The sequence below is a fragment of the Pseudomonas sp. ML96 genome (assembly GCF_000761545.1).
Taxonomy (GTDB): Bacteria; Pseudomonadota; Gammaproteobacteria; order Pseudomonadales; family Pseudomonadaceae; genus Aquipseudomonas.
Genome location: NZ_JPMY01000036.1, coordinates 1 through 115020 on the forward strand (window position 1 = coordinate 1; position 115020 = coordinate 115020).

Annotated in this window: 98 protein-coding genes and 1 tRNA gene (1 of these 99 only partly in view); 30 read left to right on the top strand and 69 right to left on the bottom strand. The window is 63.2% G+C overall.

From position 1 onward, the window contains the following. Positions 1-160: 160 nt before the first annotated feature. The 18 genes from IP89_RS16600 to IP89_RS16685 all read right to left on the bottom strand — a co-directional run bounded on the left by IP89_RS16600 (position 161) and on the right by IP89_RS16685 (position 21847). Positions 161-251 (bottom strand) — tRNA-Ser (locus IP89_RS16600). Positions 252-313: 62 nt separating this feature from the next. Beyond that, complete coding sequence (gene csrA / locus IP89_RS16605; protein ID WP_003244478.1) at positions 314-499, bottom strand: carbon storage regulator CsrA; 186 nt, start codon at positions 497-499, stop codon at positions 314-316. A 181-nt stretch (positions 500-680) separates the two neighbouring features. After that, on the bottom strand, positions 681-1919 hold the full coding sequence (locus IP89_RS16610; protein ID WP_043310730.1) for an aspartate kinase: 1239 nt from the start codon (positions 1917-1919) through the stop codon (positions 681-683). A 102-nt stretch (positions 1920-2021) separates the two neighbouring features. Continuing rightward, positions 2022-4646 (bottom strand): alanine--tRNA ligase, encoded by a 2625-nt coding sequence (gene alaS / locus IP89_RS16615; protein ID WP_043310731.1) that lies wholly within the window; start codon positions 4644-4646, stop codon positions 2022-2024. A gap of 176 nt (positions 4647-4822) precedes the next feature. Then, positions 4823-5815, bottom strand: coding sequence for a succinylglutamate desuccinylase (gene astE, locus IP89_RS16620; RefSeq protein WP_043310732.1), 993 nt, complete (start codon positions 5813-5815; stop codon positions 4823-4825). Between the two features lie 14 nt (positions 5816-5829). Beyond that, a complete protein-coding gene (locus IP89_RS16625; protein WP_043310733.1) occupies positions 5830-6117 on the bottom strand; it encodes a hypothetical protein in 288 nt (95 codons plus the stop codon). Between the two features lie 14 nt (positions 6118-6131). Then, positions 6132-7478 (bottom strand): N-succinylarginine dihydrolase, encoded by a 1347-nt coding sequence (astB, locus tag IP89_RS16630; RefSeq protein WP_043310866.1) that lies wholly within the window; start codon positions 7476-7478, stop codon positions 6132-6134. A 14-nt stretch (positions 7479-7492) separates the two neighbouring features. Continuing rightward, positions 7493-8956, bottom strand: coding sequence for a succinylglutamate-semialdehyde dehydrogenase (astD, locus tag IP89_RS16635; RefSeq protein WP_043310734.1), 1464 nt, complete (start codon positions 8954-8956; stop codon positions 7493-7495). Next, entirely contained in the window at positions 8953-9978 is a 1026-nt protein-coding gene (gene astA, locus IP89_RS16640) for an arginine N-succinyltransferase (protein WP_043310735.1), read from the bottom strand. Before astA ends, astD begins: the two co-directional genes overlap by 4 nt. A gap of 66 nt (positions 9979-10044) precedes the next feature. Continuing rightward, on the bottom strand, positions 10045-11061 hold the full coding sequence (gene aruF / locus IP89_RS16645; RefSeq protein WP_043310736.1) for an arginine/ornithine succinyltransferase subunit alpha: 1017 nt from the start codon (positions 11059-11061) through the stop codon (positions 10045-10047). 187 nt (positions 11062-11248) lie between these two features. Further along, a complete protein-coding gene (locus IP89_RS16650) occupies positions 11249-12469 on the bottom strand; it encodes an aspartate aminotransferase family protein (RefSeq protein WP_043310737.1) in 1221 nt (406 codons plus the stop codon). 943 nt (positions 12470-13412) lie between these two features. Next, positions 13413-14399, bottom strand: a complete 987-nt coding sequence (locus tag IP89_RS16655; protein ID WP_043310738.1) for a GlxA family transcriptional regulator — start codon at positions 14397-14399, stop codon at positions 13413-13415. Positions 14400-14416: 17 nt separating this feature from the next. After that, positions 14417-15181 (bottom strand): ABC transporter ATP-binding protein, encoded by a 765-nt coding sequence (locus tag IP89_RS16660; RefSeq protein ID WP_043310739.1) that lies wholly within the window; start codon positions 15179-15181, stop codon positions 14417-14419. 39 nt (positions 15182-15220) lie between these two features. Continuing rightward, positions 15221-15919 carry an ABC transporter permease gene (locus tag IP89_RS16665; RefSeq protein ID WP_043310740.1) on the bottom strand — a complete coding sequence of 233 codons (699 nt, stop codon included), beginning with the start codon at positions 15917-15919 and terminating at the stop codon, positions 15221-15223. A 10-nt stretch (positions 15920-15929) separates the two neighbouring features. Beyond that, positions 15930-16619 (bottom strand): ABC transporter permease, encoded by a 690-nt coding sequence (locus tag IP89_RS16670; protein WP_043310741.1) that lies wholly within the window; start codon positions 16617-16619, stop codon positions 15930-15932. A 132-nt stretch (positions 16620-16751) separates the two neighbouring features. Continuing rightward, a complete protein-coding gene (locus IP89_RS16675; protein WP_043310742.1) occupies positions 16752-17525 on the bottom strand; it encodes an ABC transporter substrate-binding protein in 774 nt (257 codons plus the stop codon). 495 nt (positions 17526-18020) lie between these two features. Beyond that, a complete protein-coding gene (gene acs / locus IP89_RS16680; RefSeq protein WP_043310743.1) occupies positions 18021-19976 on the bottom strand; it encodes an acetate--CoA ligase in 1956 nt (651 codons plus the stop codon). Positions 19977-20290: 314 nt separating this feature from the next. Further along, positions 20291-21847 carry a sigma-54-dependent phenylalanine hydroxylase transcriptional regulator PhhR gene (locus IP89_RS16685; protein WP_043310744.1) on the bottom strand — a complete coding sequence of 519 codons (1557 nt, stop codon included), beginning with the start codon at positions 21845-21847 and terminating at the stop codon, positions 20291-20293. Between the two features lie 259 nt (positions 21848-22106). Here IP89_RS16685 and phhA point away from each other — a divergent pair, with 259 nt between their 5' ends. Together phhA and IP89_RS16695 are read left to right on the top strand one after the other, a co-directional pair. Continuing rightward, positions 22107-22892, top strand: a complete 786-nt coding sequence (phhA, locus tag IP89_RS16690; RefSeq protein WP_043310745.1) for a phenylalanine 4-monooxygenase — start codon at positions 22107-22109, stop codon at positions 22890-22892. A gap of 86 nt (positions 22893-22978) precedes the next feature. Beyond that, positions 22979-23332 carry a 4a-hydroxytetrahydrobiopterin dehydratase gene (locus IP89_RS16695; RefSeq protein ID WP_043310746.1) on the top strand — a complete coding sequence of 118 codons (354 nt, stop codon included), beginning with the start codon at positions 22979-22981 and terminating at the stop codon, positions 23330-23332. Between the two features lie 54 nt (positions 23333-23386). On the opposite strand, the gene IP89_RS16700 is transcribed toward IP89_RS16695, so the two are convergent. The 3 genes from IP89_RS16700 to selD are packed head-to-tail and all read right to left on the bottom strand — an operon-like array spanning position 23387 to position 25880. Then, positions 23387-23743, bottom strand: coding sequence for a hypothetical protein (locus IP89_RS16700; RefSeq protein ID WP_043310747.1), 357 nt, complete (start codon positions 23741-23743; stop codon positions 23387-23389). Beyond that, entirely contained in the window at positions 23740-24846 is a 1107-nt protein-coding gene (gene mnmH, locus IP89_RS16705; protein WP_043310748.1) for a tRNA 2-selenouridine(34) synthase MnmH, read from the bottom strand. The genes IP89_RS16700 and mnmH overlap by 4 nt, the downstream gene beginning before the upstream one ends. Further along, positions 24846-25880 (bottom strand): selenide, water dikinase SelD, encoded by a 1035-nt coding sequence (gene selD, locus IP89_RS16710; protein ID WP_043310750.1) that lies wholly within the window; start codon positions 25878-25880, stop codon positions 24846-24848. The genes mnmH and selD overlap by 1 nt, the downstream gene beginning before the upstream one ends. A gap of 251 nt (positions 25881-26131) precedes the next feature. Here selD and IP89_RS16715 point away from each other — a divergent pair, with 251 nt between their 5' ends. The 4 genes from IP89_RS16715 to phnE are packed head-to-tail and all read left to right on the top strand — an operon-like array spanning position 26132 to position 29362. Further along, positions 26132-26983, top strand: a complete 852-nt coding sequence (locus tag IP89_RS16715; protein WP_043310751.1) for a putative selenate ABC transporter substrate-binding protein — start codon at positions 26132-26134, stop codon at positions 26981-26983. Beyond that, on the top strand, positions 26980-27777 hold the full coding sequence (locus tag IP89_RS16720) for a phosphonate ABC transporter ATP-binding protein (protein ID WP_043310752.1): 798 nt from the start codon (positions 26980-26982) through the stop codon (positions 27775-27777). Before IP89_RS16715 ends, IP89_RS16720 begins: the two co-directional genes overlap by 4 nt. Then, positions 27771-28598 carry an ABC transporter permease gene (locus IP89_RS16725; protein ID WP_043310753.1) on the top strand — a complete coding sequence of 276 codons (828 nt, stop codon included), beginning with the start codon at positions 27771-27773 and terminating at the stop codon, positions 28596-28598. Before IP89_RS16720 ends, IP89_RS16725 begins: the two co-directional genes overlap by 7 nt. Next, positions 28595-29362: a phosphonate ABC transporter, permease protein PhnE gene (phnE, locus tag IP89_RS16730; RefSeq protein WP_043310754.1), complete on the top strand. Its 768-nt coding sequence runs from the start codon at positions 28595-28597 to the stop codon at positions 29360-29362. Before IP89_RS16725 ends, phnE begins: the two co-directional genes overlap by 4 nt. Here phnE and IP89_RS16735 read toward each other — a convergent pair. The 3 genes from IP89_RS16735 to IP89_RS16745 all read right to left on the bottom strand — a co-directional run bounded on the left by IP89_RS16735 (position 29359) and on the right by IP89_RS16745 (position 31378). Next, positions 29359-30330: a diguanylate cyclase gene (locus IP89_RS16735; protein ID WP_052081120.1), complete on the bottom strand. Its 972-nt coding sequence runs from the start codon at positions 30328-30330 to the stop codon at positions 29359-29361. The genes phnE and IP89_RS16735 overlap by 4 nt on opposite strands. 135 nt (positions 30331-30465) lie before the next feature. Then, positions 30466-30879, bottom strand: a complete 414-nt coding sequence (arfB, locus tag IP89_RS16740; RefSeq protein ID WP_043310755.1) for an alternative ribosome rescue aminoacyl-tRNA hydrolase ArfB — start codon at positions 30877-30879, stop codon at positions 30466-30468. A gap of 70 nt (positions 30880-30949) precedes the next feature. Next, positions 30950-31378, bottom strand: coding sequence for a thioesterase family protein (locus IP89_RS16745; protein WP_052081121.1), 429 nt, complete (start codon positions 31376-31378; stop codon positions 30950-30952). 100 nt (positions 31379-31478) lie between these two features. On the opposite strand from IP89_RS16745, the gene IP89_RS16750 reads away from it, so the two are divergent. After that, positions 31479-32447 carry a GlxA family transcriptional regulator gene (locus IP89_RS16750; RefSeq protein ID WP_043310757.1) on the top strand — a complete coding sequence of 323 codons (969 nt, stop codon included), beginning with the start codon at positions 31479-31481 and terminating at the stop codon, positions 32445-32447. A 27-nt stretch (positions 32448-32474) separates the two neighbouring features. Here the strand turns inward: IP89_RS16750 and IP89_RS16755 are convergent, their stop codons facing one another. The 4 genes from IP89_RS16755 to edd form a co-directional block, all read right to left on the bottom strand. Next, positions 32475-32894: a VOC family protein gene (locus IP89_RS16755; RefSeq protein ID WP_043310758.1), complete on the bottom strand. Its 420-nt coding sequence runs from the start codon at positions 32892-32894 to the stop codon at positions 32475-32477. A gap of 10 nt (positions 32895-32904) precedes the next feature. Further along, on the bottom strand, positions 32905-33330 hold the full coding sequence (locus IP89_RS16760; RefSeq protein WP_043310759.1) for a YciI family protein: 426 nt from the start codon (positions 33328-33330) through the stop codon (positions 32905-32907). A 127-nt stretch (positions 33331-33457) separates the two neighbouring features. Next, positions 33458-34171, bottom strand: coding sequence for a 6-phosphogluconolactonase (pgl, locus tag IP89_RS16765; RefSeq protein ID WP_043310760.1), 714 nt, complete (start codon positions 34169-34171; stop codon positions 33458-33460). Then, complete coding sequence (edd, locus tag IP89_RS16770) at positions 34168-35991, bottom strand: phosphogluconate dehydratase (RefSeq protein ID WP_043310761.1); 1824 nt, start codon at positions 35989-35991, stop codon at positions 34168-34170. The genes pgl and edd overlap by 4 nt, the downstream gene beginning before the upstream one ends. Before the next feature lie 139 nt (positions 35992-36130). On the opposite strand from edd, the gene IP89_RS16775 reads away from it, so the two are divergent. Next, positions 36131-37174 carry a metal-dependent hydrolase gene (locus tag IP89_RS16775; RefSeq protein ID WP_043310762.1) on the top strand — a complete coding sequence of 348 codons (1044 nt, stop codon included), beginning with the start codon at positions 36131-36133 and terminating at the stop codon, positions 37172-37174. Between the two features lie 61 nt (positions 37175-37235). Continuing rightward, positions 37236-38843 (top strand): methyl-accepting chemotaxis protein, encoded by a 1608-nt coding sequence (locus IP89_RS16780; RefSeq protein WP_043310763.1) that lies wholly within the window; start codon positions 37236-37238, stop codon positions 38841-38843. A 55-nt stretch (positions 38844-38898) separates the two neighbouring features. On the opposite strand, the gene IP89_RS16785 is transcribed toward IP89_RS16780, so the two are convergent. Both IP89_RS16785 and IP89_RS16790 read right to left on the bottom strand, forming a co-directional pair. Next, complete coding sequence (locus tag IP89_RS16785) at positions 38899-40281, bottom strand: amino acid permease (RefSeq protein WP_043310764.1); 1383 nt, start codon at positions 40279-40281, stop codon at positions 38899-38901. A 246-nt stretch (positions 40282-40527) separates the two neighbouring features. Next, complete coding sequence (locus IP89_RS16790; RefSeq protein WP_043310765.1) at positions 40528-43995, bottom strand: indolepyruvate ferredoxin oxidoreductase family protein; 3468 nt, start codon at positions 43993-43995, stop codon at positions 40528-40530. Positions 43996-44194: 199 nt separating this feature from the next. On the opposite strand from IP89_RS16790, the gene IP89_RS16795 reads away from it, so the two are divergent. After that, a complete protein-coding gene (locus IP89_RS16795; RefSeq protein WP_043310766.1) occupies positions 44195-44662 on the top strand; it encodes an Lrp/AsnC family transcriptional regulator in 468 nt (155 codons plus the stop codon). Positions 44663-44811: 149 nt separating this feature from the next. Next, entirely contained in the window at positions 44812-46479 is a 1668-nt protein-coding gene (locus tag IP89_RS23105; protein ID WP_081963285.1) for an AAA family ATPase, read from the top strand. 789 nt (positions 46480-47268) lie between these two features. Here IP89_RS23105 and maiA read toward each other — a convergent pair. The 4 genes from maiA to hppD all read right to left on the bottom strand — a co-directional run bounded on the left by maiA (position 47269) and on the right by hppD (position 51357). Further along, a complete protein-coding gene (maiA, locus tag IP89_RS16800; RefSeq protein WP_043310767.1) occupies positions 47269-47931 on the bottom strand; it encodes a maleylacetoacetate isomerase in 663 nt (220 codons plus the stop codon). Beyond that, positions 47921-48904 carry a fumarylacetoacetate hydrolase family protein gene (locus IP89_RS16805; RefSeq protein ID WP_043310768.1) on the bottom strand — a complete coding sequence of 328 codons (984 nt, stop codon included), beginning with the start codon at positions 48902-48904 and terminating at the stop codon, positions 47921-47923. The genes maiA and IP89_RS16805 overlap by 11 nt, the downstream gene beginning before the upstream one ends. A gap of 79 nt (positions 48905-48983) precedes the next feature. After that, a complete protein-coding gene (locus tag IP89_RS16810) occupies positions 48984-50120 on the bottom strand; it encodes a homogentisate 1,2-dioxygenase (protein WP_043310769.1) in 1137 nt (378 codons plus the stop codon). Between the two features lie 154 nt (positions 50121-50274). Then, positions 50275-51357: a 4-hydroxyphenylpyruvate dioxygenase gene (hppD, locus tag IP89_RS16815; RefSeq protein ID WP_043310770.1), complete on the bottom strand. Its 1083-nt coding sequence runs from the start codon at positions 51355-51357 to the stop codon at positions 50275-50277. Positions 51358-51666: 309 nt separating this feature from the next. Between hppD and IP89_RS16820 the strand changes: the two genes are divergently transcribed. Together IP89_RS16820 and IP89_RS16825 are read left to right on the top strand one after the other, a co-directional pair. Beyond that, the gene (locus tag IP89_RS16820; RefSeq protein WP_043310771.1) at positions 51667-52443 is read left to right on the top strand and encodes a helix-turn-helix domain-containing protein; all 777 of its coding nucleotides are present in this window, start codon (positions 51667-51669) and stop codon (positions 52441-52443) included. A 126-nt stretch (positions 52444-52569) separates the two neighbouring features. Continuing rightward, positions 52570-53532 (top strand): zinc-binding alcohol dehydrogenase family protein, encoded by a 963-nt coding sequence (locus tag IP89_RS16825; protein WP_043310772.1) that lies wholly within the window; start codon positions 52570-52572, stop codon positions 53530-53532. 4 nt (positions 53533-53536) lie between these two features. Here the strand turns inward: IP89_RS16825 and IP89_RS16830 are convergent, their stop codons facing one another. Beyond that, the gene (locus IP89_RS16830; RefSeq protein WP_043310773.1) at positions 53537-55972 is read right to left on the bottom strand and encodes an EAL domain-containing protein; all 2436 of its coding nucleotides are present in this window, start codon (positions 55970-55972) and stop codon (positions 53537-53539) included. 139 nt (positions 55973-56111) lie between these two features. Next, complete coding sequence (locus tag IP89_RS22820) at positions 56112-57617, bottom strand: calcium-binding protein (protein ID WP_052081122.1); 1506 nt, start codon at positions 57615-57617, stop codon at positions 56112-56114. A gap of 267 nt (positions 57618-57884) precedes the next feature. On the opposite strand from IP89_RS22820, the gene ccoG reads away from it, so the two are divergent. From ccoG to IP89_RS16855, 4 genes are all read left to right on the top strand, one after another. Next, a complete protein-coding gene (gene ccoG / locus IP89_RS16840) occupies positions 57885-59300 on the top strand; it encodes a cytochrome c oxidase accessory protein CcoG (protein ID WP_043310774.1) in 1416 nt (471 codons plus the stop codon). Between the two features lie 62 nt (positions 59301-59362). Then, complete coding sequence (gene mapR, locus IP89_RS16845; protein WP_043310775.1) at positions 59363-60772, top strand: GntR family transcriptional regulator MpaR; 1410 nt, start codon at positions 59363-59365, stop codon at positions 60770-60772. An 86-nt stretch (positions 60773-60858) separates the two neighbouring features. Then, entirely contained in the window at positions 60859-61491 is a 633-nt protein-coding gene (locus IP89_RS16850; RefSeq protein WP_043310776.1) for a hypothetical protein, read from the top strand. A 277-nt stretch (positions 61492-61768) separates the two neighbouring features. Continuing rightward, complete coding sequence (locus tag IP89_RS16855; RefSeq protein WP_043310777.1) at positions 61769-62491, top strand: TorF family putative porin; 723 nt, start codon at positions 61769-61771, stop codon at positions 62489-62491. Between the two features lie 67 nt (positions 62492-62558). Here the strand turns inward: IP89_RS16855 and IP89_RS16860 are convergent, their stop codons facing one another. From IP89_RS16860 to IP89_RS16880, 5 genes are all read right to left on the bottom strand, one after another. Beyond that, positions 62559-64346 carry an ABC transporter ATP-binding protein gene (locus IP89_RS16860; protein ID WP_371261961.1) on the bottom strand — a complete coding sequence of 596 codons (1788 nt, stop codon included), beginning with the start codon at positions 64344-64346 and terminating at the stop codon, positions 62559-62561. After that, entirely contained in the window at positions 64330-64929 is a 600-nt protein-coding gene (locus tag IP89_RS16865) for a DsbA family protein (protein WP_371261962.1), read from the bottom strand. The genes IP89_RS16860 and IP89_RS16865 overlap by 17 nt, the downstream gene beginning before the upstream one ends. A 113-nt stretch (positions 64930-65042) precedes the next feature. Next, positions 65043-65981, bottom strand: coding sequence for a rhodanese-related sulfurtransferase (locus tag IP89_RS16870; RefSeq protein ID WP_043310780.1), 939 nt, complete (start codon positions 65979-65981; stop codon positions 65043-65045). Between the two features lie 260 nt (positions 65982-66241). Further along, positions 66242-66556: a BolA family transcriptional regulator gene (locus tag IP89_RS16875; RefSeq protein ID WP_043310781.1), complete on the bottom strand. Its 315-nt coding sequence runs from the start codon at positions 66554-66556 to the stop codon at positions 66242-66244. A gap of 13 nt (positions 66557-66569) precedes the next feature. Next, a complete protein-coding gene (locus IP89_RS16880; RefSeq protein WP_043310782.1) occupies positions 66570-67067 on the bottom strand; it encodes a DUF2059 domain-containing protein in 498 nt (165 codons plus the stop codon). Between the two features lie 186 nt (positions 67068-67253). On the opposite strand from IP89_RS16880, the gene IP89_RS16890 reads away from it, so the two are divergent. From IP89_RS16890 to IP89_RS16900, 3 genes are all read left to right on the top strand, one after another. After that, positions 67254-68264 (top strand): DUF2804 domain-containing protein, encoded by a 1011-nt coding sequence (locus tag IP89_RS16890; protein ID WP_043310784.1) that lies wholly within the window; start codon positions 67254-67256, stop codon positions 68262-68264. A gap of 76 nt (positions 68265-68340) precedes the next feature. Continuing rightward, entirely contained in the window at positions 68341-69735 is a 1395-nt protein-coding gene (locus IP89_RS16895; RefSeq protein WP_043310785.1) for a class II fumarate hydratase, read from the top strand. Beyond that, complete coding sequence (locus tag IP89_RS16900) at positions 69728-70348, top strand: NAD(P)H-dependent oxidoreductase (RefSeq protein ID WP_043310786.1); 621 nt, start codon at positions 69728-69730, stop codon at positions 70346-70348. The genes IP89_RS16895 and IP89_RS16900 overlap by 8 nt, the downstream gene beginning before the upstream one ends. Here IP89_RS16900 and IP89_RS16905 read toward each other — a convergent pair. From IP89_RS16905 to IP89_RS16915, 3 genes are all read right to left on the bottom strand, one after another. Beyond that, on the bottom strand, positions 70345-71805 hold the full coding sequence (locus IP89_RS16905) for a PepSY domain-containing protein (RefSeq protein ID WP_043310787.1): 1461 nt from the start codon (positions 71803-71805) through the stop codon (positions 70345-70347). The genes IP89_RS16900 and IP89_RS16905 overlap by 4 nt on opposite strands. A 3-nt stretch (positions 71806-71808) precedes the next feature. Next, entirely contained in the window at positions 71809-73962 is a 2154-nt protein-coding gene (locus IP89_RS16910) for a TonB-dependent siderophore receptor (protein WP_043310788.1), read from the bottom strand. 70 nt (positions 73963-74032) lie between these two features. Beyond that, positions 74033-74428, bottom strand: coding sequence for a DUF2946 domain-containing protein (locus IP89_RS16915; protein ID WP_043310789.1), 396 nt, complete (start codon positions 74426-74428; stop codon positions 74033-74035). Between the two features lie 199 nt (positions 74429-74627). Here IP89_RS16915 and IP89_RS16920 point away from each other — a divergent pair, with 199 nt between their 5' ends. Further along, positions 74628-74837 (top strand): DUF6316 family protein, encoded by a 210-nt coding sequence (locus tag IP89_RS16920; protein WP_043310790.1) that lies wholly within the window; start codon positions 74628-74630, stop codon positions 74835-74837. 10 nt (positions 74838-74847) lie between these two features. Here the strand turns inward: IP89_RS16920 and pap are convergent, their stop codons facing one another. Beyond that, positions 74848-76335, bottom strand: coding sequence for a polyphosphate:AMP phosphotransferase (gene pap / locus IP89_RS16925; RefSeq protein WP_043310791.1), 1488 nt, complete (start codon positions 76333-76335; stop codon positions 74848-74850). Between the two features lie 93 nt (positions 76336-76428). Here pap and mnmC point away from each other — a divergent pair, with 93 nt between their 5' ends. From mnmC to IP89_RS16965, 8 genes are all read left to right on the top strand, one after another. After that, positions 76429-78375 carry a bifunctional tRNA (5-methylaminomethyl-2-thiouridine)(34)-methyltransferase MnmD/FAD-dependent 5-carboxymethylaminomethyl-2-thiouridine(34) oxidoreductase MnmC gene (mnmC, locus tag IP89_RS16930; RefSeq protein WP_043310792.1) on the top strand — a complete coding sequence of 649 codons (1947 nt, stop codon included), beginning with the start codon at positions 76429-76431 and terminating at the stop codon, positions 78373-78375. 112 nt (positions 78376-78487) lie between these two features. Then, positions 78488-79243: a sulfite exporter TauE/SafE family protein gene (locus IP89_RS16935; protein ID WP_043310793.1), complete on the top strand. Its 756-nt coding sequence runs from the start codon at positions 78488-78490 to the stop codon at positions 79241-79243. A gap of 2 nt (positions 79244-79245) precedes the next feature. Beyond that, on the top strand, positions 79246-79938 hold the full coding sequence (locus tag IP89_RS16940; protein ID WP_043310794.1) for an MBL fold metallo-hydrolase: 693 nt from the start codon (positions 79246-79248) through the stop codon (positions 79936-79938). A 125-nt stretch (positions 79939-80063) separates the two neighbouring features. Beyond that, the gene (locus IP89_RS16945; protein WP_043310795.1) at positions 80064-81833 is read left to right on the top strand and encodes an N-acetylglutaminylglutamine amidotransferase; all 1770 of its coding nucleotides are present in this window, start codon (positions 80064-80066) and stop codon (positions 81831-81833) included. 21 nt (positions 81834-81854) lie between these two features. Then, the gene (ngg, locus tag IP89_RS16950) at positions 81855-83591 is read left to right on the top strand and encodes an N-acetylglutaminylglutamine synthetase (RefSeq protein WP_043310796.1); all 1737 of its coding nucleotides are present in this window, start codon (positions 81855-81857) and stop codon (positions 83589-83591) included. A gap of 9 nt (positions 83592-83600) precedes the next feature. Beyond that, positions 83601-84797 (top strand): osmoprotectant NAGGN system M42 family peptidase, encoded by a 1197-nt coding sequence (locus IP89_RS16955; RefSeq protein ID WP_043310797.1) that lies wholly within the window; start codon positions 83601-83603, stop codon positions 84795-84797. A 102-nt stretch (positions 84798-84899) separates the two neighbouring features. Next, positions 84900-87650: a hybrid sensor histidine kinase/response regulator gene (locus tag IP89_RS16960; RefSeq protein WP_043310798.1), complete on the top strand. Its 2751-nt coding sequence runs from the start codon at positions 84900-84902 to the stop codon at positions 87648-87650. Positions 87651-87677: 27 nt separating this feature from the next. Next, a complete protein-coding gene (locus tag IP89_RS16965; protein ID WP_043310799.1) occupies positions 87678-87911 on the top strand; it encodes a YheU family protein in 234 nt (77 codons plus the stop codon). On the opposite strand, the gene IP89_RS16970 is transcribed toward IP89_RS16965, so the two are convergent. The 3 genes from IP89_RS16970 to IP89_RS16980 form a co-directional block, all read right to left on the bottom strand. Continuing rightward, positions 87905-88237, bottom strand: a complete 333-nt coding sequence (locus tag IP89_RS16970) for a YnfA family protein (RefSeq protein WP_043310800.1) — start codon at positions 88235-88237, stop codon at positions 87905-87907. The genes IP89_RS16965 and IP89_RS16970 overlap by 7 nt on opposite strands. 54 nt (positions 88238-88291) lie before the next feature. Beyond that, the gene (locus IP89_RS16975; protein WP_043310801.1) at positions 88292-88720 is read right to left on the bottom strand and encodes a hypothetical protein; all 429 of its coding nucleotides are present in this window, start codon (positions 88718-88720) and stop codon (positions 88292-88294) included. 102 nt (positions 88721-88822) lie between these two features. Continuing rightward, a complete protein-coding gene (locus IP89_RS16980; RefSeq protein WP_043310803.1) occupies positions 88823-89983 on the bottom strand; it encodes a CynX/NimT family MFS transporter in 1161 nt (386 codons plus the stop codon). A gap of 526 nt (positions 89984-90509) precedes the next feature. Between IP89_RS16980 and IP89_RS16985 the strand changes: the two genes are divergently transcribed. Continuing rightward, positions 90510-92558, top strand: coding sequence for a hypothetical protein (locus IP89_RS16985; protein WP_371261963.1), 2049 nt, complete (start codon positions 90510-90512; stop codon positions 92556-92558). Positions 92559-92617: 59 nt separating this feature from the next. On the opposite strand, the gene rfbD is transcribed toward IP89_RS16985, so the two are convergent. From rfbD to IP89_RS17080, 21 genes are all read right to left on the bottom strand, one after another. After that, positions 92618-93502: a dTDP-4-dehydrorhamnose reductase gene (gene rfbD / locus IP89_RS16990; protein WP_043310869.1), complete on the bottom strand. Its 885-nt coding sequence runs from the start codon at positions 93500-93502 to the stop codon at positions 92618-92620. A gap of 1 nt (position 93503) precedes the next feature. Next, complete coding sequence (gene rfbC, locus IP89_RS16995) at positions 93504-94043, bottom strand: dTDP-4-dehydrorhamnose 3,5-epimerase (protein ID WP_043310805.1); 540 nt, start codon at positions 94041-94043, stop codon at positions 93504-93506. Continuing rightward, the gene (rfbA, locus tag IP89_RS17000) at positions 94040-94933 is read right to left on the bottom strand and encodes a glucose-1-phosphate thymidylyltransferase RfbA (RefSeq protein WP_043310870.1); all 894 of its coding nucleotides are present in this window, start codon (positions 94931-94933) and stop codon (positions 94040-94042) included. The genes rfbC and rfbA overlap by 4 nt, the downstream gene beginning before the upstream one ends. An 11-nt stretch (positions 94934-94944) precedes the next feature. Beyond that, complete coding sequence (gene rfbB, locus IP89_RS17005; protein ID WP_043310806.1) at positions 94945-96009, bottom strand: dTDP-glucose 4,6-dehydratase; 1065 nt, start codon at positions 96007-96009, stop codon at positions 94945-94947. Between the two features lie 74 nt (positions 96010-96083). After that, the gene (locus tag IP89_RS17010; RefSeq protein ID WP_043310808.1) at positions 96084-96857 is read right to left on the bottom strand and encodes a hydroxypyruvate isomerase family protein; all 774 of its coding nucleotides are present in this window, start codon (positions 96855-96857) and stop codon (positions 96084-96086) included. Continuing rightward, positions 96854-97744, bottom strand: a complete 891-nt coding sequence (locus tag IP89_RS17015; RefSeq protein ID WP_043310810.1) for an NAD(P)-dependent oxidoreductase — start codon at positions 97742-97744, stop codon at positions 96854-96856. The genes IP89_RS17010 and IP89_RS17015 overlap by 4 nt, the downstream gene beginning before the upstream one ends. Before the next feature lie 89 nt (positions 97745-97833). Continuing rightward, positions 97834-98145 (bottom strand): ComEA family DNA-binding protein, encoded by a 312-nt coding sequence (locus IP89_RS17020; RefSeq protein WP_043310811.1) that lies wholly within the window; start codon positions 98143-98145, stop codon positions 97834-97836. A gap of 87 nt (positions 98146-98232) precedes the next feature. Then, the gene (locus IP89_RS17025) at positions 98233-100221 is read right to left on the bottom strand and encodes a nucleoside-diphosphate sugar epimerase/dehydratase (RefSeq protein ID WP_043310812.1); all 1989 of its coding nucleotides are present in this window, start codon (positions 100219-100221) and stop codon (positions 98233-98235) included. After that, positions 100214-101251 carry a glycosyltransferase family 4 protein gene (locus IP89_RS17030; protein WP_043310813.1) on the bottom strand — a complete coding sequence of 346 codons (1038 nt, stop codon included), beginning with the start codon at positions 101249-101251 and terminating at the stop codon, positions 100214-100216. The genes IP89_RS17025 and IP89_RS17030 overlap by 8 nt, the downstream gene beginning before the upstream one ends. Then, positions 101248-102210, bottom strand: coding sequence for an SDR family oxidoreductase (locus IP89_RS17035; protein WP_043310814.1), 963 nt, complete (start codon positions 102208-102210; stop codon positions 101248-101250). The genes IP89_RS17030 and IP89_RS17035 overlap by 4 nt, the downstream gene beginning before the upstream one ends. A gap of 2 nt (positions 102211-102212) precedes the next feature. After that, a complete protein-coding gene (wecB, locus tag IP89_RS17040; RefSeq protein ID WP_043310815.1) occupies positions 102213-103340 on the bottom strand; it encodes a non-hydrolyzing UDP-N-acetylglucosamine 2-epimerase in 1128 nt (375 codons plus the stop codon). Then, positions 103333-104343 (bottom strand): polysaccharide biosynthesis protein, encoded by a 1011-nt coding sequence (locus tag IP89_RS17045; protein ID WP_043310816.1) that lies wholly within the window; start codon positions 104341-104343, stop codon positions 103333-103335. Before IP89_RS17045 ends, wecB begins: the two co-directional genes overlap by 8 nt. 97 nt (positions 104344-104440) lie before the next feature. Continuing rightward, positions 104441-105298 (bottom strand): SDR family oxidoreductase, encoded by an 858-nt coding sequence (locus tag IP89_RS17050; RefSeq protein WP_043310817.1) that lies wholly within the window; start codon positions 105296-105298, stop codon positions 104441-104443. A gap of 22 nt (positions 105299-105320) precedes the next feature. Then, positions 105321-106730: a hypothetical protein gene (locus tag IP89_RS17055; protein WP_156115077.1), complete on the bottom strand. Its 1410-nt coding sequence runs from the start codon at positions 106728-106730 to the stop codon at positions 105321-105323. Positions 106731-106737: 7 nt separating this feature from the next. After that, positions 106738-109125 (bottom strand): hypothetical protein, encoded by a 2388-nt coding sequence (locus tag IP89_RS17060; protein ID WP_043310819.1) that lies wholly within the window; start codon positions 109123-109125, stop codon positions 106738-106740. Between the two features lie 19 nt (positions 109126-109144). Continuing rightward, positions 109145-110365, bottom strand: coding sequence for a glycosyltransferase family 4 protein (locus IP89_RS17065; RefSeq protein WP_043310821.1), 1221 nt, complete (start codon positions 110363-110365; stop codon positions 109145-109147). Positions 110366-110372: 7 nt separating this feature from the next. Next, complete coding sequence (locus IP89_RS17070; protein ID WP_043310822.1) at positions 110373-111545, bottom strand: glycosyltransferase; 1173 nt, start codon at positions 111543-111545, stop codon at positions 110373-110375. Next, positions 111542-112465 carry an NAD(P)-dependent oxidoreductase gene (locus IP89_RS23110; protein ID WP_081963286.1) on the bottom strand — a complete coding sequence of 308 codons (924 nt, stop codon included), beginning with the start codon at positions 112463-112465 and terminating at the stop codon, positions 111542-111544. The genes IP89_RS17070 and IP89_RS23110 overlap by 4 nt, the downstream gene beginning before the upstream one ends. 32 nt (positions 112466-112497) lie before the next feature. After that, on the bottom strand, positions 112498-113364 hold the full coding sequence (locus tag IP89_RS23115) for a glycosyltransferase family 2 protein (RefSeq protein WP_177326894.1): 867 nt from the start codon (positions 113362-113364) through the stop codon (positions 112498-112500). A 14-nt stretch (positions 113365-113378) separates the two neighbouring features. Beyond that, the gene (locus IP89_RS17075) at positions 113379-114860 is read right to left on the bottom strand and encodes an oligosaccharide flippase family protein (protein WP_043310823.1); all 1482 of its coding nucleotides are present in this window, start codon (positions 114858-114860) and stop codon (positions 113379-113381) included. Positions 114861-114910: 50 nt separating this feature from the next. Continuing rightward, a protein-coding gene (locus tag IP89_RS17080; protein ID WP_043310825.1) for a cephalosporin hydroxylase family protein crosses the window boundary here: on the bottom strand, positions 114911-115020 show its final stretch. The gene runs 673 nt beyond the window's last position; 110 of the gene's 783 nt are visible here — the last part of the coding sequence; the start codon falls outside the window, past its right edge; the stop codon is at positions 114911-114913.

Below are 115020 nucleotides of genomic sequence, written 5' to 3' on the forward strand. Positions count from 1 at the left end.
TCCGACCGCCCGGTTCGTAGCCGGGTACTCTATCCAGCTGAGCTATGAGTGCGTGTAGGGCGCGCATTATAGAGACTCTTAATTATTCGTCAATTGATTTTTTCGATAACTTTCAACAACTTATCGAGCTAACCACTGACATCTCTATAACACTAAATAATGGCGGAGAAGGGGGGATTCGAACCCCCGACACCCTTTTGAGGTGTACTCCCTTAGCAGGGGAGCGCCTTCGGCCACTCGGCCACCTCTCCGCAACACGGGGCGCATGATAACCATGTTTTCCCCGTTTGCAAAGACAAAATTTCGATAAAAATTAGTGGCTTGGTTCGTCGCCCTTCTCTTTCTGGATGCGCTGGTAAATCTCCTCACGGTGCACGGCAACCTCCTTGGGAGCATTCACGCCAATACGCACCTGATTACCTTTAACGCCCAGCACTGTGACGGTGACATCGTCACCCACCATCAGGGTCTCTCCGACCCGGCGAGTCAGAATCAGCATTCCTTTCTCCTTACGGATTCAAATTTCGGGACAACAGTCTGCAAGAAATAAAATGGTGGCAGCCCCGCAGTTATCAAGTGCAGCGCCTTCACCCAGTATTGACCAGCACGGACAAAAGAAAAGTCCTTTACCACGCGGCCAGAAAAACGAAAGGCGCGGAATACCGCGCCTTTTTAAAGCATCACTCGCCCTGTCGGGCCGGAGCGTCGAGCTCGAAGGCAGTGTGCAGGGCGCGCACGGCCAGCTCCAGGTACTTCTCTTCGATGACCACGGAAACCTTGATTTCCGAAGTGGAGATCATCTGGATATTGATGGACTCCTTGGCCAGCGCTTCGAACATGCGGCTAGCGACACCGGCGTGGGAACGCATGCCGACGCCAACGATGGAGACCTTGGCAATATTGGTGTCACCGCTGACTTCACGGGCACCGATCTCGCGCGCAGTGTTTTCCAGCACGCCCAGGGCGTTCTGGTAGTCGTTGCGGTGCACGGTAAAGGTGAAATCGGTGGTGTTATCGTGCGCCACGTTCTGCACGATCATGTCGACTTCAATATTGGCGGCGCTGATCGGGCCGAGGATCTTGAAGGCCACGCCGGGGGTATCCGGTACGCCACGGATGGTCAGCTTGGCCTCGTCGCGATTGAAGGCGATGCCGGAGATGATCGGCTGTTCCATGGATTCCTCTTCATCAAGGGTAATGAGGGTGCCCGGACCCTCCTGGAAGCTGTGCAGCACGCGCAGCGGGACGTTGTACTTGCCGGCGAATTCCACCGAGCGAATCTGCAGCACCTTGGAACCGAGGCTGGCCATTTCCAGCATCTCTTCGAAGGTGATCTTGTCCAGGCGCTGGGCCTTGGCCACCACGCGCGGATCGGTGGTGTAGACACCGTCGACGTCGGTGTAGATCTGGCACTCATCGGCCTTCAGCGCCGCAGCCAGGGCCACGCCGGTGGTGTCGGAACCACCGCGACCGAGAGTGGTGATGTTGCCCTCCTCGTCCACGCCCTGGAAACCGGCGACCACTACCACGCGACCTGCCTTGAGGTCGGCACGGATCTTCTGATCGTCGATTTGCAGGATGCGCGCCTTGGTGTGGGCGCTGTCGGTGAGGATGCGTACCTGGTTGCCGGTGTAGGAAACCGCCGGCACACCACACTGAATCAGGGCCATGGCCAGCAGGGCGATGGTCACCTGCTCACCGGTGGAAACCATCACGTCGAGCTCACGCGGCACCGGCTGCCCGTCGGTAATCTGTTTGGCCAGATCGATCAGGCGGTTGGTCTCGCCACTCATGGCAGAGACCACGACGACGATGTCGTCGCCGTTTTCGCGGAACTTCTTCACCTTCTCGGCCACCTGCTGAATACGCTCAACAGTGCCGACGGAGGTGCCCCCAAACTTCTGTACGATCAAAGCCATGTCAAAAAACCGCCTGATTCCTCGAAGGGCGCCCATTAAACCCACAACGGGTCACACTGCCAAGGCCCGCCGGACGCACTGCAGGCCTCGCTTTCAACGCAATTAGAGGCCCTGTTCGGCGAAGCTCGCAGCCAGCGTCAGTGCCTCGTCCAGCTTGCCGGCATCGACGCCGCCGCCCTGGGCCATGTCCGGGCGACCACCGCCCTTGCCACCGACAGTCGCAGCGGCCTGACGCATCAGGTCACCGGCCTTGAGCTTGGCGGTCAGGTCCTGAGTGACGCCAGCAACCAGCACCACCTTGTCTTCGAACACGCCACCGAGCAGGATCACCGCGCTGCCCAGCTTGTTCTTCAGCTGGTCGACCATGGCCAGTAGGGCCTTGCCATCCAGACCGTCGAGACGCGAAGCCAGCACCTTGACGCCCTTGACGTCCACGGCCGAGCCGGCCAGGTCGTTGCCGGCAGCGCTGGCAGCCTTGGCCTTGAGCTGCTCCAGCTCCTTTTCCAGCTGACGGTTGCGCTCGATCAGGCCGGACAGCTTGTCCAACACGTTGTCGCGGCTGCCCTTGACCAGCGCGGCGGCTTCTTTCAGCTGCTCTTCCGCACCATTCAGCCAGGCCAGCGCCGCAGCACCGGTGACGCCCTCGATACGGCGCACGCCGGCGGCCACACCACCTTCGCTGGTGATCTTGAACAGACCGATGTCGCCGGTGCGCGACACGTGGGTACCGCCACACAGCTCGACGGAGAAGCCGTCGCCCATGGTCAGCACGCGCACGTCATCGCCGTACTTCTCGCCGAACAGCGCCATGGCGCCCTTGGCCTTGGCGGTCTCGATGTCGGTCTCTTCGGTCTCAACCTCGGAGTTCTTGCGAATCTCGGCGTTGACCAGCTCTTCCAGCTGCTTCAGTTGCTCGGGCTTGATCGCCTCGAAGTGGCTGAAGTCGAAGCGCAGGCGCTGGCTGTCGACCAGCGAGCCCTTCTGCTGTACGTGCTCGCCCAGCACCTGGCGCAGCGCAGCGTGCAGCAGGTGGGTGGCCGAGTGGTTCAGCGCAGTGGCCTGGCGCACCGAGGCATCGACCTCGGCCTTCAGCGAAGTACCGACGCTCAAGCCACCCTTGGCGACCACGCCGTGGTGCAGGAAGGCGCCGCCAGCCTTGGTGGTGTCGCGCACATCGAAGCGCACGCCGGCGCTCTCGAGATAACCGCTGTCGCCGATCTGACCGCCGGACTCGGCGTAGAACGGGGTTTGATCCAGCACCACCACGCCCTCCTCGCCCTCCGCGAGGCTGTCGACGGCGGCGCCGGCCTTGAACAGGCCGACGATCTTGCCGCTACCCGTGGTGCCCTCGTAACCGAGGAACTGGGTATCGACGTCGACCTTGACCAGGCTGTTGTAGTCCATGCCAAAGGAGCTGGCGGAGCGGGCGCGCTCGCGCTGGGCCTCCATCTCGCGCTCGAAGCCTTCTTCGTCGATGGTCAGCTCGCGCTCGCGAGCGATGTCGCCAGTCAGGTCGACCGGGAAGCCGTAGGTGTCGTACAGCTTGAACACCACATCGCCAGGAATGACGCTGCCCTTGAGGTCAGCCAGGTCCTGCTCGAGGATCTTCAGGCCCTGCTCCAGGGTCTTGGCGAACTGCTCTTCCTCGGTTTTCAGCACGCGCTCGATGTGCGCTTGCTGCTGTTTCAGCTCGGGGAAGGCTTCGCCCATCTCGGCCACCAGCGCGGCGACGATCTGGTAGAAGAAGCTGCCCTTGGCGCCCAGCTTGTTACCGTGACGGCAGGCGCGACGAACGATGCGGCGCAGCACGTAGCCGCGGCCTTCGTTGGACGGGGTCACGCCGTCGGCGATCAGGAAACCGCAGGAGCGGATGTGGTCGGCGACGACTTTCAGCGAGGCCTGGCCTTCGTTGGCGCAGCCGATGGCCTTGGCCGCGGCATTGAGCAGGCTCTGGAACAGGTCGATCTCGTAGTTCGAGTTGACGTGCTGCAGCACGGCGCTGATGCGCTCCAGGCCCATGCCGGTGTCCACGCTCGGTGCCGGCAGCGCGTGCAGTACGCCGTCCGCGGTGCGGTTGAACTGCATGAACACGTTGTTCCAGATCTCGATGTAGCGGTCACCGTCTTCTTCCGGCGAGCCGGGCGGGCCGCCCCAGATGTGGTCGCCGTGGTCGAAGAAGATCTCGGTGCACGGGCCGCACGGACCGGTATCGCCCATCGCCCAGAAGTTGTCGGAGGCGTACGGCGCGCCCTTGTTGTCGCCGATGCGGATCATGCGCTCGGCCGGGATGCCGACTTCCTTGTGCCAGATGTCGTAGGCCTCGTCGTCGGTCGCGTAGACGGTGACCCAGAGCTTCTCTTTCGGCAGGTTCAACCACTTGTCGCTGGTCAGGAATTCCCAGGCGTAGGCGATGGCGTCGCGCTTGAAGTAGTCGCCGAAGCTGAAGTTGCCCAGCATTTCGAAGAAGGTGTGGTGGCGCGCGGTGTAGCCGACGTTTTCCAGATCGTTGTGCTTGCCACCGGCACGCACGCACTTCTGGCTGGTGGTGGCGCGGGTATAAGCGCGCTTTTCCAGGCCGAGGAAGCAGTCCTTGAACTGGTTCATGCCGGCGTTGGTGAACAGCAGGGTCGGATCGTTCGCCGGAATCAGCGAACTGGAGGCGACGCGGGTGTGCCCCTTCTCTTCGAAGAAGCGGAGGAAGGCTTCACGGATTTCTGCGCTTTTCATCTATTTCATCCAGGCAAACGGCGGCCACGGCAAAAGCCGGCAAAGGGCCGCATTATATCGGCCTCTCGCAGTAGGGACAGCCCGTTTGCGGGGATTTTGGATAGAAAACGACTATCGAGCGCCTCGCCGTTCACGGCAGACGCTCAAGGTCTGCCCTCTCGGAGGTCGCGAAGAGCTCAGAGCTCAGTCGGGACGATCAGGATGCCAGCGCGCAGGCCGTTCTTGACCTTGGGATTGGGGAAGATGATGCGGGCGCCCTGCTCTTCCACCAGCCAGCGGGTACCGGCGATGTCCTCGGCCAGCAGGAAGCCAGGTTCCAGCTCGGTGAAATTCTCGATGTCGGCCGGCAGGTGCAGCTTGAAGGCGTCGCTGTGCTTGATCACCTCGCGGGCCACAGCGAATAGCTGCATGCCGTCCAGCGAATCGGTTTCCGGCTCGCAGTTCTCCACCAGCTCGCGCAGGCGCTTCTCCAGCAAGTCGAGATTGACCTGCTGGTTCTGCCCGAACGGTCGCGCCTTGCCCAGTTCCAGGGTGAAAGCCTCGGCACCCAGACGCGCGTAGGTGTAGGAGCTGAAGGTGATGCCGGTCTTGCGCTGCAGCAGCACGGCGTCGATGCCAGCAGCGCGCAGGCGGGCCAGTTCGGCACGCGAGTGCTCGCGGCCCTCGACATAGGGATAGAGAGCGAACTGTTCGATCTTCGAGCCGCGGATCGCGGTATGCAGGTCGTAGTGCAGCCGCGAACGGCCTTCCTTGCTGAAGAAGGCAGCGGCATGGCGCTCCAGCTCGTTGGCACGCAGTGCCTCGAAGCCGCTGCTCTGCTCGTGACGGCCGTCGAACAGGCGATTAATGTCCTGCTCGACATAGCGCTCGCCGCGGCGCATGGCCTCGGGATTGCCGAACAGGAAGAGAATGCGCGCCTTGGGCAGCAGCTGGCCGGAGGCCACCCCCTGCACCAGGCGATCGAGCAACTCGATCGGCGCCGTCTCGTTGCCGTGGATACCGGCCGACAGCAGCAGATCGAGGCCGCTGTCGGCATGGGCGGTCGGCGTCACTTCCAGCACGCCTTCGGCCAGCCAGTGCAGGCGCGCGCCCTCGCGGGTCAGCTGAATCTTCTCGGTCGGCTCACGGCCGGCCAGGGTGAGTTCGAGCAGTTTGCCGAGGGCGAGCATGGCAGGGTACTTCCTTAGTGATTGCAGTCCGGACCGTGCACGTGGTCTTCGTCGTCATCGCCATCCTCGGCCGCTTCCATCTCCAACTGCAGGCTGACCAGGTTGGTGGCCAGCGGACGCAGCAGCAGGTTGGCGTATTCGGCATCGCCTTCGGCGACATCCACGCCGATCAGCAGCTGGCCATTGCCGGCGGTCTGAATCCACACTTCCTTGCCCTGCCAGACCACGGCGAAGCGGGTGCAGGAAGTTTCCAGCTGGGTGCCGTCGGTATCTTCGAGGATGAGTTGCAGGGCGTCGGACATGAAATAAGTACTCTTTAAGCCAATTGAAATGGGTAAACCGAGCCCAGTTTAAGGATCTGGGTCAGTTCATCCAATGCCGTGCGGCATTCGACCAGCAGTTGCGGGTCGGCCAGGTCGCTTTCCGCCAGGCGGTCGCGATAGTGCTTGTCGACCCAGACGTTGAGGGTTTCGAACAGCGCCTGAGTCATCACCACGCCCGGGTTCACCGCAGCCAGTTCCTGCTCCTTAAGCGCCACGCGCAGACGCAGGCAAGCCGGACCACCGCCGTTCTGCATGCTCTGCTTGAGGTCGAACACCTTGACCTCGCGAATCGGGCCGTTACCGCTGGTCAGCTCGTTCAGGTAGTTCCACACGTTGGCGTTGTTGCGACACTCCTCCGGCACGATCAGCAGCATGCCGCCGTCGGCGCGGCTCAGCAGTTGGCTGTTGAACAGGTAGGAACGCACCGCGTCCTCCACACTCACCGCACTGCTCGGCACACGTACGGCCTGGAAGTTACCGCCGCGGCGGGCCAGTTTGTCGCCCAGCTCGGCCAGCACCTTGTCGGTGTCGAGGAAGGCATCCTGGTGATAGAACAGTACTTCGCCATTGCCCACCGAGATCACGTCGTTGTGGAACACACCCTGATCGATCACCGCAGGGTTCTGTTGAGCGTAGACCACGCCCGCCTCACCCAGACCATGCAGACGGGCTACCGCCTGGCAGGCTTCCAGAGTCTGCCGCGCCGGGTAGCGCTGCGGCGCCGGGAAGCGGCTGTCGAAGGCGCTGCGGCCGAAGACGAAGAATTCCACGCCGGCATCGCCATAACCCTTGCAGAAGCGGGTGTGGTTGGCCGCGCCCTCGTCACCGAACTGACCCACGGCCGGCAGCGCGGCGTGGTGGGCGAAGTGCTGCTCGTTGGCGAACATGGCGCGCAGCACGCGGCTGGTGGTCGGGTGCTCGATAGAGCGGTGGAACTTGCAGTTGAGGTTGGCGGCGGTGAAATGCACGCGGCCATCCGCGGTGTCGGCACTGGGGCTGACGGTGCACGAGTTGGCGGTCCACATGCTGGAGGCCGAGCTGACGGCGGCCAGCAGCGGCATGGATTCCTTGGCGGCCTTGGCGATCACCTCGGCATCGCTGCCGGTGAAACCCAGGCTGCGCAGGGCGGCAACGTCCTGGCGCTCCTGCGGGGCGAACACGCCCTGCTTGAAGCCCAGGTCCATCAGCGCCTTCATCTTGCCCAGGCCCTGCTTGGCCGCTTCCTTGGGGTTGGAAGCCGCCTGGCTATTGCTCTGCGACGCCACGTTGCCGTAGGACAGGCCACCGTAGTTGTGGGTCGGCCCGACCAGACCGTCGACATTCATTTCAACAGCGGGCATCTCATAGGCGGACATCACAGACTCACTCCCGGGGTTAGGGTGGCGGGCAGGCTCAGGGTGGCGCTCTCCAGCGAGGCGACCGGGTAGGAGCAGTAGTCGGCCGCGTAGTAGGCGCTGGCGCGATGGTTACCCGAGGCCCCCACGCCGCCGAACGGCGCACTGCTGGCGGCGCCGGTCAGCTGCTTGTTCCAGTTGACGATGCCGGCGCGGCTCTCGATCAGGAACTGCTGGTAGTGCTCGGCGGAATCCGACAACAGGCCGGCGGCCAAGCCGTACTGGGTGTTGTTGGCCTCGGCGATGGCGGCGTCGAAGCCGTCATAGCGAATCACCTGCAGCAGCGGACCGAAGAACTCCTCGTCGATGCGCTCGACGACCGCCGTGACATCGAGGATGCCAGGGGTCAGCAGCGCGGCCGTGGAAACCGGCTGGATCATTTCCAGCAGCGCTACCGCGCCCTTGTCGAGCAGATGGCGCTGGGCCTTGAGCAGGTGCTCAGCGGCGGCGAGCGAGATCACCGAGCCCATGAAGGGTGCCGGTTGCTCGTCGAAGGCGCCGACCTTGATGGTCGCGGCTACCGCCACCAGGCGCGCCAGCAAGGCATCTCCCCAGGCGCCGACCGGCACCAGCAGGCGGCGCGCACAGGTACAGCGCTGGCCTGCGGAGATGAAGGCGGACTGGATGATGGTGTAGACGGCAGCATCGAGGTCCTGGACCTCTTCGACCACCAGCGGGTTGTTGCCACCCATCTCCAGCGCCAGGATCTTGTCCGGGCGGCCGGCGAACTGGCTGTGCAGCAGGTTGCCGGTGCGGCTGGAGCCGGTGAAGAACAGGCCATCGATGCCAGCACTACCAGCCAGGGCCACGCCGGTCTCGCGGGCACCCTGCACCAGGTTGAGCACGCCAGCCGGCAGGCCGGCCTCGATCCAGCATTTGACGGTCAGCTCGGCGACCTTGGGCGTCAGTTCGCTGGGCTTGAACACCACCGCATTGCCAGCCAGCAGCGCCGGCACGATATGGCCGTTGGGCAGGTGGCCGGGGAAGTTGTACGGGCCGAACACGGCGACCACGCCATGCGGCTTGTGGCGCAGCACGGCGGTGGCATCAGCCAGCGGGCCGCTCTTCTCGCCGGTACGTTCGCGGTAGCTCTGGATCGAGATGGCGACCTTGTTGACCATGCTGGTCACTTCGGTGGCGGACTCCCACAGCGGCTTGCCGGTCTCTTCGCCGATGGTGCGGGCCAGCTCGTCGGCGTGGCTCTTCAGGGTGGCGGCGAACTGCTCGAGCACGGCGATGCGTTCATCCAGGGAGCGTCGGGCCCAAGCCGGGAACGCGGCGCGGGCGCCAGCAACGGCCTGCTCGACCTGCGCGGCAGTGGCGCCCTGGCCACTCCATACGGCTTCCTGAGTCACCGGATTGAGCGAAGCGAAGGCCTCGCCCTGCCCTGCCTGCCAGCTGCCGGCGATGTAATGAGTGGTCATTGCTTGCTCTCCTTGGCCGACAGCGGCACGGCGCGAACCTGGGCGCCGGCGCTGAGCTGCAGGCGCTTGGCGGTCTGCTGATCGACCACCAGGGTGCCGGAGGCCACGCGCGCCGGGGCGGCGGCGATGCGGCAGTCTTCGCGCTTGCGGTTATGGATCAGGTAGGGAATGGCGTCATCGCCCGGGGTACCCACGGCCAGCACCAGGCTCTGGCTGTCGCGCACGGCGCGGATCTTGTCGGTCTCCACCTCGATGGCCGGGCCGGCATCGAAGATGTCGACGTAGCCCTGGTAGCTGAAACCCTCGCCCTTGAGCATGGCCAGCGCCGGCTCGGTGTCCGGGTGCACGCGGCCGATGACGGCGCGTGCCTCCTCGGAGAGGAAGCAGCTGTACAGCGGAAACTTGGGCATCAGCTCGGCGATGAAGGCCTTGTTGCCGACGCCGGTGAGGTAGTCGGCCTGGCTGAATTCCATCTTGAAGAAGTGGCGGCCCAGGCTCTCCCAAAACGGCGAACGGCCGGCGGCGTCGGACATGCCGCGCATCTCGGCGATCACCTTGTCGCCGAACAGCTCGCGGAACTCGGCGATGAACAGGAAGCGGGCCTTGGACAGCAGGCGACCGTTAAGGCCGCTGCGATGGTCGGCATGCAGGAACAGCGAGCACAGCTCGGAGTTGCCGGTCAGGTCGTTGGCCAGGAACAGGGTCGGGATTTCGCGGTGGATCTTCAGCTCCTGCGAGGCGCTGACGGTGAGGCCGACCCGGTAGTTGTACCAGGGCTCACGCAGGCCCACGGCGCCGGCCACGGCGGAGATGCCGACGACCTTGCCATCGTCGTCCTCGAGCACGAACAGGTAGTCGGCGTCGGCGCGCTCGGCCTCGCCCCGGAAAGTCTTCTCCGCCCAGCCGACCCGGTGCGCCAGGCGCTCCTCGTTGGCCGGCAGGGTGGTCAGGCCGGTGCCGGTACTGCGGGCCAGGTCGATCAGCGCCGACAGGTCGCCGCTACGGACGGGACGAACGATCATAAATCCTCCGAGATACGCCCCGTCGCACGCGGGGCCGCCCTTCTCCAGCGGAGAAGGAGTGAATGCTTAAACCGCCACCAAACGTACGCTGGCACCCTCGCCCACACCCAGGGCCTCGGCCGCCTCGGCACTCAGGGTCACCGGCTTGCCGGGCACCCAGTCGAGGTCGGCGATGATGGCGCGGAAATCCTGCAGCTGGCCGTTGCTCACCAGGTACTGGCGCCCGCCCTTGCCCGGCTCGCCGATGCGCACCGGCACCACGCGGCTCTGGGCGATGGAACGGATGCCCGAGGTGCGCGCATGCAGGGTCGGGCCGCCATCGAAGATGTCGATGTAGTGGTCGGTCTCGAAGCCTTCGCGCATGAGGATGTCGAAGGTCACCTGGGCACGGCTGTAGACCTGGCCCATGGCTTCCTGGGCGCTGTCGGGCAGCAGTGGCACGTAGATCGGGTAATGCGGCATCAGCTCGGCGAGGAAGGTGCGGCTCTTCAGCCCGCACAGGCGCTCGGCGTCGGTGTAGCTCATGTCGAAGAAGTTGCGGCCGACCGCATCCCAGAACGGCGAGTCACCGCTCTCGTCGCTGTAGCCGACGATCTCGACCACCACCGCATCGGCGAAGCGCTCGGGATGCGCGGCCATGAACAGCAGGCGGCCACGCGAGTTGAGCTCGGCGGACGGCGTCTCGACCAGATCGCGCTGCACGTAGAAGCTGGTCAGCAGGCTGTTGCCGGTGAGGTCGTGGCACAGCGAGAGAACGTGGATCTTGTTGTGGATCTTCAGCTCGCGCGAGGCGTGCACGAAGGTCTCGTTACGGAAGCTGTAGAACGGCTCGGAGTAGCCGGCCGAGGCGACGATGGCCGAGCAGCCGACCAGCTTGCCGCTGGCAGCATCCTCGAGGACGAAGAAGTAACTCTCCTCGCCGTTGAAGCTGACTTCGGCGGCGAAGGACGCCTCGGACGCGGCGATCTTGTCGCTCAGGCGGCCGGCATCATCAGGCAGCGAAGTAACGCCCACCGGGCTGTCGGCAGCCAAACGCTGCACCTCAGCAAGGTCGGACATCTGCGCGGGGCGCATCACCAGCATGGCGCTACTCCTTTCCAAAAAACTGTGTTCCGCCAGTGCGGAACGACTTGCGAATAAAAGCTCCAAAAGGCCTCAGGTAGCCCTCTGGAGAAAAGATCGGAGCGTTGCTCCGATCGCGCATGGAACGGTTCATCCTGAAAAGAACCGGCGGCGCAGCCCTGCACCGCCGTTGCCGATCAGCGGCGGATCAGCCCTGGACCAGCTTGGCCACGGCGCGCTCGAAGCGATCCAGGCCTTCGTTGATGTCGGCGTCGTCCACCACCAGGCTCGGCGCAAAGCGCACGGTGTCCGGACCGGCTTGCAGCACCATCACGCCTTCGGCGGTGGCGGCGTCCAGCACGGTCTTGGCCTTGCCCTTCCAGGTGTCGGTCAGGGCGCAGCCGAGCAACAGGCCGAGGCCGCGGATTTCGCTGAACAAACCGTACTTCTCGCCGATCGCCTGCAGGCGCTGCTTGAACTGGGCGTGCTTGGCCTTCACACCATTCAGCACTTCCGGGGTGTTGACGATATCCAGCACCGCCTCGGCCACCGCACAGGCCAGCGGGTTGCCGCCGTAGGTGGTGCCGTGGGTGCCGACAGCCAGGTGCTTGGCCAGCTCGGTGGTGGTCAGCATGGCACCGATGGGGAAACCGCCGCCCAGGCTCTTGGCGCTGGAAAGGATGTCCGGGGTGACGCCGTAGTGCATGTAGGCGAACAGCTCACCGGTACGGCCCATGCCGCTCTGCACTTCGTCGAACACCAGCAGCGCGTTGTGCTGGTCGCACAGGGCGCGGGCGCCTTCCAGGTAGGCCTGGTCGGCCGGCAGCACGCCGCCCTCGCCCTGGATCGGTTCGATCACCACGGCGCAGGTCTTGTCGGAGATGGCTGCCTTCAGGGCGTCCAGGTCGTTGTACGGGATGTGGGTGATGCCTTCGATCTTCGGACCGAAGCCATCGGAATACTTGGGCTGGCCACCGACACTGACGGTGAACAGGGTACGACCGTGGAAACTGTTGAGCGCGGCGATGATCTCGCACTTCTCCGGACCGAAACGATCATGAGCGACGCGACGAGCCAGCTTGAACGCGGCCTCGTTGGCCTCGGCACCGGAGTTGCAGAAGAACACGCGCTCGGCGAAGGTCGCATTCACCAGCTTGTGGGCCAGACGCAGGGTCGGCTCGTTGGTGAACACATTGGAGATGTGCCACAGGGTGTTGGCCTGCTCGGTCAGCGCCTTGACCAGCGCCGGGTGGCAGTGACCCAGCGAGTTGACGGCGATACCGCCGGCGAAGTCGATCAGCTCGCGACCACTCTGATCCCAGACTCGGGAGCCCTGACCACGCACCGGAATGAAGGCGGCGGGGGCATAGTTGGGTACCAGATACTGGTCGAAATCGGCGCGTTGCACCGGCTCGTGCTGAACGGACATCGGGGTTCTCCTGAACGAAGGAACACAGGTGATGAAAGGATTGTAGGGGCTGCCCACGGGCCCGCATTGTCGCCATGCGACAACTTCTTACAGCGGCAACCCGCGGATTTCCTGGGCTTTCGGCAATGCGACAGAAAGCACCGGAATTGCGCAGTTTAAACGCTGTGCGGGTGGATCGGGGCTTTTCGCTGCCCTCAGACCAACGGCCCACACTCAATAGCCTGAACGCAGCACTTTCCTCGGCACATGACTACAGGTTTCGCCTTGTACGGCGAGTCACTTTCTCTTGTTTGCCCAAGAGAAAGTAACCAAAGAGAAGGGCACCCCGACATCCGGGTCTGGCCTGCGGCCAGACTTCCCTCGCTCCGGTGCTGCTCCGGGGGCCGTCACGAAGGGACGTCCCTGTCCCTTCGCTCCTCGCTCGGCGTCCTGCCTCGCGCCCCCCTGCGCAACACCTCCACTCGGCCTCCTGACGGGGACTCGGGCTCCGAGTTGCCTAGTAGCTTTTCTTCTCGCTTCGCGAACTCCACGGACAGGACTCGCATTCGCAGGGTGGGCCGGGCGGCGTACCGCTCGCCGCAGGTAGTCCACCACACCGGAACGGTGTACCGCCCTTCGGGCGAGTACACCCTACAGATACGGACGCCGAACTCTCAGGCGACTCCCCGCCCCCTTCAGGAGGCCGAACGGAATCGTTGTGGAAGGGAGCGAGCCGCATGGATGCGGCGAGAGGCTTAAAGGGCCATGGACGGCCCTTGTAAGCCGGCCCCTGGAGCAATGATGGAGTGAGGGGACCCCGCCGCAGGCGGGGCCGGATGGCGGGGGCAAGCGTTTTTGGTTACTTTTTCCGCGACTGGAAAAAGTGACCCGCCCAGCAGGGCGGAACCAATGCCGAAACCCGCACTGAAAACAGCTGCGGCACGAAATTTTAGAGACAGATCAGCTAGCCGCGCTCAACAGAAGCCGGAGCAATCTCAAACGGACTGGCACTACGCCGCTGGTTGCGGTCTTCACGCGGGGTGGCGCCAAAGAAGTTGCGATAGGCACTGGAGAAATGCGGCCCCGAGGAGAAACCACAGGACAACCCGATCTGAATGATCGACTTGCTGGTCTGCATCAGCAGCTGACGCGCCTTGTTCAGGCGTAGCTCCAGGTAGTACTGGCTCGGCACACGGTTGAGGTACTGCTTGAAGATGCGCTCCAGCTGACGTCGCGACACGCACACATGCTGGGCGATCTCGTCAGTGGTCAGCGGCTCCTCGATGTTGGCCTCCATCAGCAGCACCGCCTGGGTCAGTTTCGGATGGCTGGAGCCGATGCGGTTCTGCAGCGGAATACGCTGGCGCTCGCCGCCCTCGCGGATGCGCTCGACCACCAGCTCCTCGCTCACCGCCCCGGCCAGCTCGGCGCCGTGGTCGCGAGCCAGCACGGCCAGCAGCAGGTCGAGCACGGCCAGGCCGCCGCAGGCGCTGAGGCGATCGCGATCCCAGTCGAACAGATGGCTGGTGGCGATGACCTTGGGGAAACGCTCGGTGAAATCATCCTGCCAGCGCCAGTGCACGGCGGCGCGGTAGCCGTCGAGCAGGCCGAGCTGAGCCAGCGGGTAGACCCCGGCGGACAGGCCGCCGAGCAGCACGCCGCCACGAGCCAGCTGCTTGAGCGCCTGCGCCAGCGCCGGCGCGACCTGGGTCGGCGGCTCGTCGGCCAGCAGGAACAGCTTCTGGCAACCGTCCAGGCGCCCCGACCAGGGCTCGCCCGGCAATTGCCAGGCGCCAGGCTGCGGCGCCTCGGCCTGCAGGAAGCGCAGTTCGTAGGACACGTCCGGATGGATGCGCTGCGCCACGCGCAGGGCCTCCTCGGCCAGGGCCAGGGTGGTGGGCCTGGTTTGCGGCCAGATGAGGAAACCGATGCAGTGGGCAGTGGACGTCATGGCTGGCAGTCTAGTGCTTACTTCAGGCTGCCGGAAAGGAACTGCTTCAGACGCTCGGACTGCGGATTGGCCAGTACCTCTTTCGGGCAACCGGTTTCTTCCACCAGGCCCTTGTGCAGGAAGATCAGCTGGTTCGATACCTCGCGGGCGAAGCCCATCTCGTGGGTCACCACCACCATGGTGCGGCCTTCCTGGGCCAGGTCCTGCATCACGCGCAGCACCTCGCCAACCAGCTCGGGGTCGAGCGCCGAGGTCGGTTCGTCGAACAGCATGACTTCCGGCTCCATGGCCAGCGCGCGGGCGATGGCCACGCGCTGCTGCTCACCACCGGACATGTGCGCGGGATAGGCGCCCTTGCGATGGGCCACGCCGACCTTGGCCAGGTAGTGCTCGGCCTTCTCGATGGCTTCCTTCTTCGGCACGCCGAGCACATGCACCGGCGCCTCGATGACGTTCTCCAGGGCGCTCATGTGCGACCACAGGTTGAAGTGCTGGAACACCATGGACAGGCGCGAGCGCATGCGCTGCAGCTGTTTGGCGTCGGCGGCCTTGAGCGCGCCGTCCTTGTTCTTCACCAGCTTGAGCTCTTCGCCGTTGAGCAGAATCTTGCCGCCGTAGGGCTGCTCGAGCATGTTGATGCAGCGCAGGAAGGTGCTCTTGCCCGAGCCGGACGAGCCGATGATGCTGATCACGTCGCCCGCCTTGGCAGCCAGCGATACACCCTTGAGCACTTCGTGGTCGCCGTAGCGTTTGTGCAGATCCTGGATTTCGAGTTTGTACATGGTCTCGGCTCTCGATATCGAATACGGGGAACGCGCGGCTCAGGCCTTGCGCGGGGCCAGGTAGACCAGCCAACGGCGCTCGGCCAGTTTGAACAGGCGCACCAGAATGAAGGTCAGGCAGAGATAGAAGACACCGGCGGTGATGTAGGCCTCGAACGGCAGGTAGTACTGCGAGCTGACGGTCTTGGCAGCGCCGGTGATGTCGATCAGGGTCACCACCGAAGCCAGGCTGGTGGTGTGCAGCATCATGATCACCTCGTTGCTGTACTGCGGCAGCGCACGGCGCAGCGCGGACGGCAGGAGGATGCGGCGGTACAGCTTGAAGCGCGACATACCCATGGCCTTGGCCGCCTCGATCTCGCCGTAGGGCGTGGCCTTGAGGCTGCCGGCGAGGATTTCGGCGCTGTAGGCGCTGGTGTTGATGGCGAACGCCAGGCAGGCGCAGAAGGTGGCGTTGGACAGGTACGGCCACATGAAGCTGTCACGCACCGCCTCGAACTGGGCCAGGCCGTAGTACAGCAGGTACAGCTGCACCAGCATCGGCGTGCCACGGATCACGTAGGTGTAGAGCCAGGCCGGGAAGTTGATCGCCGGCTGCTTGGAGACGCGCATCAGCGCCAGCGGCACCGCCAGCACCAGGCCGAAGGCCAGGGCGATGGCCAGCAGCTTGAGGGTGACCAGCACACCGCCGAAGTACAGCGGCAAGCTGTCGAGTACCACGTTGTAGTCGAAAAGCATGGCAACTCCCTCAGATTTCGGCCGTCTTCACGCCGACCGAATAGCGGCGTTCGAGGTAGCGCAGCACCAGCAGGGACACACTGGTCATCGCCAGGTAGATGGCGGCTGCCAGCAGGATGTAGGTGAACGGCTCGCGGGTCGCGTCACCGGCGCTCTTGGCGCGGGCCATCATGTCCTGCAGGCCGACCAGGGAGATCAGCGCGGTGGCCTTGATCAGCACCAGCCAGTTGTTGGTGAAGCCCGGAATCGCCAGACGGATCATCTGCGGCACCAGGATGCGGAAGAACACCCGCAGCGGGCTCATGCCGTAGGCCATGCCCGCCTCGCCCTGACCCTTGGGGATGGCCATGAAGGCGCCACGGAAGGTCTCGGACAGGTAGGCACCGTAGATGAAGCCCAGGGTGCTGACGCCGGCGATGAACGGGTTGATGTCGATGTAATCCTCATAGCCCACCAGCGGGGCGATGCGGTTCACCAGGTCCTGACCGCCGTAGAAGATCAGCAGGATCAGCACCAGGTCGGGAATACCGCGGATCACGGTGGCGTAGGTCTCGCCCATCAGGGCCAGCCATTTCACGGGCGACAGGCGGAAGGATGCACCGAGCAGGCCGAGCGTGATGGCGACCGCCATCGACAGCAGCGACAACTGCACGGTGAGCCAGGCGCCGTCGAGAATGGTCGAGCCGTAGCCGTTGAACATGAAATCTATCCTCTGAAAGCAGGAGGAGCGCTCTTGCAAGGAGCGAGGGGCTTGGGGTGAGTCCGGCAGAGCGCTGCGCTCACCCGGCCCGTGCCCACCCTCCCCGACCCGGGAAGGATGGGCGCAGCGGCATTACTCGCCGTAGACGTTGAACTTGAAGTACTTGTCCTGCACGGCCTGGTACTTGCCGTTGGCGCGGATGGCCAGGATGGCAGCGCTGATCTTCTCAGCCAGGGCCTTGTCACCCTTGCGCACGGCGATGCCTTGGCCTTCACCGAAGTACTTCACGTCGGTGAAGTCCGGACCGACCAGAGCGAAGCCCTTGCCGGAGTCGGTCTTGAGGAAGCCGTCGTCGATGTTGACCACGTCAGCCAGGGTGGCGTCCAGGCGGCCGGAGGCCAGGTCCAGGAAGACTTCGTTCTGCGAGCCGTAGCGCACGATCTCGGCGCCAGCCGGAGCGAAGACGTCGGTGGCGTAGCGATCGTAGATCGAGGAGCGCTGCACGCCGATCTTCTTGCCTTTCAGGCCAGCCACGTCGGTGTACTCGCTGCCGGCTTTCATCGCCAGGCGCGCCGGGGTGGCGTAGTACTTGCCGGTGAAGTCGACCGAGCGCTTGCGCTCGTCGGTGATCGACATGGACGACAGGATGGCGTCGAACTTGCGCACTTTCAGCGCCGGGATCAGGCCGTCGAACTCCTGCTCGATCCACTGGCACTTGACCTTCATCTCTTCGCACAGGGCGTTGCCGATGTCGTAGTCGAAGCCGCTGATGCTGCCGTCCGGCTGCTTGAAGGCGAAGGGTGGGTAGGCTGCCTCGATACCGATGCGCAGCGGTTTGTCATCTGCCTGGACCAGCGCACTGAAAGCGGAAAGCGCCAGGGCGCCGAGAAGTACGATCTTCTTCATCTTGTGCTCCTACGAATTGGGTACAGCGATTGGCAGAATGAGTTCGCCATGGCCTGGGTGAATTGTAGAAAGTGTCGCCGTCTTTGCCGCCACCGAAGGGCTTGGCACGAGGGCAGGCCAAGTGGGCGGCATTCTATCGACCAGGGGTAGGTCGATATTTCTTCAAAGCGACAACAAATTACAGAAGGGCTGGAGGGGCGCGGCGCGCATATTGACAGGCCATCCAAAAGATGACCAGCAAGACAGAAAAGATAACCTGTTAATCCAGCAATAACCGCGCCATAGCTGGATAACGCAGGTTTTATCGGGCCTGCAGCACATTCCCCCTTCCCTGCCCCAGCAAACTGCGCACCGGCTTGTGTCAGCGCGCCCCGCTTTGGCGCCGAACGTTACCTACGGCGTTACCGCATCCGGGAAATATCGAGCTTGCCCTACAGACAAAAAAAGACCCCGGCTTGTGGCCGGGGTCCTGCACTTGCCGCTAAGTCAGCCCGGTCAGGCGACCTGCATGGTGCGATGAGTGTCGATGAGGTGTTGCACCACGCCAGGGTCGGCCAGCGTGGAGATATCGCCGAGGGAATCGTATTCGGCGGTGGCGATCTTGCGCAGGATACGGCGCATGATCTTGCCCGAGCGGGTCTTCGGTAGTCCCGGAGCCCACTGGATGACGTCTGGCGAGGCGATCGGGCCGATCTCCTTGCGCACCCAGTTCTTCAGTTCCTGACGCAGCTGCTCGGAGGTTTCCTCGCCTGCATTCAGGGTTACGTAAACATAGATGCCCTGCCCCTTGATGTCGTGCGGCACGCCGACCACGGCGGCCTCGGCGACTTTCGGGTGGGCGACCATGGCACTCTCGATCTCGGCGGTACCCATGCGGTGGCCGGAGACGTTGAGCACGTCATCCACGCGGCCGGTGATCCACCAGTAGCCATCCTCGTCGCGGCGCGCACCGTCGCCGGTGAAGTACATGCCACGGAAGGTCTTGAAGTAGGTGTCGACGAAGCGGTCGTGGTCGCCGTACAGGGTACGCGCCTGGCCCGGCCAGGAGTCGATGATCACCAGGTTGCCTTCTGCAGGCCCCTCGATCAGGTTGCCCAGGTTATCGACCAGCGCCGGCTGCACGCCGAAGAACGGGCGAGTGGCCGAGCCCGGCTTGAGCGCGGTAGCGCCCGGCAGCGGGCTGATCAGCACGCCACCGGTCTCGGTCTGCCACCAGGTGTCGACGATCGGGCAGCGCTCGCGGCCGACGTTCTCGTGGTACCAGTGCCAGGCTTCCGGGTTGATCGGCTCGCCCACCGAGCCAAGCAGGCGCAGGCTGGAGCCATCGGCGCCCTCCACGGCGGCCTTGCCCTCGGCCATCATGGCGCGAATGGCGGTCGGCGCGGTGTAGAGGATGTTGACCTTGTGCTTGTCGATGATCTTGGCGACACGGGTCACGTCCGGGTAGTTCGGCACACCCTCGAACAGCAGGGTGGTGGCGCCGTTGGCCAGCGGGCCGTAGACGATATAGCTGTGGCCGGTGACCCAGCCCACGTCGGCGGTGCACCAGTAGACTTCGCCCGGCTTGTAGTCGAACACCCGCTCGTGGGTCAGCGCGGCGTACACCAGGTAGCCGCCGGTGGTGTGCAGCACGCCCTTCGGCTTGCCGGTGGAGCCGGAGGTGTAGAGGATGAACAGCGCCTCTTCGGCGCCCATTTCCTTCGGCGCGCAGACGCTGCCGGCCACTTTCATCAGGTCCTCGAACCAGATGTCGCGATGCTGGTTCCACTTGATGTCGGAACCGGTGCGCTTGACCACGATGACCTTCTGGATGCTGCGGGTCTCGGGGTTGGTCAGGGCGTCGTCGACGTTGGCCTTCAGCGGCACCTTCTTGCCGCCGCGCAGGCCTTCGTCGGCGGTGATCACCACCTTGGACTGGCAGTCGATGATGCGGCCAGCCAGGGCCTCCGGCGAGAAGCCGCCGAACACCACGGAGTGGATGGCGCCGATGCGCGCACAGGCCAGCATGGCGACCACGGCTTCCGGGATCATCGGCATGTAGATGGTCACCACGTCGCCGCGGTGCACGTCCTGGCCACGCAGGGCGTTGGCGAACTTACAGACCTGCTCGTGCAGCTGGCGGTAGGTGATTTCCTTGTGCTCGGACGGGTTGTCACCTTCCCAGATGATCGCGAGCTGGTCGCCGCGCTCGGCCAGGTGACGGTCCAGGCAGTTGGCCGAGACGTTGAGGGTGCCGTCGGCAAACCACTTGATGTCGACATGGTGATCGTCGAAGGAGGTCTGCTTGACCTTGGTGAAGGGCTTGATCCAGTCGATGCGCTTGGCCTGTTCGCGCCAGAAGCCGTCCGGGTTGATCACCGACTGCTGGTACATGGCCTTGTAGGTGGCCTCGTCGGTCAGGGTGTGGGCGGCAGCCTCGGGGCGCACCGGGTAGAGAGAAGCAGCAGTCATGGATTACCTCGAGGGCGTTGTTTTTGTATGTGCCCTTTTGTATCCCCCGACTCCCAGTGGGGCCATTCGACCATGGTCTTACCGCTCTAAGACCATGGTCTCAGACGCTGCCCGGCCCCGGATATCGCGCGCAACCTGATCGAATCCCAGGGCTGATGCGCAGGCAAAAAAAAGGCGACCGAGAGAGGTCGCCAGTAAGCTCATTCCGGGGAGGAATGTCAGAAACGCAGTCCGACTCGCAGGATTCGGACATGACTCATTATGGTCCCGCTCCGCTGCTGCCGACATTGCACCAAAGTCGCATAAGCCGGCGCCTAGGACTCCTTACCCAAGCCATGCTGACGCAGCTTGTTGGCGATGGTGGTGTGCGAAACACCGAGGCGCTTGCCGAGCAGGCGGCTGCTCGGATGTTCGGCGTACAGACGCTCCAATACCGCCTTCTCGAAGCGGCCGAGGATGGTGTCCAGGTCGCCCTCGGTGGAGAACTCGCCGAGCGGCTGCGGCGCGCCGTAATCCGGCAGGCGGATATGCTCAGCCTTCACCACGCCGCCGTCGCACAGCGACACGGCCTGGAACAGCACGTTCTCCAGCTGACGCACGTTGCCCGGCCAGTGGTAGTGCGCCATGCGCTCGAAAGCTTGCGGCGCCAGCTTGGGCAGCGCGCAGCCGATCTGCCGGCTGGCCGAATCGAGGAAATGCTCGACCAGCGGCGCCAGACCATCCAGGCATTCGCGCAGCGGCGGAATATGCAGGCTGAGCACGTTCAAGCGGTGATAGAGATCCTGACGAAACTCGCCGCGGGCGCACAGTTCGGACAGGTCGACCTGGGTGGCGCAGATCACCCGCACATCCAGGTACACCTCCTCGTCGCTGCCGACCCGGCGGAAGCAGCCGTCCTGCAGGAAACGCAGCAGCTTGGCCTGCAGGCGTGGGCTCATCTCACCGACACCATCGAGGAACAAGGTGCCGCCGGCCGTCAGCTCCAGCAGGCCGAGTTTGCCTTCCGGGCGCGCGCCTTCGAAAGCGCCTGGGCCGTAACCGAACAGCTCGGTCTCGGCCATGGATTCCGGCAACCCGGCGCAGTTCAGCGCCATGAACGGCGCCTGGCCGCGCGGGCTGGCCAGGTGGCAGGCGCGGGCCAGCAGCTCCTTGCCGGTGCCGGTTTCGCCCTCGATCAGCAGCGGTGCATCCAGCGGCGCCATGCGCCGCGCCTCGCGCACCACGGCGGCCATCACCTTGGAGCTCTGGAAGATCGAATCGAAGCCACGCAGTTCGTGCTTGCGCACGTTGTAGATGCGTTCGCCGACGCGGTCGGCGCGGTGCAAGGTGAGCACGGCGCCGGCCAGCGCCTCGTTCTCGTCGAACTCGGATTGCAGCGGGGCGATATCGGCGAGGAACACGTCGCCCTTCACTTTCACCCGCAGACCGTTGATCCGCGCCTTGTTGGCACGCACCAGTTCGGGCAGGTCGAAGTCGTCGATGTAGCGCGACAGGGCCATCCCCGGCACCTCGTCGACGCGCACACCGAGCAGCTGCGCGGCACTGCGGTTGGCGGCGACGATGCTGCCGCCCATGTCGATGGACAGCACCGGGAAATCCAGGGCGCCGAGCAGCGCATTGAGCTCCAGGTGCCGGCGCTCGCTGGGCATCAGGCCGACGCGCTTGACGCCGAACACCCCGGCGATGGCCTCCAGCTTCGGGCGCAGGGCCTGGAACTGCAGGTTGATCAGGTTCGGGCAGTACAGGTAGATGGCGTTGCCCTGCTCGCCGCCGACTTCGCCGCGGGCGACGTTGATGCCGTAATCGACCAGCAGGTTGAGGATGTCGCGCAGGATGCCGACGCGGTTCTGGCAGTGGACCTTGATTCGCACGGTAATCGACCCTGATGTTGTTATTGGCGCGGGTCGCGGCCGTTTTTTTCGCAAGGCGGCCGCTAATTTCCGTCAAGAATATGTGACATTTTCGAATTACGACAAGACTGACCCTGGCCGCATGCGCCAACTCGTAATCAATTCTTTACAACCTGCAGCCCCATAACCGCACCATTACCCACCTTCGCCTGCTGCCTCGCCCGTCGACTCGCGGTATTGCTTGATCCATACAACAACACTCCCACGAGGAGGCGAGGCGATGAAAACCACGCAGTACGTGGCCCGGCAACCGGACGAAGATGGCTTTATCCACTATTCGGACACCGAGCATCAGGTGTGGCACACCCTGATCACCCGGCAGATGAAGGTGCTCGAAGGCCGCGCCTGCCAGGAGTACCTCGACGGCCTCGAACGCCTCGCCCTGCCCTTCGAGCGCATCCCGCAGCTCGGCGAGATCAACCGGGTACTCGGCGCCAGCACCGGCTGGCAAGTCGCCCGGGTACCGGCACTGATCCCCTTCCAGACCTTCTTCGAGCTGCTCGCCAGCAAACGCTTCCCGGTGGCCACCTTCATCCGCACCCCGGAAGAGCTGGACTACCTGCAGGAGCCGGACATCTTCCACGAGATATTCGGCCACTGCCCGCTGCTGACCAACCCCTGGTTCGCCGAGTTCACCCACACCTACGGCAAGCTCGGCCTGGCTGCGAGCAAGGAGCAGCGCGTGTACCTGGCGCGGCTGTACTGGATGACCATCGAGTTCGGCCTGGTCGACACGCCCCAGGGCCGGCGCATCTATGGCGGCGGCATCCTCTCCTCGCCCAAGGAGACGGTCTACAGCTTGTCCAACGAGCCCGAGCACCAGGTGTTCGACCCGCTTGAAGCGATGCGCACGCCGTATCGCATCGACATACTGCAACCGCTGTACTTCGTGCTGCCGGACCTCAAGCGCCTGTTCGATCTGGCCCATCAGGACATCATGGGCCTGGTGCAGCAGGCCACGGCGCTCGGCCTGCACGCGCCGAAGTTTCCGCCCAAGGCGGCGTAGCAAGCACCGCGCGCCAAATTCTCTTGGTGGACAACCCCGCTGGGCGTTGTCCACCCTACGAACATTCCCGACTTCAGGAGCACCTCATGTCCCTCGCCCAAGCCCAATGCGAAGCCTGCCGCGCCGATGCGCCACACGTCTCGGACGAGGAGCTGGCCAGCCTGATCCGCGAGATTCCTGACTGGAACATCGAGACCCGCGATGGCCACATGGAGCTGGAACGGGTCTACCTGTTCAAGAACTTCCGCCACGCCCTGGCCTTCACCAACGCGGTGGGCGCCATCGCCGAGGAAGTCGGCCACCACCCCGACCTGCTGACCCAGTGGGGCAAGGTCACCGTGACCTGGTGGAGCCACGAGATGAAGGGCCTGCACCGCAACGACTTCATCATGGCCGCGCGCACCGATGTGCTGGCGGCCAGCGCCGAAGGGCGCAAGTAATCCAGCGCAAATGAAAACGCCGCCCGAGGGCGGCGTTTTCATGGGCAACCAGGATCAGTCGAGCTGGTCGTCGCGGATCAATACATAGCTGGTATCGGCGCGGTCATAGACGTAATACATCTCCACCTGCAGGCCACGCACCACGGCCACGTAGTCGCCCGGCTCGGCGACGAAATGCTGGCCGCTGTCGGCCTTGGCCTCGCACTCGATAAGGGCGGTGACGAACAGCGCCGGATCGCTGTCGTCGAAGTAGTCCTCGCGCTCGGCGGCGTCCCACTCGCCCGGCGCCTCGAAGGCCCCCTCGATGACGATGCGAGCATCGCCCAGCTCCAGCTCCTCGGCATCCGGGTCATTCTCGTCCGGGCGGTAGACGGTGCAGTCCAGCACGTCCGGGTGGTTTTTCAGGCTCATGCTTGGCTCCGTGATTTGCGGTCTTGCAGATAGGCCAGCACGGCATCGTGCTCGCCGGCGAATTCAATGCGCGCGGACTTGCTCTCGCGCTGGTAGACGTACATCGGGTCGTAGTACTCGCGGAGCAGCCCCTCGATCCAGCCACGGTGCGTGTCCACCAAGCCGTCGCGCTGCTGCTCGTCCAGCGCCTGCTGCAGGATGGCACGCAGGCGCTGGTAGCGCTCGCCACCCAGGCGTTTCTGGATATTGTCCATGCTCTGCAACATGCGCTGGGCGAACAGGGCGAAGCCGCTCTCCTCGCCATGCTCGCGAACGAACTCGGCGGCCAGGTCGATTACGTAGTCCTTGAGGATGCGCTCGACGCGACCCTCGACGCTATCCTCCAGCCACACCATGGGGTGCTGCTGCATGCCCTGGTGCAGCGCCAGTGGCAGCGAGCAGGTGCCGATCAGACGGCTCTCGTCCTCCAGCACGAACTGCTGCTGACCAGCCGCGCGACGCTTGAGCAGGTCGACGGCCAGGCGGTTCTCGAAGTCGATCTGCGACGGCTGGCCGGTAGCGCGCTTGCCGAAGCTGGAGCCGCGATGATTGGCATGGCCTTCGAGATCGACGCTATTGCGGAGCTGCGCCACCACCTCGGTCTTGCCGGTGCCGGTCATGCCGCCCACCACCACGAAATCGCACTCGGCAACGGCGCTGTCCAGCGTCTCGATCAGGAAGGTACGCATGGCCTTGTAGCCGCCGATCACCCGCGGATACTCGACCCCGGCTTCCTTCAGCCACTGCTGGACGATCTGCGAGCGCAGGCCGCCGCGGAAGCAGTACAGGTAACCCTCGGGGTGAGCCTTGGCGAAGGCCGCCCAGGCCTCGATGCGCGCCGCCTTGATCTTGCCGGAGACCAGCTGGTGGCCCAGTTCGATGGCAGCCTGCTGGCCGTGCTGCTTGTAGCAGGTGCCGACCTTCTGCCGTTCGATGTCGGTCATCAGCGGCAGGCTGACCGTGTGCGGGAAGGCGCCCTTGGTGAATTCCACCGGGGCGCGCATATCCATCATCGGCAAGTCGCCCAGGAAGATTTCGCGGTAGTCGGCGGTGTTGTCGCGCATCACAGCACCTCTACCGCGTGGCTCTGTCGCTCGACCAGTTGGCCGATGGCAGACAGCTGCAAGCCCAGCTCGGCCGCCACGGCGAGGAACTCGGCCTCGCCCTCCGGCGCCACGGCCACCAGCAGGCCGCCACTGGTCTGCGGGTCGCACAGCAGGTGCTGCTGCTCCTCGGAGATCGGCGCAATCTTCTCGCCGTAGCTGTCGAAGTTGCGCAGGGTGCCACCGGGCACGCAGCCCTCGGCCAGGTAGTGCTCGACACCCGGCAGGCGCGGCACGCTGGCGTACACCAGCTGGGCGGTCAGGCCGGCGCCATCGGCCATCTCCACCAGATGACCGAGCAGGCCGAATCCGGTGACGTCGGTCATCGCCTGCACACCGGCCAGCTTGCCAAAGCGCGCGCCGGGCTTGTTCAGGGTGCACATCCAGTCGCGCGCCAGGCCCACGTCCTGCTCGCGCAGCTTGGCCTTCTTCTCGGCGGTGGTGAGGATGCCGATGCCCAGCGGCTTGGTCAGGTACAGCTTGCAGCCGGCCGTGGCAGTGTCGTTGCGCTTCATGTGCTTCTTCTCGACCACGCCGGTCACGGCCAGGCCGAAGATCGGCTCCGGCGCATCGATCGAGTGGCCGCCGGCCAGCGGGATGCCAGCGGCGTCACACACCGCACGGCCGCCACGGATCACCTCGCGGGCCACCTCGGCCGGCAGCAGATTAACCGGCCAGCCGAGGATGGCGATGGCCATCAACGGATCACCGCCCATGGCGTAGATATCGCTGATCGCGTTGGTCGCGGCGATGCGGCCGAAGTCGAAGGGATCGTCGACGATGGGCATGAAGAAGTCGGTGGTGGAGACCACGCCACGCTCCTCGTCCAGGGCATAGACCGCCGCATCGTCCTTGGAGGCGTTGCCGACCCACAGCTTGGGGTCGAGATTCTGCGCGCCGCTGCCAGCCAGGATCACCTCCAGCACCTTGGGGGAAATCTTGCAGCCGCAACCGGCGCCGTGGCTGTACTGGGTCAAACGGATCGGCTCGCTCATCGGCAACGCTCTCGGCAAATCGGAAAACAGGCCGCGGATTCTAGCAAAGCTGTTCTTTGCCCCGGTCGCTCATATAATCGCGCGCTTTCAACTTTACTCATGGGGCGCGCGAGCGGCTGAAGGGCTAGGCGCCCGGAGCGGAGCAACCGGAGTGGGCTGTAGCCCATGAGGATTGCGAGCACCGCGCAACGCAGCCATTCTGTCGCGCAGCCGTCCCCAAGCCTTTTCCGCTATTGAACCGGAGAATCCTTATGCTCAAGCGCATCCTGGCCCTGACCGCCGGCCTGACCCTGTCCCTGTCCGCCCTGACCAGCCACGCCGCCGACGTGCTCAAGGTCAGCGCCATCCCCGACGAGGCCCCCACCGAGCTGCTGCGCAAGTTCAAGCCGCTGGGCGAGTATCTGGAGCAGCAACTCGGCATGAAGGTCGAGTTCGTCCCGGTGGCCGACTACCCGGCAGTGGTCGAGGCCCTGGCCACCGACCGCCTGGACATGGCCTGGCTGGGCGGCTTCACCTTCGTCCAGGTGCGCCTGAAGACCGGCAACGCCATCCCGCTGGTACAGCGCGAGCAGGATGCCCAGTTCACCAGCAAGTTCATCACCGCCAACCCGGACGTGAAGTCGCTGGCCGACCTCAAGGGCAAGACCTTCGCCTTCGGCTCCATCTCCTCCACCTCCGGCAGCCTGATGCCGCGCTACTTCATGCTCAAGGACGGCATCAAGCCGGAAAGCTACTTCAGCCGCATCGGCTACTCCGGCGCGCATGACGCCACTGCTGCCTGGGTGCAGGCCGGCAAGGTCGACGGCGGCGTGCTCAATGCCAGCGTGTGGGACAAGCTGGTCGCCGCCGGCAAGGTCGACACCAACAAGGTCAAGGTCTTCGCCACCACCCCGGCCTACTACGACTACAACTGGACCGTGCGTGGCACCCTCGACCCGGTCCTGGCCGAGAAGATCAAAAAGGCCTTCCTCGCCCTCGATCCGGCCAACCCGCAGCACAAGGCGATTCTCGACCTGCAGGCCGCCAGCCGCTTTATCGAGACCAAGCCGGAGAACTACAAGGGCATCGAGGACGCCGCCCGCGCCGCCGACCTGCTGAAATGAGCCTGCGCCTCACCGGCGCGGCCCTGCAGCACGGCAACGGAGTCCACGCCGTGCGCGGCGTGGACCTGGTCATCGCCAGCGGCGAACGGGTCGCCATCATCGGCCCGTCCGGCGCCGGCAAGTCCAGCCTGCTCAACCTGCTCGCCGCCGCCCTGCGTCCCTCTGCCGGCACGGTCGAGCTGCTTGGCGCGCAGCCCTGGCAACTCTCCGCCGGCGCGCGCCAGCGCCTGCGTACGCGCATCGGCCTGATCCACCAGGCACCACCATTGCCACCGCGGCAGCGGGTGGTCACCGCCGTGCTGGCCGGCAAGCTCGGCCAGTGGGGGCTGGGCAAGAGCCTGCTCAACCTGCTGCACCCCGTCGATGTTCCCGGCGCCAGGGAAGTGCTCGCCCGCCTGGACCTGACCGACAAGCTGTTCGCCCAGTGCCAGCAGCTCTCTGGTGGCCAGCTGCAGCGTGTCGGCATCGCCCGCGCGCTATACCAGGCTCCCGAGCTGCTGCTGGCCGACGAGCCGGTGTCGGCCATGGACCCGGTACTGGCCGACCACACCCTGAGCGTACTCTGCCGGCATGCCGAGGCCCATAGCGTGACCCTGGTCGCCAGCCTGCATGCGGTGGACCTGGCCCTGGCGCACTTCCCGCGCATCGTCGGGGTGCGCGACGGCCTGATCGCTTTCGATCGTCCGGCCGGCGAAGTCACCCAGGACTTGCTCGACGCTCTCTATGCCAACGAGCAGTTGGTCTCGCCGCAGGCGCCGGCGGTGACGCTGACCCTGCAGATCCCACGATGCTGAGAACCGACAGCCGCGACCCCGCCGCCCTGCCCCGCCTGCTACTGACGGTGCTAGCCGTGGCCCTGTTGTGGCCGGGTATCCAGCTCGCCGAGCTGAACCCCGGCGTGCTGCTGCAGGCCGACAGCCAGAGCGAGATGGGCCGCTTCGTCGCCGCTTTCTGGCCACCAGCGCATAACGCCGACTTCCTCGATCTACTACTGCAGGCCACCCTGCAGACCCTGGCCATCGCCACCGCCGGCATGGCCCTGGCGCTGCTGGTGGCGATACCGGCAGGACTGGCCGCCAGTCGTGGTCTGTCACTGTCAGCGGCCTCGCGCGGCGGCCGCCCGAGTGCGCTGGGCCAGGCCCTGCGCTGGCCGGTACGCGGCCTGCTGATCTTCCTGCGCAGCGTGCCGGAGATCGTGTGGGCCCTGCTGTTCGTCCGCGCCGTCGGCCTCGGCCCCACCGCCGGGGTGCTGGCCATCGCCATCACCTACGCCGGCATGCTCGGCAAGGTCTATGCGGAAATCCTCGAGTCGGTCGACCAGCGCCCCATGCACGCCCTGCTGCAAAGCGGCAGCGGCCGCCTGGCCGCCTTCGTCTACGGCCTGCTGCCGAATGCCGCCGCCGAGCTGACCTCCTACACCGTGTACCGCTGGGAATGCGCGATCCGCGCCTCGGTGGTGATGGGCTTCGTCGGTGCCGGTGGCCTGGGCCAGCAGATCGACCTGTCGCTGCGCATGTTCGCCGGCGGCGAGGTGGCCAGCATGCTGCTGACCTTCCTCCTCCTGGTGTTGCTGGCCGACGCACTGAGCCGCGTACTGCGTGGGAGGCTGGCATGAACAGGCTGGTCAACCTCGCCCTGCTATTGGCGATCCTCGCCGCCGTCGTCGCGTCCTTCAGCTACCTGGGCCTGGACCTGGCCGCACTGGGGCAAGCGGACAACCTGGGGCACATGGCCGATTACGCCTCGCGCTTCCTGCAGCCGGACCTGAGCGGCGGGCATCTGCTGGCCATCGGCCGTGGCGCCCTGGAGACCCTGGCCATGTCGGCCCTCGGCACTCTGCTCGCCGCTGTGCTCGGCCTGCTCCTGGCGCTGCCGGCAGCTAGGCGCTTCGGCGGCCTGGCCCAAGGTCTGGTGCGCCTGTTGCTCAATGGCCTGCGGGCAATTCCGGAACTGGTGTGGGCAGCGCTGATGGTGCTGGCCGCCGGCCTCGGCCCCAATGCCGGCACCCTGGCCCTGGCGCTGCACACCGCTGGCGTGCTGGGGCGACTGTTCGCCGAGGCGTTGGAAAACACCCCCACCGCGCCGGCCGAGGCGATCCGCCTGCAAGGCGGCGGCCAGGTCGCGGCCTTCTGCTACGGCACCCTGCCCAATCTGTGGCCGCAGCTCTTGGCCTACTCGCTGTACCGCTGGGAAAACAACATCCGCATGGCCAGCGTGCTCGGCTTCGTCGGCGCCGGCGGCCTGGGGCAGATGCTCTACGTCAGCCTCAGCCTGTTCCAGGAGGCACAGGCCAGCACGGTGATCCTGGCCATGCTGGTGCTGGTGTTCGCCGTGGACGCACTGAGCGGCTGGACGCGTCAGCGCTGGGTGCGCGCCTAGGCCTGGTAGGCGTCCTGCTGGTCGCCACCGCAATGGCCGTGCAGCAGGCGGTCGCGCCCTTGCTGCTTGGCCTGGTAGAGCAAGCGGTCGACCGCCTCGATAAAGGCCAGCGGCGAGTCGCCGGCCTCGGGAATGATGGTGCCGACACCCAGGCTGACGGTCACCAGCTGCGCCACGTTGGACTGCTCATGGGCGATCTGCTGCTTGCGCACCAGCTTGCGGCAGCGCTCGGCGATCTTCTTCGCCGACTCGCCGTCGGTCTCCGGCAGCACCAGCACGAATTCTTCGCCACCGTAGCGCGCCACGCAGTCACGCGGGCGCGCCGCCGCGCCCTGCAGGGCCTGGCCGATGCGTTTGAGGCAATCGTCGCCCTTGATGTGGCCATAGTGGTCGTTGAACTGCTTGAAGAAGTCGATATCCAGCAGGATCAGCGACAGCGGCCGGCGCGTGCGCTGGGCGTTGCCCCATTCGATGTCGAGGATCGAGTCGAACATGCGCCGGTTGTTGATGCCGGTCAGGCCGTCCTTGTAGGAGTACTCCTCCAGCTGCTTCTGCAGGGCCAGCAGCTGCTCCTCGGTCTTCTTGCGCTCGCTGATGTCGAACATGAAGCCGACCAGCGCCTCGGTCTCGCCATTGGCGTCGCGCATCACGTGTACCACGTCGCGAATCCACACGTAGTCGCCGTCCTTGGTCAGCGCGCGGTAATCGGCCTCATGGTCGATGCCGCTCTGCGACTGGGCAATGCAGAAGTTGACCACGCGCTCGCGGTCTTCCTCGTGGATGCGCTCGGCCCAGTCGTTGGCGCTGATCCAGCTCTGCTGGGTCCAGCCCAGCAGCGGCTCGATCTGCGGGCCGATATAGGCGAAGGTCATGGTCTTCCAGTCGATCTTCCAGGGAATCGCCTTGGTCGACTCCAGCAGGGTCTTGTAGACCGCGCTGTCGCTTACCGCATTGTTCGTGTCACTCACCGCAGCTCTCCTGGTTGATCGGCACCGATCCGCCCGCCATACCGCCAGACATGGCCAGATGCGCCATGCCTTCGCTTATACACAGGCAAATCGAGCAGTAGCAATTGGCTATCCACGCCGCCGACGAAGGGTGGTCTAGAAGTCCACCTTGCCGCGCCCGGCCTTGATCGCGCCGCGCTTGCTCTTGCCTTCCAGGCGGCGCTTCTTCGAGCCCAGGGTGGGCTTGGTCGGGCGCCGTGCCTTCTCGGTCTTGCCGGCGCTGCGGATCAGCTCGGCCAGGCGTTCCAGAGCATCAGTGCGGTTCTGCTCCTGGGTGCGGTACTGCTGGGCCTTGATGATTACCACGCCGCCCTCGGTGATGCGGCTGTCACGCAGCTCCAGCAGGCGTTCCTTGTAGAACGGCGGCAGCGACGAGGCCTGGCTGTCGAAACGCAGGTGCACGGCGCTGGAGACCTTGTTGACGTTCTGTCCGCCGGCGCCCTGGGCGCGGATGGCGGTCAGCTCGACCTCATCATCAGGCAGGTGGACGGAGTTGGAGATCACCAGCATTGCGGGGGCCAGAAACGGCTGAGGGGCGCTCAGGATAACTCGGCGCCCCGCCATTGCCGACCACGAATGCTTACAGCCAGCGGAAATCCTCGGTGCGCACAGCGGCTTCCATGGCGGCCTTGAGCCCAGGCGGCGGCGCAGTGACCTTGCGCGTCTCCAGGCTGAACCAGGCGGCGCTGGTGACCACCCGCGCGCACAACTCGCCCTTGGGGTTGAGCACCTCGTTGACCATGGTGAACTTGGCGCCATCCTCGCTCAGCGCAGCGACCTTCATGCCCACGCTGAAGTGCTGCAGCAGGCGTAGCTCCTTGCGATACTCGACGCGATCCTCGAACACCACCGGGCCCATGCGGGCCTCGGCGAAGGCCTGCGGAGTGAAGCCCGCCTCGGCCAGAAACAGGAAGCGCGCCTGGGCGGCGTAGTCCAGGTAGCGGGAGTTCTTCAGGTGGGCGTTGGAATCCAGGTCGGCCCAGGTCACCTGGAAATCGAAAGCGGTCATGGTGGCGCTCCTCATGGTTGGTAAGTCCATGCTAGAAGCGCCGCCATTCATGCGTGAGGGGCAAATGGGACATACAAACGGGGCAAACGGGACATCGGCGGTGCGCACCGCCATCCTCTGCCTGGACAACACCCTGGCCAGCACGGTGTTCGGCCCGCTGGACATCCTCAGCCAGGCTGGCCAGCTGTGGAATGCCCTGTGCCGGCGCAACCCGGAGCCGACCTTCGACGTGCAGCTGGTGTCGCTGGACGGCGCCCCCGTGCGCAGCCTCAACGGCCCGCCGATCGTGGTGCAGGGCGCGCTGGCCGATGGCGACTGGCAGCTGGTACTGCTTTCCGCCGCCCATGTGGCGCCCTCGTCCGCCGACAACAGCGCGCTGTCCGCTGCCCTGCGCGAGCAGCATCAGCGCGGCGCGGTGCTGGCGAGCATCTGCACCGGCGCCTTCGCTCTGGCCGAGGCCGGCCTACTGGATGGCCGCGAGGCCACCACCCACTGGGGTTTCGTCGAGCTGTTCCGCCGGCGCTTTCCGCAGGTGCTGCTGCAGCCGGAGCAGCTGGTGACCCACAGCGAGCGGCTGTTCTGCTCCGGCGGTTTCCATGCCTACCAGGACCTGTGTCTGCGCCTGATCGAGCACTTCTGCGACTTCGAGCGTGCCGAGCAGACCGCCCGCGCCCTGGTGCTGCAGGGCGAGCGCCCATCGCAGCTGCCGTACAAGCGCTTCGACCTGCACAAGCAGCATCAGGACGCGGCGATCCGCCGGGTGCAGGAACATATCGAGGCGCACTACGCGCAGGCGCTGGGCAATGCCGAACTGGCCGCCCTCGCCCACCTCAGCGAGCGCCAGTTCAAGCGGCGCTTCCAGGCTGCCGTGGGTGAAACCGCGCCGCAGTACCTGCAGCGGGTGCGGGTGGAGATGGCCAAGCAGGAGCTGCGCAGCTCCCGCGAGCCAGTGGAGCGGATTGCAGGCCAGGTCGGCTACAGCGACGCGGCCTTCTTCCGCCAGGTATTCCGCCGCCACACCGGGCTGATCCCGCAGGACTACCGGCGCAAGATGCAGCGCAGCGCCTGAGCGATCAGCCGTGATCGTGGACTCTGATCAGGACGGCTGGCAGTCGCCGGAGAAGTTGATCATCCACGGCACGCCGAAGCGATCGGTGAGCATGGCGAAGCCCTCGGCCCAGAAGGTCTTCTGCAACTCCATCTGCACCGAACCTTGAGCCGCCAGCTCGCGATAAAGGCGCTCGGCATGCGCCATGTCGTCGGCCTGGATCGACATATGGCAACCCTTGACCCCGTCGTAGGGATCGCCGGGCATGGTGTCCGAACCCATCAGCAACTGGCCGCCGACATTCAGGCCGGCGTGCATGGTGCGGTCGCGGTGCTCGGCGGGTAGCTCGCCGCAGTCCGGGTTGTCACCGAAGGGCAGCACCATCAGCTCACCGCCGAACACCTGCTGGTAGAAGCGGAAGGCCTCGGCGCACTGGCCGTCGAAGATCAGGTAGGCATGGATGTTCATCGCGCATTCCTCACTGTTCGCTGGCGATCTGCGCGCGCAGGCGTTCTTCCTGCTCGCGCAGCTCGGGGGTGAACTCAGCGCCAAAGTCCTCAGCTTCGAAGATCTGGCGGATCTCGATCTCCGAGTCGCCCGGCATCGGGTTGGGGCAACGCTTGACCCACTCGATGCACTCGGCTAGCGAGGCCACTTCCCACAGCCAGAAGCCGGCGATCAACTCCTTGGTCTCGGCGAACGGGCCGTCGATCACGCTGCGGTTGGCACCGGAGAAGCGTACCCGCGCGCCGCGGCTGCTCGGATGCAGGCCTTCGCCGGCCTTCATCACGCCGGCCGCGACCAGCTCCTCGTTGTATTGGCCCATGGCCGCCAGCAGCTCCTCGCTGGGCATGACACCGGCTTCCGAATCGGCAGTGGCCTTGACTATCACCATGAAACGCATCGTCCTTCTCCTTGTCTTGGCGGGTACGCCAGGTGGCGCCCCAAGCTTGGTTGATGAACCCTGACAGAGGGTTCTGTCCCTTAGTCGTGCGGCGTTTCGGCAATTCGACAGGTCACCGAAAAAATTTTCAGGGGCTCCAGTGCAACTGCAGCGGCGCCTTGAGCAACGCGCGGATCGGCAGCTCGTGGGCCTCCCCCGGCCGCAACGCGCGGGCCAGGGTCTCCAGCTTAGCCGGCCCCTGGATCGCCAGCAGGCTCAGGCGCGCGCCGGCCAGCAGCGGCAGGGTCAGGCTCAGGCGCTCATGCGGCGCAGCAGGCGCCTGCATCGGCAGCACCGCATGCGGGCAGTCCGCGCGCAGTGCTTCATCCAGCAGAGGGCTGTGCGGGAACAGCGAAGCGGTGTGGCCATCGTCGCCCATGCCCAGCACCAGCACGTCGATGGGCGGCAGCCCGGCGATCACCTGATCGGCCAGCCGTGCGGCCTCTTCAAGATTCGGCGCCGGGTGGCACAGGCCGACCATGCTGGCCTCGGCCGCCGCGCCCTGCAGCAGGTGACGGCGCACCAGCGCCTCGTTGCTGTTGGCATCCTCGAGTGGCACCCAGCGCTCGTCGGCCAGACCGACCTGCACCTGCTTCCATGGCAGTTGCTCCCGCGCCAGACGCTCGAAGAAAGCCACCGGGCTACGCCCGCCGGAGACCACCAGCAACGCCCGCCCGCGCTCGTCGATTGCCAGCCGCAGAGCCTCGGCCACCCGCAGCGCCAGGCCCTCGGCCAGCTGCGTTGCGGCCTCGTACTGATAGCCGGTCACACCGAGCGGCATCTGCAGCGAGGCGAGAGTCATCGCAATGCCACCAGGCTGGCGGTGAAGGCGCTGGCACCCTCTTCCGCCGCGCTGAAGCTGGCGCGCATGAAGGCGAACAGCTCGCGGCCGGTACCGATCTCCGCCGGCGGCGGCGCCACCGCCTCGCGCACGGCGAAGTCACCGGCGTCGACCAGCACCTGCAGCTCGCCGGTGCGGCCGTCGACGCGAATCATGTCGCCATCGCGCACCCGCGCCAGCGGGCCGCCATCGAAGGCCTCGGGGCAAACGTGGATGGCCGCCGGAATCTTGCCAGAGGCGCCGGACATGCGCCCGTCGGTGACCAGCGCCACCTTGTAGCCACGATCCTGCAGCACGCCGAGGAACGGGGTGAGCTTGTGCAGCTCGGGCATGCCGTTGCAGCGCGGGCCCTGGAAGCGCACCACAGCGACGAAGTCGCGGTCCAGCTCACCGGCCTGAAAGGCCTCGGCCAGCGCCTGCTGGTCATGGAACACTCGCGCCGGCGCCTCGATCACATGGCGCTCGGGAGCCACGGCCGAGAGCTTCATCACCCCGCGTCCGAGGTTGCCATCGAGCAGGCGCAGGCCACCCTCGGGCGAGAACGGCCTTGCCACCGGGCGCAGGATGTTCTCGTCCAGGCTGGTGGCCGCCCCCTCACGCCAGACCAGGCGCTCGCCCTCAAGGAACGGCTCCTGGGTGTAGCGGCGCAGACCCTGGCCGGCGACGGTGGCGACGTCCTCGTGCAGCAGGCCGGCATCGAGCAGCTCGCGGATCAGCACGGCGGTGCCGCCGGCGGCGTGGAAGTGATTGATGTCGGCCTTGCCGTTGGGATAGACGTGGGCCAGGGTCGGCACCACTTCGGACAGTTCGGCCATGTCTTGCCAGGTCAGCTGGATGCCAGCGGCCTGGGCGATGGCCGGCAGGTGCAGGGTGTGGTTGGTCGAGCCGCCGGTGGCGTGCAGCGCCACCACGGCGTTGATCAGGCAGCGCTCGTCGACGATCTGCGCCAGCGGCAGGAACTGCCCGCCCTGGCGGGTCAGACGGGTCACCTGCTGCGCCGCCTCGCGGGTCAGCGCGTCGCGCAGCGGCGTGTTGGGGTTGACGAAGGAGGCACCGGGCAAGTGCAGGCCCATGATCTCCATGAGCATCTGGTTGGTGTTGGCGGTGCCGTAAAAGGTGCAGGTGCCGGGGCTGTGGTAGGCGGCCATTTCCGAGGCGAGCAGCTCGTCGCGGCTGGCCTTGCCCTCGGCATAGCGCTCGCGCACCTCGGCCTTCTCCTTGTTGGACAGCCCCGAGGGCATCGGCCCGGCCGGCACGAACAGCATCGGCAGGTGGCCGAAGCGCAACGCGCCGATCAGCAGGCCGGGGACGATCTTGTCGCACACGCCCAGGCACAGCGCGGCGTCGAACATGTTGTGCGACAGCGCCACGGCGGTGCCCATGGCGATGGTCTCGCGGCTGGCGATGCCGATCTCCATGCCCGGCTCGCCCTGGGTCACGCCATCGCACATGGCCGGCACCCCGCCGGCCACCTGGCCGACCGAGCCGACCTCGTGCAGCGCGGCCTTGATCCGCTGCGGGTAATCCTCGTAGGGCTGGTGCGCCGAGAGCATGTCGTTGTAGGCGGTGACGATGGCCACATTGGCCGCATCCGGCAGGCGCAGGGTCTGCTTGTCCGCCCCGCTGCAGCCGGCCACGCCATGGGCGAAGTTGGCGCACTGCAGCTTGCCGCGCTGCGGCCCTTGGTCGGCGGCCGCGGCGATCATCGCCAGGTAGCGCTGACGGGTAGCGCGGCTACGCTCGATCAGGCGCTCGGTGACTTCGAGAACGCGGGGATGCATGAAATCGGCTCCTCAGGCTTTGCTATTGCGACACTGTAACCCCGCGCGCGGTTGAAATCTTTCGTCGGAATTTCCCGACTGCCGCCGCGCGCCCACCAGCGCTAACGTAGCTGCCTGATTTTGCCTCGCGAGACACACGATGGATTCGCTTACCCAGGCGGTACTCGGCGCCAGCATCCAGGGCGCCCTGCTCGGCCGCTGGCAAGGCCGCCGCGCCCTGCTTTACGGCGCCATGCTCGGCACCCTGCCCGACCTCGACGTGATCATCGACTACGGCGACGCCGTGGCCGACATGACCTACCACCGCGGCTTCAGCCACTCGCTGCTGGTGCTCAGCCTGCTGGCCGTGGCGATCACCCTGCTGGCGCGCTGGCTGCGGCCCAACCCGGCCTATTCGACGCGACGATTGTTCTTCGCTGTCTGGCTGGCGTTGATCACCCATCCGCTGCTCGATGCCTTCACCAGCTACGGCACCCAGCTGTTCTGGCCGCTGCAGACGCCGCCGATCGCCTGGTCGTCGATCTTCATCATCGACCCGCTGTACACCGTGCCGCTGCTGGTGGCGGTGGTGGTCGGCCTGGTTCGCGGCCTGCGCGATAAACCGCAGTGGCTGGCGATCACCGCGCTGTGCCTGTCCAGCGTCTATCTGGCCAGCACTCTGGCCGGCAAGTGGATGGCCGAGCAGCGCGTGCAGGACGTGCTGGCCGAGCGCGGCATCCAGGCCGACACCCTGTTCAGCACGCCGACGCCGCTCAACAGCCTGCTGTGGCGGGTCACGGTGATCGATGGCAAGGATTACCACGAGGCGCTGGTCGGCTGGTTCGATGACCAGCCGCCACGCCTGGAGCGCATCCCGCGCGGTAGCGAGCTGGCCGAGGTGCTGCGCGACTCGCCGCAGCACCAGCGCCTGCAGTGGTTCACCCACGGCGTGCTGCGCTACGACCAGATCGGCGACGAACTGATCGTCACCGACCTGCGCCTGGGCATGACCGGCTTCCACCCGTTCCGCTTCGTCATGGCCGAGCGGCAGGACGGGCGCTGGCAGGTCTCGCCCTGGGTCGAGCGCCTGCCCTTCAGCCGCGGCAGCCCGGAACACATGCTGGTGCTCTGGCAGCGCATCTGGAACCCGCACCAGCCGGTGCAGCTGCTGGCCTGGGCCAAGGCCCTGCAGGACAAGCCCTGACTCACCCCTGCCGCCTCTGGACTAGGCTTGACGAACAGTCGACCGAGACAGAGGCAGCAGCATGAATATCCGCCAGAAAATGATCGCCTGCGGCGCCATCAGCGTGGTCGCCGCCGCCCTGCTCGGCGGCGTGGGCTACTGGGGCCAGGTGCGCCTGGCCGAGGTGCTGGTCAGCAGCGAGCTGAGCGTCACCGCCCTGCGCAACCACCTGGAGGGCGACATGATGCACGACGCCCTGCGCGCCGACGTGCTGGCCGCCTTCTACGCGCCGCCGGGCGACACGGCCGCCGCCGAGCAGGTGCGCAGCGATCTGCGCGAGCACAGCCAGTGGTTCCAGCGCACCATGGCTGCCAATGCCGAGCTGCCGCTGAGCACGGACATCCGCAACGCCATCGGCCAGTCGCAACCGGCGCTCAACGCCTACATCGCCCAGGCCGAGCGCATCGTCGATCTGGCCTTGAGCGACCCAACCACGGCGCGCGCCGAAATGCCGGCCTTCGTCAGCAGCTTCGAGGAGTTGGAAGCCAAGAACGAGGCACTCAGCGAGCTGATCGAACAGCAGGCCACTCAGGTTCGCGAGGACAGCGAGCAGACCACCCAGCACGCCGCCTGGCTGCTGATCGGCGGCATCCTGCTGGTCTGCCTGCTATTGGGCCTGGTCACCAGCCACCTGATGTCCAGCGTGCTGCGCCCGCTGGGCAAGACCATCGCCGTGGCCCGCGCGATCGCCCAGGGCAACCTGCGCAGCACCATCCAGATCGACAGCAACGACGAAGCCGGCCAGTTGCAGCAGTCGCTGGCCGACATGCAGAACAACCTGCGGCAGATGATCGACACCATCCGCAGCGAGAGCGAACTGCTGCAGAGCACCGCGCAGCAGCTCAGTGGCGCCTCGCAGAGCATCGTGCACAGCGCCCGCGAGGAGTCGGACAACGCCACCAGCATGGCCGCAGCCATGGAGCAGATGATCCACAACATCGCGCAGATCGCCGATCACGCGCGCAACGCTCAGGGCATTTCCTCGCAGTCCGAGCACCTGGCCAGCAACGGCGGCCAGGTGATCCTCGGCGTGGTCGACGGCATGAACCGCATCGCCGAGGCAGTCAACGAGTCGTCCACCACCATCACCGCGCTGGGCCAATCCTCCGAGGAGATTCATTCGATCATCCAGGTGATCAACAGCATCGCCGAGCAGACCAACCTGCTCGCGCTCAACGCCGCCATCGAAGCGGCGCGGGCTGGCGAGGCCGGGCGCGGCTTCGCCGTGGTGGCCGACGAGGTGCGCAACCTGGCCTCGCGCACCGCGCAGTCGACCCAGGAGATCAGCGCCATGATCGAACGCATCCGCAGCAGCACAGCGCAGGCGGTGAGCAGCATGCAGGCTGGAGTGGCGCGGGTCAGCGACGGCGTCACGCTGGCACGCCAGGCTGGCGACTCGATCAACGAGATTCGCGGCGGCGCGCACCGTGCGGCCGAGGTGGTGGAGGAGATTTCCCACACCATCGGCGAGCAGAGCAAGGCCAGCAGCGAGGTGGCCCAACGCGTCGAGCAGATCGCCCGCATGTCGCAGCAGAACAGCCAGACCGTGGACGAGCTGGCAGCCGCCGCGCAGCACCTAGATCGGGTTGCGCGCAATATGCAGAGCTCGGTGCTGCAGTTCCAGACCTGAAGTGGACAGACAGAAAAAAGCCCGGCCTAGGCCGGGCTTTTTCATGCAGCCAGTATTACTTGGCGGCAGCGCGTTTGAGACGGAAGCAGACCCAGATGAACAGCACCCACACCGGGATGGCGTACACCGAGACCTGGATACCCGGAATCATCAGCATCACGCCGAGGATGAACAGCACGAAGGCCAGGCACAGGTAGTTGGCGAAGGGGAACCAGAAGGCCTTGAAGCTCGGCTGCACACCCTTGGCCACCATGGCCTTGCGGAACTTCAGGTGCGCCAGGCTGATCATCGCCCAGTTGATCACCAGGGCGGCGACCACCAGCGACATCAGCAGCTCCAGCGCGCTCTGCGGCACCACGTAGTTGACCACCACGCAGAGCAGGGTCACCGCCGCCGACAGGGCGATGGCCAGCACCGGCACGCCGCGCGAGTTGACCTTCATCAGCGCCTTCGGCGCGTCGCCCTGCTCGGCCAGGCCGTAGAGCATGCGGCTGTTGCAGTACACGCCGCTGTTGTAGACCGACAGCGCCGCGGTCAGCACCACGAAGTTGAGCACGTGGGCCGCAGTGCCCTCGCCGATCAGCGAGAAGATCTGCACGAACGGGCTGCTGGCGTAGGCGTCACCACCGGAGGTCAGGGTCTTCACCAGATCGTCCCAGGGGTGCAGCGACAGCAGGATGGTCAGCGCGCCGATGTAGAAGATCAGAATCCGCCAGACCACCTGGTTGATCGCCTTGGGGATCACGGTCTTCGGCTGATCGGCCTCGGCGGCAGTGATGCCCACCAGCTCCAGGCCACCGAAGCTGAACATGATGATCGCCATCATCATCACCAGCCCGGAAACGCCGTTGGGGAAGAAGCCGCCGTGGCTCCACAGGTTGCTGATGCTGGCCTGCTCGCCGCCGGCGCCGCTGATCAGCAGGTAGCCGCCGAGCACGATCATGCCGATGATCGCCACCACCTTGATGATGGCGAACCAGAATTCGGTTTCGCCGAAGGCCTTCACGTTGACCAGGTTGATCAGGTTGATCAGCACGAAGAACGCGGCCGCCGTGGCCCAGGTCGGGATTTCCGGCCACCAGTACTGCACGTACTTGCCCACGGCCGTCAGCTCGGCCATGCCCACCAGCACGTAGAGCACCCAGTAGTTCCAGCCCGAGAGGAAGCCGGCGAACGGGCCCCAGTAGCTATGGGCGAAGTGGCTGAAGGAGCCGGCGACCGGCTCCTCGACGATCATCTCGCCAAGCTGGCGCATGATCAGGAAGGCAATGAAACCGCCGATGGCATAACCCAGGATCATCGACGGGCCGGCGCTCTGCATCACCCCGGCGGAGCCGAGGAACAGGCCGGTGCCGATGGCGCCACCGAGGGCGATCAACTGGATATGGCGGTTCTTGAGGCCGCGCTTGAGCGGGCCGGTATGCAGCTGTTCGGACATCAGCGTGCGCTCCGAAGCAAGCGACGGGTGAGGCAGGTACGAGGCATGGGTTCACCGGTCTGTCGAAATAGACCGCCGGACTCGTGATCAGGCAGTCGTGAAGGGCCCGTCGGACCTGGCCGCGAGCGCCGCGCAGTATACACCCCGGGCCACGGCGATCAGGAACCGCGTGTCGAGGACGGAATTCGGGAGCAAAAAGGCCACCCTGCTCCGCAGAGCAAGGGTGGCAAACGGGGGTGACGGGTATCAGGCGGCTGGTTCGAACAGCTGCACCGCCGAGATTTCCTTGGCCAGCAGGCGCGCCTTGAGTTGCTCGGCCTGCTCGCGGGCCTTGGCCAGGGCGTGTTCCTTGACGTGGCCGTAGCCGCGGATCTGCTCCGGCAGCTCGGCCAGGGCCACGGCGGTGCGGTAGTTGTCCGGACGCTGCTCCTTGAGCAACAGCTCGACCAACTGCTCGTACTCGCCGATCAGCTCACGCTCGACCTTGCGCTCGGCGCTGTGGCCGAACGGATCGAGCACACTGCCGCGCAGGAACTTGAAGCGCGCCAGCACGGCGAAGGCCTTGAGCATCCAGGGGCCGAAGGTGCGCTTGATCGGTGCGCCGGTACGCGAGTCGGGCTTGGCCAGCCAGCTCGGCGCCAGGTGGAACTGCAGGCGGTAGTCACCTTCGAACTGCGCTTCCAGGCGCTGGCGGAAGGCCGGCTCGCTGTACAGCCGCGCCACCTCGTACTCGTCCTTGTAGGCCAGCAGCTTGAAGTAGTAGCGCGCCACCGCGCGGCTCAGGGCCTTGTCGGCGCCACTGTCGGCCTGACGCACGCGCTCCACCAGTTGCAGGTAGCGCTGGGCGTAGTCGGCATCCTGATACGCGGTGAGACGGGCCATGCGGTCGGCGACGATCTCCTCGAAGCTCTCGCAACGCGGCGCCTCGGGGTTCTTCGGCTTGGCCAGCTGCTCCACGGCAGCCAGGTCATGGGCGGCGCGGCGGCCCCAGAGGAAGGCCTGCTGGTTGAGCTTGATCGACACGCCGTTGAGCTCGATGGCCTTGTCGATGGCCTCAGCGGACACCGGCACCAAGCCTTTTTGATACGCGTACCCGAGCATAAACAGGTTGCTGGCGATGGTATCGCCGAGCAGCGCGGTGGCCAGGCGGGTGGCGTCGACGAAGTGGCTCTTGCCCTCGCCCACCGCCTCCACCAGCGCCTCGCGCATGGCCGCGCCGGGCACCTGGGCGTCCGGGTTGCGGGTGAACTCGGCGGTGGCCGCCTCGTGGCTGTTGACCACGGCATTGGCGATCTTGTCGTTGAGCTTGGCCAGCGATTCCTCGCCAGCTGCCACCACCAGATCGCAGGCCAGCAGCAGGTCGGTCTCGCCGGCGGCGATGCGCACGGCGTAGATATCGTCCTGCTTGGCGGCGATGCGAATGTGGCTGATCACCGGGCCGAACTTCTGCGCCAGGCCGGCCTGATCGAGCACGGTGCAGCCCTTGCCTTCCAGGTGCGCGGCCATGCCCAACAGCGCGCCGACGGTGGTTACACCGCTGCCGCCGACACCCGGCAGGAGGATGTTCCAGGGTCGCGACAGGTCTGGCTGGCGCGGCTCCGGCAGGGCCACGAACAACGCCTTGGCACCCAGTGCCTCAGGCTTGCGCAGACCGCCGCCATGCACAGTGACGAAGCTCGGGCAGAAGCCTTCGACGCAGGAGAAGTCCTTGTTGCAGGCGTTCTGGTCGATCTCGCGTTTGCGCCCCAGCTCGGTCTCCAGCGGCAGCACGGAGAGGCAGTTGGACTTCACGCTGCAGTCGCCGCAACCCTCGCACACAGCCGGGTTGATGTAGGCGCGCTTCTGCGGGTCGACCAGCTTGCCGCGTTTGCGCCGACGGCGCTTCTCGGTGGCGCAGGTCTGGTCGTAGAGGATCACCGAGGTGCCCTTGATCTCGCGCAGCTCGCGCTGCACGGCATCCAGCTCGCGACGGTGGTGGAAGGTGACGATGGGCGCGAAGGTGGCGCGGGTCGGGTACTTGTTCGGCTCGTCCGAAACCAGGGCAATGCGTTTCACGCCCTCGGCGTAGACCTGCTGACTGAGCTGGTCGATGCGCAGCTCACCGTCGATCGGCTGGCCGCCGGTCATGGCCACCGCGTCGTTGTAGAGGATCTTGTAGGTGATGTTCACCCCGGAGGCCACGGCCGCGCGCAGGGCCAGCTGGCCGGAGTGGAAGTAGGTGCCGTCGCCGAGGTTCTGGAACACGTGGGCGGTTTCAGTGAACGGCGCCTGGCCGATCCAGGTGGCACCCTCGCCGCCCATCTGGGTGAAGGTGTCGGTACGCCGGTCCATCCACTGGGTCATGTAGTGGCAGCCGATGCCACCGAGGGCGCGACTGCCTTCCGGCAGTTGGGTGGAGCTGTTGTGCGGGCAGCCTGAGCAGAAATGCGGGGTGCGCTTGGTGTCGTGCTTGGGCGCGGCCAGCGCAGCTTCTTTCGCAGCAAGGAAGGCCAGGCGCTCGTCTATGGTGGCACTGGTGTAGATCGGCGCCAGGCGCTTGGCGATGACGCGGGCGATCATCGCCGGGGTCAGCTCGGCCAGGTTGGGTAGCAGGGACACGCCCTGCTCGTCGAACTCGCCGACCACCCGCGGGCGCTTGCCGACCGGCCAGTTGTACAGCTGCCCGGTGAGCTGGTCCTCGATGATGCTGCGCTTCTCCTCGACCACCAGGATCTCGTCCAGGCCCTCGGCGAACTGGTGCACCGACACCGGCTCCAGCGGCCAGCTCATGCCGACCTTGAGCACGCGCAGACCGACCTGGGCGCACAGCTCCTCGTCCAGGCCGAGGTCATCCAGAGCCTGGCGCACGTCGAGGTAGGACTTGCCGGTGGTGATGATGCCCAGACGCGGGTTGGGCGAATCCAGCTTGATCTGGTTGAGGTTGTTGGCCAGGGCGAAGGCCCGGGCGGCGTAGATCTTGAACTGGTTGAGACGTTTTTCCTGGGCCAGGGGCGGGTCTGGCCAGCGGATGTGCACACCGTCTTCCGGCAGCTGGAAGTCGGTCGGCAGTTTGATCTCGATGCGCAGCGGGTCGACATCGACCACGGCGGAGGAATCGACGTTCTCGGCGATGGTCTTCAGCGCCACCCAGCAACCGCTGTAACGCGACAGCTCCCAGCCGATGATGCCGTAGTCGAGGATTTCCTGGACGTTGGCCGGGTTGAGCACCGGAATCGACGCGGCGATAAAGGCGTGCTCGCTCTGGTGGGCGATGGTCGAGGACTTGCAGCCGTGGTCGTCGCCGGCCAGCAGTAGCACGCCGCCCTTCTCCGCCACACCGGCCGAGTTGCCGTGCTTGAACACGTCGCCACAGCGGTCCACACCCGGGCCCTTGCCATACCACATGGCGAACACGCCATCGTAGCGCGCACCGGGGAACAGGTTGGCCTGTTGGCTGCCCCACACGGCAGTTGCGCCCAACTCTTCGTTGACGCCGGGCTGGAAGTGGATGTGGTTGTCCTGCAGGAACTGCTTGGCTTCCCACAGGCTCTTGTCGAGGTTGCCCAGGGGCGACCCCCGGTAACCGGAGATGAAGCAGGCGGTATTCAGACCGAAGGCGGCATCACGCTGCTTCTGCAGCATGGGCAGGCGGGTCAGGGCCTGGGTACCGGTGAGGTACAGCTGGCCCGTGGCTACACGGTACTTGTCGTCCAGGCGGATTTCGGCCAGAGACATAGCGCGCTCCTTTTATTCTTGTGGTGAGCGAGACGACCTTTCTTGGAGGTCGCCGTTAAACCCTGGCACGGGGTCGCCGCGCCGGGTCGTATGGCAAAGACTATGACCGAGGAGTTTCGGATTTTTCTTTCTTTTTTCCAGAGCGAAGCGGAATACTGCGCATGAGTTATCCCTTCATGACCAATAAAGAGAAAAATTCATGCAGGAAAAGCTGAGCCCCATCGACCGCCGCATCCTGAGCCTGCTGCAGCACAACGCCGACCTCTCGGCCGCCGAAATCGCCGAAAAGGTGGAACTATCGCAATCGCCCTGCTGGCGACGCATCCACCGCATGCAGGAAGAAGGGCTGATCGAGCGCAAGGTCGCCCTGCTCAACCCGAAGAAGCTCGGCCTGGGCATCACCGTGTTCGTCGACATCAAGCTCTCGGCACACGGCCGCAGCAACCTGGAGGAGTTCGAGCAGGCGGTGGTCGGCTACCCCCAGGTACTGGAGTGCCACACCATGGCCGGCGGCTCGGACTACCTGCTCAAGGTGGTGGCCAAGGACATCGCCGATTACGAACGCTTCCTGCGCGACCACCTGCTGCAACGCCCACATGTGCACGAGGCACACTCGCATATCGCGATGAGCGAGGTGAAGAGGACTACGGAGTTGCCGTTGGATTGAGCATGGAAACGCCCCGTTGGCGGTTAATAAAGAAACAACGAAACAGCCTCTAGCATGAGCAGACAGATCTAGCGATGTAAGGGCTAGACTCATCTGGCAAGGTAAAAATCTCAAACGGCACCTTTATACATAATCCATAGGACTGGAAAATGCAGCACACCTCCGCACAGTACCAAGGCCATAGCTTTAACTTCGAGCGAATCAACGTAATCCTAGGAGCTAATGGTTCAGGAAAATCCAAACTCCTTAATGAAATAAAGAGCGCTGCCCATGGAAAAAATGGCTGCAAAGTCGTTTATATTGAAGGAGGAAGAACAATAAAAATCGTCGACGTCCTAAAATTTGACGTGCAAAACTTCAGAAACTATGACGTATATGAGAAAGTGATATCAAACTATGAAGGGAAAAGAACTCACTCCCTAGCAGACAGGTTATTTGACGCACTTATAGTATTAGACAAACGCGACGCACAGATAAAGGCAGAACACTCAGACCTTGTAAGTCAATGGATAGAAGGCGGACAAAAATACGAATGCCCCAAGAGGCAACAACCCCCTCTCGACCGGCTATTTGAGCTATTCAATGAGATATTCCCACTAATATCACTCAAGTATGACTCAAACACCAAGCGCCTCACTGCAACCAAAGGTGAAAATACATATGGCCCATCTGCAATGTCAGATGGTGAAAAGCAGGTATTCTCCATTCTAGCTGACTTACTGGAACTCACTCCTGAATATAGCGTTGTCATAGCAGACGAGCCAGAACTAAACCTTCACCCAGAGCTAGCTGAGCGACTATGGACATTACTTGAGAGCGAGTTCCCTGAAAAAACATTCATCTATGCGACGCATAGTATAAATTTCGCGCTCCGCAGCAACGTACAAAAAGTTTGGGTCCTTAGCGTTGACGCAAAGAACATTGCCGAATTCACTGGTTTAGAAACGCTACCAAGAGCAGAAACCACTGCTCTACTGGGTAGTCTCCCAGGAATACTTTCAGCAAACCGCGTAATAGTTACCGAGGGACATGAAAAATCTTTCGATGCCATCTTTTACCGCTGGCTCATGAGCGACAGCACAATTGAAATTTTTGCCGCCGGCGGATGTACTGATGTGATATCGATCGCAGCAAAAAATGGAATATGGAAGAAAGTAACATCAAAAATAGCACTTACAGGTGTCATCGACTCAGATTATCGAGACGATGAAAATCTATGCAACCTAGAAGAAGCAAATATATGCAAATTACCGCTCCACGAAGCCGAAGCATACTTATGCATTCCTGAAATAATTACAGCAATAGCACACAGAATTGGATCAATCGACCCGATACTCACTGAGGCCGATGTCGCAAGCGCCATATTCAAAGAGCTCGAAGAGAAAAAGCTCATCATCGCAGCCAGGCGGGTTTTTTCTTCTTCCCACATACGCCTGGGCCTCAGCATTGACAGAAAATTGCTAAGCGCAGCAACTGATCGCGAAGAATTACTTTTAAAAATCCAAGAAGCATCAGCAACCGAGATTGAAAAGGCACAACAAAAGCTATCAATTGAAATCATTGAATCTCGACTAAACTCAGAAATAACAAAAATTGATGAAATTATCACAACCAGCGACATCGAGAGCGCACTAAAATTTTTGCCCGCCAAAGAACTTGCTAGCAAGTTAGCCCCTCGTGCTGGCTGCAAATCAGCCGCAGACCTAATGCGCTCGCTACGGCACAACTTCAAACCCAACGACTTCTCACTCACCAAACAATTAAGCCAGAAAATAAAGCTAGCTTTATCTTACGAAAGCGCTAAACCAGATGAATAACTCAAAGAGGGCAACTTTATTTGCCTGACCAATACGCTGGACGAATCTTCCCCTTTCGCCCTTACGGCGAGTTACTTTCTCTTGTCTGGCCAAGAGAAAGTAACCAAAGAGAAGGCCACCCCGGCATCCGGGTCTGGCCTGCGGCCAGACTTCCCTCCCTCCGGTGTCGCTTCGGGGGCCGGCTTACAAGGGCCGTCCCTGGCCCTTTGTGCGGGGACGCCTAGTCCTCTCGCCGCATCCATGCGGCTCGTCCCCCTGCGCAACACCTCCACTCGGCCTTCTGACGGGGACTCGGGCTCCGAGTTGCTTGTTGACTTGTCTAAGCGCTGCGCGCCCGAACAGAGGTATCAGGACTCGCTTTCGTAGGGTGGTCTCGCCGCAGGCAGCCCACCACACCGGAACGGTGTACTGCCCTTCGGGCGAGTAACACCCTACAGAAGCGGCATCGCACCCTCAGGCGACTCCCCGCCCCTTCAGGAGGGTGAGCGGAATCGTTGTGGAAGGGATTGAGCGGCATGGATGCCGCGAGAGGCGCGATGGGCCAAGGATGGCCCTTCGCGCCGTGTCCCTGGAACGGCGATGGAGCGAACGAACCCGGAGCGAAGCGCAGGGCCGGATGCAGGGGCAAGCGTTTTTGCTTACTTTTTCCGCGACTGGAAAAAGTGAGCCGCCCAGCAGGGCGGAACCAATGCCGAAGCCCACACGAGAATTAGCAGCGGCACGAAAGCACGCAGGAGCAAAAGGCCCCTTTCCCTAACCCTCTCCCGTAAACGGGAGAGGGGACTAGAGCTAGAGCACTGCGTCTGGCTGAGCTTCGGGTGCGGCTGCCTTGAAGGCGTCCAACGCCTGGCAGCGATCTTCCATCTCCAGCAGACGAGGGAACGCATCCAGCGAGCAGGCAAACCTCCGAGCGTTATACAGCTGCGGAATCACGCAGGCTTCGAGATAGCCCGGCCGGTTGCCCAGCGACAGGCCGCCCTTGAGCACAGCCAGCCCCTCTTCCACCGCTGCCAGCCCCTTCTCCACCCAGTGGCGGTACCAGGCGTTCTTCGCTTCGTCGTCGACGCCCAGCTCGGTGCTGAGGTACTGCAGCACCCGCAGGTTGTTCAGCGGGTGGATATCGCAGGCGATATGCAGGGCCAGGGCACGCGCCTGGGCGCGCTGGGCCGGTTCGGCTGGCAGCAGAGCCGGCACCGGGAACACCTCGTCGAGGTATTCGAGGATGGCCAGCGACTGGGCGATGCGCACCCCGCCGTTGCGTTCATCCACCAGCAACGGCAGTAGCTCCTGAGGGTTCAGCGCCTGGTACTCGGCGCTGTGCTGCTGGCCGCCGTCCTTGACCAGGTGCACCGGCACCTGGCGGTAGGCCAGCCCCTTGAGGTTCAGCCCGATGCGCACCCGGTAGGCGGCGCTGGAGCGCCAGTAGCCGTAGAGCGTCAGCTCACTGCTCATAGCGCTCCACCGCCTGATCGATGGCGCCGAAGATGCTCTGGCCGGCGGCGTCGAACATCTCGATGCGTACCCGGTCGCCGAACTTGAGGAACGGCGTCTTGGCCTCGCCCTGCTCGATGATCTCCAGCATGCGTTTCTCGGCCAGGCAGCTGGAGCCGGCACTACGGTCGTAGTTGGACACGGTGCCCGAGCCGATGATGGTGCCGGCGCCCAGCGGGCGGGTCTTGGCGGCGTGGGCGACCAGAGTCGGGAAGTTGAAGGTCATGTCGGTGCCGGCATGTGGCTGGCCGAACAAGGCACCGTTGATATGCGACAGCAGCGGCCGCTGTACCTTGCCATCCTTCCAGGCCTCGCCCAGCTCGTCCGGGGTCACGGCCACCGGCGAGAAGCTCGACGAGGGTTTGCTCTGGTAGAAGCCGAAGCCCTTGGCCAGCTCGCCGGGGATCAGGTTGCGCAGCGACACGTCATTGACCAGCAGCAGCAACTGGATGTGCTCGGCCGCCTGCGCCGCCGTGGCGCCCATCGGTACGTCGTCGGTGATCACCGCGATCTCCGCCTCCAGGTCGATGCCCCAGGCTTCGTCAGCCATCTGGATCGGAGCGTGCGGCGGGATGAAGCTGTCGGCGCCGCCCTGGTACATCAGCGGGTCGTGCCAGAAGGATTCAGGCATCTCCGCGCCACGTGCCTTGCGCACCAGCTCCACATGGTTGACGTAGGCGCTGCCGTCGGCCCAGTGATAGGCGCGCGGCAGCGGGCTGTGACAGTCGGCCTGATCGAAAAAGAAGGCCTCATCGATCAGTCCATCGTTGAGGCGCTGGTACACCGACTCCAGCAGCGGGCGCTTGACCTCCCAGTCGTCCAGCGCGGCCTGCAGAGTGGCGGAGATCTGCGGCACCTTCACGGCACGGGCCAGGTCGCGGGAGACGACCACCAGTTCGCCGTCGCGGCCCAGGTTCAGTGATGCGAGTTTCATGCTTCAGCCTCGTTAGGCGCGCTGTGCGCACCAGAGAATTCGTTGATCGGGTGCAAGCGGCCAAACGGCCCGCGCACCTCTACTTCAACCCCGGCGCGCGCCAGGAGTTCACGTATTCGGGGACATCCACCGCGGCGGCAGCCTCGGCCACCTCCAGCGCGCGGCGGGTGTCGATCATCACCGCCACTTCCTCGGCGAAGGTGGCCGGGTCTTCCTGGGCCTTCTTCAGCGCCTTGGGGTGCGGGCCGTGGGGGAAGCCGCAGGGATGCAGAGTCACCATCCCAGCCTCGATGTTGTCGCGGCTGAAGAAGTTGCCGCGGTGGTAGAACAGCACCTCGTCGTAGTCATCGTTGTTGTGGAAGAACGGCACCTTGAGCGCACCGGGGTCACTCTCGACCGGACGCGGGGTAAAGGTGCAGACCACGAAGCCATTGGCGACGAAGGTGGTGTGGGCCGACGGCGGCAGGTGGTAGCGGTGGCTCATCAGCGGACGGATGTCGCGCCAGTTGAGGCGCACTACGGTGTTGTCGCCATGCCAGCCCAGCGCATCCAGCGGGTTGAACGGATAGGTGACGGTGCTGATCTGGTTGCGCCGCTTGATCCTGATCTGCCAGCTGCGCTCGTCCTGCTGGGCCTTGAAAGCGTCGTCGATGCGCGGATGGTCGAGCACCGCCGGGTCGAAGATCGCCTGCGGACCGAGCAGGCCCTTGTCCGGTAGCTGATAGGCGCCGTCGCAGTTCTCGATCAGCAGGAAGTGGCTGGGCGCGCTCGGCTCGATACGCCAGGCGGTGCCACGCGGGATCACCAGGTAGTCGCCGTCGCGGTATTCCAGGTGGCCGAAGTCGCAGTAGAAGTGCCCCGCCCCGTCGTGCACGAACAGCAGCTCGTCACCGTCGCTGTTGCGCACCAGGTGACGCATGGCGCCGTGGGTCTTCCACACGCGCAGGCGCACGTCGGCGTTGTGCAGGGTCAGCGGCGCCTCCAGCGGGCAGTCACGCTCGCTGGCGATCTTGTTGAAGTTGAACGCATGCGGGCGCAGCGGCCCTTCCCAGTCGACCCAGCCGGTGGGCGGGTGCTTGTGGTGCAGGTGGGTCACCGGGCCGAAGAAGCCCTCACGGCCCATCTCCCGCTCATAGGTGCCCTCGGGGAAGTCGCAGTGGGCCTGGCGCGAGTGCTCGCCCTCGCGCAGGGGGAAGCTGATCCATTTGCGGCTCATTGCGGAGCTCCTGTCATGTATCGAGTTTCGTAGCGAGCGCAGGCCTGGCTAGGCGCCGCTTCGCGAAGGTGCGCAGTTGACATGTCGGTCAATGAGCAACCTGAACGGAGTGGCAACACCGCCAGGGCAAGCGCAGTAGAAAATCGGTACATGACTACTCCTCGGAGATCACGCCACGCCGCAACTGGTCCTCTTCGATGGATTCGAACAGCGCCTTGAAGTTGCCTTCGCCGAAGCCCTGGTTGCCCTTGCGCTGGATGATCTCGAAGAAGATCGGGCCGACCACAGTATTGGTGAAGATCTGCAGCAGGATGCCGTCATCGCCCGGCGCCCCGTCGATCAGGATGTTCAGGTCGCGCAGGGTGGCAGTGGGCTCGCCGTGACCGGCGACGCGGCTGTCGACCTTCTCGTAGTAAGTGTCCGGAGTGGTCATGAAGTCCACGCCATTGGCGCGCAGGCGGCGCACCGTTTCGTAGATATCGTCGGTGCTCATGGCGATGTGTTGGATGCCTTCGCCGTGGTACTCGCGGATGAATTCCTCGATCTGCGACTTGTCGTCGGCCGACTCGTTGATCGGGATGCGAATCTTGCCGCAGGGCGCGGTCATGGCGCGGGAGAACAGGCCGGTGAGCTTGCCCTCGATGTCGAAATAGCGGATCTCGCGGAAGTTGGCGATGCGCTCGTAGAAGCCGGACCAGACGTCCATCTGCCCGCGTTTGACGTTGTGGGTCAGGTGGTCGATCTGCTGCAGGCCGACGGCGTTGTCGCCGGGCTTGCGGCCTTCGAGGTATTCGAAGTCGACGTCGTAGATGGTCTTGTCACCGTAACGGTCGACCAGATACAGCAGCGAGCCGCCGATGCCCTCGACGCAGGGAATGTTCAGCTCGCCGAAGTTGGCATGACTGCCGACCAGGGTGGCGCCCTGCTCTTTCACGTAGGCAGCGGCCTGGGCCGCGTTCTTCACCCGGAAGGCCATGGCACAGGCGCTCGGCCCATGCTTCTCGCCGAAGGCGCGCACATGGCCGGTGGGGCTGCCGTTGAGCACGAAGTTGATGTCGTTCTGCTGGAACAGCCAGACCTGCTTGGAGCGGTGCTTGGCGGTTTCGCTGAAGCCCATGGCGCTGAACAGCTGGCGCAGCTGCTCGATGCCTTCGGGCGTCGGCGCGGTGAATTCGACGAACTCGAAACCGTCGGTTCCGATGGGGTTGTGCTGATCGATCTTGGCCACGGCGTTCATCCGGCCTCCTGATTGTTATTGTTGGGGGCGCCTGCCAGTCAGGCCGGCGGGCTTCGTTACCCCCATCACAGCCGGGGGCTGGCTGCGGCACAAGGCGCTGGCCACGGGCGGCTACCACGCCTGGCCTGGCCATCCGGCAAGTTTTCCTTACAGCCTGCGAGGCCTCCGTGGCTGGCTGGCCGCCCCGGCTCCTGTGTCACGTTTTGTTTACAAGGTGGACAGCCAGCTTGCCGGTGCGACGCGCACAGGCCATACGAGCAGTCTGCGCCTGGGCTAAGATCGCACCAGCCAACCCGACAGCAGGTGCCCATGGCCCGCGCCACGCCCCCCGACCTGAGCAACACCAGCATTCCCCTGCGTGCCCTGGCGCGAAGCTATCCGCGTGGATTGTTCATCGAGCCACACCAGCACGAGTGGGGCCAGCTGCTCTACGCCATGTCCGGGATCATGTGGGTGGAGATCCCTGGCGAGGCGCTGCTGGTACCGCCGCTGCGCGGCGTGTGGCTGCCGCCGGGCGTGCCGCATGGCATCCGCGTGGTGTCCGAGCTGCAGATGCGCAATATCTACCTGAGCCCGCAGCGGGCACGCGAGCTGGACGCCCAGGTGCAGGTGTTCGAAGTCCGCCCGCTGCTTCGCGAGCTGATCGTGGCGCTGGTCGAGCAGGAACAGCAGAACGATGCGCCCTACTACTACGCCCTGGCTGAGCTGACCGTGCAGGAACTGCACCGCGCGCGCCGTTCGCAGCTGCGCGTGCCGCTGCCTGATGGCGCCGACCGCCGCCTGTTGCAGCTGTGCCAGGCGGTGATGGCCGCGCCCTCGCTGGAAGTATCGTTCGAGCAGCATGCGCAGGAGGCCGGCGCCAGCGTGCGTACCCTGTCGCGCCTGCTGCTACGCGACCTGGGCATGGGCTTCGCCGAATGGCGCCGCCAGGTGCAGCTGGCCACGGCCACCGCCGCGCTGATCCAGGGCGTGCCGGTGGGGCGCATCGCCCGTGAGCTGGGCTACCAACCAGCCAGCTTCAGCGACATGTTCCGCCGCGAACTGGGCCTGACGCCCAGCGAGTACCGCTACAGCCTCGGCGGCTGAACGGCGCAGCTTGGCCGATATCCTGAAGTCCTTGGCCGAATGCCCCAGCTGAGCGGCCATACACTGCGGTCATCCCGTCAGGCCCAGCCGCGGCGCTGATATCCGCAACTCGCCAAGGACCAATCCATGCACGCTCTGCAATTCGCCAGTACCGGCGATCTCGCCGCCCTACGCCATGTCGAACTGGCGCGCCCGCAGCCCGATGAGGGCGAGGTGCTGGTCGAGGTCCGCGCCGCCGGCCTCAACCCCAGCGACGTGAAGAACGTGCTCGGCCGCTTCCCCTACACCACCCTGCCGCGCGTGCCCGGTCGCGACTTCGCCGGCGTGGTGGTGGAAGGCCCCGAACATCTGCTGGGCAAGGCCGTGTGGGGCACCGGCAAGGGCCTGGGCTTCAGCCGTGACGGCAGTCATGCGCAGTACATTTGCCTGCCTGCCGAAGGTGTGGCGCTCAAGCCGGACGTGCTGAGCTTCAGCCAGGCCGCCGCCCTCGGCGTGCCCTACACCACTGCCTGGGACGGCCTCACTCGTAGCCAGGTCGGAGCCGGCACTAAGCTGCTGGTGATCGGTGCCAATGGCGCGGTGGGCACGGCCGCCCTGGGCCTGGCCAAAGCCCTCGGCGCCGAGGTGCTGGCCGCGGTGCGCAATGTGCAGGAACAGCAGCGCCTGCTCGATAGCGGCATTGCCTGCCTGCTGCTGGGCAACGCCGAACAGCTGGCGGCGCAGGTCGAGGCAGTATTCCCCGGCGGCGCCGAGGTGATCTTCGACACCACCGGCTTCTGGCTGCCGGCCGCCGTCTCGGCGCTGGCCAACTTCGGCCGCATCGCCTACATCGCCGCGCCGCTGGATGGCATGGTCAACCTGCCGGCACTCAACCTGTACCGCCGTGGCGGCACCCTGGTCGGCGTCAACACCCTGCTCTACACCCCTACCGACTGCGCGCGCATGCTCGAACAGTTCGGCACGCTGTTCACCCAGGGCCTGCTGACCCCGCCCACCGCGTTCAAGGAATTGCCACTGAGCGCCGGCCCCGAGGCCTACGCGGCGGTCAACACGCCGGGCAGTTGCGAGAAGATCATCCTGCTGCCGTGATCGGCTAGCTGGTCGGGTCCGCCAGCGCGGGAGCCTGCAGCCCGGCGAAGGAAGCAAAGGGCTGTGGGCGGCCCAGGTGGTAGCCCTGGGCGAAGTCCACACCGATCTCGCCCAGCACGGCAAGGATCTCCGCCGACTCGACGAACTCGGCGATGGTGCGCTTGCCCATGACGTGGCCGATCTGGTTGATCATCTCGACCATGGCCCGGTCGATGGGGTCGTCGAGCAGGTCGCGAACGAAGCTGCCGTCGATCTTCAGGTAGTCCACCGGCAGGTGGCGCAGGTACATGAAGGACGACATGCCGGCGCAGAAGTCGTCCAGCGAGAAGCGGCAGCCGAGGGCCTTGAGCTCGTTGATGAAGTGGGTGGCGTCGGCCAGGTTGGCGATGGCCGCCGTCTCGGTGACCTCGAAGCAGATCGCCTGCGGCGCCAGCGGCCGGCTGGTCAGTTGCTCGCGGATGAAGTCGAGGAATTCGGCATCGCCAATGCTCGCGCCGGACAGGTTGATCGCGCAGTGCAGTTGCGGCGCATGCGGGTGTTCGGCGTGGAAGCGTGTCAGGGTTTCCAGGGTGTGGTGCACCACCCAGCGGTCGATCTGCGGCATCAGGCCGTAGCGCTCGGCAGCAGGGATGAAGCGGCCGGGGGCGATCAGCTCGCCGTCCTCCTGCAGGCGCAGGAGTATCTCCACATGGCCACCGTCCTCGCCGGGGCGCAGCGGCACTATAGGCTGGGCGAAGAGGCGGAAGCGGTCCTCCTCCAGAGCGCGTTGAATGCGCTGCACCCAGCTCATCTCGCCGACCTTGTGCGACATCTCCGAGTCGTCCGGCTGGTAGGTATGCACCCGGTTGCGCCCGCGCTCCTTGGCCGAATAGCAGGCCAGGTCGGCGGTACGCAGCAGCTCGGCCAGGCTGACCTGCCCCGGCGGCACCTGTACCAGGCCGATACTGGCGCTGATGTTGAACACCCGCCCGCCCCAGGTGAAGCGCAGCTCCTGCACCGACTTGCGCAGGCCCTCAGCCACGCGCAAAGCGGCCTCGGTCGGGCAGTTCTCGAGGATCACGCCGAATTCGTCGCCGCCCAAGCGGGCCAGGGTATCGCCCTCACGCAGCAGCAACTGCAGTTCCTGGCAGACCTTGCGTAGCAGCTCGTCGCCAGCGGCGTGACCACAGGTGTCGTTGACCAGCTTGAACTGGTCCAGGTCGATGAACATCAGCGCATGCCGCCCTGGTTGGCGCAGCATGCGCGCCAGCAGCTGGGCCAGGCGATATTCGAACTCGCGGCGGTTGGCCAGGCCGGTCAGCGCATCGTGGCTGGCCTGCCAGGACAGGCTGGCGACGAACTGCCGCTCGCGGGTCATGTCGTGCAGCACCATGACCACGCCGCTGACCAGGCCGCGCTCCTGGATCGGCGTGCCGACCAGGTTGACCGCCACCTTGCTGCCATCCTGGCGTACCACCAGCTTGGCGTAGTCGCCGTCGTCCTGGCCGGCGAGGATCTGCTGCAGCGGCGACACCGCGCGAGCCTCGGAATGCTCGTCGACGATGGAGAACAGCTGCTCGAAGGCGCGCCCCTCGGCCTGGGCCAGGGCACAGCCGGTGAGCTGCTCGGCGGCAGCGTTCATGTAGGCGATGCGGCCGTCGCGGTCGAGGCTGATCACCGCATCGCCGATGGAGGCGAGGATGGTCTGCGCGCGCTGTTTGACCGCCGCCAGCGCCTGGTCGACCTCCGCGCGCTGGATCAGCAGGCGCCGCGTGCGCAGTACCGCCAGGCTGATCAGCAGTACGCCGGTGCACAGGTTGCCCAGCACCAGCAGCCACAGCACCGCCCGCGAGGCCTCGCCGAGAATCTGCGAGAAGTGCTCGGCGGCGCGTGTGGCACCGAGGTTGATGCCCTCGATCTGCCCGCGCCAGAAGGTGCGCTGCACATCCGACGCCGCGCCGAGCAGGATCTGCTGCTCGATCTCGCCGGCCAGCAGGGTCAGCTCGAACACGTAGCGATCGCCACGCTCCCACTGCTCGATGGCGCGCCGCAGGTAACTGAGCTGGCGGAAGTTGTCGTACAGCCAGATCATCCCCTCGATATCGTCGGGATGATTCCTGCCCTGCAGGATGCCGGCCCGCGCCCGTTCCAGGTCCGGCTCGGACTGATCCATGGCGACGCGGAAGTCGTTATCGCCGAGCGGCACCTCGATGGCCTCGTGGTACAGGCGCAGGTGGCGGTCGGCGCCGCTCTGCACGTAGAGGTCGAGATAGTGGATGGCGTCCTTGAGGCCCTTGGACCACATGCTCTCGCCGGCCACGTAGCCGCGCACCGCCGAATGCAGGTAGAGGCTGCCGCCGGCCAGCAACGACTGCAGCAGCACCACCAGCACAAACGGCCAGACCAGGCGCAGCAACTGCGAAGTGATGCGCGCCTGCGGGGCGCCCGTCTCCTGACTCATCTATCCCTGTCTCCCCGAACGAGGCGGCGGGCGCGGCAATCTGCGCACGAATGCTGGCGTACCAGACAGGTATAGATGGCTTTTTGCCAAGTCGCAGGATAGTCAGGTTTTTTTGCCCCAATCCACGCCACCCGTGGCCTCAGGCTCCGACGAACTGCAGGTTGGCGTCGTTCAGCTGGTCGGCCACCACGCCGAGCAGGAACACCTGGCTGTGCTGGTCCAGAGTGATCAGCGTGCCGTTCTGCTGCTCGCTGATGTTCAGGTTCTGGAAGCTGAGCGGGCCGCCGACGAAGCTCAGCACGTCTTCCTGCGGGTTGAAGTCGAGCACGCTGTCGTGGCCGAAGTTCAGGCGCAGGAAGAAGTCGACGTAGTCGCCATCCTCGCCGACCGGCACGCTCACCCATTCGTCCATGAGGAACTCGAAGGTATCGCTGCCGGCGCCGCCTGTTAGGTAGTCGGTGCCATCCACAGCGCCGGGCCTGTTCACCCCGCCATTGAGCACGTCGTTGCCGTCGCCGCCGTAGAGCCGGTCGCTGCCACCGCCGCCCCACAGCCAGTCATCGCCGGCACCGCCGTGCAGGCGGTTGTCGCCGGCATCGCCGCCCAGCGAATCGGAGAAACGGCTGCCAGTCAGGTTCTCGATATTCAGCAGCACATCGCCCTGCGCCTCACCGCTGTAGGCCAGGGTCGCCAGCGACACGCCGACACCAGAGCTAGCCTCCGAGTAGTCGGCGGTGTCGTTGCCTTCGCCGCCATCGAGATAGTCCGCGCCCTCGCCGCCGCGCAGGATGTCGTCGCCCCAGCCGCCGAACAGACGGTCGTCGCCGGCATTGCCGGAGAGCCGGTCGTCACCGCCGGGCTGCCAGATGGAATCGCCGTAGATCACATCGTTGCCGCTGCCACCGCTGATACGGTCCGCGCCGCCCTCGCCGTGCAACTGGTCATCGCCGCCGCCACCGCTGATCACATCATTGTCGTAGCCGCCGTACAGCCAGTCGGCACCATTGCTGCCGCGCAGCACATCCGCGCCGAGCCCGCCCCAGGCGTAGCCGGCCGCCTGCAACAGCAGCGAGTCGTCGCCACCACGGCCGAACAGCAGGCTCAGGTCCGTACCACCGCTCAGCGAGTCGCCGCCATCGCCACCGATCACCTGGCTGACCAGCGCGGCGCTGGGCACCCAGGCGCCGAACAGGTGCATCTGCACATCGTCGTCATCGCGGAAGAAGAAGCCACCGGCGCTGGCCTGGCTCATCCACAGATTCGGCCCGTCCGGATCGTCCTCGGAGAACAGGAAGGCCTGGGCATCGGCCAGCGGCAACTGCAGGCCCTGGCTGCTCAGGGTCAGCAGCGGCGCGGCCCAGGGCGTGAAGTCGCCCTCGTCGAGGCCGCCCACGCGCGGCAGCGGTAGCTGGAAGTCCACGCCGCTGGAGGCATCCAGCGTCACATTGCCCACGCCTGCGCCATCCAGCGCCGCCAGGTAGGCGGTCAACGCCACGCCGCTGAGCACTAGTTGGCCCTGCACCTGCTCGCCGGGGCTGAAGCCGTAGGCCGCGGGATTGTTGTTCAGGTAGCTGTTGCCGTCGTCGAAGAAACGGTCCTCGACCAGGCCGTAGAAGGTCCAGCCCATGCTGTTGTCGGTAGGCATAGCAAGCTCCGCTCAGTGATGTACCTGACCGGGCCGGCGCATGATCCGTAATGCGCCCGGATGGAATCCTTCATGCACCCCCAAGGCGGGGCCGCAGCCACCACCCGCGAATTGGACCCGCGCTGCCGCGCAGATGATCGGCGCCGGCCGACGAAAGGCGGACGAAACGCATCTGATACGGTTTTTGCCGCACAACCTGAATCTGTTATCCAAACAGCCCGACAGGCACAGTTCGCTCAGCCTGATTAGAAGCCCGAGAGGCCCACCATGAGCGAGCGCATACCGGCGCAGATCATCGATACCATCGACCCGCGCCAGCCGATCCGCATGACCCCGGCCCAGGCCGGTGGTCCCATTCACACCCGCAGTTTCACCGGCCTGTACCGCAACCTGCGCCTGTACGGCGCCGGCCTGCTGTTCCTGATCTTCTTCGGCACCGCCTGGCTGGACTGGGACGGTCGCCAGGCCGTGCTGTGGAACCTGGCCGAGCACCGCTACTACATCTTCGGCGCCACCTTCTGGCCGCAGGACTTCATCCTGCTCTCGGCGCTGCTGATCATCTGTGCCTTCGGCCTGTTCGCCATCACCGTGTTCGCCGGCCGCGTCTGGTGCGGCTACAGCTGCCCGCAGAGCGTGTGGACCTGGGTGTTCATGTGGGTGGAGAAAGTCACCGAGGGCGAGCGCAACCAGCGCATCAAGCTCGACGCCGCGCCCTGGGGCCCGGCCAAGCTGCTGCGCCGCGGCGCCAAGCACGGCCTGTGGCTGGCGGTGAGCCTGCTCACCGCGCTGACCTTCGTCGGCTACTTCACGCCGATCCGCGAACTGGCGCTGGAGCTGTTCAGCGGCGAGCTGGAAGGCGCGGCGCTGTTCTGGATCCTGTTCTTCAGCGCCGCCACCTACCTCAACGCCGGCTGGCTGCGCGAGAAGGTCTGCGTGTACATGTGCCCCTACGCGCGCTTCCAGGGCGTGATGTTCGACCGCGATACCCTGCTGGTCGCCTACGACGCCAACCGTGGCGAGAACCGTGGCCCGCGCAAGAAGGATGTCGACCACAAGGCCGAAGGCCTGGGCGATTGCATCGACTGCACCATGTGCGTCCAGGTCTGCCCCACCGGCATCGACATCCGCGACGGCCTGCAGGTGGAATGCATCGGTTGCGCCGCCTGCATCGACGCCTGCGACAGCATCATGGACAAGATGGGCTACGCCCGCGGCTTGATCCGCTACGGCTCCGAGCGCGAAATGCAGGGCGGTCGCCGCCACCTGCTGCGGCCGCGCCTCGTCGGCTACGCGGCAGCGCTGCTGCTGATGATCGGCGCCTTCGCCTGGGCCCTGCAGGCGCGCTCGCTGGTGTCGCTCGACGTGGCCAAGGACCGCGGCATGTTCCGTGAGAACGCCGCCGGGCAGATCGAGAACGTCTACCGCCTCAAGGTGATCAACAAGACCCAGCAGCCGCAGCGCTACCACCTGGGCCTGGTGGCCGGCCAGCCGTTCCGCCTGAACGGGCCGAGCGACCTGCACCTGGATGCCGGCGAGATCCTCGAGGTGCCGGTCAGCGTGGTGCTTGAACGCGAGCCGCTGGGCAGTAGCCCTGCGCCGGTGCACTTCGAGGTGATCAACCGGCGCGACGGCAGCGAGCGCAAAGAAGCCGACAGCACCTTTATCGCCCCGAGCGGGCGCTGATGGCCGGCAAGCGTCGCCAGCCCTTAGACTGTGGCCCGAAATGGACCGCAGTCAGGGGCGAGATGAAACGCTACGAACAGTTGGCCGACCAGATAGCCGAGCTGATCCGCAGCGGCGTGCTCGCCCCTGGCGAGCGTGTGCCCTCGGTGCGCCACGCGCGGCGCACCTATGGGGTCAGCCCGTCGACCATCTTCCAGGCCTACTACCTGCTGGAGGATCGCGGGCTGATCCAGGCCCGCGCCCGCTCCGGCTACTTCGTCCGCGAGCTGGCCAGCCAGACCCTAGCCGAACCGGGCAGCAGCGCGCCGACCGCCACCAGCACCGAGGTGGATGTCAGCGAGCTGGTGTTCTCCGTGCTCGGCTCGCTGAAGGACCCGAGCACCGTACCCTTCGGTTCGGCCTTCCCCAGCCCGCAGCTGTTCCCCCTGCCGCGCCTGGCGCGCTCCATGGCGCATGCCCTGCGCGATATGCCGGCGCATGCGGTGATCGCCGACATGACCGCCGGCAACCCCGACCTGCGCCGGCAGATTGCCCTGCGCTACATGGTCGCCGGCGTGCGCCTGCCGCTGGAGGAGCTGGTGATCAGCAACGGCGCCATGGAGGCGCTCAACCTGTGCCTGCAGACGGTGACCCAGCCGGGCGATCTGGTAGCCATCGAGTCGCCGGCCTTCTACGCCACCCTGCAGGTGCTGGAGCGGCTCAAGCTCAAGGCGGTGGAGATTCCCGTGCACCCGCGCGAGGGCATCGACCTCGGCGTGCTGGCCGAGCGCCTGGCCAACCTGCCGATCAAGGCCTGCTGGTTCATGAGCAGCCTGCAGAACCCCATGGGTGCCAGCCTCTCCGACGCCAAGAAGGCCGAACTCTACGAGCTGCTGCACCAGCATCAGGTGCCGCTGATCGAGGACGACGTCTACGCCGAGCTGTACTACGGCGCCCACCCGCCGCGGCCGATGAAGAGCTTCGACCGCGACGGTCTGGTGATGCACTGCGGCTCCTTCTCCAAGAGCCTGGCGCCGGGCTACCGGGTCGGCTGGGTGGCCGGCGGGCGCTATGCCGAGCAGATCAGCCGGCTCAAGCTGATGACCACCATCTCGCCCTCGGTGCCGGCCCAGGCGGCCATCGCCGACTACCTGCAGCACGGCGGCTACGACCGCCATCTGCGCAAGCTGCGCATCGCCCTGGAGACCCAGCAGGCGGCCATGCTCGCCTCCGCTGCGCGGCACTTCCCGGCGGAAACACGGGTCACCCGCCCCAGCGGCGGCTACTTCCTGTGGTTCGAGTTCCCCGAGCGGGTCGACTCGCTGCAGCTGTTCCAGCTCGCCCTGGCACAGGGCATCAGCCTGGCGCCGGGGCCGATCTTTTCCGCCACCCGCGGCTTCCGCCATTGCGCGCGGTTGAACCATGGCCACCCTTGGGATGCCCAAAGCGAGCGGGCGATGGAAGTGCTAGGGCGCATCCTCGCCTCGTTCTAGAGCACGCTAGCTATGCTGCGGGTAGGCAGAGGCCGACTCACGGACAATAATGGCACCGTGCCATACCCGAACAAGGACAGACGACCATGAGCGACGACAGCGAAACTTCCGCCGTCAGCGATGCATCCGGCGACGCGCCCAGCGAGCAGCAGCGCCTGGAGCAACTGGAGAAAGCCGGCAAGCTCAACCGCCTGCTGATCTTTGGCCTGGCCGGCGCCCTGGTACTGAACCTGATTGCCTGGGTGCTGGTAGCTGCCCTCAGCGGCCCGGACGAGCCCGAGGAAGACGAACATGCCGCCGCCGTGGCCAGCATGGCCAGTGTCGAGGCCCTGCAGAAGGAAGTGGGCGCCCTGCAACTGCAGATCGCCCCGCTGCAGCAGCAGATCAAGGACCAGCAGCGCCTGATCCTGCTGCAGGCCCAGCAGCAGACCGCAGCGCCCAGCGAATCCAGCGCTGCCGCCCCCGAGGTCGCGGACACCCGCGAGCAGGACCGCGAGAACATCCGCATGGTTGCGCGCACCCTGATCGGCCAGGAAAACAACTACCAGCACACCCTCAATGCGCTGAAGGACGGCATGGAAGAGCTGGCCGGCATGACGCCGGGCTCGCGCAGCTGGCTGGACTTCTACAAGGACTCGCTGACCAAGCCGATGGCTGACAGCCAGGCGCGGGTCAAGGCCCTGCAAGCCTGGGAAGCCAAGCAGGCCGCCAAGCAATAACCCTCTCCCCTCGTTGCGGCAGTCCGCCTGCCGCAACGCGCCTTACTCCCCGCCCTCGCTCCGCCCCAAAAACGTGCAGCAGTTCTCATCGAAGTGCGCAGCCGCCGCACGCGGGTTCGCCGTGCGCGCCGTAATTCCGCTCAATTTGCTGATAAATATCGGTTTTTATAAAGCTGGCACGAATAGCGCTTATAGCGAATTGGCTTAACTGAAATTGCCGCTAGAGCACATAGAAACAGTCAAGCCACCCAACACTTTGCGCATTCAGGAGTTTGCAATGCTGAAGAAACTGAGCCTGGCTCTTTCCACCACTACTCTGTTCTCCATGGCCGGCGTCGCCGTTGCCGAAACCGTCGACAGCCCAGTGGGCCAATTCGATGTCAGCATGACCGCCACCCTGGCCAGCGACTACATCTGGCGCGGCCAGTCGCAAACCGCCGGCGAAGCCGCGATCCAGGGCAGTCTGGACGTTGCTCACGAGAGCGGCCTGTACGCTGGCGTGTGGGCCTCCAACGTCGACGACGCGGCCTTCCCGGGCAACACCAGCGGCGCCGACATCGAAGTCGACTACTACGTCGGCTACGGCTACAGCTTCACCGACGACATCTCCGCCGACCTGCAACTGGCCAAGTACACCTACCCGCAGGCCAGCCAGTGGAACGGCTACGAGATCATGCCCAGCGTCAGCGCCTATGGCTTCACCCTGGGCTACAAATACGGTGTAGAGACCGGGATTCATCCGACTTACACCTGGGTCAGCTACGAATACGAGCTGCCGTACGAAATCACCGCCTCGGCCAGCTATGGCCAGACCGACCAGAAGGCCGGCGGCGACGACTACAAGGACTGGAGCGTTGGCCTCGGCAAGACCATGCTCGGCCTGGACTTCAGCCTGACCTACACCGACACCGACATCGACGGCGAAGTCTGCGAAGCCACCTACGGCAAGGACGACTACTGCGATTCCAACCTGACCGTCGCCGTGTCCAAGTCCTTCTAAAAACAAGGCCCTCGCAAGGGCCATTGCTTCCTTTGGTTTTAGGCCGCCTGCGGGCGGCCTTTTTCATTCAGTGCTGCAGGTGACCGTAGAGCTTGGCGTACAGCCCGCCTTCGGCGATCAGTTGCTGGTGGTCGCCATCCTCGGCAATGCTGCCACCGTCGAACACCAGCACCCGGTCGGCCTGCTTCACCGCGCTCAGGCGGTGGGCGACGATCAGCGTGGTGCGGCCGTTGAGGAAGCGGCCGAGCGCCTCGTGCAGGGCGTATTCGGTGGCGGCGTCGAGGGCCGAGGTGGCCTCGTCGAGGATCACTACCTTGGGCTCGGCCAGCACCATGCGCGCAATGGCCAGGCGCTGACGCTGACCGCCGGACAGGCGCACGCCGGAGCGGCCGACCATGCTGTCCAGCCCGTTCGGCAGCGCGCGAATGGTGGCCGCCAACTGAGCGATCTCCAGCGCCTGCCAGCAGGCCTCGTCGCTGCGTTCACGGCCCATGCACAGGTTGGCACGTACCGTGTCGTTGAACAGCGCCGGATGCTGCAGCACCACGGCCACGTGCTCGCGCACGCGCTCCAGGCCGATCTCTTCCAGGCTGGCGCCACCGAAGCGGATGCTGCCGGCCTGGGCGGTATAGAGGCCGAGCAGCAACTGCACCAGGGTGCTCTTGCCGCCACCACTGGCGCCGACCAGGGCAACCTTCTCGCCCGGCGCGATGGACAGGTCGAGGTCGTGCAGCACCGGATCGTCGCGGTAGGCGAAGCTCAGGCCACGCACCTCGATGCCGACCGTGTCACGGCCCTTGAACGGATCGATGCGGCCCTCGTGCTGCGGCTCGTCGGCGCGCGCCAGCAGCTCGTTGATGCGGGTCAGCGCGCCGCCGGCAGCGTAGTAGGCGTACTGCAGGCTGAGCAGCTGCTCGACCGGGCCGATCATGAACCACAGGTAGCTGAACACCGCGAGCATCTGGCCGATGGTGAGGTCGGAGAACAGCACGGTGATCATCGCCGCGGCGCGGAAGATGTCGATACCGAACTGGAACAGCAGGCCGCTGGTGCGACTGGCCGCATCGCTCTTCCACTGCGAGGCCACGGCGTAGTCGCGCACCTCCCTGGCCCGGTTGCCGAGGCGGCCGAGGAAGAAGCCCTGGCGGTTGCCGGCACGCACCTCCTGGATCGCCTCCAGGGTCTCGGTGAGCGCCTGGGTGAAACGCGCGGTGCTGTCGTTCTCCAGCTTTTTCAGGTGCTTCACGCGCTTGCCCAGCTGCACCGTGGCGTAGATCACCAGCGGGTTGAACAGCAGGATCAGCAGCGCCAGCTGCCAGTGCATCCAGATCAGGATGGCAGCGGTGCCGGTCAGCGTCAGCAGCGCCACCAGCACCTTGCTCAGGGTTTCGCCGATGAACTTGTCGAGGGTATCCAGATCGGTGACTAGGTGCGCGCTGACGGTACCGCCGCCGAGGCTCTCGTATTCGCTCAGGGCGATGCGCTTGAGACGCTCGATCAGGCGTACACGCAGGCGGTAGATGACGTCCTTGGACAACCGCGCGAACAGCCGCGCCTGCAGCACGTTGCTGATCAGCGCACCGAGGCGCAGCACCAGGGTCAGCGCCAGCATCAGGCCGATGTAGCCGGCGGCGCTTTCCCAGTTAGCCGGCAGGAAGCGGTCCATCACCTTGAGCGCGGCATCGCCCTGCTTGAGCAGCACCTCGTCCACCAGCAGCGGTAGCAGCAACGGGATCGGCACGCTGCACAGGGTGGCGACCACGGCGATCAGGTTGGCCAACAACAAGCCCTTGCGATGGCGCAGGGCCAGGCGGCGAATCTCCGCCCAGGTCAAACGATCAGGCATGGACGGCATGCTCCAGCCAGCGCCCGAGCAGCGGCTGCAACACCTTGATCGACTGGTAACCGTTGGTCAGCAGGGCCAGCTGGCCATCGCGCTCGGCCAGCAGTGTGGGGAAACCGGCGATGCCGAGATCCTGCACCCAGGCGAAGTCGGCCTCGGTGGCGGCCTGCATGGCCTGGCTGTCGAAGGCTGCGGCGAACTCGATGCGAGGAATGCCGGCGCGCTCCGCCAGCTCGGCCAGTACCGGCCCCTGGGTCACGTCGCGCCCTTCGGTATAGAAGGCCTGCTGGATCAACTGCAGCAGCGACCAGGCGCTCTGCTCGTCCAGCTGGCGCGCGGTGACCAGGGCGCGGCAGGCCGGCTCGGTGTCGTAGACGAAGCCTTCCGGCAAGGCATTGGCAAAGTCGAACAGCTGACCGGTGGCGGCGTTGACCGCCTGCCAGTGGGACAGGATGCGCACCCGCACCGCTGGCTCCAACGCCGCCTGCTGCCGGCGCAGGCCGCCGACCACCAGTTGCAGTGGCACGTCCGCCGCCGCGGCCTGCTCGGCCAGGGCCTCGACTACCGGGGCAAAACCCCAGCACCAGGAACACATGGGGTCCATCACGTAAAGCAGGCGGGCTGGGCGCACGGGTGATCCTTACTTCGGCAAGAGAGCGGGAATGGCCGCAGTGTATCGCGCACGGCGGCCATGGATGTTGCCCTGGCTCAGCCTTCCTGCAGCGCCTTGTAGTTGTAGCCGATGGGGTGCGGCAGGTTGCGCGCCTGGGCGAGTTCGATCTGCTTCTGCCGCTCGCGCGCGGCCTGGCGGGTTTTCTCCGACAGCGAGTTCCAGCAGTGCGGGCAGCTGATGCCGGGCGAGTAGTGCTCGCTCTGGCGATCATCGACGGAGATTGGGTTGCGGCAGGCGTGGCACTGGTCGTAGTCACCCTCGGTGAGGTCGTGGCGCACGGTCACCCGGTTGTCGAAGACGAAGCAGTCGCCCTGCCACTTGCTCTGCTCCTGCGGTACCTCTTCGAGGTACTTGAGGATGCCGCCCTTGAGGTGGAACACCTCCTCGAAACCTTCGCCGAGCATGTAGCTGGAAGCCTTCTCGCAACGGATGCCGCCGGTGCAGAACATGGCGACCTTCTTGTGCTTGGCCGGATCGTAGTGGGCCTTGATGTAGTCGGGGAACTCGCGGAACGACTGGGTCTTGGGATCGACGGCGCCCTCGAAGGTGCCGATGGAGACCTCGTAGTCGTTGCGGGTATCGATCAGCAGTACTTCGGGGTCGCTGATCAGGGCGTTCCAGTCCTTGGGCTCGACATAGGTGCCGACGCGCTTGTTCGGGTCCACGCCCGGCACGCCGAGGGTGACGATTTCCTTCTTCAGCTTGACCTTGGTGCGGTAGAAGGGCTGCTCGTCGCAGTAGGACTCTTTATGGTCCACATCGATCAGGCGCGCGTCGCGCTTGAGCCAGGCCAGCAGGCCGTCGATGCCTTCGCGGCTGGCGGAAACGGTGCCGTTGATACCTTCCTCGGCAAGCAGCAGGGTGCCCTTCACGCCGAATTCGACCATGGTGTTCAGCAGGGGCTCACGCAGCGCTTCGTAGTCCGGCAGGGACACGAACTTGTACAGCGCCGCGACAACAATCTTCGCAGTCATTAAACGCTCTCCAGTGGTCACCCTCGCAAAGGGCGGACCGGGGATGAAATGAAAGCGCCGGCTAGAGCCGGCGCGGGGGCAATTCTAACTCAGACGGGTATGACTCTGCAGCCAGGCCGGATCAATGGCCAGCATTCGCTTGAGACAGGAGCGTCGCGAGCGCAGGCGGCGCAAGGCAAAAGCCGGTGAGCGCGCGGAGTTTACGTGTGGTAAATGAGCACGCGAACCGGCTTTCAACGCCGCGCCGGCAAGCGCAGCAGCTACTGTCCGAGCGAATCGTGCTTGCTGCCGCCACGGCAGGTGGGCGAGTCTGGGGCCATGCCCTGCTGCGCCCACTCCTCCGGGGTGTAGGTGTGCAACGCCAGGGCATGGAACTGCTGCATCAACTCGCCGAGGGTGGCGTAGACCTTCTGGTGGCGTTTGACCGCGTTGAGACCGGCGAACAGCGGGCTGACGATGACCGCCTTGTAGTGGGTCTCCTGGCCGCGGCTGTGCATGTGGCTCTCGTCCAGCACGTCGAGGTGCTCGCTCTGTAGCGGTTGCAGGGCGGCGATGATGTTGTCGCGCATGCTCATCTACGTGCTCTCCTTACTGCTTGGCGGGCTTGAGTTCGGCGGTCATTTCGCCGAGCAGCTTGTCCACTTCCGGCACGGCCTTCTGCAGGCGTTCCTGGGTCAGCTGGGCGGAGTGCGCCATCAACTGCGGCATCTGCTCCAGCACCTTGCGCCCGACCGGGGTCTGGTAGAAGGCCAGCAGCTCCTTGAGCTCGGCCTCGGTGAAGGCGTCGGTATAAAGGGAGACCAGCTCGTTATCCAGCTTGCCCTCGCCCACCACCTTGTCCAGCGCCGTCACCGCCTGCGCCTGATAGCGCTCGAGCAGCGCCTTCTTCGCTTCATTACCACCGGCTTGGGCGAAGCGCTGAGCGAACATCTGCCGCACCTGCATGTAGGCCGGCACGGCCAGTTTGTCGGCGCGGGTCAGTTCCAGGAAGCGCTTGGCCTCGGCGGCATGGCTGGCGGGATCGGCCAGCAGCGGCCCACAGGCCAGGAGTAGCAGGAGGGAACAGGCGGCGCGCAGGCGAATCATGGGGGAGTCCTTCGGAAAAACGCGGGCGGCCATTCTGCGCGCAGTGCCTCGATGGCTCAAGCTCGCGGCAGTGCAGCAAAAGGCCAGCACTTGCCGCGACAGTCTGCAGATGGGCATGATTAGCGTTCTCTTGGTGGCCGGCCACAAGTCGCAGAACAGTGCCTGCCCCGCACATGGACGTGTCTGATGAACAGTTTCACCAACCCGCTTGCCGCGCCGTTGCAGCCGCTGTGTGACCCCCGAGGTCGCCTTGCGCCCGAGGCCATCGGCTGGTCCAGCCGCCCTCAAGTGCATTGCGCCCTGCCCGGCAACATCGGCCGGCGCAAACGCTGGAATCGCTGGTGCATCACCACGCCGGACTGGATGCTAGCGCTGACCATCGCCGACCTCGACTACCTGGGTTACGGCTCCGCCTTCTTCCTCGACCTGCACAGCGGCAAAACTGCCTCGCACACCCAACTGCGCCCCTTCGGCCTCGGCAGCGAACTGCCGGATACGCCGCTGGAGAGCCACAGTTTCAACCACAGCCGTCTGCAACTGCGTGCCGAAGATCGCGGCAATGCGATTCGCCTGACCGTGATGGCCCCGGATATCGGCGGCCAGCCCTTGCAGGTCGCGCTGGATATTCAGCGACCACAACACTTGGAGTCGGTCAATCTGGTCTGTCCGATGGGCAAGCGCAGCTTCCACGCCAGTTGCCGCCAGCTCGGCCTGCCGGTGACCGGCAACCTGCAGCTAGGACGCCAGCAATACCTGTGCAGCGCCGGGCAGAGCTTCGCCGCGTTGGACTTCGCCCGCGGCGTCTGGCCGCTGAACAGCCACTGGACCCGTGCCGCCTTCGCCGCCCCCGGTGGCATCGCCGGCAACTTCGGCGACGTCTGGACCGAGTACAGCGGCCTGTCGGAGAACGCCCTGTGGTTTGGTGGCGAGCTGCTGCATATGGAGGAGCAGGTGCTGTTCGAACAAAACCCGCTCGGCCCGCAAGAGCCCTGGCGGCTGCATAGCCCCAGCGGCCAGGTCGAACTGAACTTCACTCCGCGCCAATTGCACCGGGCCTGCCCCAAGTTCGGCCCGTTCTATGCCGACACCCGTCAGTGGTTCGGCCACTTCGATGGCCTGCTGCGCGGCCCCCAGGGCGAAAAGGTCCCGGTCAGCGGCGCCTGCGGCTGGCTAGGCGCCACTCACGCACGCTGGTAATCGAGTCGATAGCAAAGCCGGGGAACCCACCCCTCCTCCGGCGGCCTAAACTGCCGGAAACAGTCCGGAGACAGTCATGAGCCGTATCGAAACCGACAGCATCGGTGCCATCGAAGTACCCGCAGACGCCTACTGGGGGGCCCAGACCCAGCGCTCGCTGATCAACTTCGCCATCGGCGAGCAGCGCATGCCGCTGGCCGTGGTGCACGCCCTGGCGCTGATCAAGAAGGCCGCGGCGCGGGTCAACAACCGTATCGGCGAGCTGCCCCCGGACATCGCCCGGCTGATCGAGCAGGCCGCCGACGAGGTCCTGGCCGGCCAGCATGACCAACAGTTCCCCCTGGTGGTCTGGCAGACCGGCAGCGGTACGCAGAGCAACATGAACGTCAACGAAGTGATCGCCGGCCGCGCCAACGAACTGGCCGGCCAGGGCCGCGGCGGCAAGAGCCCGGTGCACCCCAACGACCACGTCAATCGCGCACAGAGCTCCAACGATAGCTTCCCCACTGCCATGCACATCGCCGCCGTGCAGGCCGTGCAGCACCAGTTGCTGCCAGCCATCGCCGAACTGTCCAACGCCCTGTCCGAGCAGGCCACCCGGCATATGCGCCTGGTCAAGACCGGCCGCACCCACCTGATGGACGCCACCCCGGTGACCTTCGGCCAGGAACTGTCGGCCTTCGTCGCCCAGCTCGACTATGCCGACAAGGCCATCCGCAACGCCCTGCCAGCGGTCTGCGAACTGGCCCAGGGAGGCACCGCCGTCGGCACCGGCTTGAATGCCCCCAAAGGCTTCGCCGAGGCCATGGCCGCCGAACTGGCGGCGCTGGCCGGCCTGCCCTTCGTCTCGGCTCCCAACAAGTTCGCCGCGTTGGCAGGGCATGAACCGCTCACCGCGCTGTCCGGCGCGCTGAAGACCCTGGCCGTGGCGCTGATGAAGATCGCCAACGACCTACGCCTGCTCGGCTCCGGCCCGCGCGCCGGCTTCGCCGAGGTGCGCCTGCCGGCCAACGAACCGGGCAGCTCGATCATGCCTGGCAAGGTCAACCCGACCCAGTGCGAGGCGCTGTCCATGCTCGCCTGCCAGGTGCTGGGCAACGACAGCACCATCGCCTTCGCCGCCAGCCAGGGCCACCTGCAGCTCAACGTGTTCAAGCCGGTGATCATCCATAACCTGCTGCAGTCGGTACGCCTGCTCGCTGATGGCTGCCGCAACTTCGCCGAGCACTGCGTCGAAGGGTTGGAGCCGGACGCCCAGCAGATGGCCACGCACCTGGAGCGCGGGCTGATGCTGGTCACCGCGCTCAACCCGCATATCGGCTACGACAAGGCCGCCGAGATCGCCAAGAAGGCCTATGCCGAGGGCCTCAGCCTGCGCGAGGCCGCCCTGCAACTCGGCCACCTGACCAACGAACAGTTCGACGCCTGGGTACGCCCGGAAAACATGCTGGAGTCCGGACACCATGGCTGAAGAAGTGAAGAGCGGCGCCACGCCCCTGGAAGGCGATGGCAAGCGCATTTTGATGATCCTCGGCACGCCCAAGCACGACAGCCTGTGCCACGCCATCGCCGAGGCCTATACCAGCGGCGCCCGTGGCAAGGGCCATGTGGTGCGGCAGATCAGGCTCGGCGAGCTGCAGTTCGACCCCATCCTGCGCGAGGGCTACGGGCAGAACCAGGCCCTGGAGCCGGACCTGCTGGAGGCGCAGCGGCATATCCACTGGGCCGAGCACCTGGTGTTCGTCTATCCGGTCTGGTGGGGCGGCGTGCCGGCGCTGCTCAAGGGCTTCTTCGACCGCACCTTCCTGCCGGGCTTCGCCTTCAAGTACCGCAACCGCTCGCAGCTGTGGGACAAGCTGCTGACCGGGCGCACCGCCGATTTGCTGGTGACCCTGGACACGCCACCCTGGTATTTCCGCTGGGTCTACGGCGCGCCGGCGCACCGGCAGATGGTGCGCACCATCCTCGGCTTCTGCGGCATCAAGACCCGCCGCCTGACCGAATTCGCCCCGGTGCGGCCCTCCTCCGAGGAACAGCGGCAGAACTGGCTGCGCAAGGCCGAGAGCTTGGGCGTCCGGGCCTAAACCCCGCGCCGCCGACGCAGGCGGCGCCATCCGAGGACCACACCGGACAGGCTGATCAGCAGCCCACCCAGGCTGAAGAAGATCATCAGCCCCTCACGCAGCCACGGCCGCTCCAGCAGCGGCCGCCAATCCCAGCTGTGCAGCAGGTTGAACAGCCAGCGCTCGACACGCTGGACGCGGCCGAGCTGCTCGACCAGCGCGCCGCTGTACGGATCGATGTGCAGCCAGGTTGCCGCCGCGTCGTCCAGCTCCACCCGCAGCAGCGGCAGGCGCTTGCGCAGATGGCCGTACATGCTCTGCTCAGCGCGATGGAAGTAGTAGAAGTCGTACTCGCTCAACCAGGTCAGCCGCGCCGAGGCGGCGCCAGGTATGTGCCGCACGGCGTTCTCCAGCAGTTCGGCCGGCAGCCGCTGCAAGACCGGGCCGGGTTCGACAGTCAGGATGCGGCTCTCCCCTGCTCCGTCATAAGCCACGCGATAGGTCTTGCCGGCGACCTGCTGCCAGTGCAGCTCGCGCGCGGCGAAGCCTGCCGCGCGCAGCCTGGCCAGCGTCTCGCCCGGCGACTGCGGATCGCTGCCAGCCTCCAGCACGGCACCACGATAGGCGGGTTGCAGGCTGGGAGAGGCGGAGAACAGGCCCCAGGGGCGCATCGACATCAATCCGCTGAAGATCCAGGCGATCAGCAGCGCGCCGAACAGCAGGCCGCCGATATGGTGCCAGCGGGCAAAGCCGCCGCTGTAGGGCGAACGCGAGCCACTGCGATAGGGTCTGGCGAAACGCCAGCGCAGCACGCCGATCACCTGCCCCAGCAGCGCCATGGCGCTCGCGGCGAGGGACAGGTAAATGACGATCTGCGCCCACCAGGGGCTGTCGCGCAGCGGGTAGAGCCAGTGCAGCCAGGCGCCGAGCCAGTTCCAGGCGCGCTCGGTACGGCTGGCATCGCGCACCACCGCACCGGTCTGCCCGGAGATGTAGAGCAGCGTCCCCTCGCCATCCTCGATCAGGTGTAGCGGGCGATCACCATCCAGCGCCCGCGAGCGGGTCCAGGCATCTTCCTGCAGCGTGCCGCGGTAGTGCAGTTCGCCGGCAGTGGATAACTGCGCGGCACTGGCGAGCGCATCCTGCATGCTCACTTGTGCGATGCGCTGGCCACTGCGCGCATCCACCGCGATGCGCCTGCCGCCGGCATAGTCGAACAGGTAGCGCGGCGTACCGCCGACACTGCTCAGGCGCGCCGCCAACGGCGCATCGCTGCGCCCGCTGGCGGCCAGCGCCTGGCCGAGGCCGACGCAGCACTGCTCGCGCGGCAGCTCCGGCAGATGGGCAAAGTGCTCGGCCGGCGTCAGTTTGGGATAGCCGACGAACAGCATGACTATGCCCGAGACGAACCACAGCGCCATGAACAGGCACAGGGCGATGCCCAGCCAGCGGTGCCACAGGTAGAGATAGCGTTTCATCGATCAGAACCGCAGGTCCAGGCTGACATCGAAGCTGCGCGGCGCGCCCATGTAGTACTGGGTGCCGTAGGCCTGCTTGGCATACACCTCGTCGGTGAGGTTGCGCAGCCGCGCGGTGAGCGCGGTGTGCTCATCGATGCGGTAGCGGGCGAAAAGACCGTACAGGGTGTAGGACGGCGCCTTCAGCGTGTTGGCGTTGTCGGCATAGACCGAGGCCACGTAGCGCGCATCCGTGCCGACCTGCAGGGCATTGCTCAGGCTGTAGGTCAGCCACAGGTTGGCCACGCTGGCCGGCACGTTGATCGGGTTATTGCCCTCGCGCGACACCGACACGCCGCCCACGGCCTCGTTGAACTCGTCGTACTGGGCATCGACATAGGCGTAGTTGGCCTCGGCCTGCAAGCGTTCGGTGACCTGCAGCTTGCCGGCCAGTTCGATGCCCCGGGAGGTCTGCTGGCCGGCCTGCACCATCAGGTTGGGGTTGCTGGAATCGCGCACGGCGAAGTCGCGCCGCACGATCTGGTACAGCGCCACGGTGGCCGAGCCACGCCCGTCGAGGAAATCGAACTTGCTGCCGACCTCCCACTGCTCGCCCTTGGACAGATCGAACAGGCCGACGTTGGAATAGGTCGCCGAGGCCAGCGCCCCGGCCGGCAGATCCGCCGAGGTGCTGTATTGCAGGTACAGGTTGGCACTGGACGACAGGTCGTAAACCAGGCCGAGGCGGCCACTGAGCGGCTCCCAGCTGCGCTCGAAGAAGGCCGGGCTGGTCGCCGAAACGGTACCGTAGTTGGTCACTTCCATGTCCAGGTAGTCGTAGCGCAGGCCGCTGAGCAGCGCGAGGCGCTCGCTCAGCTGCAGGCGGTTCTCGACGAACAGCGCCTGGGTCTTGACCTCATGCCGGCGCTGCTTCTGCAGCCCCGCGGCCATGCCGGGGATGTCGTCGAAACTGCCCGGATCGAAGTGGTCCGGATCGACCGAGTCGTACCCCCCGCCCGAGCGCGGGTGCAGTGTCTGGCGCATACGCGAGATATCGAAGCCGCCCGCCCACTGGCTGTTCAGGCCGAACAGCGCGTGCTCATGGCTCAGCTCCAGGCGGTTGCCGAGCACGTTCTGGTCGTGGCGCTGCAGCAGCGATGCCGAGCGCTCCACCAGCCTGTTGTTGGCGGTGTAGGCGTACTGCTCGAGGTTTCTATAATCGCGCTGGGCGTTGTAGTGGTAGATCGTGTTCTGCAGGCTGGTGGTGTCGCTCAGGCGGTAGTCGAGGATCGAGCGCAGCCAGCGCACGCGCTGCTCGTAGCGGCCGTCGGCGACGTTGTAGTTCTCGAAGCGGCGATCCTCGTCGATCTCCATGCTGCGCCCGGTAGGCTTGAGGATGGGCGAACCCCAGTAGGGGCTGTCCTCGCTGTCTTCCAGATACTCCACGGCCAGGGTATGGCTCAGGTCGGGCGTCAGGTCGCTGAGCAGGGAAAAGGCCAGGCTGTCGGTGTCACGGTCGTTGCGATCGATGTAGCCGTTGCTGTGGCCACGGCTGAAGTCCAGGCGCATGAAGTGATTGGCGTCGCTGCCGCCGAGCGCCTGATTGACGCCAAAGGCCACTTCCGACTCGTCGAAACTGCCGTAGCGCAGGCGCCCCTCCAGCACCTGCTGCTCGCGGCTGGCCAGCTTGCTGATGTAGTTGATCGAGCCGCCCACTGCGCCTGCGCCGTAGAGGAAGGTCGAGGGGCCGCCGATCAGCTCGACGCGGTCCATCACCCAGGCGTCCACTGGCCGCGCGGCGCTGCTGTAGCCCAGGTTGATGCCGTTGAACAGCTGGGTGATCTGGTTCTGGGTAAAGCCCCGATAGGTCACGAAACCGCCATAGCCGGGGTTGGCCGAGGCGTTGATGCCGGTCATGGCATTGATCACGTCCTGGGTGTCCTTGGCGCCACGGGCCTCGATCACGGCGCGGTCGGCGACGCTGACCGAGGCTGGCGTTTCCCGTGCGGTCAGGCCCAGGCGTGAGCCGGTCTTGATCGGCGTATCGAGCAGTACGCCCGAGGGCTGCTCCTCGTTGCCGTTGACGGTCAGCGTCTCAAGTTCGACGGCCTGGTCGGCGGCCCACACGGATTGGCAAGCGCCGAACAGCAGCACCAGAGCGGTGTTCTTTTTATTCATCGATGACAACTTCCACGAAACGATGGGGTTGGCTCCGAGGGCACGGCAAAGCGCCGGCCAGGAGCCGAGGTCAGATCGCGACGAGGAAGTGAGCGGGAGAGGCGCGCGGGTTGAGTGCCGGACGCAACTGCAGGGGCGGTGGCTGCGCGAGACTGCGCGCCAGCTGCGGTGCCAGGGCAAGTGCGACGGGCGTGAGCAGATCCCAGGCGAAGGAGTTGGCGGCGACCGCCATGCCGAAGGAAGAACACAGCGGGCAGGAGAACTGCGCCATCTGCGCGCTCTGCGAAGAGTCGCCGAGATCGCTATCGACGCCCTGCCCACCCAGTGCACAGAACCCGCCATTCAGCCCGCTCAGAGCCAGGCCACTCATCTGGCCATGGTGCAAACCGCAGGCGAACAGCCCCAGCAGGAGGCTGACGTACAGCGTCCAGGCGGTTAGCGAGCGGTGGGTTCGGCTGCGAGTCATTCGCGAAGGTCTGTCAGGCGGGCATGGCCCGAGTGCTGCGGATTGTGGCAGCCCCGGCCCCTGGCGGGAAAGGCCCCGGTGCGCGGCACGATGCCCCAGCCGCAACTGCTCATTTTATGACCACCCGTCGTCTGAAGCGGCTCGCTGGAGAGTGGGCACTACACTCAAAACAGTGCGCACCTTTGCAGGAGTTAGCAGCATGTTTGGACAACGCAACATCGACTCCAACCCCGGTACCCACTACCGCAGCGAGCGGGTCAGTGCGGTCAACGGCCAGTACTTCTTCGCCACCCGCGAAGGCACCCTGGAAGGCCCCTACTTCACCCGCGTGGATGCCGAGCGCGAGATCGCCTTCTACATCCGGCGCATGAAACAGGCCAACGACATAGTCGAGAGCCGCGTCTACTGAGCATCCCGCCTCAGTCTGCGGCAAAGGCACGCTCCAGAGCCTCGTTGATGGTGCGCAACACCTTGACCCGGGCAAAGCGCTTGTCGTTGGCCTCGACCAGCGTCCAGGGCGCGATTGAGGTGCTGGTGCGGTCGACCATGTCGTCCACCGCATCGCGGTAGACGTCCCACTTGTCACGGTTGCGCCAGTCCTCCTCGGTGATCTTGAAGCGCTTGAAAGGTATTTCCTCGCGCTCGTTGAAGCGTTGCAGCTGTTCTTCCTGATCGATGGCCAGCCAGAACTTCACCAGCACCACGCCAGCATTGGTCAGCTGTTCCTCGAAGTCATTGATCTCGCCGTAGGCACGTAGCCAGTCGGCCGGATCGCAGAAACCCTCCACTCGCTCGACCAGCACCCGGCCGTACCAGGAACGATCGAACACGGTGAACTTGCCGCGTGGCGGAATGTGCCGCCAGAAGCGCCACAGGTAAGGCTGGGCGCGCTCCTCTTCGGTCGGTGCGGCGATCGGCACGATGCGGTACTGGCGCGGGTCCAGCGCCGCCGCCACACGGCGAATGGCGCCGCCCTTGCCGGCCGCATCGTTGCCCTCGAACACCGCCACCAGGGCATGCCGACGCATGCGCTTGTCGCGCATGAGCATGGCCAGGCGCGCCTGCTCGACGTCGAGCATGTCCTTGTATTCGTCCTTCTCCAGGCGCTGGGTCAGGTCCAGGCAGCTCAGCAACGTGCGGCTGTCGAGGCTGGCCACCAGCGGCGCCACATGCGCGCGTGGCGGGCGCGGCGCCTGGTTCTTCAGCGCTGCCTGCAGACCGTCGAGGAGGATGCGCCCCACGGTCAGGCTGCGGTAGTACTCATCGCTGCCCTCCACCACGTACCAGGGTGCGAAGTCGCGGCTGGTGCGGCGCAGCACGCGCTCGCCATGACGGACGAACTTGTCGTAGGTCTTCGACTGCTGCCAGTCCAGCGGACTGATGCGCCAGGCGCGCTGCGGGTCGTCCTGCAGCTCTTTGAGGCGCGCTTTCATCTGTTTCTTGGACAGGTGGAACCAGAACTTGAAGACCAGCGCGCCCTCGTCGCAGAGCATCTCTTCCAGCGCCAGCGCGCCATCGATGGCCTGGTCCAGTACCGCGTCCTTGAAGTGGCCGTGGACCCGGCCCTGGATCATCTGGCTGTACCAGTTGCCGAAGAAGATGCCGATGCGCCCCTTGGGCGGCAGCGCGCGCCAGAAGCGCCAGGCCGGCGGCCGCGCCAGCTCCTCGTCGGTCTGCACGTCGAAGGTGCTGACCTGGATCAGCCGCGGGTCCATCCACTCGTTGAGCAGCTTGACCGTCTCGCCCTTGCCGGCGCCCTCGATGCCATTGATCAGGATGATCACCGGGAAGCGCTTCTGCTGCTGCAGTTCGAACTGCGCCTCGAGCAGCGCCTCGCGCAGGGCTGGCACCTCCTTGTCGTAATCATCCTTGTCGATACTGTGGCCCAGCTCGGCAGACTCGAACATGCTTACCTCCGTGCGTCGATTTGCCCAGCCTAGCGGATCACCGCGAATTTGGGCATGCCGCTACAATGCCGCACCTCCTTCACGGGTGCCCCGATGTCCGACTCCAGCAACGCCCAGATCGACTGGGACGACCAAGGCCAGCCACTGTCGCGCCAGTTCGGCGACGTGTACTTCTCCCGCGAAGATGGCCTGGGCGAAACGCGCTACGTATTCCTCGAGCACAACGACCTGCCGGCGCGCTTCGCCGCGCTATCTGCTGGCGAGCGTCTGGTGATCGGCGAAACCGGCTTCGGCACCGGCATCAGCTTCCTCTGCACCTGGCAGCTGTTCGACCAGCAGGCAACGGCCGGCGCCCGCCTGCACTACGTCAGCGTGGAGAAATACCCGCTGGCCGCGGCCGACCTGCAGCGCGCCCTGGCCCTGTGGCCGGAGCTGCAGCCCTGGTCGAGCCAACTGCTGGAGCAGTACGTGGCCATCCACCCCGGTTTCCAGCGCCTGGTGCTGGATGGCGGCCGGGTTACGCTCACCCTGCTGATCGGTGATGTGCTGGAGCAGCTGCCGCAGCTGGATGCGCGCGTCGACACCTGGTTCCTCGACGGCTTCGCCCCGGCGAAAAATCCCGAGATGTGGAACGACGAGTTGTACGCCCAGCTGGCCAGGCTATCGGCGCCAGGTGCCAGCCTGGCCACCTTCACCAGCGCCGGCTTCGTGCGCCGTGGCCTGCTCGCCGCCGGCTTTGCCGTCAAGCGCGTGCCCGGCCATGGCAAGAAGTGGGAAATGCTCAGCGGCCGCTATGAAGGCGCCGCGCAAGCCGAGAGCAAACCCTGGTATGCCCACCCGCCGCGGGCAGCCAACCGCGAGGCGCTGGTGATCGGCGCCGGCCTGGCCGGTTGCGCCACCGCCGCCAGCCTCGCCGCACGTGGCTGGCAGGTCACTCTGCTGGAGCGCCACGCCGAGGTCGCTCAGGAAGCCTCGGGCAATCCCCAGGGCGTGCTCTACCTCAAGCTGTCCGCCCACGGCACCGCGCTGTCGCAACTGGTGGTCGCCGGCTTCGGCCATACCCGCCGCCAATTGCAGCGCCTGCAACCGGACGACTGGGCCGCCTGCGGCGTACTGCAGCTGGCCTTCGACGCCAAGGAAGATGAGCGCCAAGCCAAGCTGGCCGGCGCCTTCCCTGATGACCTGCTGCAACGCCTTGAGCGCGAACAGGCCGAGGCGCTGGCCGGCGTCGCCCTACCTGCCGGCGGGCTGTTCTATCCCGAAGCCGGCTGGGTGCACCCGCCAGCGCTGTGCCGCCTGCTGGCCGACCACCCGAGCATCCGCCTGCTCACGCACAGCGAGGCGCTGGGGCTGCGCCGGGTCGATGGCCAATGGCAGGCGCAGGATGGCGGGCATGTGCTGGCCGCAGCACCGGTGGCGGTGCTGGCCGGCGCCGCCGAGGTACGCCGCTTCGCCGAGCTGCCGCTCAAGCGCATCCGCGGGCAGATCAGCCGCCTGCCACTGACCGCCGCCAGCGCCGCGCTGAACTGCGTGCTGTGCGCCGAAGGCTATGTCGCCCCACCACGTCACGGCGAACACACCCTGGGCGCCAGCTTCGACTTCCACAGCCAGGACTGCGAGCCGACCGCAGCCGAGCACGCCGGCAACCTGGAGCTGCTGCGCGAAATATCCAGCGACCTGGCCACACGCCTGGACGCGGAACAGCTCGACCCGGCGCAACTGCAAGGCCGCGCCGCCTTCCGCTGCACCAGCCCGGACTACCTGCCCATCGTCGGCCCGCTGGCAGACGACGACGCCTTCGCCGCTGCCTACGCAGTGCTTGGCAAGGACGCCCGCCAGGTGCCGGACACGCCCTGCCCCTGGCGCGAGGGCCTGTACGTCAACAGCGGACATGGCTCGCGCGGGCTGATCAGCGCGCCGCTGTGCGGCGAGCTGCTGGCCGCCTGGCTGGAAGACGAGCCCATGCCGCTGCCACGCGCTGTGGCCGAGGCCTGCCACCCGAACCGCTTCGCCCTGCGCCGGCTGATCCGCAACGCCTGAGGCATTGGCGCTATGCTCTAGGCCTTTGATCGCCCGCCAAGGACCGCATGAGCCTCCGTACTCCCACCACGAGCCGGAACCGTATACGCCCCGCCCACCGAGGGCGGCCCTGATGGAAGCGCTGCTACTCGAGGCCGTGGCCATCGGCGCCGTGCTCGGCCTGCTGCTCGGCCTCACCGGCGCCGGCGGCTCGCTGGTCGCCCTGCCCCTGCTCCTCAGCCTGCATTTGCCGCTGCGCGACGCCATTGGCGTCAGCCTCGGCGCCGTGGCGCTCACCGCGCTGATCGGCGCCGTACCGCGCGCCTATCAAGGCCAGGTGGCCTGGCGCCCGGTCCTGCTGCTGGCTGTAGCCGGCCTGCCCGGCAACGCCATCGGCCAATGGCTCGGCCGGCACATTCCCGAGGCCGTACTGGTGATCGGCTTCTGCGCCCTGGTGTTGTGGACGGCCTGGCGCATGTGGCGCAGTAGCCGCCAGGAACACAGCTACGGCGGCCCGCTACGCAGCGGCCCGCTGCTGGCCATCGGTCTCGGCGTCGGGGTGTTCTCCGGGCTGATGGGTGTCGGTGGCGGCTTCATGGTGGTACCGGCGCTGCTAGCCTTCACCCCGTTGAGCATGCTGGCGGCCACCGCCACCTCGATGATGGTGATCGCCCTGGTTTCCGGCGGCGGCTTCCTGCTCTACCTCAGCGGCGCACAGCCTTCACTGCCGCTGCTGGCCGGCCTGGCTCTGGGTGGCGCGGCCGGTGTGCTGGGCGGCAATGCCCTGGCCCAGCGTCTCGGCGGGCGTGTGCTGCAACGCCTGTTCGCCCTGCTGCTGGTGGCGGTCAGCCTGTCGCTGGCCGCGCAGAAACTCCTCGGAGGAAGCTGAACGTGCTCTTTCGCCAACTCTTCGATGCCGACAGCTCGACCTACAGCTACCTGCTGGCCGACGCCGGCCAGGCGCTGCTGATCGACCCGGTGAAGGACAAGCTGGACGACTACCTGCGTCTGCTGCGCGAACTGGATCTGCAGCTGCTGCTGGCGCTGGACACCCATACCCACGCCGACCACATCACCGCCCTCGGTGAGCTGCGCAGCGCCACCGGTTGCCGCAGCGGCATGGGCCGCGAAAGTGGCAGCGCCTGCGCCAGCCTCACCTTCGCCGAAGGTGAGCGCCTGAGCTTCGGCCGACGCGAGCTGCTGGTCCTGCACACGCCCGGGCATACCGACGACTCCTACTGCTTCCTGCTGGCGCAACAGGACGAGCAGCCCGGCAAGCTGTTCAGCGGCGACACCCTGCTGATCCGTGGCAGCGGGCGGACCGACTTCCAGAACGGTGATGCTCGAGCCCAGTGGGCCAGCCTGCAACGCCTGCTGACCCTGCCGGGCAATACCGAGGTGTGGCCGGCCCACGACTACCGTGGCTGGACCTGCTCCAGCATCGCCGAAGAAGCCGCGCACAACCCGCGCCTGCAGGTCGCCGATGCCGAGGCCTACGCGCGCCTGATGGGCAGCCTGCACCTGCCGCATCCCAAGCTGATGGACATCGCCGTACCGGCCAACCGCGCCTGCGGCCAGGGCTGAGTGGCCTCAGCCGAGCAAGTTCCGCTTATGCACAATTGATCTAAACGATCCTTATCGATGTCGGTCGGAGAATTACTGTCCGGATTTCAGGGCAGCCTCCCCAACGGCAAAACCGGTAAGGAAATATGTGCGGAATAGCTGGAGAAATACGCTTCGACCATCAACCGGCCGACCTGGCCGCCATCGCCCGAATCACCCACCACCTGGCCCCTCGCGGCCCCGACGCCTGCGGCTTCCATAGCAGCGGGCCACTGGCTCTGGGGCATCGTCGTCTGAAGGTCATGGACCTGGCACCGGCCTCCGGCCAGCCCATGGTCGACCAGCAGCTCGGCCTGGCCCTGGTGTTCAACGGTGCCATCTACAACTACCCGGAACTGCGCGACGAACTGCGCGGCCTCGGCTACCAGTTCCACTCCGACGGCGACACCGAGGTGCTGCTCAAGGGCTACCACGCCTGGGGCGAGAAGCTGCTACCGAAGCTCAATGGCATGTTCGCCTTCGCCATCTGGGAACGCGACGGTGAGCGCCTGTTCCTCGCCCGTGACCGCCTCGGCGTCAAGCCGCTGTATCTCAACGAAGACGGCAAGCGCCTGCGCTTCGCCTCGACCCTGCCAGCCCTGTTACAGGGCGGTGATGTCGACAGCGCACTGGACCCGGCGGCGCTCGACCACTACCTCAACTTCCACTCCGTGGTGCCGGCGCCACTGACCCTGCTCAAGGGCGTGCGCAAGCTGCCGCCGGCCAGCTGGCTGCGCATCGAGCGCGACGGCCGCCGCGAGCAGCGCACCTGGTGGCAGCTGCCGTTCGGCCCGCGCGAGGAAGAGCAACAGTTCAGCCTCGACGACTGGCGCGACCGCGTGCTCGAGAGCCTGCGCCAGGCGGTGCAGGTGCGCCAGCGCGCGGCGCTGGACGTCGGCGTGCTGCTCTCCGGCGGGCTCGATTCCAGCCTGCTGGTCGGCCTGCTGCATGAGGCCGGCGTGCATGACCTGGCCACCTTCTCCATCGGCTTCGAGGATGCCGGTGGCGAGCGTGGCGACGAGTTCCATTACTCGGACCTGATCTCCCGTCACTACGGCACCCGCCATCACCAGCTGCGCATCGGTGAGGCGGAGATCCTCGCCAACCTGCCCGCGGCCTTCCGCGCCATGAGCGAGCCGATGGTCAGCCACGACTGCGTGGCCTTCTACCTGCTCGGCCGCGAAGTGGCCAAGCACTGCACCGTGGTGCAGTGCGGCCAGGGCGCCGACGAGCTGTTCGCCGGCTACCACTGGTACCCGCAGGTCGATGGCGCTGCCGATCCCGAAGCCGCCTACCGCGCCGCCTTCTTCGACCGCTCGCGCGAGGAGACCCTGGCCACCCTGCGCCCGCAGTGGCACGGCCCGGACTGGTCCGGCGAGCTGCTGCGCGAGCACTTCGCCATGCCCGGCGCCAATGCCGCGGTGGACAAGGCGCTGCGCCTGGACGGCACGGTGATGCTGGTCGACGACCCGGTGAAGCGGGTCGACAACATGACCATGGCCTGGAGCCTGGAGGCACGCACGCCGTTCCTCGACTACCGCCTGGTCGAGCTGTCCGCGCGCATTCCGGCGCGCTTCAAGCTGCCGGATGGCGGCAAGCACGTGCTCAAGGAAGCGGGCCGCGTGGTCATTCCGCACGCCGTGATCGACCGGCCCAAGGGCTACTTCCCGGTGCCCGGCCTCAAGCATCTGCAGGGCGCCACGCTGGGTTGGGTGCAGGAACTGCTGCTCGACCCCAGCCAGGACCGTGGCCTGTTCGAGCCGGCGGTGGTCGACCGCCTGCTCAGCGACCCGACGGGCCAGCTCACCCCACTGCGCGGCTCCAAGCTCTGGCAACTGGCCGCCCTCAATCTGTGGCTCAGTGAACAGGGCCTGTAGACCGATACAAGGAATTCCATCATGCGTGCATCTGCCTTCACTCAACGTCTACAGCGCGGCCAGCCACCCTCCTACCAGCGCCTGCAGGCCCATCTGGCCAAGGACGGCATCGCCCAGTCCGCGCCGCAGAGCGTGCATTGCGGCTGGGGCCGCCTGCTGATCGGCCACACCTACCCCAACGCCGAGGCGCTGGCCTCGGCGCTGCAGGAGGAGCGCCCCGGCGAGCGCGATATCGCCCTGTACGTGGCCGCGCCGCATCAGGTGCTGGCCCTGGCGCCGCAGCAACTGTTCCTCGACCCCTCCGACACCCTGCGCCTGTGGTTCATGGACTATCGCCCGGCCCATGCCAGCTTCCGCGGCTTCGGCATCCGCCGCGTGCACAGCGAGCAGGACTGGGAGGCGGTCAACAGTCTCTATCTGCAGCGCGACATGCTGCCGATCGACACCACCCAACTCACCCCGCGCGAGGACGGTGGCCCCAGCTACTGGCTGGCCGAGGACGAGAGCGACGGCCGGGTGGTCGGCGCGGTGATGGGCCTCAACCACGCCAAGGCCTTCGCCGACCCGGAGGCCGGCAGCAGCCTGTGGTGCCTGGCGGTGGCGCCAGACTGCCAGCGCCCGGGCGTCGGCGAGGCGCTGGTGCGCCACCTGATCGAGCACTTCATGAGTCGCGGCCTGAACCACCTGGACCTGTCCGTGCTGCACGACAACAAGGGCGCCAAAGCGCTCTACGCCAAGCTCGGCTTTCGCGTGCTGCCGACCTTCGCGGTGAAACGGCGCAACGGCATCAACCAGGCGCTGTTCCTTGGCCCAGGGCCGGAGGCGGAGCTCAACCCCTATGCGCGCATCATCGTCGACGAGGCCCAGCGACGTGGCATCGAGGTACGCGTCGACGACGCCGAGGGCGGCCTGTTCACCCTCAGCCAGGGCGGCCGGCGCATCCGCTGCCGCGAGTCGTTGTCGGACCTGACCAGCGCGGTGAGCATGACCCTGTGCCAGGACAAGCACCTGACCCACCGCGCCTTCGACCGTGCCGGCCTGCGCCAGCCGGCCCAGCGTTTGGCCGGCAGCAGCGAAGACAACGCCGCGTTCCTCGCCGAGCACGGCAGCATCGTGGTCAAGCCGGTGGACGGCGAACAGGGCCAGGGCGTGGCCGTCGACCTGCGCAGCAACGAGGCCGTGCAGGAGGCCATCGAACGCGCCCGGCACTTCGACCAGCGCGTGCTGCTGGAGAGCTACCACCCCGGCCAGGATCTGCGCATCGTGGTCATCGGCTACCAGGTGGTGGCCGCCGCCGTGCGTCATCCGGCCGAGGTGATCGGCGACGGCGTGCATACCATCGGTGCGCTGATCGAGGCGCAGAGCCGCCGGCGCCAGGCCGCCACCGGCGGCGAGAGTCGCATCCCGCTGGATGCCGAGACCCAGCGCACCCTGCACGACGCCGGCCATGACTACTCCAGCGTGCTGCCCGCCGGCACCCGCCTGAGCGTACGCAAGACCGCCAACCTGCATACCGGCGGCACCCTGGAGGACGTTACCGAGCGCCTGCACCCGCAGCTGCACCAGGCGGCGGTAAAGGCCGCCCGCGCCTTGGAGATTCCGGTGGTGGGCCTGGACCTGCTGGTCGAGTCCGCCGAGACCGAGGATTACGTGCTGATCGAGGCCAACGAGCGGGTCGGCCTGGCCAACCACCAGCCGCAACCGACCGCCGAACGCTTCGTCGATCTGCTGTTCCCGCTCAGCCGCCCGCATCTGTAAGGAGGCTCTATGCATCGCCTACCCGAACCCGACCTGGCCTACCTGCGCCAGGTACTGCTCGAGCTGCTGGCCATCCCCAGCCCCACCGGCTTCACCGACACCGTGGTGCGCTACGTGGCCGAACGCCTGGACGAGCTCGGCATCCCCTTCGAGCTGACCCGCCGCGGCACCATCCGCGCCACGCTCACCGGCCGCCAGTCGAGCCCGGACCGCGCCGTGTCGGCGCACCTGGACACCATCGGCGCCATCGTCCGCGAGATCAAGGACAGCGGCCGCCCGGCCCTGGCCCCGGTGGGCTGCTGGTCCAGCCGCTTCGCCGAGGGCAGCCGGGTCAGCCTGTTCACCGACCACGGCGTATTGCGCGGCAGCGTACTGCCGCTGATGGCTTCGGGGCACGCCTTCAACACCCAGGTCGACAGCCTGCCGATCAGCTGGGATCACATCGAACTGCGCCTCGACGCGCCCTGTACCAGCCGCGCCGAATGCGAGGCACTGGGCGTCTCGGTGGGTGACTTCGTCGCCTTCGACCCGCTGCCAGAGTTCACCGAGAGCGGCCATATCAGTGCCCGTCACCTCGACGACAAGGCCGGCGTCGCAGCGCTGCTGGCCGCGCTCAAGGCGGTCAAGGACAGCGGCCTGGAGCCGCAGATCGACTGCCACCCGCTGTTCACCATCACCGAGGAGGTCGGCTCCGGCGCGGCGGCGGCGCTGCCCTGGGACGTCAGCGAGTTCGTCGGCATCGACATCGCCCCGGTCGCCCCCGGCCAGCAGTCCAGCGAACACGCGGTGAGCGTGGCCCTGCAGGACTCCGGCGGGCCGTATGACTACCACCTGTCGCGCCACCTGCTGCGCCTGGCCGCCGAGGACGACATCCCGGTGCGCCGCGATCTGTTCCGCTACTACCACAGCGACGCCCAGTCGGCGGTGACCGCCGGCCACGACATCCGCGTCGCCCTGCTGGCCTTCGGCTGCGACGCCACCCACGGCTACGAGCGCACCCACATCGACAGCCTGGCCGCCCTCACCCGCCTGATCGGCGCCTACCTGCTCAGCCCGCCGGTGTTCGCCTCGGACGCCAAGCCGGCCCAGGAGCATTCGCTGGAGCGCTTCAGCCACCAGATCGAGCATGACGCGCAGCTGGCCAACGACACCCAGGTGCCCAATCTAGACAGCGTCCTCGGAGCGCGCCCGGACACTCCGGGCTAAGCTTCTGGGGCGGTCGTGCCCGGCTCTGCAACGGCCGCTTGAAGCCCCGCCCACAACTGGGCAAAGTGCTGGCATAACCGATAAGAACGATGAGGTTGGCAGATGCGCTTGTGTCTGGCCGTATTGCTGCTCTGCCTGAGTGGACAATTGTGGGCGCTCGCCCCCGCTCCCCTGGACCGTGACGACCTGCGCCTGTCGCTGGCGCCCTACATGGGCTATTACCGCGACAGCGACGGCACGCTGGATGCCCAGGCAGTGCAGAAGCTGCCGGACAGCGCCTTCGAACAGGTGCATGGCGACCACGCCAACCTGGGCAAGAACGACTCGACCTGGTGGTTCAAGGTACGCTTGGTCAACAGCCGCCCTCAGCCGCTCTCCGGCTACCTGGAAGTCAACTACGCCCTGCTCGACCAGATCGACGTCTACCTGCAGGACGAGGACGGTCGCCTGCAGCACCAGCGCAGCGGCGACAGCTTCGCCTTCTCCCAGCGCCCGGTGCAGGTGCGCCACTTCTGGTTCCCGATGGACCTGCCACACGGCAGCAACACCCTGCTGATCCGGGTACAGAGCACCAGCACCATCTTCGTTCCGCTGTTCTTCAGCACCCATGGCGCCAGCGCGGCAGCCCAGGAAAACCTGATGGGCATCAACGGCGCCTTCTACGGCGTGCTGTTCGCCATGTTCATCTACAACCTGTTCCTGTTCATCTCGCTGCGCGAGCGGGCCTACTTCTGGTACCTGGTGTACAACATCAACGTCGGCCTGTTCGCCGCCTGCTTCGACGGCATGCTGTTCAAGCTGCTGCCCAACCACCTGGGGCTGCAGTCGGTGGGCATCTACGTGCTGATGTACCTGCACTGCCTCACCGCGGCGCAGTTCAGTCGCCACTTCTTGCACATCCCGCAGCACTTCCCGCGCCTGGACAAGGGCCTGCGCCTGCTGATGCTGGTGATCGTCGGCTGCCTGCTATCGGTGCCGCTGATCGGCCTGGCCGCGTGGAACATCCTGGCCAGTATTGCCGTGCTGCTGGTCTCGCTGATCCTGCTGCTCACCGGTGTCTATACCTGGCGCCGCGGCGTGCGCCACGGCTCCTACTACGTGGTGGCGTGGAGCATCCTGCTGGTGGCCTTCATCCTGGTCACCAGCGGCTCGCTGGGCATCGAGATCTTCGGTATCTATGGCTCGGCGGTGGTCGAGCTGGGCGTGACCATCGAGCTGCTGAGCCTGTCCATCGGCCTGGCCGACCGCATCAACCTGCTCAAGGATGAAGGCTTCCGCTCGCGCCAGGCCGCCGAGCAGGCCGAGTACGAGAACCAGGCCAAGAGCCGCTTCCTGGCCAAGATGAGCCACGAGATCCGCACCCCGCTGAACGGCGTGCTGGGCATGCTGCAGCTGCTGCGCGAGACGCCGCTGGACCGCAACCAGCGCTTCTATGTCGACACCATCAGTAGTTCGGGGCGCTCGCTGATGTCGGTGATCAACGACATCCTCGACTACGCACGCATCGAGTCCGGCAAGCTCAGCCTCGAGGAAATCGAGTTCGACCTGGAGCAGATGATCTCCGAGACCCTGGCGCTGTTCACCGCCCAGGCCCTGGAGAAGCGCCTGCGCCTCTACGTCTGCCTGGAGGGCGGCGTACCACGGCGCATCCAGGGCGACCCGACGCGACTCAAGCAGGTGCTGATGAACCTGCTGGGCAACTCCCTCAAGTTCACCCAGGAGGGCCACGTGTCGCTCTCGGTCAGCCGACGCAGTAACAGCGAGGGCGGTCTGCACCTGGTGTTCGCGGTCAGCGACAGTGGCATCGGCATTCACCACGACAGCCTGCACCAGCTGTTCAAGTCCTTCGCCCAGGGAGACTCCAGCACCACTCGCCGCTACGGCGGCAGCGGCCTGGGCCTGGCCATCAGCAAGGAGCTAGTGGAGATGATGGGCGGCCGCATCGAGGTACAGAGCACGCCGGGACAGGGCTCGCGCTTTGCCTTCGACGTGCCGCTGCGCCGCGCCGTGGAAGACCACGACGAGCTGGCCACCCTGCTGGAAAACCGCACCGCCCTGCTCTGCTCGCTCGACGGCCAGGGCCTCGACTGCCTAGGCCACCTGCTCGGCCGCTGGGGCATGCGCACCCAGCGCTGCCAGGACCCGGAGCGCCTGCGCGACTACCTGGAAGACTTCACCGCGCCGCCACTGCTGGTGCTGATGGCGCCCTGGCCGGGCAGCAGCGGGCACTGGCTGGACAGCCTGCGGCCGCACCTGGAGAACGGCCAGCGGGTGCTGATCCTCAGCCCGCCGGAGCAGTACCAGCAGCTCCCCGAGGGGCGCGGCCTGCGCCTGCTCGGCCAGCCGTTGCCGCTCTCGGTGGTCGGCCTGCGCGATACCCTGCTGGAGCTGTACAGCGAGCGGCGCAACGAGGCGCCCGCCATACCGCCGGCATTGGAGCAACGCGCCGGCAGCACGCCCTGCATCCTGGTGGCCGAGGACAATCGGGTGAACCAGATGGTGGTCCAGGGCTTCCTCAAGAAGCGTGGCTATTCGGTGCGCATGGTCGCCGACGGCAACGCTGCGGTCGCCGAATACCGCCGCGACCCCGGCGCCGTGCAACTGGTGCTGATGGACTGCGAGATGCCGGAACTGGACGGTTTCGAGGCGACCCGGCAGATCCGCAAACTGGAGTACAACCGCCAGCTACCAGCGGTGCCGATCATCGCCCTGACCGCGCACATCCTCGACGAACACCGCGACCAGGGCCTGGCCGCTGGCATGGACGATTTCCTCGGCAAGCCGCTGGATTGCCAGCAGCTCTACGCCATGCTCGATCGCTACCTGCTCGCGCAGGTCCACGCGACCGATTAGCATGGCCGCCCGCCAACAGGAGCCGCCATGCTGATCCCCCACCAGATGCTCGAAGCCGAGACACTCAACCGCCTGCTGGAGGACTTCGTCACCCGCGACGGCACCGACAACGGCGACGACACGCCGCTGGCCACCCGCGTCGAGCGGGCTCGCAGGGCACTGGAGAAAGGCCAGGCGGTAATCGTCTTCGATGCGGACAGCCAGCAGTGCCAGCTGGCGCTACGCGATGAAGTACCGAAGGAGTGGCTGGAAGATCAGTGACTGGCGAAGCGCGGGCCGAGTAGGATGATGCCCGCACCGATCAGGCACAGTAGCGCGCCCGCCCAGTCCGAGAGCATCGGCCGGGTCCGCTCGATCACACCCAGCCAGAGCAGCGAAGCCACGATGTAGACACCGCCATAGGCGGCGTAGGCGCGCCCGGCATAGGCCGCCTCGACGCGGGTCAGCAGCAGGGCGAACAGGGTCAGGCTGAGCAGGCCCGGGGCGATCCACCAGGCGCTCTTGCCCAGGCGCAGCCACATCCAGAAGGCATAGCAGCCGGCGATCTCGAACAGTGCGGCGAGAAAGAACCAGAAGTAGTTGAGCATCATCGGTCTCTTGAAAGCGGTTGGCAGGTCAGCCGGTGAGGCCCCCATGCGAACTCAGCCGCGCAGGCTACCCTCGCGCTCCCACACGCAGCGCACCCGCAGGTCTTCTTCCTGGGGGCTGTGGAAGCCGCTCTCCGACTCCCAGCGGAAGGTGTGCAGGCCGTTCAGCTCGGTCTCTAGATGTACCACAGCGCTGGCCCAGTACAGGCGCTTGAGCAGCGCCTCGAATTCCTTCACCCACAGCGCCCACTCGTACTCGATGGCCTGGTAGCTGGCGCCGAAGTGGATCACCTGGGTCTGGTACAGCCCTTCACCCTCGTTGCCGCAGAAGGAGAACATCTCGCGACCGAGGAACGGCCAGGCGTCGCCGACGGGCAACTGCTCCAGTACTCGGCGGTTGGTGCCACGACGCAGCGCGCGCTGCTCGAGATCACCGGACGGCCAGTCACGGATGCAGCCATAGACGATGGATTCGGACTCCACGCGGGTACTCCAGAAAGTGCAGGCTGCCTTCTAACACAGGGCATGGCGACTGCAAAGGAACCAATGCCCTGCCCGCGCAAAAAGCGCGGGCCAGACGCCAAATCAGGCCGAGCGTTGCGGTGTGCGCAAGGCCCAGGCGATCAGCGTCATCAGCACGGCCAGGCCGATCAGTACCATGAACGGCACCTGGTAGTTGCCAGCCAGATCGCGCCCCAGGCCAGCCAGGATCGGCGCCAGGCACGCCATGCCGTAGCCGGCGCATAGCATCATCGCGGTCCAGCGACTGACAGCCAGCGGCGTGTGCACCTCATACAGCGGCAGCACCAGCGACAGCGCGAAGGAGCCGCTGAGGACGAAGCCCATCAGCACGGCCCAGACCTCGGGCCACAGCGTCGGCTGGAAGGTGATCATGCTCATGCACAGGGTCAGAATCACCCCGCAACCCACCAGCAGCGGCTGGCGAATATCGAAACGCTGGGCCAGCCAGGGCAGCAACCAGGCACTGGGCAGACCAACCAGCATCAGCAGGCTGAACAGGCCATTGGCGTGCAGCAGGCTCAGGCCCGCCTCGTGGTAGCGCGCCACCAGCCAGGTGGCCATGGTGTAGAAGAAGCCCGCCTGAATGGCGAAGAAGCCGGTCACCAGCCAGGCGCGCGGTTCGCGCCAAGGTAGCCCCTGGGCATCGCCAGCCAGCGCCTCTTCGGCGCGATTCGGCAGGCGCAGCCAGAGCAGGCCGGCCAACAGCGCAGGCACGAACCAGGCCGCCAGGCCCAGACTCCAGTCATCGCCCAGGCCCTGGGTCATGGGCACCGTGAGCACCGCACCCGCGGCGCCACCAATGGCCATGCTGAAGGAATACCAGCCGACTACCTGGCCGACGTGATCACGGAAATGACGCTTGATGAAGCCGGACAACAGCGGACCAGCCACGGCGATACCGGCGCCGAGCAGCACCGCACTGCCGATCAGCAGCGGGCTGAAATGGCCACCCAGACGCAGCAGCAGGGCCAGAGTGATCAGCCCCAGGCAAGCGGCAACGGTGCGTTCCAGGCCGAAGCGCACGGCCAGGCGCGGCGCCAGCGGCGCCAGCAGGCCCATGCACAGCACCGGCAAGGCGGTGGTCAGGCTGATCAGACCACGGCTCAGCGACAGCTCTTCGGCGATGCGCTCGATCAGTGGGGCAAGGGAGGTGATGCCGGGGCGCAGGTTGATCGCCGCCAGCACCAGCGCCAGCAATAGCAGGGCCCTGGGTACAGGTTTCACGTGACATCCAACAACTCGATGGCCAGGCAGGCCGGGGCTGCAACCCTACTCTCGCAAGGCGCGCCCGGGCAAGCGCGGAGCACATGAAACTGACCAACTGGACAATAAAAAGTGGCGACAGTAAACGCACTCTGCTTACTGTCCGGATGCAATCCGTTGCGATACCTGAGATACAAACAACGTCAGAAAACCGACCTTCCATACGGCTAAATGGCACTTCGCCAGTGAACCGGCGACAGCCCAGGCCCCATGCGGGCTCAGGCAAAAGAAAAGAGTTGCCAGCGCCTCGAATAAAGCCGTTTCGCTGTATATAGTGCTAGTGAATGTAACAGAGCATTTACAGACTCTGATTGACTAATAAAAAGCTGCCGCCAACAGCCACGGAATGTCGACGATGAAAACAACTAAAGACACTGATTCCTCCGTATCCGAACCGCGTACCGTCTCCCATACCGTGACCGAGACCGAGACACTGCCCGCCCCCGTTGCCACCTCGCAGAACCTGCAAGTGGGCAGCGAGCAGTACATGTATTTCACCGAGCGCGACATCGACCGTATTCTCGAGAACCTCGACGGGCTGCGCGAACGAGTATTCCCCAAGCTGCATGGCGATGACGGCCTCGACGCACGCCACGCCCAGCACTTCCCCTCGGTGTGCCTGATCGGCCTCGGCCGCTGCGGCTCCAACATCGCCCTGGACGTGGCCTCGCTGGTCTATAACGCGCGGCGCTTCTACCTCAACGAATTCAGCAACCAGGAAAAGAACGGCGGCGAACAGCGCCCGGCCAGCTGGATTCGCAGCAACCTGCGCCTGTCCTCCGGACGCGGCGCCAAGCCGGTGTTTCTGATCGAGCCGCTGGTGATGCTCGGCGACCTGGACAAGGACATCGAGGGCCGCATCCGCTTCTCGCGCAAGGCCGAGACCAACGGCTTCCTCGACGACTACAGCAAAATGAAGATCATGGACCTGTCCGAGGTCCATGCCGGCGGTGCCGGTAACGCACCGATCCTCGGCCAGTATCTGGCCAAGATCATCCTCAACAAGGATACCCAGCGCTTCTCCAACGCCGACTGGAAGTTCATCCACAGCTACCTGATCGACTCCTGCGGCATCAAGGCCAACCAGTCGCGCCTGTACTTCTACATCTTCAGCGCCGGCGGCGGCACCGGCTCGGGCATGGCCTCGGAATTCGGCCTGGCCCAGCAGTTCGCCTACATGAGCAAGACCTTCGACACCAAGCAGGAGAGCAGCAGCGAGGACAACCGCGGCCACTCCTTCGTCTTCGAGCCGATCTTCACCAGCGGCATCTGCATCCTGCCGAACATCTCCGACCAGCGCATCGAGATGTCCGAGGCGCTGCATATCAACGCCGGCCGCCTGCTGTGCAAGTACCTCGCCGAGGAATGGGACTTCTCCTACAACTTCGACAGCGAGGAAACCGGCGAAGAGAGCGTGATGCGCCGCATCCGCCCGTGGAACGCCATGATGCTGATCTCCAACGACATCATGCGCTACGCCGAAGAGAGCGACGGCGGCAACGTACAGAACATCGACGTGAACGCCATGGAGCGCCACGCCAACCAGTACATCTCGCAGCAGATATTCAACATCCTCACCGCCCAGGCGGTGACCACCGACTACGACCAGAACTACTTCCGCCGCGCCGGCATCGACATCGGCGAGACCATCCGCCTCGACGCCAACGACCTGTTCATGAGCCTGGCTGGCCCGGTGGCCGTGGCCTACGCGGAATCCGTGGTCGCCGAGCAGGCCCAGCCTGCCACCACCGAGAAGTTCAAGGTGTTCGAGAAGGAGCAACCCAAGCTCAACATCGACGACCTGTTCTTCCGCTCCATCGACCTGCCGCACTTCAACAAGACCACCCAGGCCATCGAGGGCATCAGCCTGCTGCCGATCGAGGCCAAGCGTTATCGCGCGGCTTTGGAGCAGTACAAGAAGTCCAACTTCGACGCCAGCGCCCTGAGCGACCTGCACTTCTTCAAGAACTGCTCCTCGGTGGTGTCCATCGTCTCGCTGCCGAAGGACTACAAGCTGTCCTACATGGACCTGAACCGGCTGAAGACCCACCTCAACAGCCTGTTCCCCAACACCACCCTGAAGCGCTACGCCTTGGTGATCGGCGCCTCGGCCAACCTGTCGCTGACCACCCTGATCGTCAAGAGCCCGTGCCTGTCGGACGACTTCCTAACCCTGATCGTGGCCTTCATCAAACGCTGCTTCGCCCGTGACCAGTACCGCTACGACGAGAGCCTGGACAACGCCATGCTCGACTTCATCGTCTCCGAGGACTTCGACGAAGCCCGCATCGAGGCCATGCTCAACGAGTACGAAAACCCGGCGAAGATCCTCGACACCAACTGGTACGCGATCAAGCCGATGTACGAGAAGAAGTACCGCGAGCTGATCCACGACCAGGACAAGTTCGTCTCGATCAACGACATCCGCCTGTCCCGCGAAAGCGTGAAGAAGGCCATCAAGTACCTGCGAGAGATCTACCGCCACCGCGTCGGCAAGACTCGGGTCATCTCGCTCAACGATTACGCCAAGGACTGAGTTGTTACCGCCTCAACGAAAAAGGCCTGCAATTGCAGGCCTTTTTCGTATCTGCAGGATCAAGTCTCGTCGCGCCACTCCTGCAGAACAGAACGCAATTCTGTCCGCCAGTCTGGCTGCTGAATGCCAAACTCGGCGTTCAGCTTGGAACAGTCGAGTACGGACCACAGCGGCCTGCGCGCTGGCGTTGGGTACTCCGAACTGACAATTGCACGTAGCCTGGGCGAGCGCTCAATCAGACCAAGCTCAAGTGCCTGACGAAATATCTCTTCGGCAAACTCGTACCAACTGCAAGCCGGCCCACCACTAAAGTGGTAACAACCCCATTGCAACTCACCCTTATCCCGGTAGAGCTGAACCAGCTGCCAAAGAGCCCCGGCAATACCGGCAGCCGGAGTCGGACCACCGCGTTGATCGGCAACCACGGCCAACTCATCGCGCTCACGCCCCAGACGCAGCATGGTTCTGACAAAATTCTGCCCGTGCGCACCGAACACCCAACTCGTCCGCAGTACGAGAGCCCGCGAGCAACGTTCGAACAACGCCTGCTCGCCCGCCAGTTTGCTAGCGCCATAGACCCCGACAGGTGCCACCGGATCACTTTCTTTATAGGGACTAATCCCGTTACCGGCAAAAACATAGTCGGTAGAAATATGGAACAAGGGAATTCCAGCGCGCTCGGCTTGATCCGCTAGCAGCGCTACACCATCTCGATTGACCGCGTAGGCAGCCGCTGACTCACTTTCCGCCCGATCGACCGCGGTGTATGCGGCCGCATTGATGATTGCGCCGGGTGCGATCTCGGCCACCCGCTTCATCACCTGTTGCGAATCGGCCAGGTTCAACTCTCGGGAGCCTAGGCCAATGATCTCGAAGCCCACCGGCACAGCCCTCATGAGCTCGTGCCCCACCTGTCCCTGCGCGCCTGCAACCAGAACCCGCATCTCAACCGCGCCCAAGCAGTTGGCGCAGCGTCGGATTAATCTGATCCTTCGCCGACAGTTTGGGTTGCTCCACAGGCCATGGAATACCTACTTCGGAATCGTTCCAGAGCAGTCCCCCTTCATCCTCCGGGAAGTAGAGGTCCGTGCACTTATACTCGAAATCCGCCGTCTCGCTTAGAACACAGAAGCCATGGGCATAGCCTGGTGGAACCCACAGTTGGCGATGGTTCTCATCGTTGAGCTCGACGCCGACAAAACGTCCGCAAGTTGGTGAGTCGGAGTTGATATCCACTGCCACATCGTAGACCGCACCACGACTAACCCGTACTAGCTTGCCCTGCGGCCGGGTACGCTGGAAGTGCAGACCACGCAACACACCGCGAGATGAGCGCGAGTGGTTGTCTTGGACAAAGGGCATATCGATACCAGCCTCTCGGTAACGCTCGATCTGGAAGCTCTCAAGAAAGAAGCCACGAGCATCACCAAACACCTGGGGCTCGATGATCAGTACTCCCGGAAGGACAGTTTCAATAACCTTCATAGCGAATCTGATTCCAGCAAACGAAGCAGGTACTGGCCGTAGCCAGTTTTGCTCAGCGATGGGGCCTGCTTAGAAAGCTGATCAGCGGACAGCCAACCCTGGTGATAAGCAATCTCCTCCAGGCAGGCGACCTTCAGCCCCTGACGCGCCTCTATGGTTTGCACGAAGTGGCTGGCCTCCATCAAGGAATCATGAGTCCCGGTATCGAGCCAGGCGAAACCGCGCCCCAGCTGGCTTACATGCAATTCGCCACGCGCTAGGTAGGTGTTGTTGATATCAGTAATTTCCAGCTCACCACGCGCCGAAGGCTTGATTTGCTTTGCAATATCCACGACCGAAGCGTCATAGAAATACAGGCCAGTAACGGCGTAATTGGACTTGGGCTGGGCAGGCTTTTCTTCAATGGAGACCGCCTTGCCAGACGCGTCGAACTCGACGACACCAAATCGCTCCGGATCCCGTACGTGATAGCCAAACACCGTAGCGCCCTGATCGCGCTGCGTGGCCTCCTGCAGCATGGAACTGAAGCCGTAACCATAGAAGATGTTATCGCCGAGAATCAGGCAAACATTGCTGTCGCCAATAAACTCCTCGCCGATCAGGAATGCTTGGGCCAGCCCGTCCGGAGACGGTTGCTCGGCATAACTCAGGCTGATACCGAATTCGGAGCCATCACCCAGCAGCTTGCGGAAGTTGGGCAAGTCATCCGGGGTGGAAATAATCAGTACATCGCGTATCCCGGCCAACATCAGCACCGACAGTGGGTAATAGATCATCGGCTTGTCGTAGATCGGCAGTAGCTGCTTGGATACACCCCGAGTGATTGGATGCAGACGTGTGCCGGAACCACCAGCCAGCACTATGCCTTTCCAGCGTGCCTTTTCACTCATATTGCCCACGCTCACTGATTCTCCCCCAGACGCGCCAATCGATAGTCACCATTCAAAACCCGCTGCCACCAAACCGGGTTCCCCAGATACCAGTTCACGGTTTTGCGCAGACCACTTATGAAGGTTTCCTGTGGCGCCCAACCAAGCTCACGCTCGACCTTGCTCGCATCGATTGCATAACGGCGGTCATGCCCCGGGCGATCCTTCACGAAAATGATCTGCTCCCGGTAAGAACCGCCCTGCTCCCTAGGTCGCAACTCGTCCAGCAGCTCACAGATGGCCTCGACCACCTCCAAATTGCGCTTCTCATTATGGCCACCGATGTTGTAGGTCTGCCCTACTTCACCCCGACAAACCACCTCGATCAATGCCCGCGCATGATCATCGACAAATAGCCAGTCACGCACCTGCGATCCATCGCCATACACAGGTAATGGCTTGCCGTGCAGAGCATTCAGAATGACGTGGGGGATCAATTTCTCAGGGAAGTGGAACGGCCCGTAGTTGTTGGAGCAGTTGGTCACCAGTACCGGTAGACCATAAGTGCGATGCCAAGCACGCACTAGGTGGTCGGAACCTGCTTTGGAAGCGGAATACGGGGAGCTCGGGGCGTAAGGCGTGTCTTCCGTGAACAGATCGGTTGTGCCATGCAGATCACCAAACACTTCGTCCGTGGAAATATGATGGAAACGGAAAGAGCTGCGTTCCTGCTCTGGAAGAGATACCCAGTAACGCTTGGCAGCCTCCAGCAGCGTATAGGTTCCAACCAGGTTGGTCTGAACAAATGCCGCCGGGCCATCGATGGAGCGGTCCACGTGAGACTCGGCTGCTAGGTGCATCACCGCACTGGGCTTGAACGCCGAGAAGACGATATCCAGTTGTTCGGCATCGCAGATATCAACCTGATGAAAACTGTATCGCGGAGAATCGGCAACCTCCGCCAGAGACTCCAGGTTTCCCGCGTAAGTCAGCTTATCTACGTTGGCGACCACATGCTTGGTCTCGGCGAGCAGCGTTCTAATGACTGCCGAGCCAATAAAACCGGCACCACCGGTTACTAAAATCCGTTGAGCCATAGATATACAGATATCCCTAATAAGAAATTATGCATGCCCGCAGCACCCGAACATTCTAAGGCGGTACCTGGAGCTTAACGCCAGGCCTCGAGCCAGCCTAGGGATAATCCGGTGGGGCCGGCAGGCTTGTACTCGGCTCCCATCCACCCCTCATAACCTACCGCATTCAGCGTCTGGAGTGCTTCAGCAAAATCTACCTGCCCCGTTCCCGGAGCCCCCCGCCCTGGGGAGTCAGCGAACTGTACATGTCCTATGCGCTTGGCCAACAAGCGGATGCCTTGGGGAATACCTAGCCCCTGGCGCGCCATATGATAAAGATCGAACTGGGCTAGGCAATTGGGATGATCGACTTGTCGTAGCAACAGATCGAGATCCTCCGGGGTATTAATTAGAAACCCCGGCATATCCAGCGGATTGATTGCCTCGCATACCAACTGAATACCTAGCGAAGCAAAAGACTCTGCACTCTTGCGTAGATTCTCAGCCAGGCAATCTAGCGCCCTTTCTCGCCCCTGTTTCTCGGCTAGGCGCCCCGCAAGCACATTGACGCACTGCGGCTGAACTACCGCCGCGTAGGCCAGCGCGTCCTGCAGCGCCCTGTCGAACTCCGCCTGGCGTGCCGGCACAGCAGCCAGACCTAGGCCGCCCTGCATCAGATCACCAGCAGGCACATTGATCAACACCAGCGGCAAAGCGGCACGAGCCAGATGCTCCTTGAATAAAGCTGCCGGCAACTCGTAGGGAAACTGAACTTCAACCCCGTCGAACCCTGCCTCGGCCGCAGCCTGAATTCGCTCAAGCAAGGGCCGTTCAGTGAACAGCAAGGATAGATTGGCGCTGATTTTCATTTTTCCTGCTCACGGAATAGTCTGATCAGCGTCGATGGGTCATGCTCGAGGTGGCCTTGGGCACCATGCAACCGCATCAACTGCGCGGCTAACCCACTCATAGGTATGACGCCACTCTGCTCCTGCGCTAGTTTGACTGCTGTATCAAGATCCTTGAGCAGTGTACGTACATGCCACTTGACCGGCGTGAAGCGACTCTCCGCCATCTGCGGCGCCAGGATTTGCAACGGCCTGGAGTCAGCAAAACCACCAGCCAGCGCAGGCGCTAGTAATGCGGCATCGACACCAGCACGCTCGGCTAGCGCGACCACCTCACCAATCACCAGCGCATTGCATGCTACAAGCATCTGGTTGCACACCTTCGCCACCTGACCTGCGCCGACATCCCCCATGCGAGTCACACGTTGTCCTAGGCGCATAAGTAACGGACGCAGGTATTCGATATCATCTTCTCGGCCACCGGCCATTATCGCCAGCGTTCCATTCTCAGCCCCTTGGACACCACCCGAAACCGGTGCGTCTACCCAGCGCATTCCAGTTCGCCCCTCCAACTCAGCCGCCATTTCACGGGTTTTAGCCGGATCCAGGCTGGAGAAATCCACCAAAAGTTGCCCTGGCCTAGCTTGCTCCACAACACCACCAGCTCCGAAGACCACCTCGCGAACGGCATTGGTGTCAGCCAAGCAAAGCAGCACCAAGTCTACCTTCGTACAAAGCGCGGCCAATGACGTAGCCACTTCCACCCCTCGCTCCCGTAACGCCGAACACTTATCCGCAGAGCGGTTCCATATGTGCAGAGAGTAACCGGCAGCCAACAGTCGAGTGCACATAGGCAGCCCCATCAGGCCAATTCCAACAAAGCCAATACTGGGTAGGGATACAGACATGTTGGGCTCCTGATCGATGGGGAGCCGCATTTTAGCGCCGCAAAAAACAAAAAGCCGGTCAGTGACCGGCTTTCTCGAACGGCATGTCGTCAATTGACACTCATGCGCGCTCGATTCTTCTCCAATGTCGCCGGGCCAATGCCCTTGACCTCCAGCAACTCATCCACAGATGCGAAGGGACCATTGGTATTGCGATGATCGACTATCGCCTGTGCCTTGACTTGTCCAATACCAACCAACTCGGACTGAAGAGTATCGGCATCGGCTGTATTGAGGTTAACCGAGGCAACCTGAACCTCGGCAACAGTCTCAGGCTGAGACTTGGACTCCACGGCGGCAACATTGAGTGAGAATGCGGTAAAGCAGGCAAAAAGCAGTGCAGAAAAATGCATCTTAGGCATAGCGAAAGCTCCATTTCGTAAATGTGAGCGTGATTCCCATCACGCTCACATAACGCTAGTCACCCGCCAATTACAGTCAAATCAACATCAGCCGTTTTTTGTGCGTCGCTGCACATGCATCCAGTCGACTATTTCACCTTCTGGCACATAGCCACTCACAGTATCCCGCAACACGTGCCGCACGCGGTCGTAGTCGTCGCATTGCAGCGCGTTCAGCAAATCATCCAATACACTCTTCAACCTCGTCCAAGGCCAGTATTCCTCGTTAGCGCGCATAATCATTGGATGATCAGTGGGACTGACGTTGTCACCAATTAGCAACTCCTCATAAAGCTTCTCGCCGGGACGCAAGCCCGTGAATTCGATATCGATATCCCCCTGAGGGTTGATATCGCTACGGACCGAGAGCCCCGACAAATGGATCATCTTTTCTGCCAGAGTAACAATCTTCACAGGTTGCCCCATATCTAGGACAAACACATCACCGCCCTGCCCCATGGAACCAGCTTGAATTACCAACTGCGCAGCTTCCGGAATAGTCATAAAGTAACGAGTGATATTGGGATGGGTCACGGTGACCGGACCACCATTCTTGATCTGCTCACGAAATAGCGGGATTACCGAACCGGACGAGCCAAGCACGTTGCCAAAACGCACCATAGTGAAACGAGTTTGGTTGACAACCTGCTCCTCTGAGCCAAACAGAACTGGTGCAGACTCTCGACTAAGCGCTTGCAGCACCATCTCTGCCTGGCGCTTGCTGCTACCCATAACATTAGTCGGGCGCACCGCCTTGTCAGTGGAGATCAGTACAAAGTTCTTTACTCCGGCGCACACTGCTGCCTGAGCAGCGTGCAAAGTTCCGAAAAGATTATTAAGCACCCCTTCACGGATGTTGTGTTCGACAATAGGTACGTGTTTATAAGCAGCAGCGTGGTAAAGCGTGCTCACCTCCCAATCACGCAGAATAGCTAACAATCTTTGGCCGTCACGGACACTGCCAAGAATACTAATAAGTCTCGTTGAACTACCGTTGCGCGCGACCCAAGACTCAAGCTCGCCATAGATACTGTAAAGGTTGAATTCACTGTGTTCGTACAACAGCAATGCAGTTGGGCGGGCAGCCAGAATCTGACGGCATAACTCGGACCCAATGGAGCCACCAGCTCCGGTCACCATTACCACCTGACCTTGGATGCATCGGTGGAGCAATGCCTGATTCGGCACCACGGTGTCACGCCCTAGCAGATCAACAATATCGACCTCCTGTAGGTCACTCACACTGACTTTGCCATTAGCCAGATCCATGACGCCCGGAATCGTCCGCACATGCACGGGGTATGGCCCTAAAGCCTCAAGAATTTCGCGGCGGCGGGTACGCGATACCGAAGGTAGTGCCAACAGGACCTCCTCCACAGCCAACGCTTCAAACATACTTTCCAGTGAGCTCGAACTGTAGACCTTAATGCCCGCAATCATTCGGTCAGCAATGCCTTCATCGTCATCAATGAAGGCCACTGGCTGCATGCTTCTACTCATACGTAAAGCAAACAGGAGCTGGTTTCCAGCAGCCCCAGCACCATAGATAGCCACACGTTTGAGAGGAGATTCAGCTTGTCCTACGGACTCCGACGAAAACAGCGCACCACTGAAATACTGACGTATCAGCAGACGCACCCCCCCGACCAGCAACAACGCCAAGCACCAGTAGATAAACACCACCGACCTGGGCATCAACTCATCCGGCCTAACCAGATAGATCACCAAGGCTAGCAATAGGGCCGAGAGACTAACGGCATTGAACATAGTGACCAGAGCATTAGAACCCAAGTAGCGCAGCACCGCCCGATAGAGCCCGAATCGAATGAAAAGCGGGATCGCCGTGGCAGGGGCGGCTAAGAACAACCACAGATAGTCGCCGACAGGATTGACAGCATGGTCCCATCCCAAGCGAGCGACAAACGCTAGCCACAAGGCAAGCCACAACAGCAACACATCAGTGATGACCTGAATGGAGCGCTTGGACTGATGCGACAACGCCAGCAAACGACGACGTACCAACTCTGCCTTACTCATTCGTCATAACTCGCTCTACAGACTCAGCAGCACCGGCCCGATACTTGATGGCAAGCGCAATCAGCGGCAAATACGCCATTACCAACACAAGGGGCCCAGGCAGCCAACCGAGGGCGGCACAAACTGCCATGGGCAATAGCCAGAGAAGATTGATAAGCAACACCGCTAGCGTCACCGGAAGGTGCTTGTTGAAACGCCGGGCAGCAAATTGATAGGCGTGGCTACGGTGCGCCTCATAGACCCTTTCTCCCCTCAGCAAACGCCGTAACAAGGTCAGGGTAGCGTCGACGATGAACACTCCGAGCAAAATCAGCCAGCTCCAGAGCAGATCGCCGTTCACCCATGCCGTATGTATAGAAAGTGTGCCTAGTACTATGCCCAGAAAGCCACTACCCGCATCCCCCATAAAAATTCTGGCCGGAGGAAAGTTCCAGGACAGGAAACCAGCGCAGGATGCTGCCAGCAGAAGCACCGGTGGCACTAACTCGTCCGCCCCCATCAGTCTCGATATCAGCGCAATTCCCAAGCAGGCCGTTATCGCCTCAACGCTGGCTATACCATCGATGCCATCCATGAAGTTGTACAGATTTAGCAGCCAGACCAGATACAGCGCAGCCACGATCTGGCCCAACACCCCCAAGTCCCAGCTGTTGCCAAACGCCGAAACAGGTGGCAGGCCGGACAGCCAGTAGAGACACCAGGCAGCGGCAAGGAAATGACCGAGCAGACGCCAACGCGCGGCGACATGACCGTGGTCGTCAAGAAACCCTAGTAAGGCGACACCACCACCGGCACCCAGCAATGCGATGAAGAGCGACTGCGGCAATGCCCCCCAGCAATACAGCGCGCCTCCCCCTAGCAGGAAGGCGATTACGATAGCTACCCCGCCGCCTCTAGGCGTCGGCAAGCTGTGCGAACTACGGGCATTGGGAATATCCAACAAGCTCCGACTCAGAGCGTAACGACGCAAAAGGGCGGTCAACACGCAAGCCAGCAAGGCTGCCGAAACGATGGTCAACAGGGAAATCATGGTGCCTTTTGTTCCAGAAAATGGCGGGCAGTGCTAGATAGAGCCTGGTCAACCGAAATCGGAGGCACCCATCCCAGTCGTTCACGCGTTTTGTCGATGTTGACCTGAAGTGATCCGCAGAGCCGTTGACTCAGGTCTGCACGCCCTGCCAGATGGGCCATACGCTCGATCAGACTCTGCGGCACAGGCAGCAGGCGCGCTGGATGCCCAAGAGCCGCTCCCAAACGGCGCAGCAAATCACTGGTCGACAGGTCCTCGCCGTCGCTCACCATAAAGCGCTCGCCCGCAGCGGCAGGATGAGTCAGGCATAGCACGAGCAGGTCGACCAGATTATCCAGCGCGACCAGGCTGCGCCGGTTGCCAATACTACCGAATGGCAGGGGAACCCCACGCCTCAGCCAGCGCATCATGCTGAGGAAGTTTGCCTTGACCCCCGGCCCGTAGATGAGCGGAGGGCGGACCACAACCACCTCCAGCCCCGTCTCGCCCCCTAGCGTCAGCAGCCCCTCTTCTGCCTCGAGCTTGGAAACCCCATAAGGGTCACATGGCCAAGGCTGATCATCAGCACTGAAAGCGCCTCCCGTCGGGGTTTGCTCGCCATTGACCTTAATCGAACTGACGAAGATGAAACGCTGCACACCCGCCTCGACCGCCTGGCGCGCCAGGCGCAGCGTACCCTCTACGTTCACACGACGGAACTCGGCCAGGGGGTCAGCAGCTTGCTCCCGCATCACATGCACACGAGCCGCACAGTGAACAACCGCATCGACACCATCCAAGAGCTGAGACCAATCGGCCTCCGCCCCGAGCGAGGGAGCGACACACACTTCAGCCCCCGGAGCGGAGGTCGCAGGTATTTGACGTAGCGCGCTGCGTACACCATGTATGCCATCAGCCAACAAGCGCACCTGTACCGCTCTCCCAACGAAGCCACTGGCTCCGGTTAGCAGCACGCGCATGCTCAACCCTTGCGCCAGACAGTGCGATTCACGTAGTCGGTGTAGCTGAGCACCACACGCACAACCTGCAAAGATACAGGGCCGCCTTCATAATCGGGAACGACGGGGATTGAGCGCTCACCCGCCAGGTGCTGACTGGTAATGACCTTAACTGCGGCCAGCACCGAATCCTTCTTCAGCCCGCTCATGATCAGCGCACCCTGGTCCATGCCCTCGGGGCGCTCGTGTGCATTGCGTAGGGTCACCGCTGGCAGGTTGAGTAGCGAGGCCTCTTCGGTGATGGTGCCGCTATCGGAAAGCACGCAAAAAGCCGACATCTGCAGCTTAATGTAATCCAGTAGACCGAAGGGTTTGACAAAGCGCAGCAGCGGGTGCTCCAGAGACTCGCCCAACGCCTCAAGGCGCTTGCGTGTACGCGGGTGGGTCGAGACGATCACCGGGAGGCCGTACTCGTCTGCCAGGGCACGCAAGGTGACAAGCAGGTCGCGCAGATTGTCCGGCGTATCGACGTTCTCCTCACGATGCGTGCTGACGATGAAGAATTTACCAGCCTGAAGCCCCTCACGCTCAAGCACGCCGGACAGCTCAATCTTCGGCCGGTAATAGTCCAGCACCTCGTGCATGTGCGAGCCAGTCTTGATAATGGTCTCGGGGCGGATGCCCTCGGCAATCAGATATCGGCGTGCATGCTCGGTGAGCACCATGTTGATGTCAGATAGATGATCCAGCACCTTGCGATTGAGCTCCTCCGGCACGCGCTGATCAAAACAGCGATTACCCGCCTCCATATGGAACACCGGAATCTTACGACGCTTTGCGGAAATCACAGCCAAACATGTATTCGTATCGCCATACAGCAGTAATGCGTCGGGCTTTTCCAACTCGAATATGGCATCAGCCTTAGTGATGACTTCGGCGATGGTCTGGGCAGCCGTCTCGCCGGCGGCGCCGAGAAAATGATCCGGCTTACGAATCTCCAGATCATCGAAGAAAACCTGGTTGAGCTCGTAATCGTAGTTCTGCCCCGAGTGCACCAGCACGTGGTTGACTTGGAGATCCAGCTCGGCAATCACACGGCTCATCTTGATCAGTTCTGGTCGAGTACCAACCAGAGTCATTACCTTAAGCATCCAGCTGCTCCTTGATATAATCCAACTTGAGCAGTAGCTCCTTGATGCCCGCAACACTGAGGCGCTCAGTGTTGTGCGAGGTGTAATCATCCAACTCGGAGATTATCTCCTCTCCCTCGACAAAGTACTTCTTGTAGTTCAAGTCACGGTTATCCACAGGGATTCGGTAGTAACGACCCATATCCTCGGACTTGGCCATTTCTTCTCGAGAAACAAGCGATTCGTAGAGTTTCTCGCCGTGACGAGTACCAATGACTCTTACCGGGCTTTCGGAGCCAAATAGCTCTTTAAGCGCCAGAGCCAGATCACCAACTGTGGAGGCCGGCGCCTTTTGTACGAACAGGTCGCCCTGCTGGCCATGCTCGAAGGCGTGTAACACCAGATCCACCGAGTCCTCCAACGACATCAGGAAGCGAGTCATCTGGGGGTCTGTCACAGTCAGAGGCTCGCCGGAACGCATCTGTTCGATGAACAACGGAATCACAGAACCACGTGAAGCCATGACATTGCCATAACGTGTGGCGCAGACCACAGTGCCGCCAGCAGGAATCATCCGCGACTTTGCGACCATCAGCTTTTCAGCCATAGCCTTGGAAATGCCCATGGCATTAATCGGGTACACCGCCTTGTCGGTGGAAAGCACCACTACACGCTGCACATTGCTGGCGATAGCAGCATTGAGTACATTCTCAGTGCCATTGACATTGGTGCGTACCGCCTCCATCGGATAGAACTCGCAGGAGGGCACCTGTTTGAGCGCAGCTGCGTGAAAGATGTAGTCGACACCGACCATGGCCTGTCTGAGGCTGTCGTAATCACGCACATCGCCGATGTAGAACTTGACCTTGTCATTGGCCAGGGCGATACGCATATCTTCCTGCTTCTTTTCATCTCGGCTGAAGATTCGAATCTCGCGCACGTTGGTATTGAGAAAGCGCTTGAGAACGGTATGACCGAACGAACCAGTGCCGCCGGTGATCATCAATACCTTGTTATCGAACATAAACCCTTCCAGAGCATTAACGTGCTTTACCGCATACGGGCGGCATCCATCAGATCACAGCCATATCCATGACGATGGCTTTTATTCCACCGCCGACCTAGCGATCGGCTTCCATTCGGCGGACCAATTCCGGCCAACCCGGTGCTACATAACCGGTAGCAGCGCGAAAGCGCGAGCCATCGAGCGAGCGGTCGATCACTATGCCATCGTCGGGGCGGATCTCGATTTCTTTGCCGTATTGCACAGCTACCAAACGCAGCAACTCAAGCTTGGCAATAGGCTCGGCGGCCACATGGTACAAGCCATGGAGCTGCGGGTGTGGCAGAACAAAGTCTTTAATCGCCTGGGCCAGTTCGACGGTGGGCAAACCGGAGAAAATCGCCCGGGAAAAGCCTTTGACACTACCCTGCTGCGAAAGGAACCAGTCTACCAGCGCGTAGTGCGAGCCCAGTTCATGGCCAATGATTGAAGTGCGCAGAGTGATCGCATTGGGTAGATCGTGCAACTCACCTATGTACTTCGACTTGCCGTACAAATCCTCGGCATCTGACACATCGCTCTCTGCATAACCACCCTTGCGCCCGGAAAATACGCAATCGGTGCTGACATGAATCAGACGCGCCCCCCCCAATAAGCACAAACGTGCCAGACGATGAGGGAACATCGCATTGATCGGCAGCGCCGTCAGCGGGTCGTTAGCATCTGCCAGCTGTTTAATGAGTCCGATGCAATTGATCACGACCTGCGGCTGGACCTGAGCCATGACTGCCACCAACGCATCCTGATCCAACACATCGCAGCCTGCCAGCAGCTTGGCATGCAGAGGCTCAGGGTAGTATCGAAAGGCTGCACGACTACGCAGGGTACCCCAGACCTCATAAGCGGAATCCGCAGCAAAGGTACGGAATACAACACTACCCAGCATGCCGGCAGCACCAAGAACTAAAATTCGCATAATTTACCGACCTTTTATACCGTTAGGGTTTGCAAAAGAAGCACAACCACTTATCAAGAAAATATAAAAGAAATACATTTAACAAGATCGAACCAAAGAGCATATAGCTCTGCAACGGGACATAACCGAAGCTCGTATATCGAAACGCGATGACCTGAGCAATAAGCGCACAGAACACCATATTCTTACCGCCGATCCTATATACGAAATACTCAAAAAGAGCAGCCACAATGGAAAAGGCAAATACAGCGCCAAACAGAAAAATGAAAGAGCCTGGATAGAACAGGAAGGCGATATAGCCTGGCAAGGAAACAAAATGTGCTTTGTCATCACGAGCATTGTCGTATACCGAAACCACGAAATGCTGATCGTAAAAGGCATTAGAGCTAGTATCGAAGCGCTCATGCAAGGCTTCCTTAAATACTTCCCATCCAGTATGCGACGCCCCAACGACCGACATCACCCCCTCAATACCGACCCAGCGATCCAAAAAAAGAGATGACGTGTCCCGCAATATAGCATCTTGAATAGCTGTTTTAGTGTAGCCAGGGTAAGTATTAGCGCGCAACCAATTTACAGACAATACTGACGCCGCAAATAACGCCACGAAGACAACCATTACAAAAGTTGTCAATGCGGGCCGAAGCCTTGGCTCGTCACGGCGAAAAAGCGAAATAGCTCCATATAGCAACGACGCTCCATTGAGGATCATGCCTCGACTCCACATGGAGATATTAGAAAGTGCGACCTCTAATAACGCAATGGTAACAGCTATCCAATAGCGATCCCGATTAATTTCGAATTCAAAGCGTAGAATCAAGGCAGAAACAGATGCCATCCCGAACAGTAAAAGCCAGGTGTATACGCCATTGAGCCTGAAGGGCAAATTAGTTTGAGCCACCAAACCACGCTGATAAATGCCGAGTAACGCGTTGGAGATACATACCGCCAGAACAAAGATAATGAAAGCGAGCATTAGCACAAGGCGATACTTTCTGTAGAACGCAAAGATACCTACATATCCGATGCTCGGCAGCGTTTGCGGATAGCTGAACCAGAATCGAGCCCGTAGAAAACGAGCCAGCAGAATAGCGGCCAGCGCGACCGAAGTTACCTGCAATGCCTGATCGGCAGAGGCTGGCGATCCGTCGAACCCTCCAACAGAAATCGCAAAGGCGCCGTCAAAGAATGCTGTGCGTATGCTGAATTTCAACCAGAAGCCAACCCACAGCAATACACCAATAAAGGCATCAAAAAAAATTGCTCCCCGACCAAATCCAGATAAAAGAACTGCCGTGGACAGCACTGTGAACAACAGGTAGATACCCGCACTACCCTGATACTCTCGAGCCGTGCAAGCGGTGATGACTGCAATCGCAATCAGAACCAGCCCCCAAACGCCCTTTAACACCCCCCCCCAGCGCATAAACACCTCAGATCTACTTATCGTTATATCTAGGACGTACCGACATTTGCAAAATCACCGCCAGCAGTACCCCCCAGAAAAAAAACATGATTACACCAGAGTACGGTTGCCGTAACCCGACCTTGAAGACGCTGTCTATGCTCAGCATCAGGATCACGATGACAGCCAATGCCATCCGCGCCCTGTCAGCCCAGAAAGCCTGTAGATTTTGTAGTATCGAGACTCCGGTATAGGCAACCAATAACAGCAGCGGCAGCAAACCCAGCAGACCAAAATGGTACGCAAAGTCGAGGTAGTAGTTAAAGGCGCTGGGATGCACCGCGCGACTCGGAGAGGTAGCATGCCCCAGCAATGCCGCCATCCAGCCGTCAGTCATTCCGGAGAGGTAAAAGAACCAGTGACCGAGGTAGTTAACTCGGCTCTCCAACATATCTAATCCAGCGCCACCCTCAGACATCTGCCAAAGGTAGGCAATGGTGATGGCTGCGCCCACTAGAATAAATAGAGGAACGGTGAGCGCTCTAGAACGCTCACTTTTAGACTTGCTTTGCTGGACAACAAAAAGAATCACTCCAGAAAGAAGCATTAGATTAGTTAATAGCGACCAGGCAAATATCGTATAACTCCCCATCAACAACGCCAGCCCACACAGCCAACGGCGCAGCGGAGATTGCTCCCAAAGAGTACAGAGCCCGAGAACGAACGCAGCAGCAAATAGGAAAGAAACGTAATGCAGATGTTGATAGATGCTAAATAGATACACCGAAGGAGATAGCAACCGCCCCCCGGTGCTCACGGTAGAAATCAATTGAAGAGGCACCAGACATACAAGTACGGCCAAAGCGGCTCTGGCCAGCATCTCCAAAGCATCTTCGTGACTACCGAATTGCTGACCTAACACTAGCGCGGACATGGGCAGAATATATTGAATCAACAGAATAAGCTTCTGTCGTCCTGCTCCCCCTTCCGTCAAGCCAAGCAACAGGCTGGTCAGTAGCATGCCGATAAAAACGAAAAACAGGCTAACGAGAGATAACCTCACCTGTGAATACTGACCCAATAATACGATGCTGACATAGCAGGCCAGAACCGATAGCGGAATTGGCAACAAGGACAGCACTCCACCGCTGACAAAACCACCTGAAGTCTCGCCGAAAAGCCCCCCGTCTAACTGGAAGAATAACGGAACCAGAATTGCTATTGCGGTTAGCAACAGGATCCGGTTCTCGCTCATCCACCCGACGCCTTTCTTCGGCAGTAGGCCATTTCTCTCGCTGGCGTAAAACATCCAAGAAAGAACCGATCCGAGCAAATAGAGTGCAGCAAGTGCTTCCACTCCGAACGCGTAGAAAAGAAGCGGGATGCTAGCCAACAACATCAGATTGGACAGCATGTCCGAGCCAAACACATCAGCACCGACTTCACTCTGAATGATGCGCAGTCGAATACGCTGCGCCGCCACCATAACTACGCCCCCCACCAGCGAAAAACTTACCGCCAGCCAGAATAGGTCGGCCTTCTGAGTCCACTGCAGAACCCCGGGAAGGTACCTAACACTTAGCCCTAACCCCACCCCCGCCGCCAAAACAAGAAGCAAAACCAGATCGAAGAGCTTGACCATGCGCGCGCCCCGCACACTTGCTCGCTGCTCATGGCGCACCATAGTCGGCCCCAGTGCCTGGGTGAAAATCGTGCCGAGAATGCCCCCCATTGCGAATGCCGAGAAAAGATCACCAGCAATTTGTTTACCCGCAATGAGCAGGAGGAAAAGACGAAAGGCGTAGACCGAGACACCGATTACCATCGTCGAGCCGAAGTGCGGAAGCAACAGACGAACATTGGCAAGCAAAGGGGTAGAGTCAGCTATAGCGCGCTTAATCAGGTTCCGTCTCACGCAACCGCACAATGGAGACAGCGCCCATATCAACGTCATGGGAATAACTAGAGCTCCACCATCTATCAATACGAGCAGCAGCAGGACACACATGCCCACCTGCAGCAACAAGAATCTCGCCGCGCCCACACCATCGTTCTGGAGCTCCTGCTCGCTGAGGAAAACTTCAGCCAGCCACTCCGCAGCTCGTCGAACCACTAGTAGCAGCACGAACAGCCAGCCCCCGCCCACCAGTCCGGCGCAGAGCAGCCATGAAAACATCCCCAGTGGTACTATTAGCAGCAGCCGTAACCGCAGAATCTGGACGGCGCCAAATTCGCTCAGGCCGGCCAGAATCAGACTACGAGCATTCCCGGATAACGAATAAAACAACGCGACCGTCGCACCGTGAGTCAGGCCGAAGTCAGCCGCCAGCTCAGGCTTGCCGAACAGACTGAGGCCAATCATCACGACCATCATGGCGAAGGTGTTTGCCATGAACGCGCCGGGAAATACCAACACTCGCATACCCATTCCTTTTCGCCCCTTATGAGGGCCTGCGGCGCAGCAACTCGGTTAGTCGCCGCACCTGAGTTTCCATCTCAAAATGGATATCGAAGTAGGCCTTACCTGCCGCCCCCATTGAGGCCCGTGCAGAGACATCAAGCATCTTCATCCTGCGAATGTTTTCCACTAGAGGCATGACCTGCTCAGCAGAAGACGTGAAACCTGCCTCTGCCTCCTCGATGACTCGTGCGCCCTCGCCGTTCATGCTGGCAATAATAGGTCGCCCCGCCGCCAGGTAAGCCTGGACTTTGCTCGGGATCGTTTGCGCAAAAATCTCGTCATCGTTGAGTGATACCAGCAGGGCCGACGCACGTTCGAAAATCTTCGGCATCAGTTCGGCAGCAAAACGCCCTGGCAGCACCAGGTTGTCCAGCCCACCAGCCAGTTGCTGAGCCTTGAGCCAGCCCAGGCGACTACCACTGCCAACCAACACCAAACGGATCTGTGGGTCGTCGCGCAAATGAATGGCAGCCTGCACAAGAACATCCAAGGCCTGGGCTGTACCCAAGTTACCGGCGAATACCAGGCAGAAGTGCTCATCGAGCAGGGCCTGTAATTCACCTGGCAAGTCCTGCTCGGTAGCAGGTGCGTGGGCATCTATCGAGTTGGGGTAGTAGAAAATCTTCTCACGCTTGGCATAGCGCCTTACCGGCTCGATAAAAGCCCGAGACTGCACCAGCAAAGTATCGCAGTGGTGGTAAATGGCTTTAACCATCCACCCTACCGCCTTGAGCAGCATCGGCTTTTTCACAAATCCAGTGGCCGACAGACTCTCCGGCCACAGGTCTTGCACCCAGAGAAACAATTTTGCCTTTTTCAGGTACTTAAGCAGGATCGCTGGAATAGCTTGAGTGATCGGCGATGGCGCAAACACCACAATCGCATCGAACTCTCGCTTACGTAGCAACCACGGCAAGCACAGCACACCTGCCAGCACAAACGTCAGATAATTCAGCACCAGGTTTTTCGCCCCACCCACGCCGCGGGGCCATATCGGTATGCGTACCACCTCAATCTTGTTCAGGTACATCTCGCGCAGGCAGCCCCAGGCTCGATAGCCCTCGAACACCTCACCGTCAGGGTAATTCGGCTTACCAGTGGCCACCACTACCTCGTGCCCCTGCTGATGCAACATGCGCACAACGTCATTGATGATGAAATGTTCCGGCCAGAAGTACTGGCTCACAATCAGAATTCGCAAAAAACACTCACTTCGCCGCAGCCTCGTCGTCCGGCGTTGATCTAAACGGCACGCCCGTCAGTTCTTCATAGCACTGGCCAGCTTTGAGAATAAGGCCATCCCAGGTGTAGTGCTCTAGCACTAACTGACGCAGCTTTTCGCCGCGCGCGGGCAACTCATCGGAAGTAGATAACAACTGCTCAATGCCCGCAGCAATCGCTAGTGCCTGGGCAGCCACCACGGCCCCTGCGCCCACGCGCGCCACCTCGTCGAATCCACACTGATCAGTAAGCAATACCGGAGTACCACACAGCCCAGCCTCCAACGCCACCAGAGACATCGCCTCACGACGTGATGGCACCACGAGCAGATCAGCCGCCGCCAAAGCGTCTTGCTTGATCTGACCTGCGATAAAACCGATAAACAACACCCGCTCGACCAACCCCAGACGCGCTACCTCGGCGCGTAATGGCTCGCCCAACTCTTCATCCGCGCCGGCAAACACCAAGGTCGTAAGCGGATAGCGCGCAGCCAAGCTGGCAAAAGCCTCAAGCAGCAAATCAGGGCCCTTGATCGGGTTCAGCCTCCCCAAAAAAAGCAGTACCTGACGGCCCTGCAGACCATGGCTAGCCCGGAAGCCTTGGGGGTTCGGCACGATCTCGGAGTTGGGAAAGACTCCATTGGGCAGCAGCAGAATGCGTTCGTCGGTGACGCCATACTCATGAAACTGTTCGCGCTCCAGTTCGGTCACCGACACACACCGTGCTGCGCCAAGCACAATCCGGCGCCCCACCAGCTTGTTGTAGAGGCGCTTGAACCACGCCGAACGGCCAAATAGACGCAGGGAGCCGGCCGGGCAATACATGTAAGGCTTGTTCAAACGCTGGGCAGCTAGACATACCCGCGCGCCCAACACACTCCAATGGCCGGTCACATGAACGATATCAGCTTCGCTAACCAGCTCAGCGATACGGCGGCCTGAGATGGCCGGCAGCAAAAAGCGCTGAAACAGCGACGGCACCGCAACCAAACGCACAGAGGCCAACTCTGTCCGGCGCGTGTCGCCTAGCCCTTGATCTGTGCACAACACCGTGCAGCCAACGCCAATACGCCTCAGCGCCATCGCCAGTTGGAAGGTACGCTCGGCCGTTCCTCCACCCAATGAAGGATCAATACCATCGGCGACATGCAAAACGTTCATCGAAAATCAGGCTTCATATAAAACTCTGCGAATTCCTTAACCATTCCCTGAACTGTGTAGGCATAAGAAAAACCAGTCGAAGACAGCCTATCGCTTGAATATATGACATCACCGCGATTGGACTTCTCTGAGACTAACCATCGCATTAAAAATGGAAAAAACACTGGCAAAGAAATCATTAACAAATTATTGCGACCAAAGGCATAGTAATGCACCAGACGTCGAACACCCAACATATAATTATCCGGATCCCGGTCACAGGATATGAAATAACACCGCCCATAATGCGACTCATCTTTGCCAATAAAGCTCAGCGCTGCACGGGCGACATCATTTGCGTGGACAAGATGTGCACTTTCCTTGCCCTTTAAAAAGAATTTCAAACGAGAGTAGATATCAGAGCGCAATGCCTGCTGCAACACACCCGGACGCTCATTATCGATTACATTGGTCGGACGCAGGATAACGAGCGAACTCAACGGAATGCTCTGCAGCAATACTCTCTCTGCGGCTAACTTACTGGACTCGTACAGGTTTCTTGGAACGCACTGCTCATCCTCAGTCACTACCTTATTACGAGTCAGGCCGACAACCCCTGCACTGCTGATAAAGTAAAAAAACTTAGCGCCAGATACCTTGAATGCATCAGCTAGATTTTGCGTACCCTCGACATTGACTGCCCACATCAATGACTCGGACTTGAGCTCCGCAGCACAATGAAAAATCAGTGCTGCAGAGTCGAGAAATGCACGAAGCGATGTAGTATCTGCAAGCGCCCCCTGAAAATACTCAACACCAGCAACCGCGCCAGCGGGAACACTACGTGAAAGAATACGAACCTGATAACCTGCTTCAAGCAACAATGAGACGATGTGGCGTCCCACAAGCCCGTTGCCGCCAGTAACGCATGCAATAGTCATCTGCAGACCCCTCCAGTCGGGCTGCTTGAAAGTCAGCCTAATATCTTTCGTTTGAGCAACCTAGAAACCTTATACATCTTTAAATATGTTAACAACCTGGCAGCCGACGTTCTCAAATTCAGAACAGTAAAAAATTTCAACGCATGAATTCTGGCTGATATAGGCGCGTCTTTTAGTAGCACCATAACAGCTAGCGCATATTCATGAAACGGAGCAATATAGTTCAAATATGTCTTACTGAAGCGCACATAAAAGTCAGCTTGGGTACTCATTCCATCACGCCCTAGCTCAATGAACCCAGAACTAACTCGATTCATTTTCCCTTTTAACAAAGCAGCGAACACAAAAAATACGTCGCCACCAACAAACCCCTGCGAATTAAACACCCATGTACAGATAAGCTCTCGCCGGTACAACGAGTAAAAACGCCCATTTGCATTTCCATAGGTCAGTACAGATAAGGCTCGCTGGTAAGGGTCATCTGCCGAAACTGTCGCATCACCCACAATCGAAGAGTCGGTCTCGCCAGTTGAGAATCTTACCGGGCAGGTCGAGGCTATATAATCCTCATTCTCAAGCAAAAACAATAAATTATCCTCTACGTAATTGCCCGATATAAAATCATCCGCAGCAACGTACATAAAAAACTCTGTTTTAGCTGCATGCAAAACGAAGTCAAAATTGCGATTTGCGCCAATATTCTCAATCTGCCGATGGTAGATTATTCGCGAATCAATGGCCGCGTACTTTTCACAAATACTTTGCGTTTCGTCGCTGGAGCAATTGTCAGAGATAAAAACCACTATTTCTCGACAACTTTGATCCAGCACAGACAAAAGCGCCCTTTCAAAGAGAGCGCCGCCATTATATACCGGCATCCCTACAGTAACCTTAGCCAAAAAACCCCCAAACACTAAGCTTTAAAAAGGGCGAAGCGCTTGACAAGCAAGCCACGCACCCTCTCTGCGGCCAACACAAAAGTCAAGAATATACTCAGCGCTGCAGCAGTAAAAACAAAGAAGTTTATATCTTCAAAAATCATTTTAAAGGCACTAGCAACCGCCCCACCACAAAGAAGGGGAACAGCAACATCCTTAAAATACCATCGCCACTTCTCTCCCTTCATGATTTTTCTGAACATGAAGTGCATTCCAAGAAAGAAATACGCACAGTTCAAGGAAACCCAAACCCATGCAACACCGATTGCACCATAACGGGGCGCAACCCAGATAATCGCAGGAACAATAAACAAGATGGCAATTACATTCATTTTAATGCCCAGACTAGTCCAGGCATGCGCCAACTGCATCTGGTAAGGAATCCACAACAACCCATTTAACAGGCAACCTACTGACAAAATTGAAACCAGTAGCGCAGTATTAGCCGATAAAGTGGGATCTCCCGTCCAGACTCGCAACACAAATTCACTAAAGAATATAAGTACAACTCCTCCGGCCCCTAGGAAAACCGCAACCAACTGGGCCCCCAGATGAAATGACTCAACCAGCTCACTATCGGCCTTCCGCGAAAACAGCTCAGAAAAGCGCGGAAAGAAGGCCTGATTTATTGGCCCGACAACCATATACAAACCATTTGCCAACAATGCCGCAAGCGAATAATAACCAAACTCTGACAGCGAAAGAAATTTGGACAGCAGAATTTTATCTACCTGTGTAAGCAGCAATGCCAGAAATGTTATGCTGACGACTCCCCCGGCAAAACCGCCAACCTCTTGTAATGCAGAATAACTAAACCGAGGGGCTTCTTTAGCCTGAGGCATCGCTCTGTATACATAAGCGCACATCGCCACAATGGAGCACACCGAAACAAGAGCCTGCCACGCAAAAAATGCCAAAACCGTAGGTGAATACCACGCCAAAACGGCAACAGCACCAACTCCGCGCAAGGTGGCAAAAAAACTGTTGATTACATTAAATGAAAGCTGTAACTGCAGGCCAACCAAACAGCTTTTATATATATTCTCCAATAATCTTAATGCTGCCACAAAGCCCATAGCAGTAATGGCCTGACGGGCTACGTCTGACGATATTTTTTCTGTATTAATCCAGTCAACGGCGAGCCATCCAGATGCCACATATACAGATAAAAACAAACCCACGGCTACCGCAAACAGTAGAACCTCGACACTGCGCAACAGCCTCCATATGGAGTCTACTGAATGCACGCCACCGGTAAATCGCGACATTTCCCGACTCAACGCTGGGACCAACCCCATATCAAGCAAGGTCAACCACGCCTGAACAACAGCAAAGAGCCCTATTAAACCGTAAGATTCTATTCCAATATACTTAATATATAGAGGCACGAAGGCCAGGCCCATTACAGCGACCCAGCCTTGACCAAAAAAATTAGCTACTAGATTTTTACGAAGCATTATAATTTAGCAAAGAAATTAGCACTCCGATAAACCCAGACAGAAAATTTTCACTTAACACGCTTCAAAAATCCGTCGCGCGCAACTGTAATCAACAATTTACTTTCAATCTCTTTATCGATCAAAAATTCTGGGTTAGTTTTCAGATACTCCCAAACAG

Excerpts from the sequence above, each read along its gene's own strand:
- IP89_RS17010 (WP_043310808.1), bottom strand. The coding sequence starts at position 96,857 with ATGAAAATCAGCGCCAATCTATCCTTGCTGTTCACTGAACGGCCCTTG.
- rfbA (WP_043310870.1), bottom strand. The coding sequence starts at position 94,933 with ATGAGTGAAAAGGCACGCTGGAAAGGCATAGTGCTGGCTGGTGGTTCC.
- astB (WP_043310866.1), bottom strand. The coding sequence starts at position 7,478 with ATGCCCGCTGTTGAAATGAATGTCGACGGTCTGGTCGGGCCGACCCAC.
- IP89_RS16610 (WP_043310730.1), bottom strand. The coding sequence starts at position 1,919 with ATGGCTTTGATCGTACAGAAGTTTGGGGGCACCTCCGTCGGCACTGTT.
- IP89_RS16695 (WP_043310746.1), top strand. The coding sequence starts at position 22,979 with ATGTCCCTCGCCCAAGCCCAATGCGAAGCCTGCCGCGCCGATGCGCCA.
- astE (WP_043310732.1), bottom strand. The coding sequence starts at position 5,815 with ATGCTCGCCCTCGGCAAACTGCTCGAACTCACCCTGGCCGGCCGTGAG.
- IP89_RS16910 (WP_043310788.1), bottom strand. The coding sequence starts at position 73,962 with ATGAATAAAAAGAACACCGCTCTGGTGCTGCTGTTCGGCGCTTGCCAA.
- ccoG (WP_043310774.1), top strand. The coding sequence starts at position 57,885 with ATGAGCGAGCGCATACCGGCGCAGATCATCGATACCATCGACCCGCGC.
- IP89_RS16900 (WP_043310786.1), top strand. The coding sequence starts at position 69,728 with ATGGCTGAAGAAGTGAAGAGCGGCGCCACGCCCCTGGAAGGCGATGGC.
- IP89_RS17060 (WP_043310819.1), bottom strand. The coding sequence starts at position 109,125 with ATGCGAGTGTTGGTATTTCCCGGCGCGTTCATGGCAAACACCTTCGCC.
- IP89_RS17025 (WP_043310812.1), bottom strand. The coding sequence starts at position 100,221 with ATGAGTAAGGCAGAGTTGGTACGTCGTCGTTTGCTGGCGTTGTCGCAT.
- IP89_RS16760 (WP_043310759.1), bottom strand. The coding sequence starts at position 33,330 with ATGCGTTTCATGGTGATAGTCAAGGCCACTGCCGATTCGGAAGCCGGT.
- IP89_RS16920 (WP_043310790.1), top strand. The coding sequence starts at position 74,628 with ATGTTTGGACAACGCAACATCGACTCCAACCCCGGTACCCACTACCGC.
- mnmH (WP_043310748.1), bottom strand. The coding sequence starts at position 24,846 with ATGCGCGACAACACCGCCGACTACCGCGAAATCTTCCTGGGCGACTTG.
- pap (WP_043310791.1), bottom strand. The coding sequence starts at position 76,335 with ATGTTCGAGTCTGCCGAGCTGGGCCACAGTATCGACAAGGATGATTAC.
- pgl (WP_043310760.1), bottom strand. The coding sequence starts at position 34,171 with ATGACTCTCGCCTCGCTGCAGATGCCGCTCGGTGTGACCGGCTATCAG.
- IP89_RS16805 (WP_043310768.1), bottom strand. The coding sequence starts at position 48,904 with ATGAAACTCGCATCACTGAACCTGGGCCGCGACGGCGAACTGGTGGTC.
- maiA (WP_043310767.1), bottom strand. The coding sequence starts at position 47,931 with ATGAGCAGTGAGCTGACGCTCTACGGCTACTGGCGCTCCAGCGCCGCC.
- IP89_RS16895 (WP_043310785.1), top strand. The coding sequence starts at position 68,341 with ATGAGCCGTATCGAAACCGACAGCATCGGTGCCATCGAAGTACCCGCA.
- IP89_RS16860 (WP_371261961.1), bottom strand. The coding sequence starts at position 64,346 with ATGCCGTCCATGCCTGATCGTTTGACCTGGGCGGAGATTCGCCGCCTG.
- IP89_RS16935 (WP_043310793.1), top strand. The coding sequence starts at position 78,488 with ATGGAAGCGCTGCTACTCGAGGCCGTGGCCATCGGCGCCGTGCTCGGC.
- IP89_RS16905 (WP_043310787.1), bottom strand. The coding sequence starts at position 71,805 with ATGAAACGCTATCTCTACCTGTGGCACCGCTGGCTGGGCATCGCCCTG.
- IP89_RS16755 (WP_043310758.1), bottom strand. The coding sequence starts at position 32,894 with ATGAACATCCATGCCTACCTGATCTTCGACGGCCAGTGCGCCGAGGCC.
- IP89_RS16650 (WP_043310737.1), bottom strand. The coding sequence starts at position 12,469 with ATGTCCGTTCAGCACGAGCCGGTGCAACGCGCCGATTTCGACCAGTAT.
- IP89_RS16870 (WP_043310780.1), bottom strand. The coding sequence starts at position 65,981 with ATGACTGCGAAGATTGTTGTCGCGGCGCTGTACAAGTTCGTGTCCCTG.
- IP89_RS16890 (WP_043310784.1), top strand. The coding sequence starts at position 67,254 with ATGAACAGTTTCACCAACCCGCTTGCCGCGCCGTTGCAGCCGCTGTGT.
- wecB (WP_043310815.1), bottom strand. The coding sequence starts at position 103,340 with ATGCTTAAGGTAATGACTCTGGTTGGTACTCGACCAGAACTGATCAAG.
- astA (WP_043310735.1), bottom strand. The coding sequence starts at position 9,978 with ATGATCGTTCGTCCCGTCCGTAGCGGCGACCTGTCGGCGCTGATCGAC.
- IP89_RS16660 (WP_043310739.1), bottom strand. The coding sequence starts at position 15,181 with ATGTACAAACTCGAAATCCAGGATCTGCACAAACGCTACGGCGACCAC.
- IP89_RS16850 (WP_043310776.1), top strand. The coding sequence starts at position 60,859 with ATGAGCGACGACAGCGAAACTTCCGCCGTCAGCGATGCATCCGGCGAC.
- phnE (WP_043310754.1), top strand. The coding sequence starts at position 28,595 with ATGAACAGGCTGGTCAACCTCGCCCTGCTATTGGCGATCCTCGCCGCC.
- IP89_RS23105 (WP_081963285.1), top strand. The coding sequence starts at position 44,812 with ATGCAGCACACCTCCGCACAGTACCAAGGCCATAGCTTTAACTTCGAG.
- IP89_RS16875 (WP_043310781.1), bottom strand. The coding sequence starts at position 66,556 with ATGAGCATGCGCGACAACATCATCGCCGCCCTGCAACCGCTACAGAGC.
- mapR (WP_043310775.1), top strand. The coding sequence starts at position 59,363 with ATGAAACGCTACGAACAGTTGGCCGACCAGATAGCCGAGCTGATCCGC.
- csrA (WP_003244478.1), bottom strand. The coding sequence starts at position 499 with ATGCTGATTCTGACTCGCCGGGTCGGAGAGACCCTGATGGTGGGTGAC.
- IP89_RS16745 (WP_052081121.1), bottom strand. The coding sequence starts at position 31,378 with ATGACCGCTTTCGATTTCCAGGTGACCTGGGCCGACCTGGATTCCAAC.
- IP89_RS17070 (WP_043310822.1), bottom strand. The coding sequence starts at position 111,545 with ATGAACGTTTTGCATGTCGCCGATGGTATTGATCCTTCATTGGGTGGA.
- hppD (WP_043310770.1), bottom strand. The coding sequence starts at position 51,357 with ATGAACGCCGTGGCCAAGATCGATCAGCACAACCCCATCGGAACCGAC.
- IP89_RS16795 (WP_043310766.1), top strand. The coding sequence starts at position 44,195 with ATGCAGGAAAAGCTGAGCCCCATCGACCGCCGCATCCTGAGCCTGCTG.
- rfbD (WP_043310869.1), bottom strand. The coding sequence starts at position 93,502 with ATGCGGGTTCTGGTTGCAGGCGCGCAGGGACAGGTGGGGCACGAGCTC.
- IP89_RS16865 (WP_371261962.1), bottom strand. The coding sequence starts at position 64,929 with ATGTGTTCCTGGTGCTGGGGTTTTGCCCCGGTAGTCGAGGCCCTGGCC.
- IP89_RS16915 (WP_043310789.1), bottom strand. The coding sequence starts at position 74,428 with ATGACTCGCAGCCGAACCCACCGCTCGCTAACCGCCTGGACGCTGTAC.
- rfbB (WP_043310806.1), bottom strand. The coding sequence starts at position 96,009 with ATGGCTCAACGGATTTTAGTAACCGGTGGTGCCGGTTTTATTGGCTCG.
- IP89_RS22820 (WP_052081122.1), bottom strand. The coding sequence starts at position 57,617 with ATGCCTACCGACAACAGCATGGGCTGGACCTTCTACGGCCTGGTCGAG.
- IP89_RS17045 (WP_043310816.1), bottom strand. The coding sequence starts at position 104,343 with ATGTTCGATAACAAGGTATTGATGATCACCGGCGGCACTGGTTCGTTC.
- IP89_RS16830 (WP_043310773.1), bottom strand. The coding sequence starts at position 55,972 with ATGAGTCAGGAGACGGGCGCCCCGCAGGCGCGCATCACTTCGCAGTTG.
- IP89_RS16670 (WP_043310741.1), bottom strand. The coding sequence starts at position 16,619 with ATGTTCAACGGCTACGGCTCGACCATTCTCGACGGCGCCTGGCTCACC.
- IP89_RS16720 (WP_043310752.1), top strand. The coding sequence starts at position 26,980 with ATGAGCCTGCGCCTCACCGGCGCGGCCCTGCAGCACGGCAACGGAGTC.
- IP89_RS16675 (WP_043310742.1), bottom strand. The coding sequence starts at position 17,525 with ATGAAGAAGATCGTACTTCTCGGCGCCCTGGCGCTTTCCGCTTTCAGT.
- IP89_RS16880 (WP_043310782.1), bottom strand. The coding sequence starts at position 67,067 with ATGATTCGCCTGCGCGCCGCCTGTTCCCTCCTGCTACTCCTGGCCTGT.
- acs (WP_043310743.1), bottom strand. The coding sequence starts at position 19,976 with ATGACTGCTGCTTCTCTCTACCCGGTGCGCCCCGAGGCTGCCGCCCAC.
- IP89_RS16985 (WP_371261963.1), top strand. The coding sequence starts at position 90,510 with ATGTATTTCACCGAGCGCGACATCGACCGTATTCTCGAGAACCTCGAC.
- IP89_RS16965 (WP_043310799.1), top strand. The coding sequence starts at position 87,678 with ATGCTGATCCCCCACCAGATGCTCGAAGCCGAGACACTCAACCGCCTG.
- selD (WP_043310750.1), bottom strand. The coding sequence starts at position 25,880 with ATGAGCGAGCCGATCCGTTTGACCCAGTACAGCCACGGCGCCGGTTGC.
- IP89_RS17075 (WP_043310823.1), bottom strand. The coding sequence starts at position 114,860 with ATGCTTCGTAAAAATCTAGTAGCTAATTTTTTTGGTCAAGGCTGGGTC.
- astD (WP_043310734.1), bottom strand. The coding sequence starts at position 8,956 with ATGACCACTCATTACATCGCCGGCAGCTGGCAGGCAGGGCAGGGCGAG.
- IP89_RS16700 (WP_043310747.1), bottom strand. The coding sequence starts at position 23,743 with ATGAGCCTGAAAAACCACCCGGACGTGCTGGACTGCACCGTCTACCGC.
- IP89_RS16625 (WP_043310733.1), bottom strand. The coding sequence starts at position 6,117 with ATGTCCGACGCCCTGCAACTCATCCTCGAAGATACCGACGGCACCCAG.
- IP89_RS16655 (WP_043310738.1), bottom strand. The coding sequence starts at position 14,399 with ATGACGTCCACTGCCCACTGCATCGGTTTCCTCATCTGGCCGCAAACC.
- IP89_RS16665 (WP_043310740.1), bottom strand. The coding sequence starts at position 15,919 with ATGCTTTTCGACTACAACGTGGTACTCGACAGCTTGCCGCTGTACTTC.
- IP89_RS16715 (WP_043310751.1), top strand. The coding sequence starts at position 26,132 with ATGCTCAAGCGCATCCTGGCCCTGACCGCCGGCCTGACCCTGTCCCTG.
- IP89_RS17030 (WP_043310813.1), bottom strand. The coding sequence starts at position 101,251 with ATGATTTCCCTGTTGACCATCGTTTCGGCAGCCTTGCTGGCTTGCGTG.
- IP89_RS16855 (WP_043310777.1), top strand. The coding sequence starts at position 61,769 with ATGCTGAAGAAACTGAGCCTGGCTCTTTCCACCACTACTCTGTTCTCC.
- IP89_RS16775 (WP_043310762.1), top strand. The coding sequence starts at position 36,131 with ATGGATTCGCTTACCCAGGCGGTACTCGGCGCCAGCATCCAGGGCGCC.
- IP89_RS16780 (WP_043310763.1), top strand. The coding sequence starts at position 37,236 with ATGAATATCCGCCAGAAAATGATCGCCTGCGGCGCCATCAGCGTGGTC.
- IP89_RS16960 (WP_043310798.1), top strand. The coding sequence starts at position 84,900 with ATGCGCTTGTGTCTGGCCGTATTGCTGCTCTGCCTGAGTGGACAATTG.
- IP89_RS17035 (WP_043310814.1), bottom strand. The coding sequence starts at position 102,210 with ATGCGCGTGCTGCTAACCGGAGCCAGTGGCTTCGTTGGGAGAGCGGTA.
- IP89_RS17050 (WP_043310817.1), bottom strand. The coding sequence starts at position 105,298 with ATGCGAATTTTAGTTCTTGGTGCTGCCGGCATGCTGGGTAGTGTTGTA.
- edd (WP_043310761.1), bottom strand. The coding sequence starts at position 35,991 with ATGCATCCCCGCGTTCTCGAAGTCACCGAGCGCCTGATCGAGCGTAGC.
- IP89_RS16810 (WP_043310769.1), bottom strand. The coding sequence starts at position 50,120 with ATGAGCCGCAAATGGATCAGCTTCCCCCTGCGCGAGGGCGAGCACTCG.
- IP89_RS16955 (WP_043310797.1), top strand. The coding sequence starts at position 83,601 with ATGCATCGCCTACCCGAACCCGACCTGGCCTACCTGCGCCAGGTACTG.
- IP89_RS17015 (WP_043310810.1), bottom strand. The coding sequence starts at position 97,744 with ATGTCTGTATCCCTACCCAGTATTGGCTTTGTTGGAATTGGCCTGATG.
- IP89_RS16945 (WP_043310795.1), top strand. The coding sequence starts at position 80,064 with ATGTGCGGAATAGCTGGAGAAATACGCTTCGACCATCAACCGGCCGAC.
- aruF (WP_043310736.1), bottom strand. The coding sequence starts at position 11,061 with ATGCTGGTGATGCGCCCCGCGCAGATGTCCGACCTTGCTGAGGTGCAG.
- IP89_RS16970 (WP_043310800.1), bottom strand. The coding sequence starts at position 88,237 with ATGCTCAACTACTTCTGGTTCTTTCTCGCCGCACTGTTCGAGATCGCC.
- arfB (WP_043310755.1), bottom strand. The coding sequence starts at position 30,879 with ATGCTGGTGATCTCCAACTCCGTCCACCTGCCTGATGATGAGGTCGAG.
- IP89_RS16785 (WP_043310764.1), bottom strand. The coding sequence starts at position 40,281 with ATGTCCGAACAGCTGCATACCGGCCCGCTCAAGCGCGGCCTCAAGAAC.
- IP89_RS16790 (WP_043310765.1), bottom strand. The coding sequence starts at position 43,995 with ATGTCTCTGGCCGAAATCCGCCTGGACGACAAGTACCGTGTAGCCACG.
- IP89_RS16825 (WP_043310772.1), top strand. The coding sequence starts at position 52,570 with ATGCACGCTCTGCAATTCGCCAGTACCGGCGATCTCGCCGCCCTACGC.
- IP89_RS23110 (WP_081963286.1), bottom strand. The coding sequence starts at position 112,465 with ATGACTATTGCATGCGTTACTGGCGGCAACGGGCTTGTGGGACGCCAC.
- IP89_RS16725 (WP_043310753.1), top strand. The coding sequence starts at position 27,771 with ATGCTGAGAACCGACAGCCGCGACCCCGCCGCCCTGCCCCGCCTGCTA.
- ngg (WP_043310796.1), top strand. The coding sequence starts at position 81,855 with ATGCGTGCATCTGCCTTCACTCAACGTCTACAGCGCGGCCAGCCACCC.
- rfbC (WP_043310805.1), bottom strand. The coding sequence starts at position 94,043 with ATGAAGGTTATTGAAACTGTCCTTCCGGGAGTACTGATCATCGAGCCC.
- alaS (WP_043310731.1), bottom strand. The coding sequence starts at position 4,646 with ATGAAAAGCGCAGAAATCCGTGAAGCCTTCCTCCGCTTCTTCGAAGAG.
- IP89_RS17020 (WP_043310811.1), bottom strand. The coding sequence starts at position 98,145 with ATGCCTAAGATGCATTTTTCTGCACTGCTTTTTGCCTGCTTTACCGCA.
- mnmC (WP_043310792.1), top strand. The coding sequence starts at position 76,429 with ATGTCCGACTCCAGCAACGCCCAGATCGACTGGGACGACCAAGGCCAG.
- phhA (WP_043310745.1), top strand. The coding sequence starts at position 22,107 with ATGAAAACCACGCAGTACGTGGCCCGGCAACCGGACGAAGATGGCTTT.
- IP89_RS16820 (WP_043310771.1), top strand. The coding sequence starts at position 51,667 with ATGGCCCGCGCCACGCCCCCCGACCTGAGCAACACCAGCATTCCCCTG.